The organism is Candidatus Acidiferrales bacterium (assembly GCA_035934015.1).
Taxonomy (GTDB): Bacteria; Acidobacteriota; Terriglobia; order Acidiferrales; family UBA7541; genus DAHUXN01.
Window position 1 is genome coordinate 1 of sequence record DASYYH010000006.1, and the last position, 115,343, is coordinate 115,343.

Here is a 115,343-nt window from a genome sequence, read left to right on the forward strand (position 1 = left end):
CCGGGGGCCTCGCGAATTGCCCTGAGCGGCGATCGAAGAGCTAAACATACGGCAAATCTATAGCAGATGTTAACCGAGTTGTCAACAGTATTCTGCAGAGTTAATTTGCGCGCGCGATAAGTTTCAAACTGCAGATTCCCTACCTGCCCGCCACGGCGGGCAGGCGGCAGGCAGGCTCGGAATGAGAGCGAAAAGCTAACGCGACTCGGAGAGTCGCGCGGCCCGACAAATGCGGTCGGGCCCTACAAATGCGGCGAAGGCGCAGGCGAGGCGCAAAGCCACTGTTGCTTAGAATGAATTTTGCACCGGGAATGACTGTTACACCGGTTAGCCAAACCTGAGCATCGGACTTTCCAATTACCTAGCGTGCATTTGCAAGTCCGAGAGGCTAACCTTTTGGCGGGGAGCGGTGTCTGATACAAGTGGGGACGCTGCGTTCTTAGGCATCACAGGAGGGGCATCGATGAACACCCTCGTGCAGGACATAAAGTATGGCATTCGTGTGCTCGCCAAATCGCCGGGTTTCACGGCTGTCGCGGTGCTGTCGCTGACGCTGGGAATTGGCGCGAACACGACGATCTTCACGCTGGCGAAAGCGATTTTTCTGCAAACGGTTCCGGTGAAAGATGCAGGGCGCGTGGTGGCGTTCTTTTCCGATCAGGTGAGCCGCAAGGGACCTCCGCAGGAATATCTTGGCACACCTTATCCGAATGCAGTCGATTACGTGCAGAACCTGAAGTCCTTCACCGGCACTTCGATTGCGATTTTTAACGGATTTAACCTGACGATTTCGGGAAAGCAGACGCAGGTTACCGGGCAACTGGTCAGCGGGAATTTTTTTGACGTGCTCGGCGTGCAGCCAGTGATGGGCCGAGGGCTTTCGCCGGACGATGAAAGCTCGCGGCGTCCGGTCGCGGTGATCAGCTACAATTTTTGGAAAACACAATTCGGCTCAGACCCGCAAATTTTGGGCAAAAGCATTCAACTGGATCAGATGGAATATTCCGTGATTGGGGTCGCGCCGCAAAGTTTCCAGCAAATTGGAAACCTCGGCAGTCCTGAGGTGTGGGTCCCCATCTCCCTGGCGGATGATGTTTTGACCGGACAGGCGAAGGAAATGTTTCATGATCGCAGCTTCCGCATGACCGGGATGGTGGCGCGGCTCAAGCCCGGAGTGACGTTCTCGCAGGCGCAGAATGAGGTTCATGATCTTAGTTTGCAACTGCAAAAGGAATATCCGAAGGTCAACAGCGGACGGAACGAAACCATTGTACCGATTAACGAGACGACCGTTCCGCCGCAAGTGCACAACATATTTGTGCTGGCTGGCGCGCTGATGATGGGAATTGTGGGCCTGGTGCTGCTGATTGCGTGCGCGAACGTGGCAAATTTGCTGCTGGCGCGGGCGATGCAACGGCAGCGCGAAATAGCGGTGCGGCTGGCGCTGGGCGCTTCGCGGATGCGGCTTATCCGGCAACTTCTGACAGAGAGCCTGCTTTTGGCGCTGATCGCGGGCGGATTCGGAGTTGTCTGCGCGTACTGGGCGAAGTCGGCGATTCTTTCGTTTTTGCCGCTCGGACTCGTGCGGCGCTTCGATTTCAGCCTGGATGGCCGTGTTTTCGCATACACGCTTGCTCTCGCTGTGGCCGCGACACTGATTTTTGGTCTTATGCCGGCACTGCAGGCTTCGCGCAAAGACAGCATCGCGGCCTTGAAGGACCGCACCGGCGCGCCGACGGGAAGCACGCGCTGGTACGGCTTGCGCGGTGTGCTGGTGATGATTCAGGTAGTGCTCTCGTTGATCGCGCTCGTCGGCGGCGGTCTTTTCATCCATAGCCTTCGCAACGCCGAGCAGATCGATCCGGGATTTGAAGTGAAGCACGATATCAGCATGCTGCTGGATCCGAGCGCGGCGCACTATGCGCAACCTCAGACGGAAGCGCTCTATCGAGACGTGGTGCAACGCCTCGACACCGTGCCGATGATTGCGAGTGCGAGCGTTTCGGATGCGCCGCCTCTGGGCGGGAGTCTGGAATGGACGACGTTCCCTGATGGCGTGGATCAAAACGATCCCCGCAATGGCAGGCTGACCCCAGTCGAGGCGGTCTCTCCGGGATATTTTTCCAGTCGTAGTATGACCTTGCTTGAAGGGCGCGATTTCAACGATTCCGATGATGCGAATGGCGAAATGGTCGCCATTGTGAACACGGCCGCAGCGGATACGTTCTGGCCGGGACAGGATCCGATTGGAAAACACCTTCATTTCATTACCACAACCTGGACTGTGACCGTGGTGGGCGAAGTGAATACGGTGAAGTACGCGAGTCTGGGGGAGCCGCCGACGGCGATCATTTATTGGCCGCTCAAGCAGCACTATTCGGAGGCAGCTTTTCTCTTCGTGCGCGCGAAGGGAGATCCAACGAAGGTCATTCCCACCGTGCGCAGCGCGATGGGTTCGCTTGCGCCCGGGGTTCCGCTGCTCGCCGTCCAAACCATCGAACAGACGCTTGATCAATCGCTGACCGCGCCGCGCATGGGCGCGGAACTGCTTGGCACATTTGGCCTGCTGGCGCTGATTCTGGCGGCGATCGGAACTTACGGGGTCATGTCGTACTCCGTAACCCAGCGAACGAGTGAAATCGGGATCCGCATGGCGCTTGGTGCACAGCCTGCGAATGTTCTGCGGCTGATACTGTCGAACGGAATGGCTATGGTCGTAGCCGGAGTTGTCATCGGGCTGGGGCTTTCGATGTTGCTGGCGAAAAGCATGCATGCGCTGCTCTATGGTATCGGGATGTTCGATCCACTCAGTTTTCTCTCCACAGCTGGGCTTTTGATTCTCGTGGCGCTCGGCGCATGCTGGATTCCAGCGAGACGAGCCATGAAAGTGGATCCCATGATCGCGTTAAGGCATGAGTAGTTAGTTTCGGGCACTTCCGCCGTTTGACCTAGCCTCAAGGATTGGGTCGGTTTGAATTTTGATTTCTCGAGGAAGGGCGCAGAGAATTCAAACTGACGAGTGACCCACGCTGCGCCCCAAGCGCAGAAACATTCAGCGTGCTTCTAGGGTGCCGCCAGGGGAGTCCGTGTTCAACTCGATGAAGTCCATGACGAGGTGAGTAAAGTCAGCGGGTTTCTCCAGATACATCAGATGCCCAACGCCGGGAACGACTACGAGACGAGAGTTCGGAATTCCTGCCTCGATCGCACCGGCATGCACAAGAACATCAGCGATGTCGGCCGAGCCGACGAGAATCAATGCTGGCACATGAATCTCATGGAGTCTTGGAAGAGCCGGCTTGCCGCCCAGTGGATAATCTGCATGGCTCATATCCTGCGGACTTGCGGATAGCAAGTCAAAGAGGCGCTTTCTGGCGGCATCGTGACCCGGTGCAACGAGATACTTGTCGGCGGACCATTCGGCGATCGCGCCCTTCACATCGCCTTTGTTCAAGAGATCGAATGCGTGCTGGCCGCGATCGAGAAAAAATTGCGAGTATGGCATTCCACTCACAACCGCCCCGACGAGCACAATTTGCTGCACCATTTCCGGGTGAGCGAGTGTGAAGTCGATTGTCAGCGAACCTCCGTGGGAACTGCCTACTATGGCGGCTCGTTTTACTTTCAAGTGATGAAGCAAAGTGGTTAGATCGTCCATTTCCCAATACCACGTTGAAGCTGCCGGACTATGGCCATACCCGCGACGGTCATAACGGATTGTATGAAAACGCTCGCAAAAAGTAGGCCAGACGTCGTCCCAAACCGCCGAATCCACCACGCCATCGTGAATAAGAACAACCGTTTGTGGAAAAGCGCTGCTACATTCCTCGTAGTATATTTTTGAACCTTCAACCTGGACAAAAGAGCCAGGCGCAGACGCATTGCCGTTTTGGGAGGTGCCTTGGGCCAGGGCGCAGAATCCCAACCCGACGAACAGGAATACAATGAGAAGAGTTTTCCCTAAAGGAATCATTTAAGCCTCCGCTGACCTGTTATAACCGAGAGCATGCACAGTCTAACCTGATCGAGCCGATGCTGCCTTACTCATTCGTTTCGGATGGGCGAAGTATGCGAGGGAACCAATCTAAAGTATAGCTGCGCTAGCAGGGCGAAGTTTCACATGGAGTGCGATACACTGGAATCCGAGGAGATGTTCGCGCCATCCCATCCACTGATGCCCACGCGACCGTTTATTCCACCACGTAGTTTCCGCGCGATCCTGCGCCGCACGATTGAACTTACGCCATCCACCAAACATTTCGAATGGGAGGTGATCGAAGGCGGCGCGTTCGAATTTTACGCGGGACAATTCATCTCACTCGAAGTCCCGCGCGACGGCGAAAAAGAAGCGCGACCTTACTCGATTGCGTCCGCGCCGCGGGGCGATTCGAAATTCGATCTTTGCCTGAATCGCGTGGAGGGCGGGTACGTCTCGAATTATCTGTGCGACGTTGCAGCGGAGACAATTGTGGATGTGAATGGCCCGCATGGATCCTTTGTCGTATCGCAGCCAATGGAGCAGGATTTGGTGTTTATCGCGACGGGCACAGGCATCGCGCCGATTCGCGGAATGCTCACGGAGGTTTTGCATTCGCGTGAGGAGTTGTCGCACGATGTGTGGCTGCTCTTCGGCGTACGGCATCAGGAGACGATTCTTTACCGGAGCGAATTCGAAGATTTGGCTGCCGCGAATCCGCGATTTCATTTTGTTCCGACGCTGAGCCGTCCGGCGGGCGACTGGCAGGGCAAGACGGGGTACGTGCAGGAGCATTTGCGGAAGATTTTTGCCGGGCGGAAGGATTTCAAGACGTATATCTGCGGACTGAAGGCGATGGTAGATGAAGTCCGATTTATTCTGAAAGAGGAATTCGGGCTCGACCGCAAACAGATTCGCTTCGAAAAATACGATTAGGGCGCTTGACGAATTTTTCCTGCGGATTTCCTAGGAAGCGATTCCAAAAAAATCAGGAAACGAACGTGCAGCCCACGCGCGTGCCGCCGTCGGCCTTGCGCGTGTATACTTTGCGCAAATTCACGCGCAGGGGCGGCAAAATCGGAACGTGCAGCACGGCAAAGAATGGCGAAGGGATTTCTTCGGCGCCTTCCATGAGCAACGCCAGCCCGCCGGTACAGAGATCCGCAACGGTGGCATTTTTCTTTTCGTGGCCTGCAATCACGGCATAGGCGCGTGTTCCCGCGAGAGAAACACGTTCCCATTTTCGCCGCTCGCTGCTCGCTCGCGTTTCTGGATGCGTGACCAGTGGCGGTGCGGCTTGCGCTTTTGGAGGTGCGGGTGGTTGCTGTGGCACGAGAGCGGGCGGCTGCGATGGAGGCTGCGGCGCGGCGGGAGCGGGTCTTGCCACGTCGCGCGAACGCGCGTGCGTGCGCTGGGCATTTTTCAACTGATAGAGGCGCGTATCCGCGAGGCGCAGGAGAACTTCCTTGGTTTCGCCATCCTGCGGATGAACGGCAATGCCGTAGTCGATGGTCACACCGGCGTCCAATTTCAGAGGCGCAATTTCGCCTTCGAAGTGAGTGCGCAAACGATCGCAGAGCGTGGCGGCCTGCTCGGGATCGGCTTGCGGAAGCAGCAACGCGAATTCATCGCCGCCAATGCGAAACGCGAAGTCCGAAGCGCGCAGGTTTTTTCGCAGCGTGGTGGCGGCCAGTTGCAAAACCTGATCGCCCTGCAAGTGGCCGTACAGATCGTTCACTTCTTTCAGGCGGTGAAGGTCGAGCAGAACGAGCGCGAGATGCTGGCCGTATCGCTTGGCGCGATTGAATTCCTTGTTGCAATATTCTTCGAATAACCTGCGATTGTAGAGACCGGTCAGCGCGTCCGTTGCTGCGTTTAACTGCAGTTTCTTGAACTCCTCGTACTCCATCAAAATGGGGACGCGAAGAATGCTGGTGGAGGCAAGCACATCCACCATGGCCGTCTTGAGCGAAACGCGACGACCCATGCTTTCGGAAAGTTCTCCGCGGCGCGCGAGGATTTGGCTCCAGTAATCGAGGCTCTGCGCCTGCGTGACATCGATGCTGGCAATGGATTTGAAAAATTGCTGCAGAAATTGTGCGCGGACGGATTCCTCGAGATTGTCGAGAGTTTCGACAAGCAGGTCATAGAATGAATCGTCCGCCGAGGACGGTATATTCGACTCCGCTGGCTGGGGCATCAGAGTTTTAATCTTGGTCTTCGGAAATGAATTTCATACTCCGAGACGAGTGGCGCTCCTGCGGGGACACTAGCAGAATAGCAATGGCGATGCCAACGCTCAAAGAATTTGTGGAGGAAGCATGTTCCGTAAGATATAGAAAAAAGGGGAGAAATCGGCGGCAGGAGTGGGCTCCGGATGTGGAGAAGATTTCAAGATGAAGAATGAGAAAGGAATTCCCACTTTTCGCACATCCTATGCATGCCTGGGGCGGACCGTAAGATAGTTATTCGAGAGGCTTTAGAAATTCGACAGCGGCCAATTCCATCTCACCGCTGCTCTCCAGGCGCCGGACGCGGGCCTGGATCGGTGGCGTGCCAAGCACGCCGAGTTCAGCGGAAGCTGGGAGCGGGGCCGGGATGGTCAGGGAGATGATGTCGCCATGACGCAGCGGACGGGGACTGATTAGACGAGCGCCCAAGCTACTAATATCAAGCGTTTTGGCCAGTTCGAGGAAATTCGAACCTCCGCCATCCGTGCCACGAATGAAGAGCGGGACCTGCAAGCGAATACGTTGAAACTTTCGCCGCTCTCCATGCCCATTGCTCGAACTCATACACACCCTCAGAATACTGAATGCCCCAGCGACTAGAACCGGGGTATTAGTACTCGTTTATGCTGCAATTTGGTGGCTATTCCGTCAGTTTTTATATTCTGTAAGGCTTTTATTTTGTGTTGGTTAAGATGTGTCTATGCAGGACCTTCAAGATAGGGATGATCCGGCCAGATTGTGCAGAACTTCTTTGCATTTTAAGTGCAAAGGAAACGCATTTACCATTGACACTCCTGTGGCCCTTTGCCAACATCATCGCGCGTGGTGGTATCTGCGAAATCAGCCTGTTTAGCCTGAAAAATGAATTGGGATTCCGAGATTCTCCGAGCAAGTAGGGCCGGGAGGCGCTCTTGAATCGAACTGCATCGACCGAGGCGCAGGCGACCGGCGCGACGGTGTTCGGACTGATGTCCAGCCTTCTGGATGCGGTGGATAAACCCCTGCTTGTCACGGATCGTGCCGGGCGGATTTTGTTTGCCAATTTGCATGCGCAAGATTCGCTGAGCTGCAAGCAGGAGGAGGGAAGCAGCCAGCCAAATCTTTTTCGCGACATTCTACATGTGGATGCGAAAGGACTTTTCGGCCAATTGGAACGAGGTGAGCAGGAAGTGAATCTTCTGGTCGATGCCGCGAGCGGACGGGCGCGCGCGCGAATTCGATGGCTGCCTGAACCGGACTGGCTGGTTGTTTTCGCAGAACCGGCCCTTACCGAGGCGCCCGTCGATCAGGATCAAATGAGGCGCACGGTAAAGGATCTTCTGCAAGAAAGGGAGATCACGTACCGGAATCTGCTGGCCGCGTATCTGCGATTGCAGGAAGTCAATCGGCAGAAGACCGTTTTTCTGGGATCTGCCGCGCACGAATTGAAAACTCCACTGGCAGTGATGAAGGGTTACTATGATCTTCTGCTCTCCGAATCACTGGGACATTTGACAGAAAAGCAGCGCGATATTCTGCAAGAATCGAAGCAAAGTTGCGACCGGCTGGTCCGTCTCGTCTCAACGTTCCTGAACTACACAGCACTGGAGAGCGGCAAACTTGTGCTGCAATTTCAGGATAACGACATCAAGGATTGCATGAATGATGTGGCGATTCGATGGAAGGAAACATTTCGCCGCGCCAATGTGCATTTCGAAGTGATCATGGACGAGAAGTTGCCGATTTTCAAATTCGATTACCCCAAAGTTCAGCAGTGCATAACCAATCTGGTGGATAATGCACTGAAGCATACTCCGGTAGGCGGAAAGGTGATTCTGCAAGCAGAAACGCATTTCTGGGAAAGGCGCGTGGTTCCCACAACGCCCTCGAAAGAGCGCAGGTCGGCAAGACGGCCGCAGCCGAACAGCGTGATGATCTCCGTAAGCGACACGGGAGTGGGCATCGCTGCCGAATATCATCAGGAGATATTCGAGGATTTTGTTCGTGTCGATCCATCTTCTTCGGGGATGGGACTCGGATTGGCAATTACAAAGCGGCTGATACAGGCGCATCATGGGAAGATTTGGGTGGATAGCGAACCCGGGCGCGGAAGTTCATTCAAGTTCCTGCTGCCAACGAAAGTCGAGGCCTATAGCTATGCGTGAGGGAGCCCGCGGCCAAACGAATGTGGCCGAAAAAGAAAAGATCCTGATCATCGACGATGAGCCGAGCATCCGGAAGTATTTGCAAACGCTTCTGGAAGTGGACGGCTTCGAAGTTTCCGCGGTCACGAGCGGGAACGATGGGCTCGAAGCCATTGGCGCCGGCACGAAGCCTGATTTCGTAATTTTGGACGTGCTGATGCCGGAGATGGATGGCTTGGAGACATTGCGGCGGCTGATGTTGATGGACCGCAGCCTGAACGTAATCATGCTTTCGTGCTCCAACGAAGTGAGCACAGTGGTCGAGGCGATCCGGCTGGGCGCACACGATTATCTGACCAAGCCTTTCGAGAAGCCGGAACTCGATGCAGCTCTGCTGAAGTGCCGGCAGAAGAGGCAGCTGAAAGCGGAAAATCAAGCTCTGCGCGAATACTGCGATGAACTGACGGGAGATTTATCGTTTCTGGCCGCCAGCCCGCAAATGCTGAAAATTCGGCAGCAGATTTTCCAGGTCGCGCCGGTGGACGTGCCCGTATTCATCAGCGGCGAGAGCGGCGTGGGCAAGGAAGTCGTGGCGCGAATGATTCATCTGCGATCGGCGCGCCGGCAGCATGTTTTCGTCAAGGTAAATTGTGCGGCGCTGCCGGGTGAACTGCTGGAATCCGAATTATTCGGATACGAGCCCGGCGCCTTTACGGGAGCGGTCCGTGCCAAGCCCGGGAAATTCGAGCTGGCGAACAAGGGAACGATTTTTCTGGATGAGATTGCGGAGATCCCGCCCCACCTGCAAGCGAAATTGCTTCATGTGCTGCAAGACAATCAGTTTTCACGGCTCGGTGCGCGAGCGTCGGTTCAAGTAGACGTTCGCGTGTTGGCGGCAACGAACGTCCAAGTGCACGAAGCGATGAAATCCGGAAAGTTTCGAGAGGATCTTTATTATCGATTGAGCGTCCTGTCGCTGCACATTCCGCCACTGCGAGAGCGCACTGATGAAATACCAATGCTCTTCCGTCATTTTCTGGCGAAGCACAGCGAAAAATTCCAGAAGGCCGTGCCTGAACCTTCGGCGCATTTGATGGAAGCAGCGATGCGCTATCCATGGCCGGGAAACTTACGCGAACTGGAAAATTTCGTGAAGCGCTATGTGATTCTCGAAGATGATGATGGCAGCCTGCGGGAATTGCTGGAGCTGACGGAATCACAACAACGGATTTCTCCAAAGGAAGAGGCTGCACCCCCACGCGAGCAAGGCCTGAAGGCGCTGGTACGAAGCTTGAAGGATGAAGCGGAGATGGAGGCCATTGCAGACGCACTGGAGAAAACGAACTGGTGCCGCAAGGATGCAGCGAAGATACTGGGGATCAGTTACAAAGCATTGTTGTACAAAATGAGGCAATTTAATTTGGATTCTGGGCGTGGTGCACGTACTGGTATGGCACCGGGAGTCCCAGCAATACGCGGATCATAGGCGTAAACTGCCTGCAACAACTTGCATATTGAGTGCAGAAGGCTGAATGCCTCTGCGCGGCCATAGCGAATCCGTCATCAGGACGAAATATTCCTCTTGTTTCTTTCAAGGAAGTTTGGCACAAATTATCACCGCAGGTTGCGTGAGACCTTAGAAGAGGTTCGCGGCTGTTACGAAAGGGTTTGCGCCGATTCGGGGAGAACAAGCGCGCATGCCCGCTGGCCCTGGGGGCGGGTAAGATAGGGCCGGAATCCTCACGCAGGTACAGCGCCGAAACTTGGGAATCCAGACTTTGGAAACCGGATTGCTGCCCATTACCTCGGGATAGGGTGCGTCTGCGCACGCAGATTGAGAGGAGCATTGGGGATGACGGAGCGTCGTGTAGCTCGCCGGTATGATCTAACCCTTCCTGTCGTTGTCCAATTGCCGGTAAGCAAGGAAACAACAATTCACAATGGACGGACTCGAGACATCTCCACACGGGGTGTTTACTTCCGGTTGCAGAAGGATCTGGCACCCGGTACAGAGTTGGACTTTACGCTGACCCTTCCTGCGGAGATTACACAAGGTCAAGAGGTATTTGTGCGAGCGCATGGTCGAGTCGTTCGCGTGGATCACGCAAGCACGGAGACAGAATCATCCGCAGAGATCGGCGTAGCTGCCGTAATCGAACGATACGACATTATCCGCGGCGAATCGGCCAGAGCCTGAGTTCTGTAGCACGCGAGATACAAGGAATCCTCTGGCATCCTTTTCGGAATAACCTCCACATTCTGAAAACCGCTCTGGCAAGCATCGGCATGTGACATGCGTTAATCGCTTTATTCTCAGTATTTTGCCACTTTTCCACAATATCTTTTGTTTTCAATAATATAGCGAATCATAAGAGGATACCTGTCGCGCCTTAAACTAATCGGCCTGAGTTGGGGAAAAGGGGTTCCCTCGAGTGAAAACATTTTCCACTTTTCGGAGGTTCGCGCATGAATTTGGTATATAGAGCGAGATAGCGGATACCCATACCTAATTCTATTAACTTACATAAAATAAAAGCTTTATTGTAATATTGACAGTCGGCTTTGCGATCTTTAAGGAACCATGTACATTGGTTTTCAGTGTGCAAGTGAATGAGTCTGCACAGGGCCTAAGTTAGCGCCCTGTCTTGGAGTGGTGCAACGGTGGGAACGGCGACGCGTCAAGTTCCAAGTCGATTGAGCGGGGAGACAAATCTCACCGTGCCTCCGGACGAGGTGGTGTTCGGTCGATCGGAGGCAATGGGTGTTGTCCACCAGAAGCTGGAGAAAGTAGCTGGGGCAAATATTCCGGTCCTCTTACAGGGCGAGAGCGGTACGGGGAAAGAAATTATCGCCAAATTGATCCACAGGCGCTCGCCGTGGGAGACCGGTCCATTTGTGAAGGTGAATTGTCCGGCGATCCCAGGAACGCTTGTCGAGAGCGAACTTTTTGGCTACGAGAAGGGCGCATTTACCGGGGCGAACGGCACGAAGCCAGGACGAGTGGAAATGGCGCAGAACGGAACACTCTTCCTGGACGAAATTGCCGAACTGGAGATGGGCCTCCAAGCGAAATTGCTGCAGCTGCTTCAAGATGGCCAGTTTTGCCCGATCGGCGCGCAAGAAGACAAGCGAATCGACGTGCGCGTGGTGTGCGCGACGAATCGTAACCTAGAAGAGGAAATCGATCAGGGAAGTTTCCGACAAGACCTCTACTATCGGATCAATGTGGTGAATATTCAACTGCCGAGCCTGCGGGAGCGGACGGCTGATATTCCCTGTATCTCGGACTTCCTGCGACGGGTCTACAGCGAGAAATTCAACCGCCCAACCCAGCCACTCTCCGCACGACGGCTGGATATGATGCAGAGATATCACTGGCCGGGAAACATCCGCGAACTCGAAAACATGATGAAGCGCTATGTGATCCTTGGCTCGGAAGACGCCATTGCGATTGACCTTTCCAGCGGAGGTTCAAGTTCCTCCTCTTCTTCTTTCCTGCCAGACGTGCCGCTCAATGGGTCGATTTCGCTGAAGAAGGTTACGCGCCAAGCGACGCGCGAATTCGAAAAGAAAATCATTCTGAAAACTTTGCAAACGCACAACTGGAATCGGAAGAGAGCAGCCAGTGCCCTGAATATCAGTTACCGCGCCCTGCTGTACAAACTGAAAGAAGCGGGCGTGCCAGGCCGCAAGGTCTCGGAGAATCCGCAACCCCGGAATTAAGCGGGAGTTTTCTTCGAGTTTTTGCAAAAGGAGCAGGGAGACATGAACGCCGTTGTTATGGGTAAGGGAAAATGGATGTTACTTGCGCCGGCGCTGCTGATCGCGCTGTTGGTGACATACGGTCAAGACAAAAAGACGGCGTCTGCCGCAGCGGATCCTCCGTCGAAGGCGGTTCAACCGGAACAGCCGGCAAGTACTGTGGAGAAGCCTGTAATTGACGCGAAGTCTTACGTTATTGGCGAAAACGACATGCTGGACATCGATGTGTGGAAGGAAAAGGAGATCTCACGGCAGATACCTGTGAGGCCAGATGGCAAGATCTCGCTACCGCTGATCGGTGAAATTCAGGCAAGCGGGCTTACACCGCTGCAGCTTCAAGACAATATCACGCGGCTCCTGAAGGCATACATTGAGAATCCGGAAGTGACCGTGATCGTTGATGACCCGCGCAGCCACCAATTCAACATCGTCGGTCAAGTGACGCGGCCAGGTACTTATCCACTGAGCGAATCCATGACCGTCCTCGATGCCCTCGCGGAAGCGGGCGGATTCAGAGATTTTGCAAAGGAAACGAAGATTTATGTTTTGCGGCCTGTTCCCGGAGGGATACGAGTGCGCATTCCGTTCGATTACAAGGCCGTGATCCGCGGACGCAGCCTGCAGGAAAACGTGGTGTTGAAACCTGGGGATACGATTGTAGTTCCTTGAGATCGGCTGAATGCGACGACTGATACCAATCCGAGCAGGCGCTTGTGCGGCGATTCTCTTGCTGGCCACATCCGCTTGGGGACAGAGCAATGGCGGAACGCCCTCGCTGAACTCAAACGTCCCCGTGCTGGCAAGTGGTCAAATGCCAGCGGCGATACCCTCGGCCAGTGCTGAATTGGAGAACGTTTTCCAGATGAACCTTTCAGCAGGGACGCATTTTGATGACAATGTGCTTCCGGGATTAACGCCGCGGCAATGGGATTCGGGCTACATCTTCTCTCCCTCATTCGGGTTCACGGAAACGTTGCCTCGGGTAGATTGGGGAGTCGACTACGGTCCAGGCATTGATATCAGCCAAAATCTAAACTATCGAAATCAGTTCACGCAGAAGTTTGACGGGCACGTGACTTGGCTAACGTCAGCGCGCGGGACTTTGATGGCCCAGCAATACTATCTGGTCAGCACGGATCCCTTCGCGCAACTGGGCCAAGGCAATAATTTGCCTGGCCCGGGCGTTTCACCCAATCAGTCGGTATACCTCCCGAACATTCGACGAACTCAAATTGTTTCCAATGCTTTGTACTCTTACCAGATCGGGGAACACACGATGTTCGGGCTGGGAGGCGGATTTAACCAGGAGCGCTTTGACAATACGCCGCATTCTGGTCCAACGACGGCATTGATTTACTCCCAGGTGGCTTCCGGAGAGGCCTACATTTCGCACCAGTTCAACGCAAAGAACCAATTGGGAGTTCAGTATGGCCTTCAGGTACTGAAATTCCCACGTCAGAACGCACGGACCACGACTCATTCGTTTGAGGTTTTCGATCAGATGAATATTTCGCCAACCAGCAGTTTCACGCTATACGGCGGACCGGAATATTCCCAGACGGCCAACGAAATCGAACTGAGCCTGGGCTTTATCGTCATCACTATTCCGGTCAGCGCTAACCAGTGGTCGGCAGCCGGCGGGGTGATTTACAACTGGATCGGGAATCGCGTTGCTGTATCGGTCGATTACTCGCGGAGGGTCAGCGATGGCGGTGGTTTGGTAGGAGCAGTGGAACTGAATACAGGATCGGCCAAATTGACCACAAGGCTGACATCGCGATGGTCTTTTTTCACGACGGTTGCAGGCAGTTCTGACCAATTGCTGGCGTCTTCTTCCTCGTCGCAGGGTTCGATGCTGACTTATTCCGGCGAGGTTGGGTTGCAGCAGCAAATCTGGCGAGATGTCGCGATGAATTGGTTTTATGAAAGATTGAATGAAACCGGAGGCTTTGCGGGGTTCCCGGTCGGGAACCATGACATAGCCGGCGCGTCGCTTACTTACACGTTTACGAAACCGCTTGGGAGGTAGGAATGCTCGACGACCTACAAGATTCACAGGCCCGGGGACTGGAAGAATATTGGGATATCGTGCGGCGGAGAGGGTGGATTCTCCTGCTCACTATTTTCTTGTGCTGGGTGACTGTCTGGGGGCTGGGGTGGTTCCTGCCTGAGACGTACGACTCACAAGCGGAGATCGAGTTGCAGCAGCAGCAGGTCTCCCCGAATCTCGTGGCGCCGAACGTTTCCGCGAGCATGGATGAGCAGTTTCAGATCATCGAGAACGAGGTTCTTACCCGGAGCAAGCTTCAGGGCATCATCGACCAATTCCATTTGTACACCCACCAGAACCGACTGATGGCGCTCTTCGAGCCCGCCGATCACGTCGAACAAATGATCCATGACATCAAGATCGAGGCTATGGAAACGCCAGGACGCGACAAACAAGTGACCGCGTTCAAGGTCAGCTATTCTGCGGCCTCTCCCCAAATTGCTTTTGAAGTGGACAAGAAGCTCTCGGAACTGTTCCTGCAGCAAAACACGGTTCAGCAACAGCAATCTGAGAGCACGACGGCGTTCTTCAACACTGAATTGGGCAACGCGAAGGCCGATCTTGCGAAACAGGAGGCCCAAGTTCAAGCATTCCGCGCTCAACACCTCGGAGAGCTTCCCGACCAACTCCAGAGCAACATGCAGATCCTGCAGGGGCTGGAAGGACAATTGCAGAACGTGCAACTCGCACTGGACCGCGCGCAACAGCAAAAGCTCTACCTGCAATCCACGGTGCAACAGTACGACGCAGCACAGGCGGATTTAGGGAGTGGAGATCCGAACTCGGCCGTGTCGCCGCCGGCGCTCGACAAAGAAATCAAAGACCTGCAGCTGCAACTCGCGCAGGAGCGCTCGCAGTATACCGATAACTATCCGGATGTGATCGCGCTCAAGGATCAGATCGCGAAAACGGAAAAACTAAAAAAGCAAATCGAAGACGAGATTGCGAAGAACCAGAAGTCAAGCAAGACGGGTGCAGCTACAGATCCCGCCGTCACGGCGGACGTGCAGAACGGGCAGCCTTCGGCAATGATGCAGATCCAAAGCCAACTGAAGGCAAATCAACTGGAGATTCTGGAACTCCAGGGAACACAAAAGGCTCTGGAGGGGCGCATCGCGGACTATCAGGCGCGATTGAACGCTACACCTGCCGTGCAACAACAACTGACGGACATTTCGCGCGGCTACGATGAGGCGCAGACGAACTATAACAATTTGCTTGCCAAACAAAATGAGTCGCAACTGGCGACAACACTCCAAGAAAATCAGCAGGGTTCGCAGTTTTCTCTGATCGATCCGGCGAGCACGCCGGTACAGCCCTCCTCTCCGAACCACATCCTGATCAGCCTCGGGGGGCTGGGATTTGGAATCGCTCTGGCGATCGGTCTGACGGCCTTGCTCGAACTGACGGGCGCGCGCGTCCGCCGAGAGAAAGATTTGGAAGGGCTGGTGCCGGCTCGCGTTCTCGTAGGCATCCCGCAAATCAGCACACCGGCAGAGGATCGGCGCCGGATGCTGATGCGCTGGATGACGCGTGGAGCCGCAGCGGTAATAGTCGTTGTTATCTTGCTTGGTAACGCGTACGCGATTTATCGAGGCTAATTGGTATGTATAGAAAATTTTTCGGGCTAACGCGAGAGCCTTTCGAGATCAGCCCGGACCCATATTTCTTCTATCCGACGCCGCGGCACAACGAGGCACTGGCAAACTTGAATTATGGCGTGCAACGGCGAAAGGGATTCGTGGTCGTGACCGGTGAGGTGGGAACGGGCAAGACGCTGTTGGTGCGATGCCTGCTCGACTCGCTGAATCACAATCAGGTCGCGTTCGCGTATGTGTTCAACCCGCGGCTCTCGGTGCCAGATTTTCTGCGTTACATGCTGACCGATTTGCGGCTTCCCACGACGGGGCGGACGAAGAGCGAAATGCTGGCACACCTGAATAATTACCTAATCGCGCGATTCCGGCGCGGGACGACGGCCGCGCTGGTGGTGGACGAGGCGCAATTGCTCAGCTGGGAGCTGCTGGAAGAAATTCGGCTGCTGACCAATTTGGAAACGGCGCAACAGAAACTCCTCCAGATCGTGCTCGTGGGCCAACCGGAGCTCGATCGCAAGCTCGACTCACCGCACCTGCGGCAATTGAAGCAGCGCATCGGGTTGCGCTGCCGTCTGGAGGCGCTGCGGCTGGATGAACTTCGCGGCTATATTCAGCGCCGGCTCGAACTTGCGGGGGCAAATTCTCACGGAGCTACGATTTTCTCGGAAGATGCGATTGCGGCGGTTCACACATATTCCAAGGGAATTCCTCGCCTGATCAATACGCTCTGTGAGAATTCTCTGGTGTCCGCCTACGCGAAACAAACGAAACAGATCTCAGCGGAAATCGTTCAGGAAGTCGCTGCAGATTTTCGCCTGGACGTGAGCTCACCGACGTTAGCGCCGGATCCGGAAGACGGCGAAGTGAAGAGGAAGGCACTGAAAGCATTGTTTCGGATGATCGAAGAACTCGACGGAACGCCAGAGAAGCCTCTGGATGATGCCAATCTGGAGTCAGGAGCCTAAGCAGAATGAGCCGGCTATACGAAGCGTTACGGAAATCGGAGCAGGAGAATCAACAAAAGGGAGTGGCCACGAGCGATGCGCCGCAACCGACGGAGGTCCTTGGCAGCGTTGCTCCCGCCGTGATGACGGCGACGCCTATGGAGTTGGAGGCGGCCAAGACGGTGCGACCGCAAATTTCTGCGGAACGTCATCTTGTTGCGCTGGCCGACCCGCACAGCCTGGCAGCGGAGAAATTCCGCGTTTTACTCACCCGGCTGGACAACTTGCGAGGCCAGCGCGAATTGAAGTCGGTGCAAGTCACGAGCGGCGTGACGGATGAGGGTAAGACGCTGATTTCTGCGAATCTTGCCGTGACTCTCGCGCGACACTCGCAGACGCGAATCCTGCTGGTGGAGGGAGATCTGCATAATCCGGGCCTGCATTCCCTTTTCGGTTTGAATGGCCTGAAGGGTATTTGCCAGTGGTGGGGCGATCCGAAAAGTTCGATTACGGATTTTGTCTATCGGTTGGGCGATTTGCCGCTCTGGTATTTGCCGGCTGGCGGGAAATTTGAAGAGGCGGCAATATTGCTTCAATCCGGCCGCTTCGCGGAGACGTTCTCGCAGCTTGCGGGACTGTTCGACTGGACAATTGTGGACTCCACACCGTTGCTTCCCATGGCGGATGCGAACATCTGGAATCGACTTGTGGATGGAACTCTGCTCGTAGTCCGAGAGAACGTGACACCGATCAATCCGTTGAAGAAAGGGCTGGCGAGTCTCGACGATCCCAAGCTAATCGGCGTGGTGTTGAATGGCGCGTCGGAATTCGACCGGGTCAGCTATTACGACCAATACTATTCGACTCATAATGGTGCGAAGAAAAATCAGGCAAAGGGCAAAGCTGCGGAGGTTCATGAGTGATTCGGTTCTTTCACACATACCTGCCGGCACGCACGCTGCTACTGGGGATTTCGGAGGCGGTGCTGATTGCAGCCGCATTTGTGGCGGCGACGTTCGCGCGACTCGGCAGAAACGATGCGAGCTTGATGCTGAATTACGGTCAGGGCTTTCTAAAGATTCTGATTGTCGCGGCCGTGTTCGTCCTCTGCATGTATTACTTCGATTTGTACGATTCCTTCATTCTGAGCAACCGTAGAGAAGTCGTAACACGTCTTGTCCAGGTTCTTGGCACGGTTTGCATTTTGCTGGCGCTGCTGTATTTCCTTTTCCCGCATTTGGATCTTGGACGGGGAATTTTTTCAATTGGCTTGGCCTTTGTCGCCTTGATCCTGTTCGCGTGGCGGCGATTGTTTTTGGCTGTGAATACCATGCCGCAATTTGCGGAGCGAGCGCTGATTTTGGGCGACGGCGCCCTGGCGAAATCGTTGCTCGAAGAGATTGAGTCGCGCAAGGAATTGGGAATCCGCGTGGTCGGGCAAATGCGCCAGATTGAAAACGGCGATCCCCGTTACGCGAATCTCTCGAACGAAGAGCAGTATGAGGTGCTGGCACGGCAAGTGGAGTCTTATCGCGCGGGACGGATCATCATCGCGATGGGCGAGCGGCGTGGCCGCCTCCCTGTGGAGGCGCTCCTGCGACTGAAGGGGCGCGGCGTACAGATTCAAGATGGTCCGGACGTCTATGAAGCGATCACCGGCAAGGTGCCGCTCGAGAACCTTCGATTGAGCTGGCTCCTTTTCTCGCCGAGCTTTCGGGTTTCAAAGCCGCTGCTCGTGTATAAGCGAGTGTTTTCTTGCATGATTTCGATTGTGTGTCTGACGGTGGGCTCACCGCTGCTACTTTTCGCAGCCATCGCGATTTGCCTGGACTCCAAGGGGCCAATCATCTTCAAGCAGAAGCGCGTCGGTCAAGGTGGAAAGCTATTCACTCTATATAAATTCCGAACCATGATTGACGGAGCAGACCAGGACGACAATTACCGCCCGGCGGAAAAGACAGACGATCGCTTTACGCGCGTAGGCCGGTTGCTTCGCCGCACGCGAATCGACGAGCTGCCGCAGGCGTTCAATGTCCTGAAAGGCGATATGTATTTCGTCGGGCCGCGGCCATTCGTCCAGAATCAAGAGATGGAGTGTGTTGAGAAAATACCCTATTACCGGCAGCGCTGGTCCGTCAAGCCGGGAGCGACGGGCTGGGCGCAGATCAACCGCGGATACTGCGTGACGCTCGAAGACAACGTGGAAAAACTTGCGTACGACTTGTTTTATATCAAGAACATCTCCATTGGCCTCGATCTCTTAATCATGTTCCGGACGTTGAAGATCTTGTTGTTGGGCCGCGGCTCTCGATGAACCATTTTGCCCAAGCCGTTTTCTGGACGGGTGTCGTTTGGCTGGCTTATGTCTATGCCGGCTACCCGCTTTGCCTCTGGCTGATTGGCCGGTGGAAAGCATTCAAGCCGACAAGCCAGACAGAATTTACTCCGAAAGTTTCCGTTCTGATCTCCGCGCGCAACGAAGAAAAAGACATTGCGTGGAAAGTGGCGGAAACGCTCGGCTGGAATTATCCGGCGAATAGATTGGAACTGATCGTTGCGTCCGACGCTTCGGAAGACCGGACCGACGAGATTCTGAAAAGCATCAAGGACTCGCGGCTGAAGTATATCCGCATGGATAGCCGCACGGGCAAGAATGAAGCGCTGAACCGCATATCACAACTGGCGACCGGAGAGTTGCTTTTCTTCACTGACGCAAATTCACATATCGGCCAGGACTGCCTGCGTCAGATGGCACGGCACTTTGGAGATCCACGCACCGGTTGCGTCACTGGCATGGAGAAAACCCTACGCGATGGAGACGGCGAAGCTGTCGCGACGGGCACACGGAAATACCTGGAGTATGAATTCCTGATTACCAATCTGGAGAGCCGGCTCGGATCTGTGTTGGTTTGCGATGGATCGATTTTCTGCGTTCGGCGAGAACTATATGTGCCTCTCGTGCCGGATTTGGCGAATGATCTGGAGCTGCCTCTGCACATCGCGAGCAAAGGCTACGCTGTGCTCTGCGAGCCATCGGCGAGATCGCTGGAAAAAGCGACACAGTCTTCCCGCGAGGAATTCAATCGCAAGCGCCGGATCAGCGCGCAGGGCATGCTGGGATTCTGGAGGCTGCGGCATTCGATTCACGGATTGCGGCGCTGGCAATTCGCTTCGCGCAAGCTGCTTCGCTGGCTGATTCCGATTCCGCTCGCGGCGCTGCTGATCTCGAGCGCGTTTCTGGCTGCACGACCGTTTTTCCTCGTCTGCCTGGTGCTGCAATTGGTCTGCTACGCTCTGGCGCTTGTGGGAATGATTCTGGAATCGATCGGTCGCAAAGGCAGCGGCATTCTGGCGATTCCGTATTACTACGTTCTGGTTCATGTCGCAGCAATCCTCGGTGTCTTCCAGACAATTTTTGGCAAGCGGTTCGCTGTGTGGGATGTTGCGACGCAATCGCGCGGATGCGAAGCGCAACGAGTTGGCGTGGGGAAAGCATGAGCGTAGAACTCTGCCGCGATTCTGGAGCATGGGACGCGTATGTGGAAAGGAATCCGCGAGCGACGAATTACCACCGCTGGCGCTGGAAGAAACTGATCGAAGACACGTACGGACACAAGGCGTTTTATCTCGCCGCCCAGGAAGACGGGAAGATTCGCGGCGTGCTTCCCCTGGTTGGAATCAAGAGCTGGCTCTGGGGCCGCTTCCTGGTGTCCATGCCTTTTTTCTCTTACGGCGGAGTCGTGGCAGATACGCCGGAGGCCCACGAAGAACTCATACGTAAAGCCGAGAACCTCGCAGGCCAATGGGGCGCAAAACACATCGAACTGCGGCAAGCGGAGGCACTCAACGGAAACTGGAAATCGAGCGCGGCGAAGGTTTCCATGGCGGTTCCGCTGCCGGAGACGCCGGAGAAATATTTCGGCTCGCTGGCTTCGCGCCTGCGGACCAAGATTCGCAGCGCGCAGAAGCAGGGATTGAGCGCGCAATGGGGAAAGGAAGAGCTGGTCCAGGACTTCTACAGGGTTTTTTCCTGCAACATGCGCAATCTGGGAACGCCTGTTTATCCTCGCGCATGGTTTGAGAATTTTCTGCGAGTAGCGCGCGATTCGAGCCACATACTCTTAGTGTGGGATGGAAAGGAGCCCGTGGCGGCGACATTCATCACGACGTACCGCAATCACGTGGAACTGCCTTGGATCGCGTCGACGCCGGCGGCACGAGGCAAATACTCGACGGTTTTTCTTTATTGGACAGCGCTGGAATGGGCGGCGCAGAACGGTTTCCGGCGAGTGGATCTGGGACGCTGTACGCCAGGCAGTGGAACGCACCGGTTCAAGACGCAATGGCAGTGCGAGGAAATTTCGCTTCCGTGGAATTATTGGATGAAGGATGGAGGAATGCTTCCACAGCTTCGACCGGATAACCCGCGATTCCATCTCGCTGTGGAGGCGTGGAAGCGCCTGCCGTTGGGCGTCGCGAATTTGCTGGGACCGCGAATCGTTCGCGCGATTCCATAAAACGCACAGAGCCGAGGAATTTTCGGGAATGAAAATGGAATGCAATTCGGAGCTGCGAAACATTTTCACTGTGGACGTAGAGGATTGGTATCACATCCTCGACATTCCATCCGCGCCTGCAATTTCGGAGTGGGCGGGTTTGCCCGCGCGAGTTGAGAAGAATTTTCGGGATTTGCTCGACCTTTTCAGCGCCACAAATGTGCGCACGACGTGTTTCTTTCTGGGTTGGATTGCGGAGCGCTTTCCACATCTGGTACGAGAAGCCGCTGCGCGCGGACATGAAGTGGCGTCGCACGGATATGCGCACCGGCTTGTGTTTGAGGTGACTCCCGGAGAATTCCGAGAGGATGCAATGAGATCGCGGAAGCTGCTCGAAGATTTGTCGGGAGCGCGAGTGCAGGGCTACCGCGCGGCAGGCTTTTCGAGTACGAAGGATTCGCCGTGGTTTTTCGAGGAGCTCGTTGCAGCGGGCTATGAATACGATTCGTCGATTTTTCCTGCAGAGCGTGGCCACGGCGGCATACCGCTCGCGCCACTCGAACCTCACGTTGTGGCGACGCCATCGGGAACGATCTCGGAGTTTCCGCTGACCGTCGCCGATTGCTTGGGGAAGCGCCTGTGCTTTTTTGGCGGCGGATATCTTCGCTTGTTCCCCTACGCGCTGATCCGCAAAATGGCGAGGCAGGTTGCGGCGTCCGAACGGCCGGTCATTTTCTACGTGCACCCGCGCGAAATCGACCCCAAACATCCCAGGTTGCCCATGAGATTTTCGCGCCGGTTCAAGTCGTACGTCAACTTGCGCGGCACAGAGAAGAAAGTGCGGCGCATCCTTGCGGATTTTCCGTGCACCAGTTTTCGCGACCATCTGAAATCACACGGAATGCCGAAGCGTGTGGTCACCTCGGATTTCGCTACGATGCCGGAGCTTTTCTTGAATGACAATCGGCCGGCGCGGGACCTCGCCGACTCGCCAGCCGCTGTGAAAGGGAGAAGCTAGAATGCGGCTGGGCGAAGGCAAGAAATTTACAGAAAAAGATTGGAAGCGGCGATTTGCATATTCGCTTTTGGGAGAACCGCATCTGCCGGGTTGGATCCGGCTGCAGCACGTTTTGCGGTCCCTGCGCAGCCTTCCGCTGAATGGGCATCCGGTGCATTTCCTGGATGCGGGATGCAGCCGCGGCGATTTGCTGACTTATCTTGGGGAGCAACATCCGAACTGGAAATTCGTGGGTCTGGAACTAGAAGGCGACCGGATCGAGATGGCGGAAACGATCCGCCAGCGCGTAAATCTTCAAAATATTTCCTATCTTCGAGCGGATATCTGCCGGCTGCCGTTCGAAAACGAATTCGATGTCGCGGTCTGCTCCGATGTGATGGAGCACATCGCGGATGACCACGCCGCGTTTGCGGATTTGACGCGCGCACTGAAGCCGGGCGGATTTCTGGTGATTACGTCCCCGTCAGTGCCGCAACCAAGGCATTTGGCGACTGTAGCTTGGCGCGAGCGGCGGATCGGTTTCCATCCATCGGAGTACGGCCACGTTCGAGATGGATACTCAACCGAAGACCTCAAGAGAATATTCGAAGCGACGGGAACGGAACCGGTTGAAATCCGCTACACCTACGGGCCATTTGGGACGCTATGTTTCGATTTGTTTTTTACGATTGGCGACAGCAAGCCGAATCCGCTTGCCTATGTGACGCTGTATCCGCTGCTCAGGACGCTGGCTCATCTTGATCTTTATGGCACGCCGCATCACGGCGCCGCAGTGCTCGGGATCGCACGAAAGCCAATCGGAAAACGCGGGGCAAATTGAATGATTGCTGTCGTCACGCTGATTGACGCGCTGGGATGGACCTACGTAAAAGACCGGCCCATCATGCCGGAAATTTTGAAATATCGGAACGAAGTGCGCACCGTCTTGGGATTTAGCTCTGGAGCAATTCCCACACTGCTCAGCGGCAAGATGCCGAAGGACTCAGGACATTGGAATTTATTCTATTACGATCCGGAACATTCGCCATTTCGGTGGGTGCGCTGGCTGAAGTTCCTGCCGAAATCGGTCCTGAACCACCGCGTGACACGGCGCGTGATTCGCGTCGCATCACAGCGCATGAGCAAATTCGGCGGATATTTTCAGATTTACGGGGTCCCCGTCGAGCTTCTGCCCTATTTCGATATTTGTGAGAAGAAGGATATCTACCGTCCGGGCGGCGTTCCTTCTTCGCTATTCGATCAACTGGAAGCGCTCGGAGTGCGCTATCGGACGTATTCGTACCACGAGATGAGGGATGAGGAGATCGTGCGGGCCGCACGGCGAGATTTGCAAGAGAAGAAATACGATTTCTATTTTCTTTATTTATCCGAACTAGATGCATATCTGCATTCCCAGTGCCAGGACGCTGCAGGCGTCGCACGCGAACTCGACAAGTACGAGAACTGGCTTCGCGAAGTTTACACGGAAGCACAGCGAACCGATGAGGAAGTCGCCTTTTTTGTTCTCTCCGATCACGGAATGACGCCGAAACGCGCGGGATATGATCTGGTCGGCCAGATTCGTCCGCTTGGGTTCGAAATGCCGCGCGATTATCTGTCCCTTTACGATTCTACAATGGCGCGATTCTGGTTTTTCAAGGACCGTGCCCGGAAGCAGATCACCGAGCGGCTCAATGGGCTCGATTGCGGCCATATTCTGAGCGACGCAGAAAAGAGGGATCTCGGCATCGATTTCCCCGACCACCGCCAGGGCGAGATCGTTTTTTTGATGAATCCGGGCGTGCTGATAGAGCCGAGCTTTTTCGGGAAAAGAGCGCCCGAAGGTATGCACGGATTTCATCCGGATGATCCGCACTCTTCGGCGATTTTTCTGAGCAATCTGCCGCCGAGCCGGCGGGTCGATACCTTGGTTGACGTTCACGAAGTGATGCACGAATGGGCGGAGAACCTGCGGAACGGAGTGCATGCCCAGCAATAACCGAATTCGAACGCTACAGTTTCTCGTTTCCCCGGTGCGATCCGGCGCCGAGGAAGTTGCGCTGGAACTCGTTCGCGGACTGGACCCACAGAGGTTCCGCAATTACCTAGTTTGCCCAGCATCTTTGCTGGATGCATTTGGCAGGGATTGGCAAGCTGGTGACGCGCAAGCGCTGGCGTTGACGCTGGAAGGCCCGTTGCATTGGAATGCCGCGCGCCGATTCATGGCCTACTTGCGCGCCGAAAAGATCGACGTTGTGCACGCGCACATGATTCGCGCAGCCGCCTCTGCCGTTCCGCTGGCGCGGCTTGCAGGCGTGCCTGTCGTGGTTCACACCTGCCATGGCCGAGAAGCCTGGAGAACGAAATGGTTCAGCCGCCAATACTGGTATGACCGGCGGATCACGGCGTGGTCGGACGCGACGATCGCCGTATCCGAATCGACGCGCAGGTATCTTTTGAAAGAGAAAAAACTCGAGACAGGAAAAGTCCTAGTGATTCGCAACGGGCGCCAGTTGAATGGCTTTTCTCCAAATGCGAGCCGGCGGGAAATGCTGCGTTGCGAACTGGGCATTGGTGCGGGAGATCCCATCGTCGGCGTGTTTGGGCGATTGGAAGAACAAAAGGGGCACCGCTATTTGATTGAAGCGCTGCCGAAAGTTCTGGAAAAAGTGCCGGCGCTGCATGTTGTGTTTGCAGGCGACGGATCGCTGCGCCCGGGGCTCGAAAATTCCGTCCGTTCATTAGGGTTGGGCCGCTCAGTGCATTTCCTGGGATATCGCCAGGATTGGATGAATTGGATGGATGCGACAGACATAGTTGCATTGCCTTCGTTGTATGAGGGTATGCCGCTCGTTCCGATTGAGGCCGGCGCGATGGGCAAGCCGGTGCTTGCGACTGCTGTGGACGGAACGTGCGAGGTGGTTGTTGACGGTCGGACCGGCGTACTGGTTCCTCCGGCACAACCGGAAGCGCTGGCGGACGCGCTCATCAATTTGCTGCGTGATGCGGAAAAGCAGAGGGCGATGGGAGAAGCGGGCGCACGGCGAGCACGCGATCTGTTTTCGCTGGAACAGCAGGTGCGAGAAACCGCACTGCTTTACGAACGTTTGCTTGAAGAGAGGCAGCCGCAAAGAGCCAGAAGGGACTTTGCCCGGGCATGATTTTCTTTTATCTACTGATGTTCACGTCGCCTTTCTACCATCACCCGTTTTTTGATCGTGGATTTGGTGCGTTCACGATCGTTAAAGCGATAGGAGCGGTTTGCGCTCTTTACGCCCTCATTTATCTGTTCATAAAGGGGAGGGCACCAAATTACATTGGAACAACTCGCGCAAGACTTTTTCTTGTGATTTGTTTTTGGGGGCTATTTTCCTATTTCAGAACTGGCGCCCTGAGCTACTGGGCCGTTGACCCGGCATTCAGTTATCTTTCCTTTTTAATACTTTTCTTCGTGACACTGACGATTGTCGACACGCCCAAGAAAATGTTCTGGTCGCTCCTGTCGACGCTGGCCGGAATTGCCTTTGGCGCGCTGTACATGATTCGAGAGTTTCAGAAATACCATGCGATGTACGCGGACCTTCGCCCCGGAGCCGTCATTGGCGACCCGAACTATTATACGTTGGCCGCATTGCTGATTTTGCCTGTCGCTTATTTTTGGCTGCGTGGTCTTCGACAGGAATTCTATCGATACTCCGTGATCGGGATGTTTCTCCTGGTTTCTGTCGCCGTGGCATTGGCTTCTTCGCGTGGCGGGCTTCTCGGCCTCTTAGTAGGAGTAGGATATCTCGTGTGGACGTCGCGCAGGCGAGCGCGCAACGCCGCCATGCTCTTTGTGCTGCTTGCGGTGCCGATGCTCCTCGCCCCACGGAGTCCGCTGAAGCGGCTTCTTCATCCAGATTATGCCGATCAACTCGGCGCCCAGACGCGAGAGAAAGCGTGGATGGCAGGTCTCGAAATGATCCGGGCGAAACCGCTGACGGGAATAGGATTGGGTTTATATAAACCTTTATTAGGCCAATATTCCGGCGATCCGAATTTTCAGCAGATTGCTCATAATTCCTACCTAGAATATGCGGCTGAACTCGGCATTCCCGCACTGCTTCTCTTTCTCTGGCTGATGTGGGCCACATTTCGTGCCTTTGGAACGATTCGCAAAATCACTCTGCATTCCGAGGATCATTTTCTATACCCCATGGCTGCAGGACTGCAGTGCGGAATTGTGGCGTGCGCCGTGGGTGATTTCTTTTTGTCGGCTGAATATCTGAAATTGTTCTGGATCGTCGTGTTTCTCTCCATTCCATTGGAGCGTTTTGCACGCGAGCGAGCCATGCGCAAAGAGGTCCCGGTCGCCAATGCAGCCTAGGACAGCACCACCATTGTCAGCTCCGGTTTCTGCCAGCATGGACAATGCAGCGATCAAAAAGAAGATTGGCTCGACCATCGCGGAGGTTTGCGAGAGCCTCGTTGGGCGGCTTGCCATTCGGCCAGTAGCGGTCGTGCTGACAGGAAGTTTCGCGCGGGACGAAGGCTCAGTGCTTGCGACGTCAGATCGCTTCTGCATTCTCGGCGACATGGAATACATGGTGGTCTTTCCGGTGAGGGTTGATCGCGCGCCGTTGCAGGCGTTCCTCGACCAGCAAGCAAAAGAACTCAAAATTGAGCTGGCTTCCCGAGGCGTTGACTGCGATCTCGAGTTTCGAGCCATCACTCCAGAATATTTTCACGGCCTGCGCCCACAAATTTTTGGATACGAACTTCTCACCCACGGACAGACGGTTTGGGGGGATTCCTCTCTTCTATCTGCTGTTCCGAGATTTTCTCGAGAAGCCATCCCACAATCAGATGCCTGGCGCATGCTGAATAATCGAATCATCGAGCAGTTAGAGTGGGCTGACGGAATCGCTGCGTACGATCGGGACAAGCTCGTTCATCTGCACTATCAGCTCATCAAATGTCACATAGATCTGGCAACAACCCTGCTGGTTTTCACCGGAAATTATGAAAGCACATATGCCGCTCGTTCAAAAGCTCTTGCGAAATGGGCGTCCGAAGCGGGATCGAAACCAGGACTGGAGTTTCTTCGCCCACTTATGGAGAAAGTTTCTGCGTGCACAGCTTATAAACTAGATCCGCACGCGACGCCGAACCCGCTCGGCGTGAATGCCAATACGGGCGATGCGGAGACCTTCAGTAACGAACTGGCTCGCGCACTCACCGATCTGGTGCCCCTTGTGCGGGAAATCTGGCGTTGGGAGGCCACCACATTTTCGGGAACCAAGAACGCCATGGACGCAACGGACAGCGCTTTGCAGGAAGCCGTTCTGCGCAACCAACCCTTGGGCGAAAAGTCCCGCGGCTGGGCAAAACTCGCGCTTATGCAGCCCGTGCGCCGCGAGCAAGGGTTTTGGGGCAACGCTCTGCGGCTGGCATTACGCGGCAGCCCACGCTACCTGGTCTACGGCGTCGCCGCGCAGCTTTATTTTGCGCTGCCTGAGGCTATCCCCAACCACGTTAACTCCGATACGCTTGCCGAGCTGGGCCAGTTCCTGCCGGTTCGCTTCAAAGAGAATGAGCGTGAAGAACGAATGTGGTGGGGGCTTCGCAGCGACGTCCTAAAGAGCTGGCGCGTGTTCTTGCGGACCCATTTCGCGTGAACAATGAACAATTCTCTGATTAGCGTTGTGATCTTGACGTATCGGCGCAGGGAAAACCTCATCCGCGTACTCGAATCCGTGCGCGCGCAGGCGTATGAACCGCGAGAGGTCATTGTCGTTGACAACGCATCCGGCGATGGCGTTGTGGAATTTCTCAAGGCGGAATTTCCCGAAGTTCTTCTGGTCAGTTTACGGGAGAACATCGGCTGCGCGGGCCGGAATCGCGGGATAGCCGCGGCGCATGGCGATATTGTTGTCACGATCGACAACGATGTTTATTTCGATTCGCCCTTCGAATTGCAGAAGATTCGCAACGCGTTTGATCATTCACCGGAAGCTAGCTGCATTGTGTTCAAGGTGCTGGAAGGCGACACGGGACGGGTTCATTTACGAGATTGGTGCCATCCGCGCAGCTATTGGGACTACTCGGATTCGGAATTTGAAACGTGTTTTATTCCAGAAGGGGCTTCGGCGTTTCGCCGCGCGGATTTTGAAACGATTGGCGGCTACTACGAGCCGCTTTGGATTGGCTGCGAGGGCTCGGATCTTGCGCTACGAATGATCGATGCAGGGATGAAGATTGCGTATCGTCCGGAAGTGCGCGTCCGCCATGCGATGTCTCAAGAAACGCGGTCGAGCGGAAGAAATTTCTATTTTTATACGCGCAATTATCTCTGGATCGCGTTCAAAGATTATTCCGGATTGCGCCGCTGGCGATACCTGGCTTACCACTGGGGCATGATGGCGTTTTTCAGTTTGCGCGCCGGCCACCCCGGGAAATTTTTTCTCGGAGTGCGCGACGGGTTGGCGGGCCTGCGAAAGCTGCAGCGCACACGAATCTCCGCAAAAGGCTGGCGTCGACTGGATGAAATTACGGCGGAGCGCCCTGGGCTGTTTCTTAGGTTAAGAAAGCATCGCGAGCGGCCACTGGTGTGAATGCGATGCACGCGGCACTCGAACCTTACCGGTCTTGCTTTTGATTAGGTATGCAAACCACGAGGACAGATTGAAAGAAGAGCTTTCTACCCCAACAGAGCGCATTAGTTCCATAGTTGCGCCCGCGACGACATCTAGAGAGCTTTTCTCCGGCATTTCACCGGACATGCGAAGATCCATCGTTTCTGGTATGCGCTGGACGCTCTGGCTTTCCATCCTATCCGTGCCACTTGGCTATGCCACGACCTTGATTCTTGCGCGCGTTGGTCCCGCGGCGATAGGAACGTATGGCGTCCTGATGGTTTACATCGCTGTTGTTGCTTGCCTGATGTATCTGGGTGGTGATGCCGTCGCCATTAAGTTCATTCCCGAGCTTCCTTCGGAGCAGCAACTTCCGTTTGTCACGGGCTATGCCCTAATTGTTCTTGCTTGCTTGTTGCCGTGGTTCGCCATCGCAACCGCCTGGCCCAAAATGTTACATTTTCTCTTTGGGAAATCAGACGAGGGTTCATTGCAAATTTTGTTAATCTATTTATCTCCTCTTTATGTTATCTATTCCATAACTGCCGCGACACTGAACGGCATGCTGGAGATCAAATATGCGCAGATTCTTAAACGTGTCGTTACGATAGGATCGTTCCTGGCATATGCTGCATTCTTTTTTCTCGCGCACGGCTATCTTCAAAACCATTATGTGTCTCTTGTTTGGGAGATCTATTTCACTGTTATAACAGTTGCAGCGGCCGCGGGTATTTCTCGGATCGTTCGAGCCCATCCTCTCCGTTCGATCCGGTCCTTTCTAGGTTTTCATCTTCCGAAGCGGTTTTGGAGCTACACAGTTTCTCTGCAAGCCGTGAGCGCCGTGGCGATGCTTTCCAATCGTCTGGATTACATCCTTATCTTGAACTTCGGAGGGTTGCTCACCTTGGGCAAGTACGTCGCGCTGCGGACGATTTCCAACGGGATTGGGCTAATTACGACTTTCTTCATAGACACATTCTTGCCGACAATGGCTAATCTGGTTGCGCAGAAAGAGTTTTCCGCTGCAAGCGAAGCGATACATTTCTATCTTCGTGTGTTGTTTGCAATCAGTTTTGCCGTTTCCTGCGGGCTATTTGTTGCCACGGACCTCTTGATCCGAATGTTTGGCCCGGCTTACCGAGATATGGGGCCAACACTTGTTTGCATGGTTTTCTTCGCTGCTTTGCAGAATTTTACGCCGATCGCCGGTAATCTGTTGACCGCCACCGGGAAACAGCATTTTGGTCTCATTTCTCAAACGATTCAGATCGGCGGCTTCTGTTTCCTCTTCTGGTTTCTCTGGCCGACCATGGGCTTAATGGGTACTGTCATCGCACTTGGCCTCATGCAGGTTCTCCAGCAGGTTCTGACGTTCTATTTTGTGAAACGAGTTGTTCCGATCCGATTCGCCATACGCAAGCAATACATTGTTTACTCGGTGCTTATCACGGCTTGCGCCGCGGTGACTTACTTTTGGCCAAATCTCGGGCTGACCAGAGGAATCCTGTTGTACATCGGGTTGCTCGCAGCATTCTATTTCTTGAGTCGCTATAACGTGGACGAATGCAAAAGGTTGATGCAATGTTTCGCACCTTATTCTAAGTAAAGACGTAAAGACATAAGGACATAAAGACATAAGGACATAAAGACACATAGTAATAGATAGTAGTTGCTATATATGACGCAGGAGATATACTTCCCAGGAATCGAGCTATGAACTTTGCGCCTCGACTCAGAGGGCTGGGGTGCCACTTCCTATTAGCGTAATAATTCCGGCCTTTAACTCAGCTGCCTTTCTGCCGCAATGTTTGGAGAGCATCCTTCAGCAGACGCAATTCGCTCACGAGATCATTTTAGTCGATGATGGTTCAACGGATGAAACATCCGAGATCATCCGGAAGTATCTTCCGCGAATCACATATCTGCGAAAAGAAAATGGCGGCGCATCGAGCGCACGAAATTGCGGAATTCGCACCGCAAGTCAAGAATGGATCGCGTTTATGGATGCCGATGACATTTCATTGCCCACTCGGTTCGACCGGCAGATGAAGCTGACTGAGCAGACTGGGTGCGAGCTTGTTTTCGGTGACCAAACTGTCTTCAATGATGCGACGGGAGCCAGCATGTCCTGGTTTGCTAAGAATAGCTTTCAACAACTTCTAAAAGGAAAGGTCGTGTTGGAAAATCCTTTTGAGATGTTGTTGAGGTATGGATGTTTTGTTCCGCAGTCAACTGCTCTCGTTCGCCGGAATCGCCTGCTGGAAATCGGGCTCTACGACGAATCGATGACGCCGATTGAAGACTATGATTTATTCGTGCGTTTGTCGCGCAGATTCTCATTTGCAGTGGACTTCGCGCCCTTGGTTCTACGGCGGATTCATGGCGGTAACATCAGCCACAACCGTTTAGCCATGATTGAAGCAGGGTTAAGGTTCCATAAGAAAATGGAGGCGGATCCACTTGAACAGGAAACCAAGAGCCATAGGGAGTGGCTTGTCGCTGACAAAGCGCGGCTGTATCGTGAACGCGGTTCCATACAGCTTTCGAGGGGAGATTTTCTCGCGGCTCGGCGAAGTTGGGCTCAAAGTGTACGTCTTTTCTTCTCCTGGAGGGTTGGAGTTTACTGGGCAGTTTCGTTTCTTCCAAAGAGGTTGCTGACACGGATCCAAAAATGGCGCCACGCTCGCATGCACCCTTTACACGATGTAGATCAGTCTTAACACAGAATCCTTGCATGGCTTGTTGTGATGGCAACGCCAAGCACTCGTCCAATCGAAATTGGGGAAGAGAAAGTATCTGGGCCAAGATCTAGTTAGCCCCTCAAATACCATCCTATTTGCCGTCGCGCAATTTAAAAGATAAAAAACGGTCTTGGATTGAAGGCAAGTGTTAGGCTGCTTGAAGGTTTGAATCTTTGAATATTGAGATCATCGAAAATCGCGAGGAATGGAATAGCGCCATTCTTGCGCTCGGAGGGACGCTTTACCATTCGTGGGAATGGGGAGAGACGCGCGCCAACCAGGGATGGCAGCCATGGCGAGTCCTTGCCATTGATGAGCAAAATCCGAGAGCTGCGGTGCAGGTCTTCGAGCGAACGGTTCCATTTTTGAGAGCTTGCGTCCTCTACGCGGCGACGGGCATAGCTGGAAATGATAGTGACTCTAAACTCGTAAGCTCCTTGGCCGAATGGATGCGCAAATTCAGCAAGGAGCGAAGAGCAATCGTGTTGCGGCTGGAGTCGCGGTTCAGCGATGAAGACGAATCGCGAAAAGCAGTGCTGAAATCGGCGGGCTTTCGCGGGCTCGATGATCAATGGTCGCTTTGGAATCTTCCGCGGGCGACGATGGTCATCGACATCGCCGGCACGGAAAATGACATCCTGCGGCGAATGCGGAAAAAACACCGCGAGCATATCAACCGGTCTCAACGAAATGGCTTGAAAATCACCGAGACCAGTGAGGTTGAGGACCTGCAAATCTTCTATCGGTTGCTTCTCAAGAGCAGTGAGCGACAAGGCTTCGCCGTGCGAGATTTCGACTATTTCTTGCACCTTCGCGAACAATTGCTAGCCGGAAACCGAGGATCTTTGTTCCTGGCGAACATGGACGGCTGCCCAGTCGCAGGCATTCTCTGTGCCAGGTTTGGTTCGACCTGCCATTATTTGTACGGTGGATTCGATTGGGCCGCGCGGCAAACATATGCAAACGAAGCGCTTCATTGGATGGCGATTCGGTGGGCTCGAGCAATGGGATGCAGTCATTATGACATGGTTGGTGCAGGAACTTCTTATCCTCCCGCAGAGGGTAACGCAGGCTACGGGCTCTATAATTTCAAGAAGGGCTTCGGCGCAGAACTGATTTATTCCGCTGGATATTTTGACCTCATCAGTCGGCCTGTTCTTCATTCGGCACTGCGATTTGCCGAGACGCACACTGGATGGATGACCGTCGCACGCGGGATTCGCTCCGGTCTACAGAGAATCTTTGGCGAGAAGGGCGACCCAGCGGGTTCGCCAATGAATCGACCGAGTGACGAGATTGTTTTTCAGGACCATCACATCGCCAAAGTCGAACCTGAAAAATAGCGAGATGGAGATGAGCGAGAATTCAATTCAGTCTGCGACGAGCGCTGCGATGGCTCCTATTGGCGGACGACTGCACCATGTGGGCTTTGTTGTGGCATCGATTTCCAATGTCGCGAAACCCTTTGCCGCGTCCCTCTGTGGAACATGGGATGAGAGAATTTTCGCCGACCCGAATCAATCCGTCCGTGTGACCTTCTTGGAAGGGCCGGGCGCGAGCGACGCGCTCGTAGAGCTCATCGAGCCGGACGGACCGGATTCGCCAGTTCTAAGCTTCTTGAAGAAAGGCGGAGGGCTTCATCATCTTTGTTACGAGGTGAAATCTCTCGAGAGTCAATTGAAGTTCGCACAGACAACTGGAGGGAAAATCGTTCGTCCACCGTTGCCGGCTGTTGCATTCAACGGACGCCGGATTGCGTGGGTCTATACTAGGTACCAGCTTCTTCTGGAATTCCTGGAACAATGAAAATTTTCCATGGATGGGAAAAGTTGGCCGGGGATTGCCTTTGTGACTTCGCGTGAGGCTGTGTGCTTCGGATACGAATGCTATAATTTGTAGATTGTCGTGCACCTGATTTTCTTGAGGCAGCGATTTCGCATGGAGATTTCCAAGCAGCGCCAGGAAATTACGGATCTGATTGCTTTAGGAGCCGCAAAGGAAGCAAATGTCGCTCTGGTTGAACTTTGGCAGCAGGAACGCAGTCCCGGCGCCGCCAGCTTCGTCATTTCTTCCTTCGAAAAACTGCGCGGAAGTTTGCCACTCCATCCCTATCGCGTTGCCATCCTTCGGTCTTTCACGGTGGAGCCAATCGCGCCGCTTTTACGCGCGGCAGCCTTTGTCAATGGGATCGATTTAGTTGTTCACGTGGGAGATTTCAATGCTTATGCCCAGGAGATTTTGGACGGTAAGAGCACACTTTACGAGTTCAAACCGGATACGGTCATACTTGCTGTTCAGACGCGGGATATTGTACCGGAACTTTGGCGTGATTTCTCGAGCCTCGAGACGGCGGACATATCCAAAACGATAAAACACACTATTTCCGAATTTCACAATTGGGCGCAAGCGTTTCGAAGACAGAGTCATGCGCACCTAATCATTCATGATCTGGAGCAGCTGGGTTTTTCTAATCAGGGAATCTTGGATAATCAATCTTCCAAGGGACAATGCGCTTCCATCCGTGAAGTGAACCAAGGACTGGGCGAGGTTGTCCAAAGCGTTCGCGGAACTTACATTCTGGATTATGACGCGCTCGTGGCGCGACATGGCCGGCTCGGCTGGCATGACGAAAGAAAATGGTTGACCGTTCGCCTGCCGATTGGCGCAGGCCACCTCGTGCACATGGCTGAGGAGTGGTTGCGATTCCTGCAGCCGCTGGCTGGAAAAATTGCGAAGGTCCTCGTCCTCGATCTGGACAACACTCTTTGGGGTGGCATCATTGGTGAGGATGGCTTCGACGGCATCCAGGTCGGCGTGGAATATCCTGGCGCTGCGTTTCAGGCACTCCAACGGACCGCTATGGATCTTTACCGCCGTGGCATTCTGCTGGCCATCTGTAGCAAGAACAATCTTGATGAAGCCATGGCCGTCTTAGAAAAGCATCCGCATATGTTGCTCCGGCCGCAGCACTTTGCAGCCATGCGGATTAATTGGCAGGACAAGCCGCAGAATCTGCGTGAAATCGCGGCCGAACTAAACGTTGGAATCGATTCGCTCGCATTAGCCGACGACAATCCCGCGGAACGGCGGCGCGTGCGCCTGGACATTCCTGAAATGACGGTCATTGATCTACCAGAGAATCCGATGGAGTATGCGCAAGCCCTCCAGGAATGCCCCGCCTTTGAGAGATTGACGCTTTCTGCCGAAGATCGCGAGCGGCCCAAGTACTACGTTGCCGAACGCGAACGAACGCACCTAGAACAGAGTTCCGCGTCGCGCGAAGATTTTCTCCGAAGCCTTCGACAGCAAGCGGAAGTCGCTGGCGTTTCGCCGGGCACTGTAGCGCGCGTTGCGCAGTTGACGCAGAAGACGAATCAATTCAACCTGACGACTCGGCGATATTCCGAGCAAGAAATCTCTCACATGGCATCTCTGCCAGATTGTCAGGTGTTGTCGATTCGCGTGAAAGACAGGTTTGCAGATAATGGACTCATTGGTGTGGCCGTCACGCGCGACAAGGATGGCGTTTGCGAACTGGATACGTTCTTGCTTAGTTGCCGCGTAATTGGCCGTTCCGTTGAGACCGCGCTGCTTTCCTATCTGGTAGCGTGCGCTCGCGCACGCGGCAATCGTGAACTGAGAGGCTGGTTCCTTCCCACAAAGAAAAACGCGCCGGCGAAAGAATTCTATTCTTCACACGGATTTGTGATGATTGATCAGAACGACAAAGGGTCGCTGTGGCGGTTGGATTTGTCCAATTCATCCATCCCCTGCCCTGAGTGGGTCGAAATCATTTCCAACGGCGGAGATCATAATTGACGCTGTCTATTGTCCAGAAAATCCAACGCATTGCTGCCGACCTGTTCCAAGTTCCTGCAGAGAGCATCACGGTGAGTTCAAGCCCAGAAAGTATTCCCAATTGGGATTCAGTTCAGCAGCTCAATCTGATTCTCGCTGTCGAACAAGAATTCAACGTTCAATTTGAACCAGAGGAACTGGATCGGATGCACTCTATCGGCGACATCATCAGCCAGCTGCAAACGAAGAGCGCCTCGCAGTCCTGACGGGAAACTAGCCTCCATGCCGATCACCATCCAACCTTACACAGAGTCGTTCGTCCCTGCGGTGAAGAATTTCAATCGGCGCTTGAAATCGGCCGGCTGCTTTTCTGATTTTTTGTTTTTTGAACACCACTTATCGGATTCGCTTCCGAAAATCCCGGGACAAGACCTTTACGAGGAATATTTTCTCGCCGTTGAAGATGGCACCGTACGAGGCGGATTCGCCTTGAAACATCAACAATTTTCTTTTTTGGGAGAGCTTAAGCCGATCGTCTTCTACCATTTCCCTCTTTCGGAGGGGATCGTCGACAAGACGTACACGAATGTGGGCGTTCACATGCTCAGGAAGGCCTGGCGCGATAATCCGCTTATGTTTGCCTTGGGCATGGGCGGGTTCGAACAGCCCCTACCCCGTATGCTCAAGGCTTTGGGTTGGAGCATGTGTCTTGTACCTTTCTATTTCAGGGTTCTGCGTCCCTTCCGGTTTTTGCGTGGGATGGCGGAATTGCGGGAATCGGCCACAAAACGGCTGGCGATGGATGCGGCAGCGTTTACAGGAATGGGCAGTGTCGCGATTCGAGTCATTCAAGGATTTAAGTCGTCAAGAAAAGGCATAGGGCAAACGTTCGTCGCACAGGAGATTTACGAATTTGACGAATGGGCGAACTTCCTATGGAAGAAATGTAATTCACAATACGCAATGCTCGGGGACCGCACGAGCAGAGCGCTCAATCTTTTGTACCCGGCGGAAACCGAGCGATTCATTCGCGTGAAAGTGGAGGCCAGTGGCGAACCAATAGGTTGGCTGGTGTTATTGGACACGCAGATGCACAACAATAGACATTTCGGTGACCTTCGCGTCGCCTCGATCGTCGATTGTTTGGCGCCGCTCGAAAATGCCGCTGAAGTCATCCGGGCTGGGACGCAATTCCTGCAAGAAAAACGTATTGACCTGATCATTTCCAATCAGTCCCACACTGCATGGGTCGCCGGACTGGAGCGAAGCGGTTTTCTTCAAGGACCTTCAAATTGCGTGTTTGCTGCTTCTCCTAAGCTGGCGGAATTGCTGCAGCCCTTTACGGAGAAGGTTCGTGAATCGCATCTGAATCGAGGTGACGGCGACGGCCCAATTCACCTTTGATTCAGCATAAAATTCCTGTGGGACTCGCTCAACGTAGATCACCCCTGCTTTATGAGCCTGCATCGAGACGAATCACTTCAGCTTCAATATGTAGACATGTGCTTCGTAGGGGCGGAACGAATCTGAAAAACCGTCTTGCGCATCGATCGGCAAGGTTCGGTTTTCCGAATATACTTCAACCGATTGCAAACCCTGTGGAACATTCGAAAGAGAAAAACGCACATCCTTGGCTTCTGTTGGCGAGTCATTGCTTGCAAAAATAACTTCGCGTGAAAAATCTGACTTCACGAGAATTTGAATTTTCGAGCCATTGGGCAATTTAACGAATCCACTTCGCGCCGGGAGAATGAGAATGGAATTCAGCGCGGTGACTTCATCGGAGAGCTTCTTGAAATCGTAATATGGCTGCTGATTGTGGCGCGCATACCATTCTCCTTCGATGCCCTGCGCACTCACAAATCCCCACCACCAAATCCCATTCGCGCCGTGAATAATGGAGGTATAGGCGGAATATTTCATCTGATCGTACGTCGGAAATTTTCCCCATTGCCGCATGAGCTGCAAAACCATCCATACCGGACGCGCGTGCTCGACCTGCCGTTCCGTTTCCTGCGTCCACAACGGCACGCGCAGCATTGGCGGCTCATAAAGGGGGAGCACAGGCATGACCAGCTTCAACCCAAGCGCATATTCGTCGGCGTTGATTGGTATGCCTACGGGATAGGGGTCACAACCGATTGCGTCCGCCGCGTCGCGCCAGCGAAAGATCTGATTGGCGCTGATCAGCGCTCCGAATGCGACAGAGCCGGAATTGTTTTCGCGCAGCACTTTGTATTGATCGAATACCGTCGGAAGCTCCTCGAGTTTCGGCTCGTCGAATGTGTAATAGCCAATGCCGCCGCGCTTCCCGCGCATCATTTTTCCCGCGAGTTCCCAGAGTTTTTCGTCAGAAAGCGAGCCGGCCCAAAACGGGCGATAGCGATTCGTCTTCACCCAGTTGTTGACCGTCTGCAGATACCCGACGCCATAGTGCCCGAGCGCCTCAAGGGCAGGGTCAAGCTGATCATAAATTGCAGGCGGTCCAGGCGCCATTGCTGACCATGGCGCAAAGTTAATCAACGCGTTCGTGTGCGTGTCCTGATAATTCTGCAGCCTGCCCTTTCCGTCAAAACCTTTTATCGCCGTCTCATACTCCCGCGCTGTTCGGTACATGCACAGCTGGCAGGCATAGGCTCCGCTGGTGCGGTCGTAGACTCCCCACACAAATTCTTTCTGCCCGTTGTGCACCAGAAAATTGTCCGTATCGATGTAGTTCACCAAACTCGCCTGGAACGTGCTGCTCACCTTCGTCACCCGGTAATCCGGATAGCTCGACACCACCGCTCCGGTGCTGTCCAGCAGGTTGGTGTGGATCAGATACGAACCTAATGCCAGTGAAGTCCCGTCGATATCGATTTCCTGTGTGGCTTGGGCGGCTTGCTGCACGGTGTTGACGATGCTGCCACCTTCGGTTTGCAGGACGATCTGCGCGCTCATGCCGGAGGGACTGGCGACTTCGACGTGCAGGCGGATGGTTTGCGAGCCGGTCTGCCAGAGGTAGCCGCGGAAGTTGGGGTAGAGCAGGAAAGTAGAGATGGGCAGCGGCATCTCCGGCTGCGCCGTCACATCGTCAAACCACAGCGTTCCGCGTGGCGCCTGGCCGCGCGGAGCAACCGGCATCAGACGGATGCGCAGCTTGTCGCCGTCATGCAAGGGCAGCACGTCGACATCGCGGAGAACGATCTGCGTCCAATCCGTGCCAACCGATGTCTCTGCTGTACTGCCGACCGGCAGCGTTCCATCCGTGTCGTTGAATACATAAATTCTGGCTTGCAGATTGCCGCCCGCAGAAGTCTTCGCCCATACGCTGAAAGCGTAAGGGGAGCCAGCCTTGAACACAAATTCGGGAGGCGACGCAAAACCTCCGCATAGAAAGCCTGCATCATAACGCAGCGAATGCGATCCGGAATGAGAAACAGCCGAATCGAGAGTAAAGCACCGGGGAATAGACCATCCGAGCGTTCCCGATTCTAGCCCCGCGTTCTCGAGTACATTCGCTCCAAGTTGTCGCGCGGGCGGCAGCGCCATCAATCCGCCTGCTATCGTCGAGCCGGGCCCGAGGCCGCTCTCCTTTTTGGCGCTCGTCTTGGGCAGGACACAAAAAACAGCAACGACCGCACTCAGAAAGAAAGTCGCTGCGATTTCGATTCGGCAATGGCGAAAAATCATAGACCTCATTCTAACCCCGGGCGATTGGTCCGGGCTACAATTTGAGGTCTCATTAGAAGGTCTCGCATTCAAAGTGAAATCTCCGCCATTAATCCTTACAAAAAGGCTACGATGCTATAGCGCAAGAGCAGAACCGACGGATGTTTCCTCGGAGTGTGCCTTGGAGACCAAACCAAAAATCTTGCACGTAGAAGTTGGCGGTACTTATGGCGGATCGCTGAGAGCCTTGGAATTATATTTGGCGCACTGCAATCGACAAGAGCTGGCGCACGACTTGCTGTTCTACTATCCGACTCCAAATGCAGAAAAGCTTGCGCCGCACGTGGAGAAACTGACGACACTCTACCGGGCCGCGCCGGCATGGCTGAGCCAATCCTCTGGAAGCCAGCGTTCGGAGAGCAGCAAATTGCGACGCCTTGCGCGGCACCCTGGAATTGCCGCAATGCGAAACTGGATATCTCTCGTCCGGCAATTTCCCATCGCACGTCGGCTGGCGCAAGTCATCCGAGAAGGGAGCTACGACTTAGTTCATGTCAATAACACTTTCACTTACCAGGCTCCGACGCTCCTTGCAGCAAGATTAGCTGGCATTCCCGTCGTCGCGCACGTGCGCAATCCTGTGACGAACACTCAGTTCGCTCGCTTTCTCGCTCGACGAGCGAGATGTCTAGTGTCTGTGGCCGACGTGCATTCGGAGAACATCCGCAAAATGGACGCCTCATTGCGCGTTGTAACCTGCCGGGATGCGGTCGAGCGCGTTTTGGTCAACCCTGAGAGTTCCCGCTTATTGCATGACGCGCTCGCAAAGAAAGGCGAGATCTTGGTTGGCTCGCTTGGAAGACTCGATCCGCAGAAGGGCTTCGAGTTCCTGATACGAGCGGCAGCGCTTGTCGTCAAAGAAGCGCCGAACGTTCGGTTTGCCGTCGCTGGCGACGGCACTCAGAAAAAACAGCTCGAAGAACTCATTGTCTCCCTCAGCTTACAGGAACATTTTCGGCTCATAGGGTTTCGTTCGGATTCCGGGAACTTTCTTGCTGCATTGGACGTTTACGCCGTCTCTTCATTGTGGGAGGGATTGCCGCTTGCCTTGCTTGAGGCGATGCAACTGAAAAAGGCTGTAGTGGCAACAGCGGTCGGGGGAATTCCCGAGGTTGTGCGGGATCATGTAAACGGCATCCTAGTGCCACCTCAAGAAACAGAGAAACTTGCCGCGGCGATTCTGGAAGTGATTCGCAATCGTGAATTGAGATTTGGACTGGGTGATATTGCGCCGAAGGCCGCTGAGCCATTCTGTGACTTGAAGGCGCGAGCAGCCGAACTGGATTCCTTATTTCCCGCCGTACTAGACACACGCCTCCACGATGAGATGCGCCATCGGAATGCGAGGCCTACTGTAATGTGATGATGTACACGTGAGCGTCGTAAGGCGCGAAGGAATCAGTGAAGCTCAGACCGCTAAGGTTCAGCGTGCGATTCTCGCTATAGACCGTCACTGTCGAGTTCGACGGCGTGACGATAGAAGCAAGATTGAACGTCACGTTATTCACGGCCGAGGCCGAGTCGCTTGTGGCGAAGATCACAACCTGCGTAGGGCTGGCTTTCACCCGCGTTTCAATCTGATTGCTCGAGACAGAGCTGAGGTCCTGCGGTTGTGGAGGAGAAATCAAGTAAGACTGCAAAGCCTGCACTTCCCCGGAAAGCTGTTTGAAGTCGAAATAAGCCTGATAATTCTGGCGCTGATACCATTCTTCTTCAATGCCCGCGCCGCTCACGAAACCCCACCACATGATGCCATTGGCGCCGCCAATGATCGCCTTGTACGCAGATTGTTTCATTTCTGCGTAGGTCGGGAACTGTCCCCACTGGCGCCAGAGTTGCAGAACTGCCCAAACCGGACGGCTTTTGAACACCTGTTGCTCGCTTCCTTCCGTCCAGAGTGAGACTCGGACGGTTGGGGCAATGTACAAAGAAGATGTGGCCGCAACCTCCGGGGCTCCCACGGCGTATTCGTCCGCTCCGACAGGAACTCCTATGGGGTAGGGGTCGCAACCAGTCACATCGCTGATATCGCGCCAGCGATAAATCTGGTCAGCAGTGATGAGCGCGCCCCAGGCAACGGAGCCGGGATTGTACTGCCTTAGGGTTTGATACTGCGCAAAAACACCGGGGAGCATTCCTAGCTTTGGCTCGTCGTAAGTGTAGTATCCAAGACCGCCAGATTTCCCCGCCATCATGCTCGCGGCCAGTTGCCACAACTGCGGATCCGTCAAGGACGTCGCCCAGAATGGCCTGTACTGATTGCCAGAAATCCAGTTGTTCACGGTTTGCAGATACCCGACTCCTTCGCTCTGAAGTGCCTGCATCGCAGGGTCGAGTTGGTCGTATACGGCAGGCGGCCCCGGCGACATTGCCGACCATGGCGCAAAATTGGTCATGGCATTTAGTTGCGTGTCCCCGTAATTCCCGATTGTGCCTAGATTGTTGAACCCAGCAATGTTGTTGTCATATGCTGCCGCGGTTGTGTACATGCAAAGGCTGCAGCGAATGCTGCTGGTGCGGTCGTACACGCCCCACACAAATTCCTTCTGCCCGTTGTGCACCAGAAAATTGTCCGTATCGATGTAGTTCACGAGACTCGCTTGGAATGTGCTGCTCACCTTCGTCACCCGGTAATCCGGATAGCTCGACACTACCGCTCCGGTGCTGTCCAGCAGGTTGGTGTGGATCAGATACGAACCTAATGCCAGTGAAGTCCCGTCGATATCGATTTCCTGTGTGGCTTGGGCGGCTTGTTGCACGGTGTTGACGATGCTGCCACCTTCGGTTTGCAGGACGATCTGCGCGGTCATCCCTGAGGGGGTGCCGGCTTCGACGTGCAGGCGGATGATTTGCGAGCCGGTCTGCCACAGGTAGCCGCGGAAGTTGGGGTAGAGCAGGAAAGTAGAGATGGGCAGCGGCATCTCCGGCTGCGCCGTCACGTCGGAGAACCATACTGTCCCACTAGGCGTTTGCCCACTAGGCGCGGATACCACTAAGCGCGCTTCGATATTGTCTCCATTATGCAGCGGCAGCATGTCGAAATCCGGAACGCTGATGTATGTCCAGTTCGTCCCAACGGTCACGGGACTATTGCCTCCGACGGAAAGCCCGCTGTCCGTCCCGTCGGCGAGTTTAATTTGAGCTTCAAGATTGCTGCCTACAGAGGCTTTTACCCACGCACCGATTGTGTATGAGGTGTTCGCTTGAAAAACGAAATTGGGAGCATATGCAGCTGAAGCGCAAGATGAACCTGCCGCGTACTTGAGCGATGCCGAGGCTCCTGTGTATGCAACCGTTGAATCCATGCTCCAGCAGGTTGGAATGTACCATCCCGTATTTCCATTTTGCATGTTCCCGTTCGGCAGGATGTTGCTTCCGAGCTGACGGCTCGGCGGGAGCGCAAGCAGGCCTCCAGCCATCGTCGACCCCGGCCCAACATTTCCTGACGTATTGCTGGAAATCGTTATGCTCAGCGTTTGCGTTGCGGTGTTTGGCGGCATCGCCGAGTCGTTCACTTGAACTGTAAACGAGAATTGCCCCGTCGCAGTTGGTACCCCGCCGATAGCTCCACTCGCGCTATCAATAGCCAGGCCCGGCGGAAACTGTCCAGAGGTCACGCTCCAACTATAGCCGGGAACCCCACCAGATGCTTGAAGCGCCACGGAGTAACCCTGGCCCACAACTCCGCCGAGGAGTGAAGTCGTATTGATTTGCAGCGACGATTGAGGTTGCGTCGTGCCGATTTGGATGTTCAGCGACTGTTGCGCGGAGAGTCCGGTCGAATCCTTGACAGCCAAAGTGAACGTCGATTGGCCAGACTGCGTTGGCGTACCCGCGATTCCTCCTGTAGCGGCTGAAAGAACTAGTCCGACAGGAAGCGCACCTGAAGTGATGCTCCACGTGTAAGGGGCTGTTCCGCCGGTCGCAGTGGCGGCAGTGCTGTATGCGACGCCCACTTGACCCGCCGGCAGATTAACGGTCGAAATCTTCAGGGCACTGCCGGGTGTCACCACGCTAACCTGTAGAGCCTGCGTCGCGCTCGTCGTCGGCGAAGCAGAGTCTTGGACCTGAACCGTGAAAGTATAGTTGCCAGCGACCGTAGCTTTGCCGGCGATCGTGCCGGTTGCGCCGGTTAGAGAAATTCCCGGAGGGAGCGAGCCAGAAGTAATGCTCCACAGATATGGTGTCTGACCTCCCGTCGCATTAAGCAAGACCTTGTAGGACATCATCGGCTGCGTAGTCGGTAGAGCTGTCGTAGTGATTGCCACAGCAGATTGCTGGGAGAGGTTTTTTGATCCAGCCCCCGCCGTTAATCCACAACCGGATTCTAGAAACGGGAGAAACACCAGGAACAAAAGAAGGATGAGTAGCGATCGAGCCGCACCAACTACGTCGGTGCCACCTGCTAGACGAGCGCTTCGACAGTTGGGAGCATAACTAGCCAGTTTATTAATTACACGAGTACTGCACCCCATCCCGTAGCCTCCCTAAACCAACGCCGGTCGCCCCCATTACCGGCTTTGAGCACTATGTTGAACTGTAAAGGGGCTCCAAAACACCTGCTCGCAGGGCGAGAAAAGGGGCAGGAATAAACTACCTGTACGGCGAGTGGTCCTTTGGACAGGTTATGCGGCCATCGGCAATCTGTGGATTGCAAGTACTTCACGCACTAGAAGGCGCTCAGTCCCGGGTGTTTGGGTATCAAACTCCATCGACCCTATGACCACCCCTGGAAGACCCCCCGAACGAGATAAAGACCTTCGCAAGTGCTTACAGCCAACGCAGTGGTCTTGCCTTACCTGATTGCCATAGTGCTATTCTTAGGAAGAAGTCTCTCTGTGTATGTGCAATGTTTTGCAACTAATCCGACTGTCTCATATATGCACCGGAAAACGCGAATCGCTAAATTTAAGTCGTTTATTATGTTTAATATAATAGGATGATTGGGAGTGCGATACATATAGTTAGGTACTCGTCTTGCACTGAAAAACTGCGCAGTTGTGCTGCAATGGTCTGTCACTTATCATCAGTAAGTCTGGTGGCGCTGTTGCGATCCCAACCAGCAGATTATTGGGAAGCGATATAAGGAAGAAGGAAGAATGGAACCGACTGCAGCGGGGGCCATTTCGACGACAAGGACAATCCAAGAGCGGGTACCTTGGTCCGCCTGGCTGGCAGGCTTATCCGTTCTATTCCTGGTTCTTTATGGGCCAATCCTGGAGTCGTTAGTTCTCAATTGGTGGAGAGACCCGAACTACGGCCATGGTTTCTTGGTTCCGGTCTTTGCGGGCTATGCGTTTTGGAAGCAGCGTGATTCCCTGGCTAAGATCGCCTTGAAGCCAACGAACCTTGGCTTCCTTGTCATGCTCGCAGCTATTGCTCTGTTGCTATTGGGTTCGCTTGGCGCAGAGCTTTTTACTAGCCGGTTTTCGATGTTGGTGCTGATTTCTGGTTGTGTTCTGTTTTTGGGAGGGTGGAAGTTCCTGCGCGCAATAACGTTCCCGCTGGGTTTTTTGATTTTGATGATTCCTATCCCGACGATTATCTACAACCAGATCACGTTTCCTCTGCAACTTTTGGCTTCTCGCTTCGCGACTTTCTGGCTCCAATTGATCAACGTTCCGGTTTTGCGTGAAGGCAATCTTATCATCCTGCCGAACTATACGCTCGAGGTCGTGGACGCGTGCAGCGGCATTCGCTCTTTGATGACGCTGATCACACTTGCCATTGCCTATGGCTACCTGGTGGAGCGCAGGGTTTGGGTTCGGTGGCTTCTCGTGATCCTCATGATTCCCATCGCGATCGTCAGCAATGCCATCCGGATTATGGGTGCGGGCGTATTGACGTTTCACTATGGTCCTACCATGGCCGAAGGTTTTTTCCATGAGTTTTCCGGCTGGGTAATTTTTGTCGCCGCATTGGTACTGATGTTCGTTTGCCACTGGATCCTTCGCAGAGTTCCATTCGGCAGGGAGAGCAAAGAAAATGGGTAGCTGGCGGATGACCGTGCGTCTTTGCATCGTAGCGGCCACGCTTCTAGGTGGGACAGTCCTGCTTCACGCGATGAGTCACGGTGAACCTGTCGTAGCGCGCGAATCCTTCAGCAGCCTGCCGTATAGCATTGGAGATTGGTCCGGGCGGCAAATTCCTATGACGGCGAACCCCACTGACGATGCGCGAATTGTTCAGGCACTCAGCGTCACGGATTACACTAGCCGGGAGTATACGACTGGGCTTTCTATCCCGCCGGTCGATCTTTACATCGGCTATTATGCGAGCCAGAGAACTGGCGACACGATTCATTCGCCGAAAAATTGCTTGCCCGGTGCCGGGTGGGAGCCTACTCATGTTGGCGACGCCACAATCACGCTGTTGAATGGGAAGAAAATCGTCGTCAATGATTACGTGATTGCGCAAGGCCTCAACAAGGAACAGGTATTCTATTGGTATCAGGGTCGCGGCCGCGTCATCGCGAGTGAATATTGGGGGAAATTTTGGATGATCGACGACGCGATCACAAAAAATCGAACGGATGGCGCGCTGGTTCGAGTCATAACCCCTATTTTAGGAAATGACACGGCTCAGGCGCGCGCACGCCTGGTGAACTTCACTCGGCAGCTCTTTCCGTTGCTTGGCAAATACATTCCGAATTAGAGGATTTAGATAGGGAGAAATTCTATGAAACGCGCATGGATTCGGGTTATGGCGGCTCTGGTTTCGACTCTCGCCGCATCTTTGCTGCTGGCATCTTGTGCCACGAACCCGCAAAAGGCAAAGCTCGCTTACCTCACCAAAGGCCAGGACTACATGAAAAAGAGCCAGTATGCGAGTGCGGCCATCGAGTTTAGGAACGCGCTCAAGGTCGACCCCAAATATGCGGAGGCCTATTACCAGCTTGCGCTCGCTAGCGAAGCACAGGGTGACCTGAAGACCGCCTACGGCGCCCTAAACCAAGCCATTTCCGTGGATCCAAGCCGCTCCGATATTCGCCTCGCGCATGGCGGCTTTTTGCTGGCAACCAGGAATCCCCAGTATTATTCCGACGCCGCCAGCGACGCCAATTTCGTCCTCAAGCAGGACCCGAAGAATGTGGATGCCCATCGCCTTCTCGGAATGATTTACGGCAGCGAAAATAAATACGATCAAGCACTCGAGGAATTCGCCAAAGTCGTGACGATCAATCCGAACGATGCCAGATCGTATGTGGATTTGGGACTGGTCAATCTGCAAATGGGACACACTTCTGACGCCGAAGACAACGAGAAAAAGGCCATTCAGGTGAATCCAAAGTATTTGGCTGCTTATGCAGCTTTGGCTGACGTCTATCGAATTCAAAAGCAGCTGGGACTTGCGGAGCAAGCCCTTCAGCGGGGAATCCAGGCAAATCCCGATGCTATAAAGCTATATGAAGAATGCGCCCAGGTATTCATGGCGGACGGCAAACAAGCCAATGCAGAACAGGTATTGCAGCAGGGCATTCAAGCGAATCCCAGTGCCGTGCCTCTCTATCTGGATTCGGCAAGCGTGCTCTGGGCAGAAGGCAAGAAATCGGAAGTTGACTCCGTTTTTGGCGAGCTTTCCAGCCAGATGCCTAAATCCATCGATGTTGCCGAGAAAATTGGCGACTTTTATCTTCAAAAAAATATGAGTGATCAGGCCATTTCCTCATATCAGCGCGGACTTTCAATGGATCCGAAGAATCTCGAGCTACAAAACAGGATCGAGGATACCTACCTCACGATCAACAAAACAGACCTCGCTGCGCAAGTCGACGAACAAGTGATGAAGCAGGCGCCGAATGACGTGACAGTGCGCATCGATCACGGCCGCTTGCTCATGGCCCAGAATCGCCTTCAGGATGCCGTCAATTTGTTGCAGAAAATTGTTTCTGACACGCCAGATTCACCCCAGGCGCATTATTTTCTTGCCATGGCTTTGGAGAATTTCGGCAATTTTTCCGACGCAAGCGCACAGCTCCAGGACGCCATCCGCGTGAGGCCCGGCCTTCCCGTTGCGCTGAACGCGTTAGTCAATCTGAACGTCACCCAGCATAACTATTCCGTCGCGCAACTCTATGCGAATGAGCTCGTGAATCAGGATCCTTCGAACGCAAAATACCAACTCGAACTGAGTCAAATCCTGATGAACCTGGGCCTGCTCAAGGAAGCTAACGAGCATCTCGATGCTGCTCAAAAAGTGGCTCCCAATGATCCTTCCGTTCATGCGGTCCGTGCTGCTATCCATGTCGCCGAGAAGAAGTATCCGGAAGCGGAGGCGGAATACAAGACCGCTCTCGCCGCGGCTCCTCAGGACACCGGTATTCTCAGGGCTTATGCCTACTTCCTTGTTTCGCAAAAGCAGCAGGCTAAGGCGGACCAATTGATCTCGCAGTTTATCAGCCAAAATCCGAACAATCTCGACGGGCACTTGCTTAGAGGGTTGATGGCCGATCAGGAAAAGGATTACGCCACCGCTCAATCGGAGACACAAAAGGCCATCGACCTCAGCCCGAAAAACGCCAGTTGCTATCTCCAGATGGGCCAGATCTATCGCGATCAACACAAAGACGCCGAAGCCTTGCAGGAGTATCAGCAGGCGACGCAGTTTGCCGCTCCCTCGGCGCCAATTATCACGGTGATCGGTAATATCTATATTGACCAGGGAGATCTTCCGAAGGCCGTAGAATCGTTTCAGAAGGCTCTCAACATCGATCCTAATTTTGCGATTGCCCAGAATAATCTTGCCTGGGTTTACGCCCAGCAAAACCAGAACCTCGACGTCGCGCTCACTCTGGCGCAAACCGCAAAGGCCAAGAATCCGCAGATCGTGGATTTTTCCGACACGATGGCTTGGGTCATGTACCGCCAGGGCAAATATGCCCAGGCGTTACCGTTGCTTCAGGAGTGCGTCAAGCGCGATCCGAACTTCGCGCAGTACCACTTTCATCTCGGCATGGTCCTGATGGCTGATGGCCAGAAGTCCGAAGGGCGGGCCCAGCTCGAGGCAGCCCTGCACCTGAACGACCTCAAGAGCGACGACGCACAGCAGGCTCGCCAGATTTTGGCCAAGGCGCAGTAGACGGCCTGCTTTCAGCCGTCAATTTTGGCATTTTTGCGCTGCGGGCGTTCATCAATTGGCAGGCTAGGGAACCTCCACAGATTCGAGACAGAATGGGTACTGGAACTACGTTTTTTGGGAGCCTTTTGGAATCGGTGATATATGCAATCCATTGCAGATAAATTCAACCGAAATGCAAGGCGCTCAAGCGTCCTCGGACTTGCCGCATTTCCCGATGAGCTTGCATTCGCCTATAAACTTGATTGCAAAGAGGTTATAATGCAATCGCGCATTTTCCCAAATCACCTGTTTGGCAGCCAATTTGCTAGGAGTATCTAGGGATTTAGTTCGGGGGAAGATTACCTAAGGAGGAGGAACATGGTCCGGATGTTTGGAAAATTCGCGTTGCCAGCAATTGCACTTTTGGCAGTCGCGATGTTTGCACCTCAGGCGAAGGCACAACAGGATTTTGGCTGCGTTGGCGTCACCGCCTGTGCAGGTACTGTCAGTGTGAGTGGTGGAAACTACTCGTCGACGTCGATCACTCTGATTTCCTCTTCACCGTGGATGTTGCCGCTCGGCGATGGGGATGAGGCGGGCGAGACGTTCACGCTGGCGTTTAACACTTCTACGGGCGCGATTTCGATCACCGATACTGACGCTGATGCGGCGTTTACCGGCACGATTCTCAGCTTCTCTGCCAGTTCCGTAGGCACCGTCTCGAATCCGGCAACCCAGCTCAGCATGAATGTGAATTGGAATATCCCGGGATGGGCGGGCGGAAATGGCTCGTTTGTCACGTTCGACATCAGCCCAACGAAGGGCAATACCGCGTATAGCGTGGATATAGCCGTTCTTCCCTCTCCAGAACCAGGCAGCTTATTGCTTCTCGGCACCGGCCTGCTGGGGATGGGTGCTGCGGTTCGCCGTCGTTGGTTGAGCTAGTTCTTTCGGAGTAAATGGTTTTCGCCCTTGGGTGCTGTGTGACTACTTAGGGTGCCATACCTCCTCCGGAATCAGGAAATCCTCGCTGATGCTCCTCTCACTAGAGAGACAGCTCAGCGAGGGTTTTTGTTTTTTGCCAGAGATGCCTGCGCCTCTAGGTCTCCTGTTCCACTCTTCCCTCTGGATAACCGCTGTGGCAATCTTCTTCCTTGCGTTCGTCTAAGGCTGTCTTGCAGATTGGGAGAGCCTTAGAGGGAGACTCATGAACATACTTGTTACCGGCGGGGCCGGCTATATTGGCAGTGTTTGTACCGAGGTCCTCATTAATCGGGGGCATAAAGTCGTCGCATTGGACGATCTCTCGGAAGGTCACCGCGAAGCGGTGGACCAGCGTGCTGTATTTTGTCACGTGAACCTCCACGAACAAACTGCTCTTGATGCTGTATTCCGAGAGCATTCCATCGATGCCGTTATGCATTTTGCGGCGTTGTGTTTAGTGGAAGAGTCTGTGAAAAAACCCGGTGTCTATTACCGCGCCAACGTCGCTGCGGGCATCAATTTACTAGATGCCATGCTCCGCCACGGCGTGAAGCGCTTCATTTTCTCTTCCACCGCGGCGACTTATGGCGAGCCCGAAAAAACTCCGATTCCTGAAGAGCATCCGACAAAACCTATCAACCCGTACGGTGCGTCGAAGCTGCTCTTTGAGCGTATCCTTGCGGAGTTCAAATCCAATTCCGGCATTGACCATGTCACGATGCGCTATTTCAATGCTGCTGGCGCTTCAAACAAATACGGCGAGGATCACCATCCTGAAACGCACATTCTTCCTATCCTTTTTGAAGTCGCGCTAGGTCAGCGTCCGGCCTTCCACATTTTCGGTACGGATTATCCGACACCCGACGGCACCTGTGTGCGCGATTACGTGCATATCATCGACATTGCCGAAGCGCACGCCATTGCCGTTGAGAAAATTTCCCAATTTTCCGGACGGGTTTTTAATCTCGGAAACAGCCGGGGCCATTCCGTGCGCGAGGTGATCGAATCCGTGGAACGGATTACTGGCCGGATGATTGCCGTAAATACTTCGCCGCGGCGACCGGGCGATCCTGCGTCGCTCGTTGCCAGTTCGGAGCGTGCGCGGCGCGAGCTCGGCTGGGCACCGAAATATTCGAGCCTGGATTCAATCGTGGCTACGGCGTGGACGTGGAAGCAGCGCTTCCCGAAAGGATACAGCGGATCATGAAAATGTCTATTTCGCTGAGAGCCGTACCTCATTACTGCACGTGAGTTCCGAGTTTACGCTTCATCCACACGCCCGGAAGCTGCTTGTTGCCCATTCTTTGTAAATTCGTTAGCCTGAATTGCCATGTCTGCGGTTTCGCGCGCGCGTCGCTTGAAGGTGTGCTTGCTCTCTCCGCACCCGCTCGTCCGTTCGGAGTTCGAACGAGTTTTGCCCGCTAAGGATTTTCAGATATCCTTCAAAGCGGTCAATCCGGGTTCACCCGTTGAACTAAAGGAATTACCGATTCCTCGTGCAGCCGTTTATATTGTTGACGCGCAGTCGACGCAGGCAAGTATCCAGGCTCTGGTGGAAAATGTGCTTGGGCGCTATGCCAAGGCGCGTATTTTGGTACTGTCCGCGAAACACACGGACGCGGCGACATTTGATTTTCTGCGGCTTGGTGTGAAGGGGCTGCTGACCTACGGCCAGGCGGAAAAGCAGTGGCCGGCCGCGCTTCCTCTAGTGGCCGCCGGCGGCTATTGGGTTCCCAGAGCGGTTCTTTCGCGTTTTGTCGAATCGATCCTTGGCAGTAGAAAGGCGGCCATCGCTCGGGATAAAACGCCGGGGACGCTGAGCCGGCGCGAGCGCGAAGTCCTCGAGTCTTTGCTCCAAAATCTCTCAAACAAGGAAATCGCCAGCAAGCTCAACATTTCTGAACGAACTGTAAAATTTCACGTTTCCAATCTTCTGGAGAAGCATGGTGTTCGGCGCCGCGCGGACCTCATCGTCATGCGCTTCCAGGAAGCCCAATATCCCGTGTGACTTTCACTTGCCCTCGAAACTATCTTTTTGATTTAATCTGGTTGTTCCCCTGGCCAAGCAGCTGCGCCCAAGAAGCTCCTTTGATGATTGTGACGCACACGGCTTCCGGGGGAGCCACCAGCCAAGCACAAGTTCTCAAGCTGCTAGGATCTAACGGTACACAGACTACAAGAACAAACCAACGCCGGCTATACAGGTACCGGTACTTTAGTCACCTCAGAGGCAAAGCTTTAGGGGGATTGTCGCTGTTGCATTTCAGTTGCTAAATATCCAGTGACAGAGACTTCGCCAGATAGAAGCCTATACCGATGAGTAGTTTCACCCAATCAAATCAGCCAATTGGACAAGCCCCAAGGCGCGCCTTGAAGCCCGGTCCTAGGATGTGGATTATTCGCGTCATTATCGTCCTGGCCGTGCTCTTCACCATTCGCTACTTCTATTGGCGCGCTATGGACACGATGAACCCCGCGGCGAAGTGGTTTTTCTATATCTTCCTCGTCGCGGAGATTCTCAATTTCCTCGAAGCCGCACTTTTCTACTTTACGACCTGGAAACCGACTGCGCGTACTGCGCCTCCACCCATCAATGGCCGCACCGTAGACGTTCTTATTACCACATACAACGAACCCGTGAATTTGCTCCGCGAAACAGTGCTTTGCGCGGTCAGTTTTCCTTACCCACACAAGACCTATATTCTCGATGACGGGAACCGTGCGGAAGTTGAAGAACTGGCGCGTGAGCTCAATTGCAGCTATTTATCGCGCAAGGATCGTGTCGGCGCCAAGGCTGGCAATCTGAACAACGGTCTTCATTCCAGCGACGGCGAATTCATCGTTACTCTGGATGCGGATCATGTTCCCATGCCGGATCTCATTGACCGGCTCATCGGATTTTTCGATGACCCTTCCATCGGCGTCGTGCAAACCACCCAGGATTTTTACAACCTCGATTCCTTCCAGCATCGCATGCAAATCGAAAAGCAGCGCGGCTGGCAGCAGCAGGAACTGTTCTTCAGCGTCATTCAGCCCGGCAAGGATGGCCACAACGCCACCTTTTATTGTGGCAGCCCGGCGATGTTGCGCCGCAAAGCCCTCGAAGAAATCGGTGGGTTCGCCACCGAAAGCATCACGGAAGACATGCACACCGGCCTGCGCCTGCAAAAGAAGGGCTGGAAGGTCGTCTACTACAACAGTACGGTCGCTCGTGGTTTGGCGCCGCAAACCTATCGCGGTTTCGCGACGCAATGGCACCGCTGGGGGCAGGGTGCGATGCAAGTGCTTCGCAAAGAAAATCCTCTCTTTGGCCACGGCCTGAGCTTTGGCCAGCGCCTGAGCTATTTCGCTTCTTTTTATTTTTATTGGATGAGCTATCAGAAATTCATCTACATCGCGACTCCGATTTTCTGCCTGCTTAGCGGCATTTATCCCCTCGTTGCTGTCCCGCGAACGTTCGCGATCTATTTCCTTCCTTATTTCTTGCTGAACATCATCGCCACGGCGTTGCTTCAAGGCGGGCTCGGCGGATTCTGGCTGAGCGAGGAATTCAATCTCATCAAGATGCCCGTCCTCATGACCACGCTCGTCGGCCTCTTCCGCAAGGAGGCGGAGTTCAAAGTCACACCAAAGGCGCGTGACACGTCTGCCCATTGGACGGAAATCTGGCTCCAGGTCGTGTTGCTCACCGGAGCTCTGATCGCCATAGGTGTCGGTTCGTGGAAACTCGCTCACATGCCCCAGGGTTATTTCTTCTGGGCTGTTGCCGTCAACGTTGCTTGGAGCATCTTCTATGTATTCCTGTTGATTCCGGTGATTTGGCGCGCTTGGCGCCATAAGGAACTGCGCGCCACGTATCGTTTTCCGAATCGCCTCGATGTGCCTGTCCTGTTTGGCTACAACACAAATGGTGGAGGCCACGTCGTGGGACGCGGCTTTGCTAGAAATCTCAATCGCAATGGCCTTTCTCTGACGCAAAAGTCCGCAATCCCCATGGGAACGATCTTGGCCTTGGAAATCGGCCTCCCCAGCGGGACCATTCGCGCTCACGCCCGTGTAATTCGCAATCAGGAATTCTTTCACGGCGAAAACAAGCGCGTTTCGAGCGGCATCGTCTTCGAGCAAATCGATCCTGCGGATCAGGACGCCATTTCCAAACATCTTTTCTGGGAAGTTGCGCCGCGCCACGCAACGATATTGACGCTGACCCGCACCAGCCAGACGCGGGGCGTTCGTTCATGAAGAGCTTCGCTGCATCTGGGCTCTTGTTTCTCGCAGCGTTCTTCTGCGTTCCACTGGCGCTGGCTGCTCCGCAATCCTCCGTTCTCGACCAAGCGCGCGCCGCAGCTGCGGCGGGTTACTACGATCAAGCCAGTCAGTTGTTCAAACAGGTTCTGGCCGTTTCTCCAGACAATATTGACGCACTCGGCGGCTTGACCGATTCTCTTGTCGCAACGGGGCGTTGGCGTGATGCCGTGCCCGCACTCCAGCATCTCGATCAACTGCAACCCAACAACGCTGTGCGAATTTTCCAGCTCGGCCAGATGCAGAGCTGGCTAGGCGAGCGCGCCCAAGCCCTCGAACTGTTGAAGCATGCAGCCGATTTGAACTCAGCGAACGCGCAATATCAGGAATACTACGCAGAAGTCCTGAGCTGGAATGATGCCACCCGGCCTCAGGCACTCACCATCTTGCGTGCTTTGGTGGCTGCTCATCCCAACGACGAGAATGCGCTTCTTTCGTATGCGGAAATCCTTTCATGGAATGGCGCGACCCGTTCGCAGGCCCTCGAATCCTATAAGAAAATTTTGGCGCAGGATCCCAACAATGCGCGCGCACTCGCCGGCGAAGCGCAGCTTCTCTCATGGAACGGGCAATCCGATCAGGCCATGGAAATCTATCAAAAGGTCCTCGCCGCCGATCCTAATAACGTCGCCGCACTTCGCGGCGAAGGAGAAATCCTCAACTGGCGCGGCAAGCATCGCGAAGCGCTCGATTCTCTAGAAGAGGCCCACGGCCTTGCGCCCGATGACTCCGCCACAATGCTCGACCTCGCGCAAACGGAATATGACCTCGGCGACTACGCCGACGCCCGCACCTATCTTCAGCAAGTCAAGGGCATCGACACGCCCGAATACGAAGATCTCCAGCGCAACGTCAACCACGCCTTGGGTTCCTATTTTGAACTCGGCTATGTCGGCCGCCGCGATGGTCAGATTCTTGACTACGATTCCGCGCAGGCGCTCGTTTCCACACCGCTCGGCGTTTCCAATCGCCTGAGCCTGCAATATCAGCCCTACCGCTTCAATTCCATGCGGATATTCAACTCCAATTACTATGACGTCGCTCTGGATTCGCAGCCTTCCGAAAACGTCACGACGCACGTCGACGTTGGCGCACGAACCTATCCCGGTGTTTCCTCGCAAATCGAAGGCGGTTTCGATGCCACGTTCAAAGTCAATCCTTCATTTCAAATTGAAACTTCCGCCGCGCGCCGCTGGGACGACGAATCTCTTGTCTCCACGCTCGGCGCCGAAACCAACGGTATTTTCGTCGGCGAGGTTCAGACCAATCTCGCTAGCATCGGTGGCAGCTATTCCAATTCAGTTCACCATTACGACATGTCGCTGACGTTCACCGACGGCGCATACACCGGCGAGAATCTGGCATCCAATCGCCGCTGGAGCGTAGATGGCAATTTTGGCAAATCGATCCGCGGCGATCATCCTTACATCCGCGTGGCGTATGGCTTCACTTACCTGAGTTTCGACCACGATGCCGATTTTGTTCCCGGCAGCGGCGAACCCGCGCGCGTCACCGGCGGCTATTACAGCCCGACGAAATTTTTGCTGAACTACGCGCAGATTTTCTTCTCTGGGAATTTCGGCCGTCACGTCAAATGGGATTTTGGGGGCACCAGCGGCGCGCAGAACGCCGAAACAACATTCACTTCCTTTTCCACTGTGCAGTTTGCCTCCACGGGCTCCGCTCACTTGACATGGAACATGACCGGAAACGATGATCTTCGCTTGGGCTACGATTACTTGAATACGTTTAATGCCTTTCATCGGCACCTGTTTTTCGTCACCTGGCGTCATTACTTCTAACGTGTCTGATTCAAGTCTTTTTTCGAAGCTCCAGCCGGAAGAGGTTCCGGCGCTGCCACGCGGAGGCTTTTCTCTTGCTTTCTTTCGCCGGCTTTCGCCCATCGGGCGTTTTTTTCTCCGCTTTCGTTGGCTCATTCTTGCAATCGTAGCCGTCGGTTGGTATCTGCGCGCCCGCAATCCGCATTACTCCAGCGCGTATATGGACGAATCCATTTACGTCCTCTATGGCCGCATGTTCCTTTCCCGGCATTTCGAAGCTCCCATCGACCATCCCCTCAATTTCAGTTTTGGCTGGTATTTGTGGCCCATGCTCGCCGCGTGGGCTGATCGCATTGCTGGCCTTGTTGGAGTTCGAGAACTTGGCGCGGCCCTGGGTGCAATTTCGGCCTGGTCCGTCTACGGCTTTGCAAGGCGTGTTTTCTCCGCGCCGGTTGGATGGGCTTCTGCGCTCGTCTTCGCGTTTTTAGGCCCTGCCATTTTTGTCGCGCGAGTAGCCACGCGGGACGTAGCTTCGCTCTGTTTCTTCGCCCTAGGACTGTGGCTGTTCGCTAAAGCCTGGCAAGACGATCATTGGCTGTCTTGGTTTGCCGCTGCATTTGCGATGTTCGCGTCGTTTTTGTGCAAGTATTTGATCGCCATCTATTTTCCTTTTTTTGTAATTCTCACTCTTTGGAGGCGTCGCCGCGGAATCTATGCGTATTCCGTACTTCTCACGATTCTCTGCGTTGCCTATGCGATTTATTTCCGTGAATCTCTGGTCGCGCTCTGGCAGTACGGCCGCTCATACACTTCGTTGAAAGCCCCAGCCTCCATGGCCTGGCAAATTTATTTTTCGCATCGTCCGGATTTCTGGATTCTCGTCGCTCTGGCTTTGCTCGCATGGCTTTCGGACGTGAAAGTGTCGCGCCGCATGATTGTGTTGCTCTACGGGGGCACAGCGGTCATGGCTCTCTTTCAGTTCATGTCTCGCGCGGACTACGACTATTGGAAGCACATCAATTATTGCTTCTTGTTTCTGGTTCCACTGGCCATGCAAGGCTTGCTGGCGGTGCTGCGCCGTATCGCGCCGGCGGGTCGCGCCGTTTCAGGAACGATCGTGGTCAGTGCCTTAGCTGTCGGACTAGGTTGGATGGGGAATGCATGGCACATCGACCGTTTTGTTTTCTGGCCGAACACTGAGCCAATCGCCGCCTATTTCCAAGGCCGCTTGTCAGCGAATGACTATGTGCTAATCGATGACACTGCGCTTCGATATTATTTTTCGCCTTCGCTGTATCAGTGGCAAATCGTCGATCCTTTCTACTTCCGCTATGGCTCGGAGACCGGAGCGCCGGCCTATTCCGCCGCCACGCGCGACGGCTCTTTCGATTACATCGTCCTCGATGGCGGCATTGGCGGTGACGCCAAAGACCTGCGCGCAGCCATCGAGCCGCAGCTCTCGAATCATTACACGCTCGTCGAAAGCATGCCTGACCCGACTCTCGAGCATCCGATCGAGATCTACGCGCGAAAAAATCCACCACCGTCTTTGCCCGCTCCATCCGCCGCTCAAATTGCAATCGAAAGTCCCGCTGCAAACGCAGTCGTTCGCACCGAAAATACTTCTACGACTCTGACCGGCATGGTTCGTGGCATCCAGCCCGGAGACTACGTCCGCGTCGACGTATTCACGAACAAGTGGTATAGCCAAGGCGGTGAGATTCGTCCCGGCGCGCCGGTCGGTGCGTTCGAGCAGAGCATCTATCTTGGCGGCGAAGGCCGCGAGCAGTGCTTCCATATCGTTCGGGCTCGTCTCCTCGACCCCACAGGCCGTCTGCTCGCCACAGCCGCGAACTTCAATGTGGCGCGTCTCAACGCCGATGGGACTCCACCCTCCTGCCGCTAAATCCCTTGGTGTGCCCTTCGGCGTGCAATAGGCACCACTCGGCCATACAGCTGCAAAATCCCTGAAATCAGCGTGTTATTCTTTTGTAATGGACGAGCATCAAATGGTCGGGCTCGCCAGCATCGGCCCTGCGAGGACGTGATTTGAATTCGAAAGAGAGCCGCGCTGCGCAATTGCGCGAAATCCTTGACCGGCGCATCGCCATTCTCGATGGCGCGATGGGCACGATGATCCAGGCTTGCAATCTCACCGAGACGGATTATCGCGGACGTCAATTCGCCGACCACCCCAGGGATCTGCGGCTTAATAACGACGTCCTCGTCATCACTCAGCCGCACATCATCGAATCGATTCACCGCCAGTATCTCGAAGCCGGTGCCGACATCATCGAGACCGACACGTTCAATGCCAACGCCATCTCCATGGCTGAATACGGCCTGCAGGACCGCATCTACGATTTGAACAAGGCTGCCGCCCAGATCGCTCGTCGCGCTATCGAACAATATCAACGGGATAATCCTGCGGCTGGTCCGCGATTTGTTGCCGGCTCTATCGGCCCAACCAGCCGCACGGCCTCGATGTCCCAAGACGTCAATAACCCCGCTTCCCGCGCCGCGACATTTGATCAATTGCGCGATGCGTACTCCGAGCAGGTGCGCGGGCTCGTCGATGGCGGCGTGGATGTTCTCCTTGTCGAAACCATCTTCGATACGCTCAACGCCAAAGCCGCGCTCTTCGCCATCGACGAATTTTTCGAAAAGACCCGCTCGCGCGTTCCCGTCATGGTGTCCGTGACCATCACGGACCTAAGCGGCCGCACGCTCTCCGGCCAGACCGTCGAGGCCTTCTGGATCTCCGTCTCCCACATGAATCTTCTGAGCGTGGGCATCAATTGCGCACTCGGGCCGAAGCAGATGCGCCCGTATATCGAAGAGCTTTCCCGCATCGCGCCGACTTACATCAGTTGCTATCCCAATGCTGGTTTGCCCAATGCGTTCGGCGGCTTCGACGAAACGCCCGAGTCCATGGCTCGTGAGCTTCGTGATTTCGCCGCCAACGGCTGGCTCAATATCGTCGGTGGCTGCTGCGGCACAACGCCCGCACACATTCGCGCTTTTGCCGAAGCGATGAAGGATCTGAAGCCACATGTGTTGTCAAAACCCGAGCGTTATACGCGTTTCAGCGGCCTTGAACCGCTGGTGATTCGCCCGGACACGAATTTCGTCAACATCGGCGAGCGCACCAACGTCACTGGCTCGCCGAAATTCTCCAAGCTCATCCTCGACGGGAAACTCGAGCAAGCCCTCGCCGTCGCACGGCAGCAGGTCGAAGGCGGCGCGCAGATCATCGACGTCAACATGGACGAAGCCATGCTCGATTCCGAGCAGGTCATGACCACGTTCCTTCGCTATGTCGCCTCGGAGCCGGACATCGCCCGCGTCCCCGTGATGATCGACAGCTCAAAATGGAGTGTGATCGAAGCCGGGCTGAAATGCATTCAGGGCAAGGGCGTTGTCAACTCCATCAGCCTCAAGGAAGGCGCAGAGGCTTTCAAGCAACGTGCGCACCTCATTCGCCGCTACGGCGCGGGCATGGTCGTGATGGCCTTCGACGAAAAGGGCCAGGCCGACACGGTCGAGCGCAAGGTCGAAATCTGCGCACGCTCTTACAAAATTCTTACCGAAGAAGTCGGCGTTCCGCCCGAGGACATCCTCTTCGATCCAAATATTTTGACTGTCGCCACCGGCATGGAAGAGCACAACAACTATGCTGTGAACTTCATTGAGGCGACGCGGCGGATCAAAGCCACGCTGCCGTTCGCCAAGGTGAGCGGCGGCGTCAGCAACATTTCCTTCTCATTTCGCGGAAATAACGTCGTCCGCGAGGCCATGCATTCCGCGTTTCTTTACCATGCGATTCGCGCCGGCATGGACATGGGCATCGTTAACGCCGGCCAGCTCGCGATCTACGAGGAAATCCCCAAAGACTTGCTCGAACTCGTCGAGGACGTGCTGCTGAATCGCCGCCCGGACGCCACTGAGCGATTGCTCGCCTTCGCCGATTCCGTCAAGCGGAAGGGCAAAACTCACGTCGAAGAAAGCGCTTGGCGCCAGAGCTCCGTGGAAGATCGCCTCAAGCACGCGCTATTGCAGGGCATTGTCGATTTCATCGAAGTCGATACGGAAGAAGCGCGCCAGAAATACGGCAAGCCCATCGCCGTCATTGAAGGCCCCCTCATGGATGCCATGAACGTTGTCGGCGATCTCTTCGGTTCCGGAAGGATGTTTCTCCCGCAGGTTGTGAAAAGCGCGCGCGTGATGAAAAAGTCCGTCGCCTATCTCCAGCCGTTCATGGAGGAGGAAAAACGCACCACGGGGGGCGGCCAGATCAAGGGCCGCATCCTCCTGGCCACCGTCAAAGGCGACGTTCATGACATTGGCAAAAACATCGTCGGCGTCGTTCTCGGCTGCAACAATTACGAAGTGATCGACCTCGGCGTCATGGTGCCTGCTGTGAAAATTCTTTCCACGGCTCGCGACGTCAAGGCCGACATGATCGGCCTGAGCGGTCTCATTACTCCGTCTCTGGAGGAAATGGTGCACGTCGCCAAGGAGATGCAGCGCGAGGATTTCGCCGTCCCCTTGCTCATCGGCGGCGCTACAACCAGCCGCGTGCATACCGCCGTGAAAATCGCACCGATGTACCGCCAGCCGGTCGTGCACGTTCAGGACGCATCGCGCGCGGTCGGCGTCGTTGGCAGTTTGCTCAGCGGCGAGCTGAGGGATAATTTCGTCAAGGAAAATCGCACCGAACAGGAACGGGCCCGCGAAAAGCATCTTGGCCCAAAGACGCAGCAGCTTCTCAGTTTCGCGGAAGCCCGTCGGCGAAAGCCCACGTTCGATTGGTCCTCTTACGAGCCGCCGCAGCCTTCATTCACGGGAGTGCGCGTTTTCGCGCCCGTCGCTTTGGACGAAATCGTCCCATGCATCGACTGGACGCCTTTTTTCCACGCCTGGGAGCTGCGCGGAATCTATCCGCGGATTCTCGATGAGGAAGGAGTCGGCCCGCGCGCCAAAGAACTTTTCCATGACGCGCAAGACTTGCTCAAACGCATCGTCAACGAAAAATTGCTCATTGCGCGCGCGGCCATTGGCTTTTTCCCTGCCAATAGCGTCCTCGAAGACATTGAAATCTACGCCGACGATTCCCGATCGCGCGTCATCGCCGCTTTTCACACGCTGCGTCAGCAAATCGCCAAACCCGAAGGCGAAGCGGACTTTGCCCTCGCGGATTTCATCGCTCCAAAGGAAACTGGTTTGTGCGATTACCTGGGCGCTTTCGCCGTCACTGCTGGTATCAACATCGAATCCATCGTTAAGAATTTCGAGAAGGCCCATGACGACTACAACGCTCTGATGACCAAGGCGCTCGCCGATCGCCTCGCCGAAGCCCTGGCCGAACTCATGCACAAAAGAGTTCGCGACGCCTGGGGTTACGGCAGTAGTGAAAAATTGTCCCACGAAGATCTCATTCGCGAGCGCTATCGCGGCATTCGTCCCGCGCCCGGCTATCCGGCCTCGCCTGACCACACAGAGAAGCGCCAACTTTTCGAGATGCTCAACGCGGAGAAAAACACCGGCATCCATCTCACGGAAAGTTTCGCCATGTATCCTGCTGCGTCGGTTTGCGGCTTGTATTTCTCGCATCCGCAATCTCGTTATTTTGCCGTTGGCAAAATCGATCGCGATCAAGTCGAAGACTATCATCGCCGCAAGGGCATGGACCTCCGCGAAGTCGAGCGCTGGCTTGCGCCAAATCTCAATTACGATCCCGACGCCTGAGCTTCACCCGCCACTTCTCCGCGACTGTCATCATAATTGTCGTTGTGAGATGATGCTTAGCTTTGGGATACAATTCTTTTCAGTATGGTTCAGGAGCTGACCCTGCGATGGCTGGACGTACACCGGAATCGTTTTCTCAGAAGGGTCTGAAGATCGGCATCATTGGCTGCGGCTATGTCGGTCTGCCGTTGGCTCTGCGCTTTGCTGAGACTGGGCACCACGTTTGGGGTTTCGATACCGATCCTGTCAAGGTTGAAAAGCTCAATCGCGGCGAATCCTACATCAAGCACATTTCTGCCGAACAGATTGCCAAGCACGTCCGCGTCCATGGTTTTTCCGCGACAACGGATTTCGCCAAGTTGCGCGACATGGACGCTGTCCTGATCTGCGTTCCGACTCCTCTCGATGAGCGCCGCGAGCCGGATCTCTCCTATGTCGAAGACACAGCGCGTTCGATTGCCCCCCACCTTCAGGCTGATCAGCTCATCGTTCTCGAAAGCACCACGTATCCCGGCACAACAGAAGAGCTTGTCCTCCCCATCCTCGAGAAGGGTGGCTTGCGATGCCCGCTCGAAAGCGAACGCGGCGCGAAATCCTCGACTGGCCAATTTTTTCTGGCCTTCTCGCCCGAACGCGAAGACCCCGGAAACAAGCATTTTGGTCTCGCGCAAATCCCCAAAGTCGTCGGCGGCGTCAATTCCGCCAGTGGCAAGGCTGCTGCGAATCTATACGGCCAAATTGTCGCAAAAGTCGTTCCGGTCAGCTCCACCCGCGCAGCGGAAATGGCCAAGCTCCTCGAGAACATCTTCCGCTGCGTCAACATCGCTCTCGTCAACGAGCTCAAGCTTCTCTGCCAGCGCATGGGCGTCGACATTTGGGAAGTGATCGACAGCGCCGCCACGAAACCATTCGGTTTCATGCCGTTTTATCCCGGTCCCGGCCTCGGCGGCCATTGTATTCCCGTGGATCCTTATTACCTTTCTTGGAAGGCGCGCGAATACGACTTCGCCACGCGTTTTATCGAGCTCGCCGGTGAAATCAACACCTCCATGCCTTATCACGTTGTCGAAGCTGTGACAAAAGCACTCAATGAACAGCGCAAGAGTCTGAATGGTTCGCGCGTTTTGGTGCTCGGAGTCGCCTACAAGAAAGACATCGACGATTTGCGCGAATCACCCTCATTGAAGCTCATGCAGTTGCTGCAGGAAGGCGGCGCGCTCATCGAATACAACGACCCGTATTTCCCCGCCTTGCATAAAATGCGCCACTACGATTACTCCAAAATGAAATCCACACCGCTCGATCCAGCGGCGCTCGCCTCTTTCGATTGCGTGCTCATCGCCACCGATCACTCTTCCTATGATTACGACATGATCGTAGCCTCCTCGAAATTGGTCGTGGACACGCGCAATGCTACCCGCCGCGTCTCCAAGCATCATGGGAAGGTGGTGCACTGTTAGGTTGATTCTTATGGCTCGGTTGGGTCAGCAGCGGGCGCAACGCGGTTCTTGCGTATACTGAATTTTGCAATCCTTCTCGCAACCGTGCATAATTTTTGAGCTTTTGTGCATTGGGGAGAAATCATCTCGTGAATTACCTTGTGACCGGCGGCGCGGGCTTCATCGGCTCCAACATCGTGGATGAACTCGTTCGCCGCGGCCGCAGAGTGACCGTCCTCGATGACTTTTCCTCCGGCAAGGAAGAAAATCTCGCAGGCGTACGTGACAAAATTCGGTTGCTGCGCGGCAGCATTTGCGATTTGCAGGCTGCGCAGGAAGCATGTCGTGGCGCGGACTACGTCTTGCATCTCGCCGCGCGCACATCCGTTCCGCGCTCCGTCGCGGAGCCTTTGGACACCAATCGCGTCAATATCGATGGTACGCTCAATGTTCTGGTGGCCGCGCGCGACGCTAAAGTCCGTCGTTTCGTTTTCGCGGCTTCCTCCTCCGCCTATGGCGAATCGGAAACGCTTCCCAAAGTCGAAACCATGCCCTCCGCGCCCATTTCCCCGTATGGCGTCACGAAACTCGTCGGTGAAATCTACGCGCAGGTTTTCGGCCGTGTTTACGGCCTCGAGAACGTCTCCATCCGCTATTTCAATGTTTTTGGCCCGCGCCAGGACCCCACCTCGCAATATTCCGGCGTCCTTTCGCGCTTTATGCTCGCCGTTCTTCAGGGTGTTTCTCCCGTCGTTTATGGAGATGGCTTACAGTCACGCGATTTCACGTATATCGACAACGTGGTGGACATTACCCTGCGCGCCTGTGAGGCCCCCGGCGCTTCCGGCAAAGTGTTCAATGGAGGCACCGGCGAACGGACCACCCTCGATAACGTTCTGAAGTTGCTCTCCCAAATTTGCGGTAAACAAATCGCCGCGAAGTACGACCCACCGCGTACAGGCGACATTCTCCATTCCCTCGCGGACGTTTCCTCCGCGCGAAAACTTCTCGGCTATAGTCCTCTCGTCAATTTCGAAGAGGGATTGCGCCTCACTTGGGACTGGTATTGCCAGGCCTATGCGTCTGTTTCCACCAGTGCGCCGGGAACAAGGTAGGTCATTCCGCGTGGCGACATTTTTCATTCATAATTTCGGCTGCCGCGCCACGCAGGCGGACGCTTCCGCCATCTCTTTCGATCTCAAGGGGCGCGGGTACGCCGCCGCTGAATCCGATCGCGCCGCCGACTTCGTCGTTCTCAACACCTGCACGGTCACTGCTGCTGCCGACGCGCAAGCTCGCGACGCCGTTCGCCGCATTCATCGTGAAAATCCCTGCGCGTGCATCGTCGTCACTGGCTGCTACGCTCAGCGCGCTCCAGAAGAATTGGCCGCGCTCGAAGGCGTCTCTTTGGTCATCGGCAATTCGCATCAGTCCGCGCTTTCTTCCATCATTTCTTCCCGCGCACCCGATCTCATTTCGAATGATCCTCGCGCCGATGTCGTGCCACTCGGCCGGTTGACTTCATCGCTGCACGCCGCGCGCATCTTTCGCGGCGAAGCGGCCTCAATCAAGGAAATTCTCGTCGCCGCGCCGGATGCCACGGGCAGTCGCACGCGCCCCACGCTGAAAATTCAGGACGGTTGCAACCATCGCTGCTCCTACTGCGTGATTCCGCTCGTCCGAGGTCGGAGCCGCAGCCTCGCGCCGGAGCGCGTAGTCGCTGAAATCCACCGCTTGATTAAGGCTGGCGCGCGCGAAATCGTTCTGAGCGGCATAGATCTCGGCAGCTACGGGCGTGATCTTGCATCGCGGACATCGCTTCAGGAATTGCTTCGCCAGATTCTCAACGAAACGTCGCTCGAGCGCTTGCGCCTCAGCTCTATCGAGCCGATGGACGTCACGCAGGATTTCATCGAGATCATCGCCTCATCCGACCGTATCGCCCCGCATTTTCACATGCCGCTTCAATCCGGTTCCGACCGCATCCTTCGCGCAATGCATCGCTGGTATCGCGCTGCCCATTACGCCCGCCGCGTCGAATTGATTCGCGAACGCCTTCCCTATGCCGCCATCGGTGCGGACGTCATCACCGGTTTTCCCGGCGAGACTGAAGAAGAACATGGTGTGACCATGCAATTCCTCGAAGAATTGCCGCTCAGCTATCTGCACGTGTTTTCGTTTTCTCCTCGTCCGGGCACCGAAGCCGCCATGCTCGGCGAACACGTTTCTCCCTCGGAAATTCATCGCCGTGCGCGCGAATTGCGCGCTCTGGGCCAGCGCAAACTCGCCGCATTTCGCGCCGCCCAAGATGGCACAACTCTTCGTGTGCTCACGTTGGGACGTCAGGGCGCGGACTCGACCGAAGCGCTCAGCGGAAATTATTTGAAACTTTGCGTCCGCGGACTTTGGCCGCGCAACGAATGGCTCGATGTAATTTTCAATGATCGCATTTCCGCGCTCGAAGCGATGCCCGCCGAGGCTCTAGCTTTCCAGGATGACTTGCGCGAACGCCAGATTTCCGCTGTGCGTGATGGAAAGCAGGATGTGTTTTGCTCCTAGCCGCGCCGCATGCTCCGCCGCTTGGCCTTCTAGCGTGAGTCCGGGCTTGCCGCTCGCTTCGTTTTTCACTTCGATGTCCCGCCAGCGCACGCCTTTTCTCCAGCCTGTCCCCAGCGCTTTCATCGCCGCTTCCTTGGCCGCAAAACGCGCGGCGTAGCGTTCGAATTTCGCTTTGTGCCGTTCGCAGTGTGCGATTTCCACCGGCGTAAACACACGCTCAAGAAACGGCCGCCCGTGCCGCGCGATGGCCGCCTCCACGCGGTCGATTTCCGCAATATCTGCGCCGATTCCGACGATCATTTCTGAGTTTTCACCCGAGACCGCGCCCAAAACAAAATCGCACCTTGGTTCGCCCAACCGCCCGCGAGCATTATAATGTCAAACGCTCGAGAAACCGTGGAGTTCATCGTGCCCATCGCTCGCATCGCAAAAAGAAGACCACCGAAACCTGCCGGCCGTCATTTGCCCGCGCTGGATAAGCACTGGAAGTTTCGTCGCGCTGCGGGCCTTCAGATTCTCGAAGCCATTCCGCTGAAAAAATTCAGCTGGCTCGTCCATGGCTTTAGCACTCGTCCGGGCGGCGTGAGCCAACTCGAAAAATCCTCCAGCGGCAGCGCGAAAAAAGAATCTGTGCTCAATCTCGGTTTCACGGACTGGGATCGTCGCCAATCCGTCGCCGAAAATCGCCGCCGTTTTGCCCAAGCTCTCGGCGCGAAGTCCTCAGCGCTCATTGCGTTTCGGCAAATTCATTCCGATGTTGTGCACGTTGTCAGCTCGGTTCCTTCGGACATCTGTCAAGGCGACGCACTTGCCACGCGCACGCCGCATCTTTTTCTCAGCATCCAGACCGCCGACTGTATACCGATTTTGCTCGTCGATCCGCGCAACCGCGCTGTCGCCGCCGTACACGCCGGATGGCGCGGCACGCTCGCGCGCATCGCCGCGAAAACAATCGGCCGCATGCAGATGGAGTTCGGCACGCGCCCCTCGGACATTCTCGCCGCTCTCGGCCCGCGAATCGGCCGCTGCTGCTACGAAGTTGGCCCCGAGGTCGTCAAGGAATTCGCTGCGCAATTTCCGCAGGCGCGCGACTGGTTCGATGGCCCGTTCGACGTCCTCGCCTCCGGCGAAGACCCGAATCCTCTCCCGTGGCTCACGATGATGCCGCCGGGCCATGAGCCGCCTCCTCCGCGATGCCATCTCGATTTGCATGCCGCGAATTCGGCCATCCTTGCTGCGGCTGGCGTCGCATCCAGGAATATTTTCGCTGTGAACTTGTGCACTTCCTGCCGCACCGATCTCTTCTTCAGTTATCGCCGCGAAGCCCAGACCGGCCGCATGATGGCTGCCATCGCAATCATCTAATTGGACACACCGCCTGCAGGCAAGCTCAAGCAGGAATGTAGATGTCTGTGCCCTGCTTTTTAGGGGTCGGAGCTTCAGCTTCCACAAAACAGTCGCGTTCTTCGTTCTTTCCTACCTATCGCACAATCTTCTTGCGCGAGTATTCAGGCTTCACGGGTCACAGGACGCGAGTCACGACCGCGTCTCCACCAGCGCCAGTTGCCCGCACGCCGCCATCACGTCTTGCCCGCGCGAATAGCGCACAAATGCCATCTGTCCCTTGTCCGCCAGAATTTTGCGGAATTCCTCAATGCGCTCGGCATCTGGTGGCCGGTACGGCAATTCCCCCGGATTCCACGGGATCAGATTCACTTTCGCGCGCAGCGGTGCGACAAGTTTCGCCAGCCGCCGCGCATCTTCCGGCGTATCGTTGAATCCGCCGAGCAGCACATACTCGAACGTCAATCGCTCCCAAGTCCGCAGCGGATACTTCCGGCACGCTTCGAGCAAATCTCCAATCGGGTATTTGCGATTGATTGGCATGATGGCGTTGCGTTTCTCGTCGCTTGCCGCGTTCAGTGAAATCGCCAGCTTCGGTCGCACTTTTTCTTTGCTGAGTCGCTCAATCCCCGGAATGATTCCGCTCGTCGAAAGCGTGACGCGCTTCGGCGAAATCCCCAGCCCTTTCGTGTCCAGCAGAATTCTCAGCGCTGCCATCACCGCTTTGTAATTCAGCAGCGGTTCGCCCTGTCCCATCAGCACCACATTCGTTTGCGGCTTGAGCGCGTCGCGATTTTCGCCGAGCGCAACCAGAATCTGCCCGAGAATTTCGCCAGCCGAAAGATTCCGTATCAAACCGAGCGTCGCCGTAAGACAAAACTGGCAATTCACCGCGCAGCCCGCCTGCGTCGAAACGCAAATCGTTTGGCGTTTTTCTTCTGGCATGAAAACGGTCTCAATCGTCGCTGCCTTCCTCTCACTCGAATCCGCTAGCCGCAGCACATATCGAATCGTTCCGTCTGCCGAACGGTGCGTCCGCGCGATGGCCGGCAAGCGCACTTCTGCAATCTCCGCGAGCTTCGCGCGAAACGCCGCTGGAAGCGCCGTCATCTGCGCGATTTCGGTCTTATGCTCCGCATAGAGCGCGCCGTAAATCTGAGCGCCGCGATACCCCGGCTCTCCCAGCGACATGGCAAGCTCGCGCAATTCCTCGCTCGATTTGTCCAGCAGATTGAAGCGCTGCGAATGCACCGAATTGTTTTCGAATTCACGCACGGCGCGTCACTTTCTTGAGATGATATCACGCCGCCAAAACGCGATGCCTTTCGCCGGCACTGCCCCGCACGTTATACTTGTTTCCAAGCGTGCCCGCTGCGCTTCCGTTGATGCGCGGAAAGTCCGTGGCGTTTCCGAAGGGCAATTCCGCTGCTGTCGTGACACAATGGATAAAGATGGCTAGGAGTTGTTCGTCCTGAATATATGACCAGCGAAGCGCGGAGAATCGAGAAAACGACTTTACCCAACGGCCTTCTTGTCGTCACGGAAACAATGCCGTACATGCGTTCCGTGTCCGCAGGCATTTGGGTTCGCGACGGCGCGCGTCGCGAACCGCACGAGCTGTGCGGCATCTCCCATTTTCTCGAACACATGGTTTTCAAGGGCACTTCGCGCCGCACTGCCGAGGATATCGCCCGCGAAGTCGATCGCGTCGGCGGTATGGTCGACGCCTTCACCGCCAAAGAGATGGTCTGCTTCAATACGCGCGTCCTTGACGAGCATCTTCCCATCGCCTTCGATGTCCTCGCCGACATGGTTCTCGATCCGCAATTTCCGGAAGACGAAATTGCCCGCGAGCGCTCCGTCGTTCTCGAAGAAATCCGCATGGTCGAGGACAATCCCGAAGACCTCGTCCACGAGATTTTCTCCAGAAATCTCTGGGGACATCATCCGCTCGGTCGGCCCATCCTTGGAACATCGGACACAGTCCCGAAATTTGACCGCGGCGTCATCCAATCCTGGTTTCGCCAGTGCTACACGCCGGACAATATGATGATCACCGCCGCTGGCAATGTCTCCCATGCGCAAATGCTCGATTTAATCGCGCCGCGCTTCGCCAATCGCGTCCCTTCAAGCACTGGACACGCCACCGCTCCGTCGGCGCCCGTGCCGCGCGCGGAGATCGTCGCGCGCTCCAAGAGCGAATTGGAGCAGGTGCATCTCTGCCTCGGTGTGCCGGCTTATTGTGTGACGCACTCCAAAAGATACGCCGCCATGGTGTTGAATAATCTCCTCGGCAGCGGAATGTCCTCGCGCCTTTTCCAGAACATCCGCGAAAAGCAGGGTCTTGCCTATGCGGTTTTCAGCGACGCGAATCACTATCGCGATGCCGGCATCCTGTCCATCTATGCGGGAACAAGTCTCGCCACTGTCGAGCGCTTGGTCGCCTCCGTGTTTCGCGAATTGAGCGATTTGAAGGAGAATGCCGTCAGCGACGAAGAGCTCTCCCGCTCAAAAGCCAATCTGAAGGGTGCAACCTTCCTTTCGCTCGAGTCCAGTGGCGCGCGCATGAGCGATCTCGCCCGGCAATATCTCTATTTCGGCGAATACACGCCCATTGAAGAACGCATCGCCGCGATGGAAGCGGTCACCGCACCGGAAATCCAGGATGTGGCCCGCGAAATCTTTCAATCCGCCCGCGTCTCCGCCGCAATTCTGGGTGATTTGGACGGCTTCACTCTCACTTCTTCTCATTTCGCCTGCTGAACTCGGCCAACAAGCGATTCTCTCCGCGCAATTTCCCATCCGTTCCCATTGACGTATCTTCCTCGCTTTGCCATCATGCCTTGCAGGCCGTTGCGGGCTCGAACGGCTAGCGAGGGCGCATCAGCTTACGCGTTTCCATTCTGGCCTCCGGCAGTTCCGGCAACGCCACCTTGCTGGAAACGGAGCGTACCTGCCTCCTGGTGGACGCCGGCCTCGGCCGCAAGGAAACTCTTCGCCGCTTGGCCGCTTTGGGCAAGTCTCCCGAACGCATCGACGGCATTCTGATTTCCCACGAGCACACCGACCATTCGAGCGGCCTGCCGCAACTCCTGAGCCATTGGCAGGCGACTGCCTACCTCACGCAAGCTACCTGCGTTGAAATTCTCAAAACCCTGCCGGAAGGTTCGAGCAAGAAAATGGCGCGTGTCGAGCACATTCGCGCCGGCGAGCGTTTCACCGTCGGCGACATTGAAGTTTCTCCGTTTTCCGTGCCTCATGACGCCGCCGATCCCGTCGGCTACGCCTTTCGCGCCAACGGCACCAAGGTCGCCATCGTCACCGACCTCGGCGATCTACCTCGACACGTCAAGCTTCATCTTCGCGAAGCCGATTGCCTGATCCTCGAGTCCAATCATGATCTCGATAAGCTCAAGCTTGGCCCGTATCCCTGGTACCTAAAACAGCGCATCATGGCTAGGAATGGCCATCTTTCCAATCAAAAGGTGAGCGAGTATTTGGCTGACGCAGAGAGCGTTGAAGGCTTCGACGGCCGCGCGCGTTACTTGGTCCTTGCTCACGTTTCTGAAATCAATAACGATCCCAACATAGTCGACTTTTTCGCCAAGGAGGCGCTCCACAGTCGCCCGATTGAATCTGCCTTTCAAGGTGAACTTCTCATCGCTTCTCAGCGCGTGCCCCTCGGTCCGCTGAATTTGTAGGATTTTTCGCTTCCTTCCAACTCCTCAACCTGCACTTCTGCCCAGAAAAATTTGCGCGGTGCGTGCAATTTTCTCCCGGCGCGATCCCTGATTTCCCGGATCGCCTGCGCGTAAAGTCCTGATATCCGAATACTTTAGATTTTTCTTTCTCGCGGCCTGAAAATTGCTCGACTTTTCGCGGGGATTGGTCTGGGAACTTTTGACTCTACTTGTTCTCTAAATATCTGTCGCTTTCATAGCTGCCTCGCTTCGCTTTATCGGATGGCATAAACTCAAACGGAATTTTTAAACCGGTCCAGACTCACCCCCCGGCAAAAATTCCATTCCGGCTGCAAGGGGGGCAGAAATTCTTCGAAAGAGTCCGAAGCCGCACCGTCTTCTCCCTTCCAAGGACGCGAAGCAAGCTAGGAATCGCAAGAAAACTCTTCTGCGCCAGCCCGATCTCCTGATTTTTTGTGACAAGCGCACCGGCTCGCGCCGTTTTCAGGTCGAAGTCAATGGCGATGCCGAAGCGGCTGTTGGCCGCGCCGCCAGCTTGCTGGCCCTCGGTTGTATGGCCCGCGGCGAATTGCCTCAGGATTATTGCGTCTGCGTTCCCGCGCACAATGGGCTCATCGACCGCATCACGCGCCACGCCGAAGATCTTCTCAAACTCGGCCGCGAACTTTCCTGCTCGATTGCCATGAGTCCTCGCGAAAGCGAAGTTCTAAAGGAAGTCATGCGCAATCGCGGCAACAAGGAAATCGCCGATCGCCTCAATATCTCCATCCGCACCGTGAAATTTCACGTCTCCTCCCTCCTCGGAAAATTTGGCGTGCCCAGCCGCTGGGACTTGATTCAAAAAGCGGAGCGCACGTTCGGAAACCAGGAGTATTTCCCGGAGCCATCGAGTCCGGCCCCGCGCAACCTCGCGAATCCCGCTCCAGCCAATGCGCGCGTCGTCCCCTTGATGCGCTTCGAATCTCACAAGCAAAATCGCGTCATCCCCATCCGCCAGCGTTTGCATCCCGCATAATCTCGCAAGGGCCACTCGCTTCGCCCAATGCCATTGCTTTCCTCCCGTACCGCCCTCGTTTTCGGTTATCATAGAAGGGAAAAGCATTCCAATTTCATCTAGCGAAATCGGTTCGGCGGCTGGACGCGCGTCTGCATCGCCGCCGCGAAGACCAGGAGAACGAGCGTTGATTCAGCGATACACGCGCCCCGAAATGGGCCGCATCTGGACCGAAGAAAATAAATTTCAAAAGTGGCTCGAAGTCGAGCTCGCCGCAGCGGACACTCTCGCTGACGCCGGAATCGTCCCTCGCGCAGCCGCCGCGCAATTGCGCGAACGCGCCAAAATCGACGTCGCCAAAATTCTCGAAATCGAATCGCGCGTCCGCCACGACGTCATTGCCTTCACCGTCGCCGTCGGCGATTCCGTCGGCAATCCTGAATCCGCTCGCTGGCTGCACTATGGCCTCACGTCCAATGACGTCGTCGACACCGCGCAGGCGCTTCTCGTGCGCGAAGCTTCCGCGAAAATCGAAAAGGAAATCGAACGCTTCGCCGGAATCCTCGAGCGTCGCGCCTGGGAATTCAAGGACACGCCGCAGATCGGCCGCACCCACGGCGTCCATGCCGAGCCCATCACCTTCGGCCTCAAAATTGCCAATTGGTACGACGAAAATCGCCGCGATCTCGCGCGTTTTCGCGCCGCTGCCGCGGAGATGGCCGTCGGAAAAATCGCCGGCGCCGTTGGCACCTGCGCGCATCTGGGCCCGGAGATCGAGCAGAAAATCTGCCAGCGTCTTGGCCTTGCCGTCGCGCCGATTTCTTCGCAGGTCATCGAGCGCGATCGCCACGCGAATTATCTCGCCGCTCTCGCCATTCTCGCCGCGTCTCTCGAACGCATCGCGCTCGAAATTCGCCATCTCCAGCGCACCGAAGTTCGCGAAGCCGAAGAGCCTTTCGGCGGCGGCCAGCGCGGCAGTTCCGCGATGCCGCACAAGCGCAATCCCGTCAGTTGCGAACAGGTCTGCGGCCTCTCGCGCGTCGTCCGCGCGAATTCCGTCGCCGCCATGGAAAACATCGCACTCTGGCACGAGCGCGATATTTCCCACAGCTCCGTCGAGCGCGTGATTCTCCCCGATTCCACGATTCTCGCCGACTACATGCTCGACCGCATGTGCGCCATCGTCGAAAAAATGAAAGTCTTTCCCGAGCGCATGCGTCGCAATCTCGATTCCACGCAGGGGTTGGTTTTTTCCGGCCAGCTTTTGCAGGATCTCGTCGAGCACGGCGCGCCGCGCGAAGACGCCTACAAGTGGGTCCAGGCGCACGCCATGGCCGCGTGGGAAACAGAAACCAGTTTCCGCGATCGCGTCGCCGCCGATCCTAACATCACAAAGTTTCTCGACGCGAAAAATCTCGAACACACTTTCGATCTTCGCCGCCAGCTCAAATCCGTCGATGCGCTTTTTTCCCGCGTCTTCGCCAAAAAATCTTCCGCCGCTCCGCGTTAGTTGCAAACGTTCAAAACCACTCGTAAATGCAGTTAATGAGGTCGCGGCCTCAGCCCGTTTGCGTTTGCCTTTCATAGGTGCGCTGCTTGCTGCGCCCGGACTGGTTTTCTCGGGTGGCGCGCGCCCACCCGCCACACACGGGCTCTCAGCTTGTGTGTGTTTGTCTTTTGTAGGGCTCGCTCGCCGTGGCGAGGCGCTGCTTGTTTGCACCGAGGCACGAGGGGTTGCGCCCGTCGCCTTTGGTTGTCATCCCGAACCCAGCCCGCTGTTGCCGCGGGATGGCGGTGAGGCTCGCCTGCCATGGGCAGGGACCTGCTGTCGCTTTTGGCCGTTGCTTTTGTAGGGCCCGATCGGACTTATCGGGCCGCTGCGTTTTGCCTTTCGTTGTCATCCCGAAGCGCTTTCAGCGAGGGATCTGCTTCTGCGTTTTTGGAGTGCAGCTTGTCCTGAGCTTGCTCGCTGCGGCGAGCGCGACCGAATGGCGCTTCACGTCGCAAAATATTTCTTCCTGTCGCGCGCCTCACCCGCGCGAAGTTTTTCCACAGTCATCCGCAATTTTGCACAGGTTTTTTCCGCGATTTCTATTGACGCCGCAATGCCACAGGATTATTTTGCGCGCAGATTGGACCGGAAGATTGGAAGACTTCCCGGTCCGGCTCAGAGTTCGCGATTACTTCACCGTTTTCGCGATTCCGAACCTGATCGGGAAGGATAAGGACTTCACGATTCCGCGCAGAATGCGCAGCCGCCTGACCGCGATTGCGCAGTTCCGCGCAAAAGTGAAGCTCAGAGAAGCTACGGCACGGATCAGAAGCTGCATTCGCTTCGCGGCGTTGCAGCGCTGGCTGTGCTGAAAAGCTCCGAGGCTTCAACGTTGCTTCGCCGTTCGCAGCGGCTTTCGGGCTTCTGACAACGGTTGACTGGGCGATGAAGCTCGCAGGTTGACGCATCAGTTTGGAAGACGCGATTTGCCGCAAGGCGATTGAGTCGCCTCATTGACCCGTAAACCCTGTAAACTTACGGCTCGATTTTGAGGGCGCTTCGGCTTCACCGCCGTCGCGCCCTCACTTTTTGCACGTTGACGTCGCGATAGCCCACTACGAAATCCCCGACGATAACTACCAGTCTAGGCGAATAGCATGAGAGGTGCGATCATGGACGTCAAATGCAATTGTCTCGGGTCTGTAACAGCAATGCCTGGGAAGCGCCTCAACCGTTGGCCCCGCATCAATGATTAGCATGAATTCAAGCCCGCAGATGCCGAACCTTGCTCCCGCAACCCGGTTGCTCTGGTCCGTGAACGTGCCGACCTCATATCCCTCGATGAATTCTTTCTTGCCCGCCTTGCCTATCCAGTAGAGGCCTGCGTGTGGCTTGAATGTCTTTGTCCCAAACGCGATCCTGACTAACGAGCGCGCCGGTTCTCCGGCACGAAAGGAGGCCCGACCAATCGGCGCACTGTTATCAACGGCTAAGGTAATGAGAGTCTTGAGGAACCACCTTTCAAGCAAAGGACCGCTTACGTGGAATTCCTCGAACTGCCACTCTTGTGGTTGGAGCTTTTCCCGGGCCTCTATGAGCTGGACTACGCCGCGAACGGCGTCGCGCAGCGTGATCGCGCAGTTATCAGTTTCGGAAAGCATGGAATTATGCTTCACGCAAAGCACGTTCTTTGTGAAGCTGTTTATGCCGATTGTCCTGAAGTCATCGGCACACCAAGAAAAGCCTTTAACCTTAATTTGCGTTTCGTGAAAAAGACCGCTGGTGAGGACGTCTTCACCGCTGATTGGGCTGGAGCACTCCCCGAGACACGAGGCCCAGCACTTGCTCACCCGTCGCTTCATTGAACCCTCATATAGAACCTCACGGGATGTACGAGCATTCTCTTGGTTTCCCGTCTTTTCATCTTCGTCATATCCGAGCTTAAATAATACGGCCGGAGAGAACCTTGAGCATCTTCCGGGCTGGCGCTGGGTCAGTTTGAATTTTCTTGATCGTGACACAAGGAGTCAAAATTCGAACTGACCTAGCGCCTTTTCTATTGACATCCTGATTAACTTCTGCTACAAGTGTAGCGCATGGTTAGCACTGTCAACTCGGCTCTCACAGCATCCGTAAGAGGTTCACGGTGGAGTCTCCTCTCCGCCTAGCCCTCCCGATCCGCCCCAAGCCACCCGTAACTCTCTCGAAAGTCAATTCTAATCGCTTGTCCTATGAAGAATTAGAACTGACCCTAACTCACACAAAACAAACACCCGGACCCGTTTCTAATCGCTTATTCTTTCGACTTTTTGAAAAATTTTGCGATTTCGGACACTATCACTTACGGGCGACCAGGCCTTTCCCGTGCCACGCACTCATGCAATCCGCGCTCATGCGCTGCCGGGATCGCGCCGAAGACTATGCCAGCTCTGCCTTCTGCTACCCGTCGAAGCACCGCCAAAGCAAATGCGCGGCGAAAAGGAAAAATGTAACGCGTCAGTTCATCCGGTTGGCCTGGAGGCTGCCGACGCTGAGTGCAGGTCGGCGAGTCAAAACTTTCCTATCGACGGTAGAATTGCTGCGGTATAGGAAGGGAATGTGTTGAGCGATATGGAAATGGTGGCAGGACTGACGACCGCTGAGGTTCACGCGCGGCTGCAACGATATGGCCCGAACCGCGTCGAGCAAGAACGACGCCGGCCGGTACTGACGTTCCTTGCCAAATTTTGGGCGCCCGTTCCCTGGATGCTCGAAGCGACCATTGTGCTCGAGATTCTCGTGCACAAGTGGGATGAAGCCCCCATTATCGGCGGCTTGCTCGTTTTTAATTCCGTCCTGAGCTTCGTCCAGGAGAACCAAGCAAATCGTGCTCTGGCTCTCTTGCGAAATCGCCTTTGCGTACAAGCTCGCGTGAGACGTGACGGGCAATGGAAACTCGTTCCCGCCGATCAGCTTGTTCCTGGAGATGTAATTCACCTGCGCTTGGGTGACCTTGCTCCCGCCGATGTTCACCTCGTCGAAGGTGCCCTGCTAGCTGACGAGTCAGAGTTGACTGGCGAATCGCTTCCGGTTGAGAAGTCCGCAGGAGCGATTGTCTACGCCGGCTCGCGGCTCAAGCGAGGCGAGGCAACCGGTGAAGTGACCGCAACCGCAGAACACACATACTTTGGCAAGACTGCCCAATTGGTGAAGACCGCCAAGACTGTAAGCCACTTGCAACGAGTGATTTTTTCGATTGTGAAATATCTTGTCGTCCTCGATGCCATACTTGTCGCAATCATGCTGGTCTACGCGGGCCTCTCGCATCTACCCTGGACGGAGGTCTTGCCATTCGCACTGATTCTTCTGGTGGCCTCGGTGCCGGTGGCATTGCCAGCAACGTTCACAGTGGCAACGGCCTTTGGCGCGCTAGAGATGTCGCGCAACGCGGTTCTGGTCACGCGGCTTTCCGCAATCGAGGAAGCTGCGGCCATGGACATCTTGTGCACGGACAAAACAGGAACGATTACCCAGAATCAGCTCCGCGTAGCGGACATTTGTCCGGTCGAAGGTCGAAGTGCCGAAGAAGTGCTGCGAATGGCCGCCCTGGCATCCGATGTAGCAACACAGGACCCCATAGACTTGGCGATTTTCGCAGCCGCGCAGGAGAAAAAGGTGCTCGACGCTCTTCCGCGGCGCGTCCAGTTTATTCCGTTCGATCCATCCACCAAGCGATCAGAAGCGGTATATGAGGCGCCGACCGGAAAACTGCGAGTCATCAAAGGAGCGCCGGACAGCCTCATTCAGTTGGCGACAGACGGTCATGAACGAGCTGGCAACGTCGAAAGGCTTGCGGCCGGAGGCGCGAGAGTGCTCGCTGTCGCGGCTGGCATGGATAACTCGCTCACGCTCGTGGGTTTCGTTAGTTTTGAGGACCCTGTTCGGGAAGATTCAGAAGAACTCGTGAAGAGCCTTCAGGGGCTCGGCGTGCGTGTCATCATGGTGACGGGAGATGCACTCGCCACAGCTCAGGCCGTCTCGGCCCAAGTGGGTATTGGCAAGCGAGTCGGCCCCGCGGCAATTCTGCGTGAAGGTGCGGCCGAGGCAGCGGAACAGTATGACGCCTTTGCCGGAGTCTTTCCCGAGGATAAGTTTCGGCTTGTCGAAGCTCTGCAACGCAAAGGGCACATTGTGGGCATGACAGGCGATGGCGTGAACGATGCGCCTGCCCTGAAGCAAGCCGAAGCGGGCATCGCTGTCTCCACGGCGACGGACGTGGCGAAAGCAGCCGCAAGCATGGTCCTTACTGAAACTGGCTTGGCCGGCATCGTGCGCGCCGTCGAGACGGGCCGCAGAATCTATCAGCGCATGCTGACATACACCCTCAATAAGATCATCAAGACGCTGGAAATTGCCGTCTTCCTCAGCGCTGGCGTTATTCTGACGGGAACCTTCGTCATAACGCCGCTGCTTGTGGTGTTATTGCTTTTTACCAACGATTTCGTCACGATGTCGATCGCTACAGATCACGTCTCGTTTTCCTCGCGACCCGACCGGTGGCAGATTCGGACTCTAATGCTTACCGCTGGCGCGCTCGCAAGCCTCGTGCTGATTCTTTCGTTCACGGTGTTTTTCGTTGGCAAAGATGCCCTTCATCTGCCCCTTGGGCAACTCCAGACGCTGATTTTTCTCATGTTGGTTTTCACCGGTCAAGGCAACGTCTATCTCGTGCGTGAGCGTAATCGTGTCTGGCATTCGCGTCCTAGCCGATGGCTGGTATTCAGCTCGCTGGCTGACGTAGTGGTGGTAAGCATTCTCGCAGCGCGTGGTATTCTTATGGCGTCCATTTCTTGGTCTTTGATCGCTTCGCTGCTGGCTGTCGTCTTGCTCTTTCTGCTGGTAGTTGACGGTCTGAAGATTCATATCTTCCGGCGTTTTGGTGTTCGCTGAAGCAGTCAACGCAAAGCAAGGAAGCTAAGTCGGCAAGCTGCGCGGGCATCCGAAGCCAACAAGTTTTGTTTGATCGGATCGCACACTGAGGAGTATCCAATGAGCTTTGCGAGGATTCTTATCGCTGTGGACCAAAGCGCGTTTGCTGCGCACGCCGCCAATATAGGAATTGAGCTCGCGAAGTCCCTCGGAGCGGAATTGGCTTTCATCCATGTCGTGGATACAGCCGTTGCCAGCGCGGCACCTGATGTTGGACTCCCCGCGGACAAGCTCATTGCGATGGAAAAGGAGGAGGCCAAGAGACTGCTTTCGGCTTTTCGCGAGCGTGCGGGAACTAGCCCCCTTGCGCTTGAATTCCTTGAAATGGGCAAACCTGCCACCAAGATTGTTGACGCAGCGAAGAGCTGGCCTGCGGACCTTATTGTAATCGGCAGTCACGGACGCGGCGGGGTTGAGCGGCTTTTGCTCGGTAGCGTCGCCGAGTCGGTGGTGCGTCATGCTTCATGTCCGGTTCTCGTCGTTCGAAGAGCGAAGTGAAAGTTGCTGCAGTCAGTCGCTCGAATAACTCCAGTTTACGTGGCTATTCTGAAAACCTCTGCAAATAAGCTCTGAGAAAAAATGTCATCTGGGCGGGATCACAAATTTCGTTTCCTCGCCTTGTGTTCGCGCTTGTCCTTTCTTTTTCTGCTTCGCGTTTATCGCACGCCGTCCGCAGCGCCGCTTTAGGCTACGCAAATATCTTATGCAGCGGTATCATTACCGCTGCGTTTTTGGGGTGCGGGATGAAGTTTGGGATCTTGGCTCTGTTGGTGTGTGTCTCTTCGCTTTGCTGGGCCCAGGCCGAGCAGCAGGAAGTCAGACATCACGGGATGATGCATGCAATGGAGATGCAGCATCTCGTTTCGAAGACGGCCAAACTCAGCATCTCAAATAACGCAGCCGCACAGCAAATGACCGTTCGCGTCGGCCCTCTGAACTTACCCGCGCACTCCAGCCACATGACCGTCGCGCAACCGCCAGTTTTTTTTCTCACGATTCCCTTCGATGGCTGGCTTGTCGCTTATCATCCGCGCGTCATCGACAATCACGGCGTGCCGCTTCCCAATAAGCTCCTCCATCACACTGCTTTCTACAATACCGCACGCCCCGATTTTCTTTGCCATAATAAAGACGAACACATTTTTGGCGCGGGCGGCGAAATGAACGACTGGCCGGCCGTTCCGGGCTTCGGCTATCCGGTTCGCAAAGGCGATCGCATTCGCATCAGCGCGATGTTCGCCAATCCAACGGCCAAAAATTATCCCGATGTTTTTCTCGAAGTCCGCATGGACTACAAAATCTCCGACGCCAATCAGCCTCCGCTGCAAGACGTCTATCCCGCCTGGTTCGACGTGATGGGCTGCGGCGATTCCGGCTACACTCTGCCATCCGGGGAGAGCATGCGGACCGGTCATTTCAAATTGCGCTATTCCGGAAAACTTCTCGGCGTCGGCGGGCACTTGCACGATTACGGTGAATGGCTCGTCTTGAAAGACACGACCGCGAATATCACGCTTGCGAATCTCGCTGCGAAAACGGATCTCGCAGGGCACGTTCTCGCCATGCCTGTGGGATCTTTCGCTGCGCAGGGTGGCGTTGCGCTCTCGAAGGGCGATGTCATCGAAGTCACCGACGCCTACAACAACGCCACCGGAAATCCCATCGACGATGGCGCCATGGGCATCGTCGTCGGATATTTCCTCCCCGATGACCAAGCCGCCCTCGCCGCTTTACGCCGCAAGCCAAATCGCTAACCGCACTCGCATCGCACAAACGACAGCAGGAAAAAAATCTTCGCAGACGAATACAACGTGTGAGACAAAGAGAAAGGACGAAGAAAATTGGTGCCGGCGGGGGGAATCGAACCCACGGCCTAGGGATTATGAGACCCTCGCTCTGCCACTGAGCTACGCCGGCACGCGCAACTCCTTGATGCTACGGTTTGCCTTCTTGCAGTGTCAAGAAGCGTTCGCTTCGGAATCGCGCGCCAGGCACACGCACCGCCCGCGCGAGCGCGCGAAAAAACAATTCTGAACTTCCTCTTACTTTTTCGCGGCCTTCGGTGCGTTCGCGTATTTCCGCTGGAAGCGTTCCACGCGGCCCGCCGTATCGATCAGCTTCTGCTTGCCCGTGAAAAATGGATGACAGCTCGAGCAGATTTCCACGCGGATCAAATCGCCCTTGAAGGTCGAGCGCGTATCAAACGTGCTGCCGCAGGCGCAGTGCACCTTCACAGCGTGGTATTCAGGATGGATTCCTTCTTTCATTTCGGTGACTCCCTTTCGCAGGACCGGTCTGCGAAGCTGTGCCCGATGTGCACAGCGACGTCGCTAGGTCCGCGCGCAAACTTCTATCATACGCGAATCTGGCTTCCCTGCCAACCGCGCCTCGTTCGGTCCTATCTCACTTGACCGCGCTTTTGCCGGGTGAATTAGTGCAATTTGTCAAGCCACGTGATGATCGCGCTTTCGAGTGCGATGCGATGGTCGGACCAACCGTGGTCGGTATCGAAGTGCATCTCCGTAACTTGGCGGCCGCCCTGCGCTTGAATGGCGTGCACGAGCGCATCGGCCTGACCGGCGAGTCCGTCGTTGGCCGTCAGCACGAGCAGCGGAGTTTGCGTAAGTCCCGCCGCGGCGTCGGCGAACCGGTATTTTCCTGCGATGGCGCGCAGTTCTTCAACCATGCTCTCCGGCGTCACGCCCGCAAGCGATTCCATGTCTCCAGCCATCAATGCCAATAAACGGCTGTGTGGCTCATCTGCAATCTTGCTCATGTCCGCCGCAGAAAAAAGAATCGCGCCATACAAACCGTGATCGTGCGCCGCCGTGTGCACGACGACCCAGCCGCCCATGCTGTGACCTGCAATCACGATGCGATGCGTGTCAATTCCGAGCCGCGCAGCGTTCTCCGGCGCGCGCAAATACGCGAGGACGGCATCGGCATCCTCGAAGTTTCCTGCAAAACGAAACTCTCCCGGACTGCCCCACGAACCACGATAGTTGAACGTCACCGCATTCCACCCAGCGCGGCGCACGGCCTGCGCAACGTCGAGATTCTTTTCGTTCCCCGGTAAGCCGTGAAACAAGACGAGCGTTGGATGCAGCCCCGCTCCGGAGGGCTGATAAACGATGCCGTTGATTCTTACGCCGTGGCTGGGAATGTGCAGCACAGTCATCTTCGCGGGACGCGCCGCGTCGGCGGGTGGATCCGTGTAGATAGCTTTAGGAATGGACTGCGCGGAAGCGGTGGCCGCGAAAAGTGCCGCGAAAATTACGATCATCGATGGGCGCATGAGTTCGCTCCTAAGATGAAATGCGTGCGACGATGCGCAGCGCGAGCATCGCGTTTGATCATCGTCAGTTCAGAGCGAAACATGATAGCCCATGCTCGCTCGCATCGCCGAAAAATTCCGCGCTATTTGGTTTCCTCTACGGTCCGTCCATCGAGCGGCTGAAGGGGTCGCACATCATGCGGGTATAGTTTGGCGAACGCAGCGATTTGCGCCGTCGAAACCTGCACTCGGCTCTTCATCACAAACCATTTCACGCCCTCGGTACACGGCGGAGCGCTTATGGATCCCATGTACATGTAATAACCGGTTTCGCGCGGCAATAGCCCGTCGGGATTCACTTCAGCTCCCGGAATCACACGCGCCGGGCCTTTTGTTTTCGCCATGTATTTCCAAAGTTCGCTGACCACGGGATTCGCACTGCCTTCATTCAACAGCACGGCAACGCCCGCATTTTTTCCGTCGCTCGATTGGTACATCAGATGTATCACCATGTCCGAGGGACGCCCATGAACGTATTCTTCGCTCGGATGATGAAAGTGGAATTGCACAAGCTCATAGCGCTGGTCTCCGACGACCAGAAAATTGCCGTTTCCCGGCGCATAGTCCAAGCGGACGGCCGTGTAACCGTTGTTGATGATGTTGATTGGCCCGCTTTTGTCCTCGAATCGCAGCGGAGGGAGATCCGCTGGCACCGCGCTGCGAATGTCGATCGGAGATTGTTCTTTGCCGTCACACGCAGCGTATTCGGGATCCAAATGCGCCCAATGCTGGGGACCGTCGGCCGCGCCGCGGTTGTAACTCCACGGTGTTCTCCACTGCGCTCGCGGAGCCACAGGTACCAGGATCGCAGCGCCAGCCAAAAATGCAAACGTCATCCAAAGTTTTCGCAAATTGCACCTCATTTCGGGCTCAGTTTTCTGCTCTGCTGATATCTACTCCTTCGCCCACCGCCAGCACAATACCATGCGCTGAGCAACAACGATTCGTCAGCTATCGAAGTATGAATGTCGCATCGTCGGGCAAATTCCCGGGAGCCCTTGTTGCAAGAGCAACTGGTCACTTGTCACGCTGCTGTATTAGAATTGTCCAAGATCAAACGTTTAGCGAGGGCGTGTAGCTCAGCTGGGAGAGCACCTGCTTTGCAAGCAGGGGGTCGCCGGTTCGATCCCGGCCACGTCCACCAGATTTTTTCTGACTGCAAAAGGCTTAGAAAAAGCAGCTCGACCGAATCCCGCCACTGTCGAAGTTACTGGCTCAGCCACACTAACGATTTTGATTCTAGTGTTCCCTCCAAAAATCTTTAGCATATTTTCATTGATGATTCTTCCCGGAAAGTCAATGAGACACTCACTGTTGGCAACGGGCCGGCGCGTATCCTTAAAATAGCTTACTGCGGAGCGTGGCCATGTGGGCGGGTCGACACGGAAGTCCCGCCTCTTTTCTCCCGTAGATCACGCTTTATTGAATGGGGATTCTATAAAGATTGCGGTGAACGTCGCGACGCAATAAGGCGAATATGCCTACCTTGGGGCCTGGAGTAATGAAACCGTCGAGAATTTTCGCTCCTGGAACACTCGTCATGTCCGCGCGCGTCTGGAGGCCGCCGGATGGCAAAGTTGGGAGACTGTTGCTGCGTGAGACAGGTACGACGAGAGTATCTTCACCTCCCATCGGGAGCCCCAGGGTAACGGAGAAGCTCCCTCCATCCGAGGTCCATTGCGCGAGGCAAAGTCCAGGACAAATTGTCACAGAACCACCGTCATCGAGGGAACTGGCGAATAGAGGTGACTCCTGACCTAAAGTTCGGTCAACCAGCGCCCAGCGCCCATCGGGTGACACATCGTGAAACTCAAGAATCGGATCGGGAAGCGCCTTGACGCGGTTGCTGCCGTCCGCGTTCATGCGGTACAAGTAGTTCGAGTTGCCCTCCGCGGCGCGAAAATAAATGCGGCCCTGTGCATCCCAATGGGGTTGGTCTTCGTTCGCAGGCGAGGAGAACTCGCGAGGCGGAAAACGAAGAGCGAGAGAAGCAAGCCACAGGTGCTGGCGGTTTTCCTTCTCCTTGGCGGAAAAAACGACCTCCGTTCCGTCGTGTGAAATACTGTAGCCCGTCACCAGGAAGTTGGGCAGCAGACGTTGGCTCTGACCAGTCTCAAGATCCGCGACCCAAAGCTCTCCACTTAGAAGAGACACGTTCAATTGGTCGAAAGTGCTTTCGCGGAGGGCCAAATAATACAGCCTCTTTCCGTCCGGAGAGGACTGCGGGTATGCGGCATAACCCTCGGAAGAGACTTGCCGTTCGCCCTTGCTGTCGCGTACCCAGAGGGTGCTTTGTTGCAATCCGACCGAAGTAATCAGCGAGCGGCCATCGGGTGCCACAGCGATGCCTTCTTCTTCCGTGACGCCCGATGTGACCTGCTCCGGCTGGCCATCCGGGAAACGTTGCCTCCAAATATGGAAGCGGCCGCCAGCGTCGGAGCTAACGTACATCCACGTCTGATCCGGAGACCAGGCCACGTAGGTGCATCGGGCACCTGGCGGCCCAATGGGTTTCCCCGTAGTGCTCCCATCAAAAGGAACAAGTCGGCAAGGCAACCAACCTCCGTTGTCCATCTCCGCCACCAATACCCACTTGTGGTCAGGCGAAAGAGCAGAGCGATGCGCCATACCACGATCGCCCGGCGGTACATAAACGTCGCGGATTTGGTCGCGCGTATCGGTGGCCGTCACCAAGGTCATGTGGAGCCCCGACTTGATCTCGGAGAAAAGCAAATGTCCGCCATCGATCCACGTCAGGCCCTCGGCATTGGGGAGCATCAAGCGAGGCTCGCCGCCCAGCGCGGGGATAACCCAGGTCTGCCACTCGTCCTGCGCGGCGCTCCATTCGAGCGTGGTATACGCGATGTTTGAGCCATCTGGCGAAAACTGCGGACTCATCTTCATGGCTCCGTCGTGGGTCAATTGCACGGGTTCGCCGTTCGGCAATACCTTCGCATAGATCTCTCCCTTGCCGTAGAACGTGTACCCACCTCGGATGAAAGTCAGGATGTGCCCGTCCGGAGAAAGCGCCGGAGAAACAGCCGAATCGGCAAAGTCGGTGAGTTGCACCCAATCTGCTTGGGATGCGACCGGAGGAAGCGCGCGTTCTTCGTGAAGCCACTTGTAGCCGCCTATGGCCAGGAGCAGGAGAAGACCGAGTCCCGCGCCAAGCATCACCCAAGGCTGGCGCGCCAAGACTGTAGCTTCGCCTCTCCCTTGCCCCGTGACTGCAGCTGCTAACTCAAGTTCCCGCCCCAGCCCAGCCGCCGAGGCCCACCGCTGCGTAGGATCCTCTTCCAGACAACGGCTTATGATTCTTTCCAGTTGCGGCGATGGAATGCCCTTGCGTTCAAACGTAACTCGCGTGCCAGTCAGCATTTCGTAAAGCACGCAACCGAACGAATAGATATCCGAGCGGGCGTCGGCCCGACCTTCCCTTTGCTCCGGAGCCATGTAGGCGGGCGTGCCCATGACCATATGGCTAGCGGTCAGAGTGTGATCCTGTTGCGATTTGGCCAGACCGAAATCCAGAACCTTAACTCCGGATTTCGCAATCATGATGTTGCCGGGCTTCAGATCGCGGTGGATGATGCCCTTTTCGTGCGCTTCGGCTAATGCGGAGACAATCTGTGAGGCGTAGAGGAGCGCCAGGTTCAGCGGGAGAGGCCCGTTTTTGAGCCGGGCGGCTATGGTCTCGCCCTCGACCAATTCCATCACCAGGTAGTTTGGTCCGACGTCGTAGAGAGTGCAGATGTTGGGGTGGTTGAGCGAAGAAATGGTACGCGCCTCGCGCCCGAACCGTGAGGTGAACTGCTCGCGCGTGGTCTTGATAGCAACAGCGCGGCCCAAGCGTGTGTCAACCGCGCGATAGACCTGGCCCATGCCCCCTTCACCAAGCATGTTTTCGATGCGGTAGGGCCCGAGGCTGGCACCCACACCCAATATGGTCAGAGTCGAATTATCCAGAAACGGTGGAATGGGTGGATCCCGGAATTCGTCGCCGGCGTCCTGCGCGAGAAGGGACTCCACCTCGCGGCGCAAATCGGGGTCTATGTGGGCCAGAAGAGCGGTGCGCTCCGCGGCGGATTGCCCACGAACCAATTGGTATAGCGCTTCAATTTGCTGAAGACGCTCGCTCGTCATGTGCCGTTGCTCGCCGTATCCTAAAATCGCCCTGCCCGACGCGTGTTTTACGCGTCCCTGGGGCACACCCGTTTGATCAGGCATGCCAAGGCAGCGTGATTGCCACCGCTCCAGGTTTTTAAGAAAGCGGAGATTTTAGCAGGGGATGTACGCATGGACATCCGTTCTCCCCACGGTACAAAAAATATACCAGAGGAATGGCTGTTTTTGTCGTCGGTTTCCGCCGGCGTCCACGGAAAAGGAACTTATCTGTGGGGAGAGCGGAACAGTCTCATATTCGTGTCCGAGATCTTCGCGATCACGAAGCTAATCGCGGGCATGCGAAGGCGGCAAACCGCTACACGCCCTCGCGGCATTTCTCCATGACGATAAACTGCTATGAATCGAGCGAGCGATTCAAGGTGTTTTCGCGATGATGTTTGAGATATTTTTCCCCCGAAGCATGGAATTGAATGCAGCCAGGTCTGAAGCGACCATGCGCTGGAGGTCGCTGTGATATTTGGCGACCTGCTGTTTGAGTTCTTCATGTACAGCCACTTGCTGCGTAGTTGGCGCAAAATCGGAAGTGCCGACTTCGCGCGCGAGATAATCGAGCTTATCCACCAGCATCGATTCCCAGCGCACGTCGTCCTGCCCGCGGCCTGTGGCCTTTAGCTGCAACAGATGGCCCTCAAGGTCGATGAACTTGTTGCCGAGATCATCGGCGGCAGCGCGAATGGACTTGGAGTTCTGGTCGTCGCCGAGCTGAGCCTCAAGATTCAACAACTGGACGCGGATGGATTCAATTTGATTGACGTCATCCGCGGCCGCGTTGAGTTCGTCCTCGAGTGAGGCCATCAATCTGTCCTGCGCTTGAATATCAGCAATGGTACCCGCGGAGTGAGGATCCTTCAGCACAGTCAGCTTCTGGCTATAATCATGCCCTCCGACCGTCAGCTTGACCGTGTAGGTCCCCGGAGGCGCGAGAAGTGAAATTGGCCCGACGGCTGGAGCCGGCCGCCAACCCTCCGGACCCACGCCGACTTCCGGAGCATAAAGGGGACTCGTGCGCAGGTGGATCTGCTTCGTGGGGTCAAACCGCAGATCCCACCAGATGCGATTAACGCCCGCATCCTTTTTTCCCTCAAGCGTGCGGACTGTTTTGCCGCTGGCATCCTGGATTTCGATTTTGACGTCATCTTTTGCAGCTGCTTTCAGATAGTAGTTGATGACGGCGCCATACGGAGGATTGTGGCCCGTTGTGGGATCGTACGACACGGATGCGGGCTCAGAGATATTCCGGAAGCGATAAGCATCGCGCGGTGCGAAGAGATGCGCATCCGAATCCCGAATTTCGGGCGTCATCGCCTCGAGCGGCGTCAGATCGTCCATGATCCAAAAGCCCCGACCATACGTCGCGAGTACGAGGTCGTGGAAGCGCTCCTGTACCGCGATCCAATAGACCGGCGCGTGCGGCAGACCCGATTGCAATGGCTGCCAGTTGTCGCCGTCATCGAAGGACACGTAGAGCGCATTTTCGGTGCCAAGGTAGAGCAATCCGGGGCGCACAGGGTCTTCGCGGATGCAATGAGCGTAGCTCAACATGCCGTGAGGAATGCCGTTGGTGATTAGCGTCCAGGTCTTCCCGTAATCGCTTGTTTTGTAAACGAAGGGATCGCGATTGTTCATCTGATGAAAATCCACCGTGATATAAGCCTTGCCCGCCTGATACCGTGAAGCCTCGATGTTGCTCACCGTGCCCCATTCCGGAAGGTTGGGGATATTGGCGGTGACGTTGGTCCAGTGTTTTCCGCCGTCGCGCGTGATTTGCACGAGGCCATCATTTGTTCCAGCCCAGATAACTCCCGCTTCCTTGGGCGACTCGGCGATGGAGAAAACTACGCCGGCGTATTCGACGCCGATATTGTCGGGAGTGAGCCCGCCGGAAATTCCCATTTTGCTTCTGTCATTTCGCGTGAGATCCGGACTGATGATTTGCCAGCTATTGCCGCCGTCGGTGGTCATGTGGACATATTGGCTTCCGACATAAACCTTGTTGTGATCGTGAGGCGAAATCGTGATGGGAAATTCCCAATTGAATCGATACTTCACATCGGCAGCGGGTGCTCCGATGGTCGTTTCGGGCCAGACTTCGACTTGCCGCGCTTGCTTTGTGCGCAAATCATCGACGATCACAGTGCCGCCGACGCTGCCCGAACCGGTACCACTGTTCCAGACGATGTTGTTATCGACCGGGTCCACGGTGGCGAATCCGCTCTCGCCGCCGTCGATGCCTTTCCAAACGCTTCTCGAAATGGGTCCCGTCCCGCCGCGGCCACCGAAAAATCCAAATTGCAGACTGTTGCTGGGCCCACGATAGGAACCGCCGTCCTGTTTGTTGCCGTACACGTTGTAGGGAATTTGATCGTCGACGGTAACGTGATAAATCTGTGCAATGGGGAGCTGGATGCGGTCCCAAGTGCGGCCATGGTTGATAGAGATGCTTACGCCGCCATCATTGACCACCGCCATGCGGTCGGCATTTGTCGGATCAATCCACATTTCGTGATTGTCGCCGCCAGGGCTTGCGGGCATTTCCGTGAGCGTTTTGCCGCCGTCGAGCGTCCTCGAAAATGCGGCAGAGAAAAAGTAGACTTCGTTTTCGTCGCCCGGAGAAATTTCCATGCGCGTGTAGTAGTGAGTGCGGCCGCGGATTTGACGGTCGTAGTTCACCACCTGCCAATTCTCGCCGCCGTCCTCGGATCGCCAGAGTTGGCCTCGGGCCGTAGGCTTGCCGTTCCACGGAACGCCATCGCCTGTTTCGATCAAGGCGTAGACACGGTTTGAATCGCCTTGCGCGACGCGCACAGCAATTCGTCCGAGAGGAGAATCCGGCAATCCGTGTCCTGCGAGGTGTTTCCAAGTGACGCCGCCATCCGTGGATTTGTACAAGCCGCTACCTGGGCCGCCGCTGCTTCGGCCCCACGTGTGAATTTCCAGCTGCCACATTCCGGCGAAAAGAATGTGGGAATTGTTCGGATCCATGGCGAGGTCCGAGCAACCAGTGTTCTCATCGACAAAAAGCGTTTTGTTCCATGTTTTTCCGCCATCGGTGGTTCGATAGACGCCGCGCTCGGGCTGAGGGCCGTATGAGGTGCCGAGCGAGCACGCGAGAACAATGTCGGGATTGCGCGGATTAATCACGACGTTGGCGATGCGGCCCGTAGTTTCGAGTCCCATGTGCGTCCATGTCTTGCCCGCGTCCATTGATTTATAGATTCCGTCGCCGATGGAAATATGGCTGCGGATGTAAGGTTCGCCTGTTCCGGCCCACACAATATTGGGATCGCTTGCAGCGATGGCGATCGCGCCAACCGAGGAAACGTCTTGTGAATCGAAGATTGGCTCCCAATGAATTCCGCCATCGATGGATTTGAAAATTCCACCCGAAGCCGCGCCGACGTAATAGATGCCTGGATTGCCGGGCACGCTGGCAACGGCGATCGCACGATTGCCGACCGGTCCGATGTAGCGGAATTGCATCTGGCCAAAGGCGCCACGATCGCGCCTTTGTCTTGCCTCCTGGGCGAATAGCAAAGTCGCGCCACACAGCGACACGACGGACACAATTAATGCAAGCAGGCGAATGCGTTTTGACATGGCGTTTCGTCCTCGAATCAGATTCGCAACCGGCAACCGCGCGGATGATACTGCCGGAGTGTCAGTGCGTCAACTTCGGGGGAGTGTTTCGACGCGATGCTTCAGGTTCGGATGCTTTAGAAGAGAGCTATTGGATTTTGACGAAATCATCGCCGAAAGGATAGCGCGTGATACTTTCGCGTTCTACGCGCATATCGTCGCCGCGCAATTCGCGCAGCGCGTAGGTCACAAATTCGGCGGTGACTTTCTTGCGCCAGCTCATGTCGAAATCCGTGTTGTCGAGTGGTTTGGCGGTTTTCGCGGCAAGAACTGCAGCCTCGGCGATCGAATCTTGATTCAATGAACCATTGAGAAGAAATTTTGCTGCTTCCGCGACGACCAGCGGTCGGCTTGCCGTGGAGCCGATGACAATGCGCGCTTCTTCAACCACGCCGCTGCGCGAGAGTCGAACACTGGCGGCGACCGACAGTACAGGAAAATCAAACGAGCCGCGACGCCGCAGCTTCCAGTACGTGCTCTTCCAACCGTGGAGAGAATCGAGAAGCACTTCGGCGAGAATTTCGTTTGGACGGCGGCGGATGTAGTTCATACCGTCATTGTTGTAGAGATCGGCGAGAGAAACCTCGCGTTCTTCGGAGCGCGACACAAGACGCACACGCGCGCCGAGCGCAATCAGCGCAGGCGCAGTGTCCGTGGAGGAAACGGCCATGCATTTCGAGCTGCCCGGAGCCACCCAGCAGGTATCTCCGTCTTTCTTGAGACAGAAGTTAATCGCCTTGCGCCATTCGTAGCTTTGGTCGTAGTAGTTGCAGCGCGTGTCGAGACACAGATTTCCGCCGAGCGTAGCCATGTTGCGGATTTGCGGCGTAGCCACTTGCGAAGCGGCTTGCGTGAGCGCCGTCAGACCGTTGCGAAACCGTGGATCGGACGCGATGGCCGAGAGAGTCAAACAGGCGCCCAATCGCGATGCCGAAGGGTCCAATCGAATCTGGTTTAGGCTCTCTACATGGCGAAGGCTCAGTAGCGTTCGCGGCACCTGCTGCCGGCGCTTCATGTTGGGCAAAAGATCAGTGCCGCCGGCGAGCAGCATGGCATTGCTGCCTTCGCCATCGAGAATGCGAGCCGCTTCCTCGAGCGTTCGCGGCGCACGAAAGTCGAAAAGAGGCAAACGCATCATGAACTGAGTACCTTTTCCTTTTCCGATGATGGCTTGCTGCGACGCGGCGTGTCGTTCACCGCGTTGCCATCGCCGCCTTCCCACGGCGGAGGGACGCGAAGAGCTTCGGGCCAGTCGATATTTGGAAAATTGCCTGGCCCATAACGCGGGAGACGGCCAGCTTTCTTTTCCGCAAGGGCTTTCATTATTTTCTCGGGAGTGATGGGGACTTCGTCGATGCGCACGCCCACGGCGTCGTAAACCGCGTTGGCGACAGCGGGCATGATCGGAAGCAGCGGGCCCTGGCCAACTTCCTTTGCGCCGAAAGGCCCGCGAGGATCAGGTTCTTCGATGAGTTCGGTGAGGACGTTGGGCATGTCGAGGGAAGTCGGGCTCTTGTACTCGAGAATCGACGGGAATTTGTGGACGAGCGCATGCGAAAGTTTTTTCGGTAAACGGCGAAACTCCTGCTCTTCCATCAATGCCTCGCCAAGGCCCATATAAACGCTCCCGACGACTTGCCCTCGCGCGAGTTCCGGATTCAGCGCGCGGCCAATGTCGTGGGCGATCCAAATCGTGGGCACGGTGAGCCAGCCAGTTACCGGATTCACGACCACTTCGACCACTGCGGCGGAATATGAATATGTCGGAGACGGGCCAACGCCCCCGCCTTTGTAAAGCGCGGGGGATTTCGGCGGCGTGTACGAGCCAACCGTGCCGATTGTGCCGAAACGCGCCTCGGCCAGGCAAACGGCCTCTTGAAAGCCGACGCGCTTTTCGGGCGCGGCGGAGTCAAAAACGTGTTTTTCTGCGAAGCGCAGGCGCTCTTTCGGAACGGCAAGGCGCTCCGCGACTGCTTCTGCGAGCAGATCTTTCGCGCGATTCGCCGCCTGAATCGCGGCATTACCAGCCATCAGAGTGACGCGGCTCGAATACGAACCAAGATCGACAGGGCCGAGATCCGTATCGCCGGTGTAAACGCGGATGTCAAATGTTTCGAGACCGAGGACTTCCGCAACAATCGCGGCCAGAACATCATCTGAGCCCTGGCCAATTTCGCTCGAGCCGCAAAAGATTGTTATGCCGCCGCCGCGATCGAGTTTGAGCTGAACCCCAGAGTGCGGCATCTTGTTCCAATAGATCGGCAGCCCTGCTCCGGTGAGATATGCGGAGCAAGCCAGTCCGACACCACGGCCTTCCGGCAGCTTGCGAAATTTTTCGTTCCAACCAGAAAGTTTGACCACGCGACGGATGCATTCGGCGAGATTGACCGTTCCGAGGCGAAGGAAATTTGCGGTCACAGAGTCGGAGGACTGCACGATGCGCAGCCGCAGCTCCGCGGGATCGATACTGAGTTTTTCAGCGATCTTGTCGAGCTGGACTTCCTGTCCGAAGCGCGGCTGCACGGTGCCATGGCCGCGCTTGGGTCCGCATGGCGGCTTGTTGGTAAATGTGCGGCAGCCTTGGAAGCGATAACGCGGAATGCGATACGTCGTCGTTTGCAGAGCGCCTGTGTAAAACGTGCTGGCGACTCCGTAAGAACCGTACGCGCCTCCATCGATGAGTGTCTGGAGATGCATGCCGGTAATCGTGCCGTCTTCTTTGACTCCAGTTTTGAATTTCATCAGCACGGGATGTCGGCCGCGGTGGCAGTAAAAAACCTCCTCGCGCGTCAGGCAAATCTTCACGGGCCGATCGAGCATCAGCGCCGCTTTGGCAACGACAATTTCGTGCTGAAATGGATCGCTCTTGCCGCCGAAGCCGCCGCCATTGGGCGTCGCAATAACGCGAATATGGGCCGGCGGCATTTCGAGCACCTTAGCGAGGGCGCGATGGAGATAGTGAGGCGTCTGTGTGCTGGACCAAATCGTGAGCTTTCCTTCGGGGTCCTTGATGGCGACCGCAGCATGCTGTTCGATGGGAAGATGAGTATTCCCTTGGTAGAAAAAAATATCTTCGAAGATTTGGTCTGCTTCCGCGAAGCCTTGCTCCACATCACCGAATGCGAGCGATACGCGCTTGTGAATATTCCCTTCATCGCCGTAATTGTGAATGCGCGGCTCCGGCGTGATGAGCGCTTCTTCTGGATCAGAGATGGTCGGCAGGACTTCGTATTCGACGTCAATCAAATCCAGAGCTTCAAATGCGATTAATTCTTCACGCGCAATCACCGCGGCAACAGGGTCGCCCACGTGACGAACATGATCGGTGCAGAGGGCCTGCTCGTCCTGGCTAACCGGTAGAATTCCATATTCGATGGGGACGTCCTTGCCGGTGAGAACCAGATAAACCCCTGGGTGAGCCAGCGCGTGCGAGGTGTCGATTTTTCGAATGCGCGCATGCGGATGCGGCGAGCGCAGCAACTTGCAATAAGCCATGCGCGGAAGCGCAATGTCGTCGGCGTAACGGGTTTGGCCAGTCACCTTGGCGCGCGCGTCAACGCGGCGGCGTGAGGCACCGATGATGCTGAACTTCTCTCCGCTTGCCTCTTGATCCTTTACCGGTCGTCCCGACGAATTTGTTTGATCCGGCATGTGCTCTGCTTTCCGAGAATCCTGTACGCTGTTTCAGTGAACTATTTTTGTACAGTCGTTTTTTGCTTCTCTGCTATTTTCACGATTGCTTCTTCGACGGCTTGGAAAATTTGCAGATAACCTGTGCAACGGCAAAGGTTTCCTGAAAGCGCTTCGCGAATCTGGTCGCGAGTAGGTTTCGGATTTTGATCGAGCAGCGCTTTTGCGGTGATCAGAATTCCGGGCGTGCAATAGCCACACTGCGCGGCGCCGAGATCGGCGAAGGCATCCTGCAAAGGATGAAGCGCGCCATCGGAAGACAGGCCCTCAACGGTTAAAACGCTTCTTCCATCACATTCGAGCGCCAGTTGCAGACAGGAGAGCACGGGCCTGCCGTCGAGAAGAACGGCGCACGCGCCGCATTCGCCCAGCTCACAACCATGCTTCGTTCCAGTGTGGCCGAGGTCTTCACGAAGAACTTCGAGCAAAGTTTTGTAAGAAGCAAAAAATACGTCAACCACCTCGCCGTTGAGGGTCAGATTAATATGCGCCGTCTTCTGCGATTCGATTGGCAGGATTGCCACGACCTATCTCCCCTCGATGATTGTGCGAGCCGACGCGCGGCGTAGTGCCGTGAGCGGAGCGCGATCGCGGGCAAAATGACCCATGTCCTTGAGCGGTCGCGCGGCGCGGTGCGCTTCCGGCTTGGCAAGCAAACCGCGAATCAGGTAATCAGCGAACCCTTCGGCAATTTCCGTCGCGGCCATTGGGCCTTCGGGGTTGAACCAGCGCACGCTCCAGTTCATGGCGCCCAGCATAGCGCGGGCCGCAAGCGCCGGATCGTTGCAAACGAATTCTCCTGTTCGGGCTCCCGCTGAAATCAATTGCCGCACGCCTGCTTCATAGCGGTCGCGCTTTGCGACGAGCGATCTCTGCAAATGAGCAGGAAGAGCGCTCGTCAAAAGATGGGCCGCGGAGCCTTCCACTTCGTCAAGCAGGCAGCGCAGATGAGAAACGATGACAAAACGAAGCCGCTCGGCGAAAGTGGCGCGGAGGCGGCGCGCCTTTTCGAGCGCAGCCATCATGCGATCGAGTGAATTATCCTGGCAAAAGAAAAGAATTTCCTGCTTGCCATGGAAATAGTTGTAGAGGTTCGCCGGCGAAAGATCCGCGGCAGCAGCGATATCGCGCATACCGGCTTCTGCAAAGCCGCGAACGCGGAATTGCTTTCCCGCGGCGCGCAGAATCTCCAGGCGCCGCGCCACGTATCGCCTATGCAGGCGGTTGTTATGTCGTTTGGTTGGATGGGTGCGCAATAGCTGCCTCTTCGGCGGTCAAAGTAACGGCCGCCAAGGTAAAGAAATAGCATGACCGTTTCAGGCGTGTCAATTAATTCTGAACATGTGTTCAGTTACTGAACAACCGTTCACTATATTGTCGCAGGAAAAACGATCAGTTGAAGCGCACGTATTCGAAGTCCAAGGCCTGATGGTTAATTCCCCGCAGGGGCGGCGCAATCCAATTCGCAAACTTGCCCGGCTCGACGACGCGGCCAACCATCAGCGACTGCACATACGCTCGGTCGGAGTCGCTGGGCAGCCATTCGGACTCTCGTTTCTTCCAAACTTCCTCGGTCAGCACTTCACCGCTGGCACTGATCCAGTTTCCGGCGAAATTGCCAATCGCACGGTGGAAACCCTTGTGAGGCAACGTCAGCCGATAGGGAATTCCAGCCTTATCGATGACACGCTGCCAGCGGCTGAGGCCTGCTTCGATTTCCTTGATGTAGTCGTCACGCAGACGCTCGTTGAGCGCGGTCAGCGCCGGGACGTTTTTCGTAACGATCTTGTCGCCAACGACTTCGGAAACCGGATACTGCGCGTCGATGAGCAAATGATCGTCGTCAATTTTGGTTTCTTCGAAGCGACCTTTGAGTCCGCTCGTGTAGTAGTTGGCGGCGTTGGACGAGACATCAGAGCCGTAGAGATCCAGCGTCACGCTATAGTGAAAATTGATGTACTTCTGAATCGTGGGCAAATCGATGACGCCGAGCGCGCGAACATCGGACGGATCGTCAACCTTGTTTTCCTTCATCACTTCGCAAGTGCGCTGAATGATGCGGCTGACGCCAGTCTCGCCGACGAACATGTGGTGCGCCTCTTCGGTGAGCATGAAGCGGCACGTGCGCGCCAGCGGATCAAAACCAGATTCGGCCAGCGCGCAGAGCTGAAATTTGCCGTCACGGTCCGTGAAGAACGTGAACATATAGAAGGAGAGCCAGTCCGGAGTCGGCTCGTTGAATGCACCGAGTATGCGCGGATTATCCGCGTCGCCGGAACGCCGGTCGAGAAGCGCTTCGGCTTCCTCGCGCCCATCGCGGCCAAAGTAACGATGCAGCAGATAAACCATGGCCCACAGGTGGCGGCCTTCTTCGACGTTGACCTGAAAAATGTTCCGCAGGTCGTACATGGAAGGGCATGACGCACCCAGCATGCGCTGCTGCTCCACGGATGCCGGCTCCGTGTCGCCTTGCGTGACAATCACGCGGCGAAGCGTCGAGCGATATTCGCCGGGCACTTCTTGCCAGGCCTGCTCGCCTTTGTGCGTGCCGAAATTCACCTGGCGCTTTTCATCGCGCGGCTGAAGGAAGATGCCCCAGCGGTATTCGGGCATCTGCACGTATCCGAATCGCGCCCAGCCATCGGGCTCGACGCTGACGGCCGTGCGCAAGTAGACGTGATAATTGTGGGTTTCATTGGGGCCCATGTCGTACCACCAGTTGAGATACGCAGGCTGCCAGTGCTCCAGAGCGCGCTGGAGAACACGGTCACGGCCCAAGTCGACATTGTTTGGAATTTTTTCCGTGTAATTGATCATGGCAATCTCCTCAGAAATCTTCCCGCTTTCGATGATTTTCTAAACGCGCTCCCAATTGAATTTCACCGGCGCGCCTGTTCCGTAAACTTTCAAGGCTCCATTGGCGCCGACGGCGTTCGGGCGAATAAAAATCCAGTTCTGCCACGCAGAAAGTCGGCCGAAGATCCTCGTCTCGATCGTTTCGGTGCCGCCAAAACGCAAATTTGCTTCGAGGCCCGTCAATGCGTCGGGTGATTGTGCGCTCCGCAGCTCGACGGCCTGGCGAATTTCATCTTCCCAATCCAGATCATCAGGCGCTGCGGTAGCCAGTCCGGCCTCAAGGGCGTCGCGAGCGGAAAGTTTCACGCCAATCCGCGCGCGCAGTGAATCCAGTTGCGCAGCATCCTGATAGAAACGCGATGCCAAGCGGGGAAGATGATTAGCCATAGTAAGAGGGCCGAAGTTCATTTCTGAAAGCATCACAAAGGAGGGGCTCGAAACTTCTTCGGCGTCGCGCATATAGACGCGATCGGCAGCGAGCGCAAGTTCCAGCAGCGTGCCTGCGAAGCAAGAGCCAGGTTCAACAATGGCAAACATGGAGCGCGAAGTCACGTCGAGTCGCGCAAACGTGCGGCGAAGCATGCCCAGAACTTCGCGGACGAACCAATTGGATTCGTGGCTCAAGATGAATTTATCTATTGCCAGGACCGAGTCAGGATTTCCAGCGGTCTTGAAGATCCAGAGGCCCAGCCCCAGTTCGCTCGTGCGCAGGGTCAGGATGGCGTCATCCAATTCGCGCGCCATCTGAAGAGGCCACCACGCCGCGCCAGCCGCTAATGCCTTCTCGACTGTGTATTCGACAATAGATTCAGGCGCGCGAACGGTTAGCGTTGCTGTTCGGCCCTGTCGATCCAGATGCACATCAACATACTCATAATGCAGGCCAGCCTCGTCCACAGTGCGTTTCAAGGGTGTGAGCGAAATTCCCTTCGCGTCCACGGGACGGTCGCTTTGCTTCGCGAGTTCGAGCGCGCGCTGCTTCACGTGCTCAGCAAACTGCTGCGGCTTGATGACTTCGTCGACCAATCGCCAATCTTTCGCTCTTTGGCCGCGCACACCATCTGGATTGGTGCAAAATATGTCGGCGTGATCCCGGCGAACGTGCCGTTTGTCGGTGACGCGCGTGAGGCCGCCGGTGCCGGGCAAAACGCCCAGCAGAGGTAGTTCAGGCAGACTGACTGCTGAGGAGCGGTCGTCGATCAGAATGATTTCGTCGCATGCCAGCGCCAATTCGTAGCCGCCGCCAGCAGTTGTTCCGTTGCAAGCGGCGATGAATTTCAATCCGGAATGCGCGCTCGAGTCTTCAATTCCGTTTCGCGTTTCGTTAGTGAATTTGCAGAAATTGACCTTCCACGCATGCGACGAAAGGCCGAGCATATAGATATTGGCACCCGAGCAGAACACCCGATTTTTCGCGCTGCTGATAATTACAGATCGAATTTCCGGATGCTCGAAACGTATCCGCTGCAAAGCGTCGTGCAGCTCAATATCGACTCCGAGGTCGTAGGAATTGAGCTTGAGCTTGTAACCGGGACGGATTCCCCCGTCTTCCGCTACGTCCATAGTCAGCGTGGCAACCGGACCATCGAATGAAAGTTTCCAGTGCTTGTAACGTGAAGGGTCAGTTTGATAGTCGGGTGCATCCAGAGCAGACAGATGCTGTTGGCTTGCAACTGCGTCCACGAGTTCCTCCTACTCCCTATCGGCCTGCAAGGAGACCTTCAATTTGGCGAAGCTTTCTTCAACGGAACTGCCCGAAGTATCGATACATATGTCCGCTTGCCGGTAGAGCGGTTCACGGGAATCGAGAATCCGGCGCAAGTCCTCCATGGCTCGATCGTTTCCAGCCATAGCGCGAAAATCGCCCTGCGCGATCACACGCGCCATGTGCTCTTCCGGCTGAGCCTTGATCCAAATGGTGTAACAATTGGACATCAGAAAATCGTAAGTTTCTTTTTCCGAAACGACGCCGCCACCGACGGAAAGAATCACCTGCGGAAATTCCTCGAGGGCGCGTTTCAGTGTACGCTTTTCGATCTCGCGATAGCCGGACTGTCCATAAAAAGAAAAAATCTCCGCAAGAGGCATTCCGGCTTCTTTTTCGATTTCAGCATCCAGTTCGACGAAAGAGATTTTCATTTCCTTGCTCAGCTTTGAGCCGAGAGTGGACTTGCCTGCACCACGCAAGCCGATCAGGGCGATTCGGCTGCGGCGCGTCTTTTCCTCATGACTTAAATCACGCATTAGCCGGAGAACAGCATCCTCGCGGCGACTGGCGGGAAGCCGTTCCAGAAAACGCAAGAGCAGCCGTTTCTCCATGGATCTTTCGGTTTCCGGAACGAAGAGTTCGGCAAGAGAAACATGCAGAGCCGCAGTAATCCGGCGCAAGAGCACGATGGATATGTTTCCCTCGCCGATTTCGAGCTGCGCAAGATGACGCTCGGATACGTCTGCTTCTTTTGCCATCATTTTGCGGGTCATGCCGCGGCGATTGCGGAGTTCGCGCACGCGCTTGCCAAGCGAGAGCAGAAAGTCGCCTTCAGGAGCCAGTTCGCTTCCACGGGGGGGAGCAACGCCGATTTCGCTCGATGCTGGCATAGCCGTCAACATGCAGTATAACGCATACCGATCGCAACGTACAAGCAATAAAATGAGTGTCGTACGAAATGTTGTGGATTTGACGACCGAGAAGATGCACTATTATGCCGAATCCTGCGGGCAAGGGGACCTGGTTCAGAATCCTAGCGTATTTATTGCCAAGACCGATGGAGGAATGCACGTGAAGCTGCCGAACTATGTGTGTGACGAATGGAAGGAAGGCGCAGGACCCGGAGAAGCGTTGATCGATCCTGTTACCGGAGACGAACTAACGCGGGTTTCTTCGCAGGGCGTGGATTTGAAAGCCGCTCTCGAGTTTGCCCGTTCGCGCGGCAGTGCTGGATTACAAGGATTCTCCTATCGCGAGCGCGCGGACATGCTCACGAAAATTGCAGATGTGCTGACGGCGAACCGTGACGAGTATTTTCGCATTTCGCTCCTGAATTCGGGCACAACGCAAGCTGACGCTTCGTTTGATGTGGACGGCGCGATTTACACGGTGAAGTACTACGCGAAAGCCGGCCGGGCACTCGCGGAAGGGAAAATCCTGGTGGAGGGTGCCGGGATTCCACTCTCGAAAACCGGCGCGTTTTCCGCGCAACATTTCCTCGTGCCATTAAAAGGGGTGGCGATTTTCATCAATGCCTTCAATTTTCCGGCATGGGGGTTCTGCGAGAAAACAGCGCCAGCGCTTCTTTCGGGTGTGCCGATCGTGGTCAAACCAGCTTCGCCTACGGCTTGGCTGACGCACCGCATGGTCGAAGACATTGTAAAGGCAAATATCCTGCCGGCAGGGGCTATTTCAATTGTTTGTGGCTCCGCGCGCGATCTGCTCGATCATGTCACCGAAGGAGACGTTGTTTCTTTCACTGGTTCGGCGGAGACGGCTGCCAAAATTCGCTCGCATGCGAGTGTTCTGCGGCATTCGGTGCGTGTGAATATCGAAGCCGATAGCATCAATTCGGCGATTCTTGGAGCCGATGTTTCCCCCGGAAACGATTTGTTCGATTTGCTGGTTAAAGAAGTTGTGCGCGAGATGACGCTGAAGGCTGGCCAGAAATGCACGGCGATTCGTCGCGTCTTCGTCGCGCGTCAAAATATGAAGGCCCTCGGCGAAGCGATCTCCAGTCGCTTGAGCTCCCTAAAAGTGGGAAATCCGCGGAATGCAGATGTGAAAGTCGGACCTGTGGTCAACAAGGCTCAGCAAACATCATGCCGGGAAGGCCTACGACAGTTGAAGATGGAGTGCTCGGTCATATTCGGTGGAGATGAGAATTTTCAGCCTATTGACGCCGACCCGCAGAAATCCGCATTCGTGGAGCCCACGTTGCTGGCTTGCGAAAATGGATCTGAAGCGAAATTTGTCCATGATGTAGAAGTATTCGGTCCCGCTGCGACGCTTATCGCGTACGATTCGCCCGAAAATCTCATTGCGCTTGCCCGGCGTGGCCGGGGTTCGCTTGTGGCCTCGATCTTTTCAAATGATTCGGGATTCGCGGAAAAGGTGGTCCTCGGAATCAGCGACCTTCATGGACGTGTGATGGTCATTGACTCGAATGTCGGAAGCCAGCATACGGGCCACGGCAACGTCATGCCCAATTGCTTGCACGGCGGCCCAGGGAGAGCCGGCGGGGGCGAGGAGCTCGCCGGCTTGCGCGCGCTGCTGCTTTACCATCGCCGCGTTGTCGTACAAGGACCGCCGAATTGCATCGCTGACCTGGCGAAACTCTCATCCGATGCAAGCCTGCTCTATTCATAGCTGCCCAGCCTGATTCCAGTTACACTGGCGCTCATGGCTGAGATTTATGCAGGCACATCAGGATGGTCCTATTCGAGCTGGAAGCCAAAATTTTATCCTTCGAAGCTCGCTTCCGCGAAATTTCTCAGCTATTACGCGACCCGGCTCAACTCCGTCGAGGTGAACTATACGTTTCGTACTTTGCCAACGGAGAAACTTCTGGCCGGATGGATCGCTTCCACGCCTGTGCATTTCAAATTCACAGCCAAGGCGCACCAGGTAATCACGCACATCAAACGTCTGCGTGACACAAGAAAATATCTGTTGGATTTCCTCCACTCCCTGCAACCTTTGCGCGATGAAGGCAGACTGGGGCTCATTCTCTTTCAGTTGCCACCGAATTTTAAGTGTGACGTCGCGCGTCTTATTGAATTTCTCGACGATCTCCCGCACGGGATCCGCTGCGCGTTTGAATTTCGCCACGAAACCTGGTTTTGCGAGGAAGTTTTCGCGGCGCTTCGGGCAAGAAATGCCGCACTCTGCTGGGCCGAGAGCGAAAAGCTGAAAACACCCGAGGTTCGGACTGCGAACTTCTCTTATCTGCGCCTGCGCAAGAAAAAGTACTCTGCCGCAGCTCTCAAATCGGTCATTTCCAAGGTAGGAAAGCTCGCCCAGCAGGGCGATGTTTTCGCCTACTTCAAGCACGAAGAAACGCCCGAAGGCGCCGTTTGCGCCGTGCAAGTACTAAGGCGTGCGCGGGCCTCATAAAGCTCAGGAAACAGCGAGATCTTGACGAATTGGTTTGGAGTTAGGCGTCCGCAAGACTATTCATATATCTGAAAATAAAGACCATCACTCGAATTTGCGTGAGCTTTTACTTGAGAGAATAAGTTTCAGTACTTTTAGTACCTTCGTACCCAAATTCTGCCCCGAAAAAAGTGACTTGGCTCCTATTCACGTTCTGGCGAGCTTCCCCGAAAATGGGCTCATGTCAAACACAACAGTTTTTATCGCACAAACACAGACTTGGGGCCACCGGACCTGGTGGTGCGCGGACTGTCGCGTTCCCACCGATCTGGATCGGCATGGGCGCTGCGGCACCTGTGGGTCAGACGCGGTGGACGTCATGATGCGGCCAAACAAACTGAAAAGACAGACGGAATCACCGGCCATCATGTTCGAAGTCCAAACACGCCTTGTCTCGGTGGCTTAGTTTCCACGCTTAGACACGTCCCAAGGAAGAAGGCTTTTCACGTCGGAACAGCCGTGCGTTTCATCCGTCGGAAGTGCGACGTTGCTCACGCGCAATGTCGGCGTGAGGAGAACGGTTAAGACGCTTGCGCGGAGGAATCGCTGGAACGGCGGGAATGTGAAATCCGTTGGACTACGTTCGTTTCTTCGGAGTTGCCGGACCAGTCGCCGGCTTCTTGCGGTCCGCAGGATCCCAATCATCCGGCGGAAATGCGATGCGCCAAAAATACGCTGCCGCGCACGTGAACTCAAGGCCTGCTTGCGTCTTGCTGCCATCGGACTGCCCAAGGTAGGCGACACGGCATTCAATTTCTTCGTTGGTCTTGGAATTTCTTAGACTGAGCTTCTGCCCGCGGTCCACGGCACTGGTCAAACGCACCAAACATCCCGCCGCATTCACCGCATCGGTCGTAGTCTGCTCCTCAAATGGAGTGTTTGCTTTTTGTCCCTTTACTATCACGGGCATAGAGATATAGACGCGCTTACTGCGGCGTGTATCCCGGCGGGCATCGGCCGCACCCGGCGACTCGGAAATGGCTGTAGCCAAGTTGGATTCGTCAGAGGCAGCTTCTTGCGCCGGAGCAGACGTTCCCCGGCGACCCAAGACCTTTTCCCAAGCCATGGATGCCCTCTAGTGGAATGATGCCCTGACTTGTGTGATGTGGCTTGACGTTTCGCTCGCTGCGTATCCATTCAGTCACTATCCCAATCTCCCTTCCGGGTTTTTCGGCAAGTACCGCCGCTTTGCGCCAGTGAAATCGATCACATTTGTGGGATTCCGGTGATAGAGTCACGCAGAATTTGTGCAAAGCGAGGCGCGCATTGCGCAGCCGATGATGCATTCACACAATCCGCAAGAAGCTGCATCCCCGAATACATCAAGTCTCGCTGCTCGCATCGGCCTTTTCGACGCGACGATGATTGTGATGGGTGGGATCATCGGTTCAGGCATTTTTATCAATTCATACGTCGTTGCGGAGCAGGTTCATACACCGTTTTTAATTATTGGCGCATGGGCCGCAGGCGGAGTGATCGCAATGGCCGGGGCATTCATCTGGGCGGAGCTTGCGGCGCGTATGCCCCAAGTCGGCGGGCAATACGCCTATTTGCGCGAAGCTTATCATCCGGCAGTCGCATTTCTTTACGGATGGGTATTGCTATTGGTGATTCAGACCGGCGGCATGGCGGCCGTCGCCGTGACATTTGCCAAGTATTTCATCGAACTGACCCACCTCCCCGTTGCCGACGGTGTGATCGCCACGCTCGCGCTTGGCCTATTGACGCTGATCAATTGCTTCGGCGTCCGCGCGGGAAGCACGGTTCAAAGCATGCTGATGGTTTTGAAGATTCTGGCCATTGCAGTGCTTGTTTTTTGCGGCGCGGTTTTTCTGATGCGCCATGGGAATCCTGCATTTTCAAGCGAGAAGCCACATCCGCTGCTGGATCGCCCAGTCTCGTTTGATCTTGTAACAGCCATCGGTGCCGCGCTGGTTCCTGTGCTGTTCGCATATGGCGGATGGCAAACGTCGAACTTTGTCGCCGAAGAAATCCGCGAGCCGCGAAAGAATCTCCCGCGCGCACTTGTCATTGGCGTCATCGGAGTCATATTGCTCTATCTCTCAGTGAACTTCGTTTATGTTTACGTTTTGGGACCTTTGGGGTTGGCGCAAACGAGCACGCCAGCCTCGGCCGTCATGCTCATTGCATTTGGTCAGAAGGGCGCCGCATTGATTGCCATCGGCATCGCCATATCGGCGTTGGGATTCCTGAGCCAATCGATTCTCACGGCTCCGCGCGTTTATTTCGCCATGGCGGAGGACGGCCTATTCTTTCGCTCTGCTGGCTGGCTGGATCCGCGGCATCGCGTGCCTGTTGTCGCCATCGCGCTGCAAGGAATCGCGGCCATCATTATTGCCTTATCCGGACGTTACGACCAGATTCTCAGTTACGTCGTTTCGATGGATTTTCTTTTCTTCGGGCTTACGGCAACATGCCTTTTTGCCTTTCGCCGCCGCGACTCGCCGAGGGATGAATACGGTCCTGCCAGAGGACTTGCACGCATGCCGGGACATCCAATTACAACTGTCCTCTTTGTTGCGGCGTGCTGGCTTGTGGTCATCAACACGATTTTCAAATATCCCCGCAATACCGCGATAGGATTCGGTATTTTATTCGCAGGGATTCCTGTGTATTTTTTCTGGAGCTGGCAAAAATCAAAAAGAGGCACTGATTCGTGACAAAAGAGCGCGGAGAAGGCAGATCGCCCTACCTGGAATGGGCAAAACTAAAATCGCACGCTACGTTTAATCTGGCCACGAGCGGTCTCGACGGCTATCCGCTCGCCAAGCTTGCCGTGAAAATCGAGGATCTCGAAATCTCCGTTGCAGGCAGCTATGGTTATCCGCCTCTGCAGGAGCGGCTCGCACACAGGAGTGGCGTCGCGCCGGAATGCGTTGTCGCCGCGAACGGCACGTCCATGGCCAACCACCTCGTAATGGCCGCGTTGATTGAGTCTGGAGACGAAGTCCTGATTGAGCAGCCTGCATACGAGCCGATCGTCACTGCCGCGGAGTATTTTGGCGCGCGGATTCGCCGCCTTCCGCGGCGAACAGAAAATGGATTTCAGGTTGATTTGCAAGAACTGAAGCGCATCATCACACCCACCACACGATTAATTATCCTCAGCAATCTTCATAATCCGACCGGCGCACGAACATCCGATGCGGACTTGCGGCAGATCGGTGAGATTGCGGATGTCTGCGGCGCCCATGTCCTGGTGGACGAAGTGTATCTGGAAGCTCTCTTCGATCCGCGCGCGCATTCCGCATTTCATCTTGGGCCGAATTTCGTAATAACCAGCAGCCTGACGAAAGCTTTTGGCCTTTCTGGCCTGCGATGTGGCTGGATTCTCGCCCCAGCTCCTTTGGCTGCGCGAATGTGGAGGCTCAATGATCTTTTTGGAGTGATTCCAGCCCACGTCGCGGAGTTATTGAGCGTGATCGCGCTGGATCATCTGCCGGAAATATCCGATTATGCCCGCAAGCGATTGGAAACGAATCGGCCCTTCGTTCGGCGCTTTCTGGATTCGCGAAAGGATCTATCTGCCATTTCCTTCACGGACGGCACAGTCACTTTTCCGAAGTTGCTATCGGGGCGAATCGATGATCTCTGCCGCATCCTGCGCGAAAAATACGATACCAGTGTTGTCCCCGGCAGCTTTTTTGAAATGCCGGATCACTTCCGCGTGGGGATCGGCGGGGAAACGGAGATGCTCCACGAAGGCCTGCGGCGGCTGGGCATTGCACTTGATGAAGTGCAATGAGCATGCTGCGCCTGGCCATTGTCCGAGCGGCCGCTAACCAGCCGATCTTTCACTCGAAATCTGCGATGTGCCTGGGCCGCAGTAGACGAACAAAGGCCCGCGCCGGATGCGAGAGCGGTCGATCCCGCCGGAAAATCAGAAACAAATCACGGCGCAAATGCATTTCGCGGATGCGAACTTCCGTGAGCTGGCCGCGCTCGACTTCTGTTTGCACACACATGCGCGGAACGATTGCGACACCCATGCCCATCTCGACGAATCGCTTGATGCTCTCAATCGTTGGCAGTTCGACGCCCATCTGAAGTTGCACACGATTCTGCGCGAAAAGCTGGATCACACGTTCGCGGTATGGAGACGAAACAATATGAGCCACGAAGACTTCGCTGCCCAGGTCGGCGATCGATACGCGGCGTTGTTTTGCTAATCGGTGTCGGGGATGGACTACGAACGCCAGATCGTCACGCAGAAATTCCATGGCTGCCAGAGCCTTGTCCGGCGGACGATAGGACGCCACGCCCAAATCGAGCCGGTAATTGAGAATTTCGCGCGGAATGTCGCGCGAATATACCCGATGAATGGCAATTTCGACCTCTGGATGCTTTTTGCGAAAACGTCCCAGCGCCGGCAACAGCGCGTGAATCGAACTTTCGTTCACTCCGAGCGACAATCTTCCGCGACGCAGTCCGGCCAGATCTTCCAAGCTACGCCGCGCCTCCTCCCGCAGGTTCAGCATGCGCTCGGCATATTCGACGAGCAGCGCTCCCGCCTCTGTGAGTTTTCCCGCGCCCGTACCGCGAACGAATAGAGGCTGGCCCACCCATTCTTCCAGCTTGCGCACAGAGATGCTGACAGCCGGCTGGGTGCGGAAGAGCTTTTCCGCCGCGCGCGAAAAGCTGTGCTCTCGTGCCACGGTCAGAAATACTTGCAGGGAGCTGATGTCCATGGGGAAGAACGCCTCTCATTCGTATATAAACGATATTTATGTCATCTGCAATAATTATAAATTAGACGGATTCTGTTGACTGCGTTTGACTGTCCTTGTCTGGTCCGAATGGGGGAAACTATGGATACCGTTCAGTTTTTTGACACGACTCTTCGTGACGGCGAGCAGTCGCCCGGGTTTTCGATGAATGCAGAAGAAAAGCTGCGTCTCGCTCGCAAACTCGAACAGCTCGGTGTGGACATTATCGAAGCAGGTTTTCCCGTCGCTTCCGTGGGGGAGCGCGAATGCGTTCGGAAGGTTGCCGCAGAAATTCGCACGTCGCGCGTTGCCGCGCTCGCGCGAGCTCGTCAGGAAGATGTCGAGGCTGCGCTGACAGCCCTCGAACCGGCCGCCCGCCCGCGATTGCATGTCTTCCTGGCCACTTCCGACCTTCATCTGCAAGCCAAATTACGAATTTCCCGCCAGCAGGCGCTCGATGCCGCGTCGCGCTGGGTACGCTATGGACGCGAGCATTGCCCGGAAGTTGAATTTTCGGCCGAGGATGCGAGCCGCAGCGATATCCGTTTTCTTCTCGATGTGATGGAGACGGCTGCTGAAGCGGGGGCCACGATCCTGAATATTCCGGACACGGTGGGTTACAGTACGCCCGAAGAGTACGGCGCGATTTTTCATCGCGTGCGGAGCCATTTGGGCCGCGCCGACGGGATTATTTTTAGTGCGCATTGCCACAATGACCTTGGCCTCGCGGTAGCCAATTCGCTGGCTGCAGTGCGGGCCGGCGCGCGCCAGGTCGAGTGCACGATTAACGGCATCGGCGAACGGGCTGGCAATGCTTCGCTGGAAGAGCTTGCTGTCGCGCTGGCGGTGCGGCAGAGTTTCTTCGGCGTGCGCACAAATCTTCATCTTGAAGAAATCTATTCCACCAGCCGAATGCTTTCGGAAATTACCGGCGTCAGCGTCTCTCCCAACAAGGCCGTCGTCGGATCCAATGCCTTCGCTCACGAAGCGGGAATCCATCAGGACGGCATCCTCAAGAATCCACTGACGTACGAAATCATTCGGCCGGAGGCTGTTGGCGTTCCCGCGCGGCGTCTCGTGGTCGGCAAGCATTCCGGGCGTAATGCTCTGCGGACGCGCATCGAAGAGCTTGGTTATCGATTGAGTGACGACGAGGTAGCGCAGTGCTATCGTGCTGCTATGGCTCTTGCCGACGCTTCCAAGGAGATCACGGACCGCGATTTGCTGACATTCGCACACCAGGCGCGTCGCGGTCGCTTGACGAGCGATTCCATAAACGCGGCTGATGATAGCGGCGCAGCAAACGCGGTCAGCGCAGCGAGTCCGGTGCAATGACAGGTGTTCGCAAGAAGATTGCTGTTCTCGCCGGCGACGGTATTGGCCCGGAGGTCGTCCGCGCGGCCATTTCGATTCTCGAAGAGTGCGCGCGTAGCTTCCATCATCATTTTGATTTCATAGAACTGCCTTTTGGCGGCGTTGCCATCGACCAGTGCGGCCGCCCGCTTCCCACAGAGACGCTTCAGGGCTGCCGTGATGCTGACGCTGTTCTTCTCGGTGCGGTTGGCGGCTCCAAATGGGATAGCCAGCCGCTCGACCGCCGCCCCGAGGCCGGTTTGCTCGGACTCCGCAAAGAGCTGGGCCTTTACATCAACGTCCGTCCGGTCAAGTTGTTTGAGTCACTTCGCGAGATTTCACCGTTGCGCATAGAGAAGAGTTCCACGATTGATTTGGAGATTGTGCGTGAGCTTGCCGGTGGAATCTACTTCGGCCCACGCCAGGCAGGCGGTGAGAACGCTGAAGAATTTGCATCCGACACAGAAATCTATTCCGTCAGAGAAATCGAACGCGTCGCGCTCTATGCTTTTCGCCGCGCGGCCGCTCGCCGCGGCCAACTGGCAAGCATCGACAAGGCGAATGTGCTCGCCAGTTCCGGGTTGTGGCGGCGAACCGTTCAGCGTATCGCCAAGGATTTTCCAGAAGTCACCGTCGAATCCTTGTATGTCGACAACGCGGCTCTGCAAATTCTTCTGCGTCCATCGCAATTCGACGTCATGTTGACGTCGAACATGTTCGGCGACATCTTGAGCGACGAGGCTGCGGGACTCGTCGGTTCGATCGGCCTGATCCCATCGATGAGTCTCGGCAATGGCACTGCGCTTTATGAACCAATCCACGGTTCTGCGCCGCAGTTGGCCGGAAAGGATTGTGCCAATCCCGTTGGCACGATTCTTTGCGCGGCGATGATGATGCGCGAATCCTTCGGCCTGGCCGCCGAAGCAAAAGCAATCGAACGTGCTGTGGCGCACGCGCTTTCCCGCGGCTACCGTACGCCGGACGTCGCCAGTCCCGGCGCGAAATCGAGCATACACATCGTTGGTTGTGCGGAGATGTCCGCGCGAATTCGTGCGGCGCTTTCGGAATCGCTCTCGGAGACAGAGCGCTACGGCTGGGGAGTTTAAAGAGAGAAGCAGTTTCGATAATCGCAGACGAATCGCAACGCTAAATTCTGCGGAGCACGAGACAGCCGGCGATCATGTCGTGTAGCGCCTGCTTCTTCGCCGTGAATCCCGCCATGATGTACCCGATACATAGAGGAACAAGTCCGGTGATGAATTTTGCGAAAAATCGCCCGCTCGCTCGCGCAAAAGAGACCGGTTGGTACTGGAGATCAGTCACAATCAAGCCGAGGGCCATCTTTCCTAGTGTCCCTTGGTGCTCAGAACTTTCCATCCAGGCGTAGTAAATCCAAATCATCACGATCATTCCCGCAATGAACACCACAAGAGCAAAAATGAACGTGCCTGTGAAAAATTCGTCTGGCGTAGGATTTTCCGGCAAACTCCGAAACATCGCCCCCAGTCCCGTCGCAAAAACTAGAATGACAGCGAGCACGCATTCCGCAAAAGTAAGAATGATCGCGTCAATGATGTAGGCCACAAGTCGCAGCCAGAAACCCGCGTAAAAAAGCTGCGGCGCGACAGTGACTGTGCCTATCGGCTGCTGAGGCGCTCCCGCGGCAGGTGCCTGCGGGGTCGCCGGAGCAGCCGCCGTAGTCGACAAAGGCTTTCCGCATGCGCTACAAAATCCAGCGCCATCCGTCACCGCAGAGCCGCAACTTGAGCAGAACATTTCTTGTCTCCGCCTTCCGCCGATGCGGAGAATATCAGATTTTGCGAATCACCAGGCAGCTCGCCATCATATCGTGCAGCGCCTGCTTTCTTTCGGTAAATCCCGCACAAATGCAGTCGATGGGCCACAGCAGAAACACGCCGAGGAGCGGGATGATGCGAAACAAGATCATGCTGAAATACCGTCCCGTCGCGCGTCCGAACGATATACGAGCGCCAGTAAGGTCAGTCACGTACAGGCCCAGGATCTTTTTCCCCACAGTCGCTTGCCAGGAGGAGCTTTCCAGCAGGGCGTAGTACAGCCATTCCGCTACTAAGATCACAAGGGTGAATCGGAGAATCATCCTCATGCCCATGAGGCGCGCGAAAGTATCCGGAGAAAATGGGGAAGACGAGTTCAGGGAATTCAGAATTCCCGAAGCCGCGAAAAAGGGAATGAATAGAAAAAACGCAGGGATTCCCAGGATCAGTGCGTCGAGAATGTATGCGACGAAGCGCAACCAGAACCCGGCGTACGCAACCCTCGGCATCGGGGCTGCTGCCTGATAGGATGGGTATGAGGGACCAGCCATCACTGGTGCAGCCGGAGGAGCGCCGGGTTCAGCAGGAGGCGTAAATCCTCCCGGAGCGAGCGGGATCCCCCGTGGCGCCGCTGATCCGCCGCTTGTCGCCTGCCCACAGGAAGGGCAGAAGGCCGCCGTGTCCGCGACTTGCGCGCCGCATTTCGAACAGAACATAAACCCTCCTCATTGCCCGCAGAAAAGAATTCCACGCATCCTACTTGCCCGCTGCCGCAAGGTCAATCGCCAAGAATCTGACGGCAAGCAATGTATCGTCGAAATCAAGCAAGTTGCTCCCATTGACGCGCGCGGCTCCATCATTGGCGAAAGCTTGCTCCTGCGGTATCCTGCTTTGACTATGCTGGACTTGAATTATTTCCGCGACCATCTCGATGAAATTGAACGCATGCTTGTAAACCGCCATGCCAGGATAAATCTCAACGTTTTTCGCAAGATTGACGCGGAGCGCCGCAAGCTCATCACCGACGCGGAACGCCTGAAGGCCGAGCGAAACAAAGGCAGCGAGGAAGTCGCGAAGCTGAAGAAGTTGGGCGAGGATGCCGTCCCGCTGATGACGCGCATGAAGCAGATCGCCGATGAGATTAAGTTCGAAGACAATAAAGTTGCCGAGCTCGATGATCAGTTGCGCGATTTTATGCTTTCGGTTCCGAACGTCCCGCACAGCTCTGTACCCGTTGGCGACGGTGCCGATGGAAACATCGAAGTTCGGCGATGGGGCTCGCCTCCAAAATTTGATTTCGCGCCTAAACCCCATTGGGAAGTTGGGGAACGCACGGACATTTTGGATTTGGAGCGAGCCGTAAAAATCGCCGGGGCGCGCTTCGCGCTCTATCGCGGAGCCGGCGCGCGTCTCGAACGCGCACTGGCCAATTTCTTTCTCGACGTGCACACGCGCGAGCAGGGGTACACGGAAATTTTGCCTCCGTTTATCGTAAATACGGCATCGTTGGTCGCCGATGGCAAGCTCCCGAAATTTGCCGCCGATATGTTTCGCCTCGAAAATACGGATCTGTGGCTGACGACCACTGCCGAGACGGAATTGACGAATCTCTATCGCGATGAAACGCTTGATGCGGACCTGCTCCCCATCAATGTATGCGCATGGACGGCGTGTTTCCGGTCCGAAGCCGGCGCAGCGGGTAAAGACACGCGCGGAATCAAGCGTCAGCACCAATTTCAGAAAGTGGAGATGTTCAAATTCACGCGGCCGGAAACGAGCTACGAAGAACTCGAAAAAATGGTGCGCGACGCTGAGGATTTGTTACAGCGCCTTGGCCTCCACTATCGTGTAATCCAGCTTTGCACAGGAGACATAGGTTTCGCTTCCTCGAAAACCTACGACATCGAAGTCTGGGTGCCGTCGTCCAACGAATTCATGGAGATTTCGAGCTGTTCGAACTGCGAAGCGTTCCAAGCGCGTCGCGCTGGGATTCGTTACAAGCCGAAAGGTGGGAAGAGTGAGTTTGTACACACGCTCAATGGTTCCGGGCTTCCCACTGGCCGCACGTGGATCGCCATTGTCGAAAACTACCAGCAGGCCGATGGCTCCATCGTCATTCCCGAGATTCTCCGGCCTTACATGGGAACTGACAAAATCCCCGCATTGCAAAAGTAACCTTCGAAAATCAAAAGGCGCGGTCCCCTCGATGCAATGAGGTCAACCGCGCCTTGAAGGCAGAAGTTTCCGAAATTACATGCCTGATGCTTTGATGCTGTCAACCTTGATGGAACCGTCCTTGTTCAATTCGCCCGTCAGCATAACTTCGCTGCCGATGGCCGAATCCGTGACGGCATCCTGGTTTGCAATGGGATAAACCTTTTGCGTTTTCGTGTTCACGAAGACGTATTTGTCGCCTCTCTTGATGCAGGACCTTACGCAATCCGCCTTTGCCGCGCTTGCATCCTTGGCGCCGCACATCGCACCGCTGATCCAGCCTGTCCAAGTATGTGGCTTCGCATTGGCGCTAGACGCCAAACCGAAGGCGAACAACGCCAAGGCGGTCACGCCGAGCACATTCGACAGCTTCTTCATGTGATTCCTCCCTTTCCTCTTTCCTACTGGGCTTCCGCCGGCATGCACCCCGCCAACGGTACTTTCCCTATTGGACGGAGTACGCCAGAAACAGGGCGTTGGATGCCGGACTTAATTCTTCGGTTCAGGATTTCTCCCTTTGTATTCGGATTCGTATTGGAGTTTTCGGCGCTCATAGAGTGCCGACCAGCACCCTGGGCCCCGTAGGCCGTTGTTTGCCACCTTCTGGTTCTATCGTCACGCAAAACCATTTGCATGACATTCCCGAAGGGACTTTGGCCATGGGCATCTTACCCTCGCCAGCTGTCTCCGGCATGAAAATGCCTTCGCTGACCGGATCGCCTACTTCAGGGACAGCCCACATCTGATAAACCATCTTCGGCGGTGGCTCGGGCAAATCGGCGCTGTAGCACATCATTTGCATCCGGGGATTGTATTTCACCGTTCCCCAGGCCTTGGGCATGTTCTGCGTACCCTCAAGTTTAATGGTCATCGTATCCTGGGCCGTGAGCATCGCTACGAGAGATCGCGAATGTTGGATCTGCTTCTGATCGGCTGCGATTTGCTGGCGAATATTCTCCAGCTGGCTGTCGAGCTGGCGATTGCCGTACCACAGAAAAATCGACAAGATAACAAGACCGATGGCCGCTGGCGCCCATATCGTATTCCACCAGCGAATAGTCTGGCGGCTTTTGCTGACGTGCCAAAGGCCAGACGATGCGGATTTTTCGGCGCGAATTCTTTCCAGCAGCTTCTGTTTCACCGCGATAAGCGGATTTTCTTCCGGCGCAGCAAGAGAAAGCAGCGCAATTCGTCCGCGCGCCTCGGTGAGCCTTCGCATACACTCTTGGCACGAAGACACGTGTTCTCGGATTTCGCCGGCCTCTTCTTCAAGGAGACCGAGGGCGAAAAGCTCCAAATCTTCATCCCGAATTGGATGACCGAAAGTCATGCGAGCGACCGTTTCAGAATCTCCATTGCCGTCCGAATTCTTGTTTTCACCGTGCCGAGCGGAGCGCCCGTGCGATCGGCGATTTCACTGTGCGACATTCCTTGAAAATACGCGAATTCTATGGCTTCGCGCTGGCCGTCGGGCAGCCCAACAAGCGCAGCCTTCACGCGTCCAAGGAGCTGATTCTGTGCTGCTGCCGACTCGATATTGAACGGAAACGCCACGTTTTGTTCGAAAGCTTCCTCGCCCACGAAGGTGCGTCCGCGCAGTCGTGAGATCGAGCGATTGCGAGCGGCCACAAGCAACCATCCAGGCAGCGATCCTCTTGCTGGATCGAATTTCTCGGCCCTGCGCCAGACTTGAAAAAAAATATCCTGCAGGACCTCTTCCGCCGCTCCGGAGTCGCGAAGAATTCGCATCGCCTGTGAGTACACGAGTCCGCTGTATCGGTCGTAGAGAGCTGCGAGCGCAGATTCGTCCCGGTGGACGACACGCTCCAGAAGCGACCAATCGGATTCATTTGTTCCAGCGTCGCGCGCGCGATTCACATTTCCTCGACTGCTCTGGATAGGTTACGCGAAATCAGGGAATCTGGATTTCCCCGTCCAAGTTCTTGGAGACCGCTGTTTCGCCTCGTCCTTGTGAGGGCGGACTAGAGGTTAATGGCTTCCGGCAGCCGAGTCAAACGATTCGGCCTGCAAATCCCTGCCAGCGACCGCCCCCCGTTAAGTGCATTATTAACAATCAGTTACGCAAAACGACCGCGAAATCCTTTGAAATTTGGGATTTCCAGCTCTGCAGACAATCTTGCGATTTTGCCTGCTTTCAATTGACTGCTACTGGCTGGTTGAATAAACTTCGAGCCTGAAGCAACTTACAGGGAAGCCACGACGACCCCGCTGCGCAAATCATGGTTCTGCGGCGAGTGAGCCGTGGCTGAGGTTCGCTTTGAAGTTTCTGGGACGATTCTTTCGGTATATATTTTGGGCTGTCGTCGCAGCTGCTGTCGCTTGGATCGTGCGGAAAATGATTCAGTCAGCCACGCCGGTTCCGAGCGAGAGTCAACGCGACCCAGTACGCGTGGAACCAGCGCCCGCGCCGCAAGAGTTATTCCGCGATCCTGTGTGTGGAACTTACGTCGCGGGAAATATTTCTTATTCTCTGGTGCAGGGCAGTGCGACGCTTCATTTTTGTTCCCGCAGTTGCGTCGATCAATATCGTGCGCTGGACAAACTAGCAGCGGAAGCATAGGTCGAGGAGGAACAACGGAATGGCCATAAGTGCCAAAGCGGTTCCCCAGGCAATGCCGCGGATCGCACCGCGCGAAGATCTCAACGTTTTTCGTATTTCCCAGATTCAATTTGACATCGCTGCCGAGCATTTGAAGCTCGAGGCAGGATTGCGGCAACTGCTTCGCACGCCGAAACGCGTCATGGAAGTCTCCGTCCCGGCGAAGATGGATAACGGCCAGGTGAAAGTCTTCACCGGCTATCGCGTGCAGCACAATATTGCGCGAGGTCCCGCAAAAGGCGGCGTTCGTTATCATCCCGGGGTGACGCTGGATGAAGTCAAAGCGCTCGCGATGTGGATGACCTGGAAAACTGCGGCCGTCAACATTCCCTTCGGTGGCGCCAAAGGCGGCGTGATCTGCGATCCCAAACGCATGAGTAAATCCGAGCTCGAGAGAATGACGCGTCGCTTCTGTTCGGAAATCTTGCCCATCATCGGTCCTGAGCGCGACATTCCGGCGCCGGACGTCTATACCGATTCGCAAACGATGGCGTGGATGATGGATACGTATTCGATGACTGTGGGTTATTCCGCACTTGGCGTTGTCACGGGGAAACCGGTTGCGCTTGGCGGTTCTGAGGGCCGAAATGAAGCGACGGCGCGCGGCTGTCTGTTTGTCACGGAAGAAGCCTGCAAAGTTAAGAAAATAAATTTGCGTGGCGCGACCGTGGCGATCCAGGGATTCGGCAATGCCGGATCGATTGCTGCACGTCTTTTCGCCGAGAAAAAGGCAAAAATCGTCGCCATCAGTGACTCGCGCGGCGGCGTTCATAATTCGCGCGGCATAGATCCTTATAAGGCTGTGCGCTATAAGGAGCGTTCCGGAACTGTCGTAGGTATGCCCGGAACATCGCGGATTTCGAATGACGATTTGCTGACGATGAAATGCGACATCTTGATTCCGGCGGCACTCGAAAACGTCATTACTCTAAACAACGCCGAGCAAATCAAAGCGAAGATTGTCGCAGAAGCAGCGAACGGCCCAACCACTCCTCACGCGGACGAAGTTCTTGCGCGACGGGGAATTATGGTTCTACCCGATGTGCTGGCGAACTCAGGCGGCGTAACAACGAGCTATTTCGAGTGGGTGCAGGATCTCCAGAATTTCTTCTGGACCGAAGCGGAAGTCAACGCCAAGCTCGAAAGCGTGATGAAGCGCGCGTTTCATGAAGTACATGAAACCGCACGGAAAAATCACGTGCATATGCGCACGGGAGCTTACATCCTCGCTGTTGGCCGCGTCGCCGACGCGACAGTTGTTCGCGGACTCTTCCCGTAAATTGCGCTCGGCCTAACAGCACGATTTCGGCAATCGCAATTTTTGCGCCGATGCTTAGCTTCGGAAAACCGATTCTTCCGTCTATCAAAATACCCTTGCGCTTTAGGAAGTAACGCGCGTACATTTCAAAGTGACGGCGCGCGACAAGCTGCGTCGGCGTTTGTGCCAAGCGCGGAGGGCATGAATCGTTGTCGAATCACCCGAATAATCATCCACCGATTTTGCTGACCATCGCCGGATTCGATCCTTCCTGTGGCGCAGGCGTTGCCGCCGATTTGAAAACCTTCGCGGCCCACAATTGTTACGGCGTCGCTGCTGTGACCGCCCTTACTGTGCAATCCACGCAAGGTGTTACGTCCGTGCATCCGACTCCCGCAGCGACGCTTCGCGCGCAACTCGACGCGCTCGCCGGGGATTTGGCGATTGCCGCGGTGAAAATCGGCATGCTCGGAAATAAAGCGAACGCTGTCGCAGTCGCGGAATTTCTCGACAAGAACAAATTTCCCCATGTCGTGCTCGATCCGGTTGTGAAACCTTCTTCGGGGAGTGCCGAGTTGCTTGATGCCGCCGGCGTGAAATTCCTCCGTGATGAATTGCTCAAGCGTGCGAGCGTTATCACGCCCAATATGGATGAAGCCGCGCTGCTCGCAGGTATGGAAGTGAAGGATCTGGCGGGAATGAAAGCAGCAGCTCTGAAACTGGTGGAAATGGGCGCGAAAGCAGTGATTGTTACAGGGGGGCATCTCGAAAAACCGGCGGATGTGCTTTGCGAGGGCAGCGAAGTGAATCCGTTTGGCGGCGACCATGTGAAAAGCGAGAACACGCATGGATCGGGCTGCACGCTTTCCTCGGCTGTGGCGGCTCAGCTCGCTCTGGGGCAGCAACTGCGCGAGGCGCTGATCTTGGCAAAGGCATACGTGTTCAAAGCAATTGAGAAAAGCTATTCCATCGGCAAGGGCGCTGGACCCGTCAATCAACTCTATCGATTCCATCAGGAGCCGCCGGCGCGCGGCGTCCACGAAGTGCCGCAGCACGGGATGCATCCCGCAGCCGAGCCAACTGCAACATAGGTTTTCGTCGTTTTTTCTCCATTTGTA

The 115,343-nt window shown here is 55.6% G+C and carries 87 protein-coding genes and 2 tRNA genes (1 of these 89 running past the window's edge); 61 read left to right on the forward strand and 28 right to left on the reverse strand.

The window, feature by feature from the left end; all coding sequences use genetic code 11:
• Positions 1–463 precede the first annotated feature (463 nt).
• The gene (locus VGR81_02450) at positions 464–2,920 is read left to right on the forward strand and encodes an ABC transporter permease (protein HEV2287792.1); all 2,457 of its coding nucleotides are present in this window, start codon (positions 464–466) and stop codon (positions 2,918–2,920) included.
• Between the two features lie 132 nt (positions 2,921–3,052).
• Here VGR81_02450 and VGR81_02455 read toward each other — a convergent pair whose 3' ends face one another.
• The gene (locus tag VGR81_02455; protein HEV2287793.1) at positions 3,053–3,973 is read right to left on the reverse strand and encodes an alpha/beta hydrolase; all 921 of its coding nucleotides are present in this window, start codon (positions 3,971–3,973) and stop codon (positions 3,053–3,055) included.
• Between the two features lie 147 nt (positions 3,974–4,120).
• Between VGR81_02455 and VGR81_02460 the strand changes: the two genes are divergently transcribed.
• Positions 4,121–4,912, forward strand: a complete 792-nt coding sequence (locus tag VGR81_02460; GenBank protein HEV2287794.1) for an FAD-dependent oxidoreductase — start codon at positions 4,121–4,123, stop codon at positions 4,910–4,912.
• A 52-nt stretch (positions 4,913–4,964) separates the two neighbouring features.
• Here VGR81_02460 and VGR81_02465 read toward each other — a convergent pair whose 3' ends face one another.
• Positions 4,965–6,176, reverse strand: coding sequence for a GGDEF domain-containing protein (locus VGR81_02465; protein HEV2287795.1), 1,212 nt, complete (start codon positions 6,174–6,176; stop codon positions 4,965–4,967).
• A 265-nt stretch (positions 6,177–6,441) separates the two neighbouring features.
• Positions 6,442–6,771, reverse strand: coding sequence for a PilZ domain-containing protein (locus VGR81_02470; GenBank protein ID HEV2287796.1), 330 nt, complete (start codon positions 6,769–6,771; stop codon positions 6,442–6,444).
• A gap of 347 nt (positions 6,772–7,118) precedes the next feature.
• Here VGR81_02470 and VGR81_02475 point away from each other — a divergent pair, with 347 nt between their 5' ends.
• The 26 genes from VGR81_02475 to VGR81_02600 all read left to right on the forward strand — a co-directional run bounded on the left by VGR81_02475 (position 7,119) and on the right by VGR81_02600 (position 36,734).
• Entirely contained in the window at positions 7,119–8,351 is a 1,233-nt protein-coding gene (locus VGR81_02475; GenBank protein HEV2287797.1) for a HAMP domain-containing sensor histidine kinase, read from the forward strand.
• Positions 8,344–9,816, forward strand: coding sequence for a sigma-54 dependent transcriptional regulator (locus VGR81_02480; protein ID HEV2287798.1), 1,473 nt, complete (start codon positions 8,344–8,346; stop codon positions 9,814–9,816). Before VGR81_02475 ends, VGR81_02480 begins: the two co-directional genes overlap by 8 nt.
• Positions 9,817–10,182: 366 nt before the next feature.
• On the forward strand, positions 10,183–10,527 hold the full coding sequence (locus tag VGR81_02485) for a PilZ domain-containing protein (GenBank protein ID HEV2287799.1): 345 nt from the start codon (positions 10,183–10,185) through the stop codon (positions 10,525–10,527).
• Positions 10,528–11,066: 539 nt separating this feature from the next.
• Complete coding sequence (locus tag VGR81_02490; protein HEV2287800.1) at positions 11,067–12,053, forward strand: sigma 54-interacting transcriptional regulator; 987 nt, start codon at positions 11,067–11,069, stop codon at positions 12,051–12,053.
• A 42-nt stretch (positions 12,054–12,095) separates the two neighbouring features.
• Positions 12,096–12,761 carry a polysaccharide biosynthesis/export family protein gene (locus VGR81_02495; protein HEV2287801.1) on the forward strand — a complete coding sequence of 222 codons (666 nt, stop codon included), beginning with the start codon at positions 12,096–12,098 and terminating at the stop codon, positions 12,759–12,761.
• Positions 12,762–12,819: 58 nt separating this feature from the next.
• Positions 12,820–14,121, forward strand: a complete 1,302-nt coding sequence (locus VGR81_02500; GenBank protein ID HEV2287802.1) for a hypothetical protein — start codon at positions 12,820–12,822, stop codon at positions 14,119–14,121.
• Between the two features lie 2 nt (positions 14,122–14,123).
• Positions 14,124–15,743: a hypothetical protein gene (locus tag VGR81_02505; protein ID HEV2287803.1), complete on the forward strand. Its 1,620-nt coding sequence runs from the start codon at positions 14,124–14,126 to the stop codon at positions 15,741–15,743.
• Positions 15,744–15,748: 5 nt separating this feature from the next.
• The gene (locus VGR81_02510) at positions 15,749–16,705 is read left to right on the forward strand and encodes an AAA family ATPase (protein ID HEV2287804.1); all 957 of its coding nucleotides are present in this window, start codon (positions 15,749–15,751) and stop codon (positions 16,703–16,705) included.
• A 5-nt stretch (positions 16,706–16,710) separates the two neighbouring features.
• A complete protein-coding gene (locus VGR81_02515) occupies positions 16,711–17,607 on the forward strand; it encodes a CpsD/CapB family tyrosine-protein kinase (GenBank protein HEV2287805.1) in 897 nt (298 codons plus the stop codon).
• The gene (locus VGR81_02520; protein ID HEV2287806.1) at positions 17,604–18,998 is read left to right on the forward strand and encodes a sugar transferase; all 1,395 of its coding nucleotides are present in this window, start codon (positions 17,604–17,606) and stop codon (positions 18,996–18,998) included. Before VGR81_02515 ends, VGR81_02520 begins: the two co-directional genes overlap by 4 nt.
• The gene (locus VGR81_02525; GenBank protein ID HEV2287807.1) at positions 18,995–20,182 is read left to right on the forward strand and encodes a glycosyltransferase family 2 protein; all 1,188 of its coding nucleotides are present in this window, start codon (positions 18,995–18,997) and stop codon (positions 20,180–20,182) included. The genes VGR81_02520 and VGR81_02525 overlap by 4 nt, the downstream gene beginning before the upstream one ends.
• Entirely contained in the window at positions 20,179–21,201 is a 1,023-nt protein-coding gene (locus tag VGR81_02530; GenBank protein ID HEV2287808.1) for a FemAB family XrtA/PEP-CTERM system-associated protein, read from the forward strand. The genes VGR81_02525 and VGR81_02530 overlap by 4 nt, the downstream gene beginning before the upstream one ends.
• Positions 21,202–21,229: 28 nt before the next feature.
• Complete coding sequence (locus VGR81_02535) at positions 21,230–22,198, forward strand: XrtA system polysaccharide deacetylase (GenBank protein HEV2287809.1); 969 nt, start codon at positions 21,230–21,232, stop codon at positions 22,196–22,198.
• 1 nt (position 22,199) lies between these two features.
• On the forward strand, positions 22,200–23,018 hold the full coding sequence (locus VGR81_02540) for a class I SAM-dependent methyltransferase (GenBank protein HEV2287810.1): 819 nt from the start codon (positions 22,200–22,202) through the stop codon (positions 23,016–23,018).
• Positions 23,019–24,176, forward strand: a complete 1,158-nt coding sequence (locus tag VGR81_02545; GenBank protein ID HEV2287811.1) for an alkaline phosphatase family protein — start codon at positions 23,019–23,021, stop codon at positions 24,174–24,176.
• Entirely contained in the window at positions 24,163–25,338 is a 1,176-nt protein-coding gene (locus VGR81_02550) for a glycosyltransferase family 4 protein (GenBank protein ID HEV2287812.1), read from the forward strand. The genes VGR81_02545 and VGR81_02550 overlap by 14 nt, the downstream gene beginning before the upstream one ends.
• A gap of 290 nt (positions 25,339–25,628) precedes the next feature.
• A complete protein-coding gene (locus tag VGR81_02555) occupies positions 25,629–26,543 on the forward strand; it encodes an O-antigen ligase family protein (protein HEV2287813.1) in 915 nt (304 codons plus the stop codon).
• A 13-nt stretch (positions 26,544–26,556) separates the two neighbouring features.
• A complete protein-coding gene (locus VGR81_02560) occupies positions 26,557–27,834 on the forward strand; it encodes a hypothetical protein (GenBank protein ID HEV2287814.1) in 1,278 nt (425 codons plus the stop codon).
• Positions 27,835–27,837: 3 nt separating this feature from the next.
• Complete coding sequence (locus tag VGR81_02565; GenBank protein HEV2287815.1) at positions 27,838–28,770, forward strand: glycosyltransferase family 2 protein; 933 nt, start codon at positions 27,838–27,840, stop codon at positions 28,768–28,770.
• A gap of 70 nt (positions 28,771–28,840) precedes the next feature.
• On the forward strand, positions 28,841–30,397 hold the full coding sequence (locus VGR81_02570) for a lipopolysaccharide biosynthesis protein (GenBank protein ID HEV2287816.1): 1,557 nt from the start codon (positions 28,841–28,843) through the stop codon (positions 30,395–30,397).
• A gap of 139 nt (positions 30,398–30,536) precedes the next feature.
• Positions 30,537–31,511: a glycosyltransferase gene (locus tag VGR81_02575; GenBank protein HEV2287817.1), complete on the forward strand. Its 975-nt coding sequence runs from the start codon at positions 30,537–30,539 to the stop codon at positions 31,509–31,511.
• Between the two features lie 194 nt (positions 31,512–31,705).
• Positions 31,706–32,875 carry a peptidoglycan bridge formation glycyltransferase FemA/FemB family protein gene (locus tag VGR81_02580; protein ID HEV2287818.1) on the forward strand — a complete coding sequence of 390 codons (1,170 nt, stop codon included), beginning with the start codon at positions 31,706–31,708 and terminating at the stop codon, positions 32,873–32,875.
• A 10-nt stretch (positions 32,876–32,885) separates the two neighbouring features.
• Positions 32,886–33,338, forward strand: a complete 453-nt coding sequence (locus tag VGR81_02585) for a VOC family protein (GenBank protein ID HEV2287819.1) — start codon at positions 32,886–32,888, stop codon at positions 33,336–33,338.
• Positions 33,339–33,470: 132 nt separating this feature from the next.
• On the forward strand, positions 33,471–35,351 hold the full coding sequence (locus tag VGR81_02590; GenBank protein ID HEV2287820.1) for an HAD-IIIC family phosphatase: 1,881 nt from the start codon (positions 33,471–33,473) through the stop codon (positions 35,349–35,351).
• Positions 35,348–35,596, forward strand: a complete 249-nt coding sequence (locus VGR81_02595; GenBank protein HEV2287821.1) for an acyl carrier protein — start codon at positions 35,348–35,350, stop codon at positions 35,594–35,596. Before VGR81_02590 ends, VGR81_02595 begins: the two co-directional genes overlap by 4 nt.
• A gap of 16 nt (positions 35,597–35,612) precedes the next feature.
• On the forward strand, positions 35,613–36,734 hold the full coding sequence (locus tag VGR81_02600) for a hypothetical protein (protein HEV2287822.1): 1,122 nt from the start codon (positions 35,613–35,615) through the stop codon (positions 36,732–36,734).
• Positions 36,735–36,806: 72 nt separating this feature from the next.
• Here the strand turns inward: VGR81_02600 and VGR81_02605 are convergent, their stop codons facing one another.
• Positions 36,807–39,002, reverse strand: coding sequence for a hypothetical protein (locus VGR81_02605; GenBank protein ID HEV2287823.1), 2,196 nt, complete (start codon positions 39,000–39,002; stop codon positions 36,807–36,809).
• A gap of 238 nt (positions 39,003–39,240) precedes the next feature.
• Between VGR81_02605 and VGR81_02610 the strand changes: the two genes are divergently transcribed.
• The gene (locus tag VGR81_02610) at positions 39,241–40,404 is read left to right on the forward strand and encodes a glycosyltransferase (GenBank protein HEV2287824.1); all 1,164 of its coding nucleotides are present in this window, start codon (positions 39,241–39,243) and stop codon (positions 40,402–40,404) included.
• On the opposite strand, the gene VGR81_02615 is transcribed toward VGR81_02610, so the two are convergent.
• Positions 40,391–43,309 (reverse strand): Ig domain-containing protein, encoded by a 2,919-nt coding sequence (locus VGR81_02615; GenBank protein HEV2287825.1) that lies wholly within the window; start codon positions 43,307–43,309, stop codon positions 40,391–40,393. The two genes, VGR81_02610 and VGR81_02615, sit on opposite strands and share 14 nt — an antisense overlap.
• Before the next feature lie 831 nt (positions 43,310–44,140).
• On the opposite strand from VGR81_02615, the gene xrtA reads away from it, so the two are divergent.
• The 13 genes from xrtA (at position 44,141) to mtaB (ending at position 64,914) form a co-directional block, all read left to right on the forward strand.
• Positions 44,141–45,034 carry an exosortase A gene (xrtA, locus tag VGR81_02620; protein HEV2287826.1) on the forward strand — a complete coding sequence of 298 codons (894 nt, stop codon included), beginning with the start codon at positions 44,141–44,143 and terminating at the stop codon, positions 45,032–45,034.
• Positions 45,027–45,695 carry an EpsI family protein gene (locus VGR81_02625; GenBank protein HEV2287827.1) on the forward strand — a complete coding sequence of 223 codons (669 nt, stop codon included), beginning with the start codon at positions 45,027–45,029 and terminating at the stop codon, positions 45,693–45,695. The genes xrtA and VGR81_02625 overlap by 8 nt, the downstream gene beginning before the upstream one ends.
• A gap of 24 nt (positions 45,696–45,719) precedes the next feature.
• Positions 45,720–48,119: a tetratricopeptide repeat protein gene (locus VGR81_02630; protein HEV2287828.1), complete on the forward strand. Its 2,400-nt coding sequence runs from the start codon at positions 45,720–45,722 to the stop codon at positions 48,117–48,119.
• 357 nt (positions 48,120–48,476) lie between these two features.
• Positions 48,477–49,043, forward strand: coding sequence for a PEP-CTERM sorting domain-containing protein (locus VGR81_02635; protein ID HEV2287829.1), 567 nt, complete (start codon positions 48,477–48,479; stop codon positions 49,041–49,043).
• Positions 49,044–49,305: 262 nt separating this feature from the next.
• Complete coding sequence (gene galE / locus VGR81_02640; protein HEV2287830.1) at positions 49,306–50,289, forward strand: UDP-glucose 4-epimerase GalE; 984 nt, start codon at positions 49,306–49,308, stop codon at positions 50,287–50,289.
• A gap of 123 nt (positions 50,290–50,412) precedes the next feature.
• Complete coding sequence (locus tag VGR81_02645; GenBank protein ID HEV2287831.1) at positions 50,413–51,090, forward strand: response regulator transcription factor; 678 nt, start codon at positions 50,413–50,415, stop codon at positions 51,088–51,090.
• Positions 51,091–51,452: 362 nt separating this feature from the next.
• Complete coding sequence (locus VGR81_02650; protein ID HEV2287832.1) at positions 51,453–53,324, forward strand: glycosyltransferase family 2 protein; 1,872 nt, start codon at positions 51,453–51,455, stop codon at positions 53,322–53,324.
• On the forward strand, positions 53,321–55,189 hold the full coding sequence (locus VGR81_02655) for a tetratricopeptide repeat protein (protein HEV2287833.1): 1,869 nt from the start codon (positions 53,321–53,323) through the stop codon (positions 55,187–55,189). The genes VGR81_02650 and VGR81_02655 overlap by 4 nt, the downstream gene beginning before the upstream one ends.
• 1 nt (position 55,190) lies before the next feature.
• Positions 55,191–57,074, forward strand: coding sequence for a glycosyltransferase family 39 protein (locus tag VGR81_02660; GenBank protein HEV2287834.1), 1,884 nt, complete (start codon positions 55,191–55,193; stop codon positions 57,072–57,074).
• 143 nt (positions 57,075–57,217) lie between these two features.
• Positions 57,218–60,916, forward strand: coding sequence for a methionine synthase (gene metH / locus VGR81_02665; GenBank protein ID HEV2287835.1), 3,699 nt, complete (start codon positions 57,218–57,220; stop codon positions 60,914–60,916).
• 107 nt (positions 60,917–61,023) lie between these two features.
• A complete protein-coding gene (locus VGR81_02670) occupies positions 61,024–62,376 on the forward strand; it encodes a nucleotide sugar dehydrogenase (protein ID HEV2287836.1) in 1,353 nt (450 codons plus the stop codon).
• A gap of 128 nt (positions 62,377–62,504) precedes the next feature.
• Positions 62,505–63,470: an SDR family oxidoreductase gene (locus VGR81_02675; GenBank protein HEV2287837.1), complete on the forward strand. Its 966-nt coding sequence runs from the start codon at positions 62,505–62,507 to the stop codon at positions 63,468–63,470.
• A 10-nt stretch (positions 63,471–63,480) separates the two neighbouring features.
• On the forward strand, positions 63,481–64,914 hold the full coding sequence (gene mtaB / locus VGR81_02680; GenBank protein HEV2287838.1) for a tRNA (N(6)-L-threonylcarbamoyladenosine(37)-C(2))-methylthiotransferase MtaB: 1,434 nt from the start codon (positions 63,481–63,483) through the stop codon (positions 64,912–64,914).
• Here the strand turns inward: mtaB and VGR81_02685 are convergent.
• The gene (locus tag VGR81_02685; protein HEV2287839.1) at positions 64,837–65,214 is read right to left on the reverse strand and encodes a holo-ACP synthase; all 378 of its coding nucleotides are present in this window, start codon (positions 65,212–65,214) and stop codon (positions 64,837–64,839) included. The two genes, mtaB and VGR81_02685, sit on opposite strands and share 78 nt — an antisense overlap.
• Positions 65,215–65,289: 75 nt before the next feature.
• On the opposite strand from VGR81_02685, the gene pgeF reads away from it, so the two are divergent.
• Positions 65,290–66,279: a peptidoglycan editing factor PgeF gene (gene pgeF, locus VGR81_02690; protein HEV2287840.1), complete on the forward strand. Its 990-nt coding sequence runs from the start codon at positions 65,290–65,292 to the stop codon at positions 66,277–66,279.
• Between the two features lie 171 nt (positions 66,280–66,450).
• On the opposite strand, the gene rlmN is transcribed toward pgeF, so the two are convergent.
• A complete protein-coding gene (rlmN, locus tag VGR81_02695; GenBank protein HEV2287841.1) occupies positions 66,451–67,533 on the reverse strand; it encodes a 23S rRNA (adenine(2503)-C(2))-methyltransferase RlmN in 1,083 nt (360 codons plus the stop codon).
• Positions 67,534–67,737: 204 nt separating this feature from the next.
• Between rlmN and VGR81_02700 the strand changes: the two genes are divergently transcribed.
• The 4 genes from VGR81_02700 (at position 67,738) to purB (ending at position 72,463) form a co-directional block, all read left to right on the forward strand.
• Entirely contained in the window at positions 67,738–69,021 is a 1,284-nt protein-coding gene (locus tag VGR81_02700) for a pitrilysin family protein (protein HEV2287842.1), read from the forward strand.
• A gap of 140 nt (positions 69,022–69,161) precedes the next feature.
• Positions 69,162–69,959: an MBL fold metallo-hydrolase gene (locus VGR81_02705; GenBank protein ID HEV2287843.1), complete on the forward strand. Its 798-nt coding sequence runs from the start codon at positions 69,162–69,164 to the stop codon at positions 69,957–69,959.
• Positions 69,960–70,512: 553 nt separating this feature from the next.
• Positions 70,513–70,974 carry a helix-turn-helix transcriptional regulator gene (locus VGR81_02710; GenBank protein HEV2287844.1) on the forward strand — a complete coding sequence of 154 codons (462 nt, stop codon included), beginning with the start codon at positions 70,513–70,515 and terminating at the stop codon, positions 70,972–70,974.
• Positions 70,975–71,140: 166 nt separating this feature from the next.
• Positions 71,141–72,463, forward strand: coding sequence for an adenylosuccinate lyase (gene purB, locus VGR81_02715; protein ID HEV2287845.1), 1,323 nt, complete (start codon positions 71,141–71,143; stop codon positions 72,461–72,463).
• A gap of 1,118 nt (positions 72,464–73,581) precedes the next feature.
• Here the strand turns inward: purB and VGR81_02720 are convergent.
• Entirely contained in the window at positions 73,582–74,307 is a 726-nt protein-coding gene (locus tag VGR81_02720; protein HEV2287846.1) for a hypothetical protein, read from the reverse strand.
• 736 nt (positions 74,308–75,043) lie between these two features.
• Here VGR81_02720 and VGR81_02725 point away from each other — a divergent pair.
• The 3 genes from VGR81_02725 to VGR81_02735 all read left to right on the forward strand — a co-directional run bounded on the left by VGR81_02725 (position 75,044) and on the right by VGR81_02735 (position 79,167).
• Positions 75,044–77,374 carry a plasma-membrane proton-efflux P-type ATPase gene (locus tag VGR81_02725; protein HEV2287847.1) on the forward strand — a complete coding sequence of 777 codons (2,331 nt, stop codon included), beginning with the start codon at positions 75,044–75,046 and terminating at the stop codon, positions 77,372–77,374.
• A gap of 99 nt (positions 77,375–77,473) precedes the next feature.
• Positions 77,474–77,911 carry a universal stress protein gene (locus VGR81_02730; GenBank protein ID HEV2287848.1) on the forward strand — a complete coding sequence of 146 codons (438 nt, stop codon included), beginning with the start codon at positions 77,474–77,476 and terminating at the stop codon, positions 77,909–77,911.
• Positions 77,912–78,156: 245 nt separating this feature from the next.
• Complete coding sequence (locus VGR81_02735) at positions 78,157–79,167, forward strand: hypothetical protein (protein HEV2287849.1); 1,011 nt, start codon at positions 78,157–78,159, stop codon at positions 79,165–79,167.
• 88 nt (positions 79,168–79,255) lie between these two features.
• Here VGR81_02735 and VGR81_02740 read toward each other — a convergent pair.
• The 4 genes from VGR81_02740 to VGR81_02755 all read right to left on the reverse strand — a co-directional run bounded on the left by VGR81_02740 (position 79,256) and on the right by VGR81_02755 (position 81,583).
• A tRNA-Met gene (locus VGR81_02740) sits at positions 79,256–79,330 on the reverse strand.
• 125 nt (positions 79,331–79,455) lie between these two features.
• Positions 79,456–79,680, reverse strand: a complete 225-nt coding sequence (gene rpmE / locus VGR81_02745; GenBank protein HEV2287850.1) for a 50S ribosomal protein L31 — start codon at positions 79,678–79,680, stop codon at positions 79,456–79,458.
• 164 nt (positions 79,681–79,844) lie between these two features.
• Complete coding sequence (locus VGR81_02750; protein ID HEV2287851.1) at positions 79,845–80,708, reverse strand: alpha/beta fold hydrolase; 864 nt, start codon at positions 80,706–80,708, stop codon at positions 79,845–79,847.
• A 122-nt stretch (positions 80,709–80,830) separates the two neighbouring features.
• Positions 80,831–81,583 carry a carbonic anhydrase family protein gene (locus VGR81_02755; protein ID HEV2287852.1) on the reverse strand — a complete coding sequence of 251 codons (753 nt, stop codon included), beginning with the start codon at positions 81,581–81,583 and terminating at the stop codon, positions 80,831–80,833.
• 232 nt (positions 81,584–81,815) lie between these two features.
• Between VGR81_02755 and VGR81_02760 the strand changes: the two genes are divergently transcribed.
• Positions 81,816–81,891: transfer RNA gene (locus tag VGR81_02760), tRNA-Ala, on the forward strand.
• Between the two features lie 275 nt (positions 81,892–82,166).
• Here the strand turns inward: VGR81_02760 and VGR81_02765 are convergent.
• The 9 genes from VGR81_02765 to VGR81_02805 all read right to left on the reverse strand — a co-directional run bounded on the left by VGR81_02765 (position 82,167) and on the right by VGR81_02805 (position 97,724).
• On the reverse strand, positions 82,167–84,890 hold the full coding sequence (locus VGR81_02765) for a protein kinase (protein HEV2287853.1): 2,724 nt from the start codon (positions 84,888–84,890) through the stop codon (positions 82,167–82,169).
• Between the two features lie 396 nt (positions 84,891–85,286).
• Positions 85,287–88,529, reverse strand: a complete 3,243-nt coding sequence (locus VGR81_02770; protein ID HEV2287854.1) for a hypothetical protein — start codon at positions 88,527–88,529, stop codon at positions 85,287–85,289.
• A 127-nt stretch (positions 88,530–88,656) separates the two neighbouring features.
• Entirely contained in the window at positions 88,657–89,706 is a 1,050-nt protein-coding gene (locus tag VGR81_02775; protein ID HEV2287855.1) for an FAD binding domain-containing protein, read from the reverse strand.
• On the reverse strand, positions 89,703–92,219 hold the full coding sequence (locus VGR81_02780) for a molybdopterin cofactor-binding domain-containing protein (protein HEV2287856.1): 2,517 nt from the start codon (positions 92,217–92,219) through the stop codon (positions 89,703–89,705). Before VGR81_02780 ends, VGR81_02775 begins: the two co-directional genes overlap by 4 nt.
• Before the next feature lie 41 nt (positions 92,220–92,260).
• Positions 92,261–92,782 (reverse strand): (2Fe-2S)-binding protein, encoded by a 522-nt coding sequence (locus tag VGR81_02785; protein HEV2287857.1) that lies wholly within the window; start codon positions 92,780–92,782, stop codon positions 92,261–92,263.
• A 3-nt stretch (positions 92,783–92,785) separates the two neighbouring features.
• Positions 92,786–93,463, reverse strand: coding sequence for a TetR/AcrR family transcriptional regulator (locus VGR81_02790; GenBank protein HEV2287858.1), 678 nt, complete (start codon positions 93,461–93,463; stop codon positions 92,786–92,788).
• A 187-nt stretch (positions 93,464–93,650) separates the two neighbouring features.
• On the reverse strand, positions 93,651–95,075 hold the full coding sequence (gene boxB, locus VGR81_02795) for a benzoyl-CoA 2,3-epoxidase subunit BoxB (protein HEV2287859.1): 1,425 nt from the start codon (positions 95,073–95,075) through the stop codon (positions 93,651–93,653).
• 39 nt (positions 95,076–95,114) lie between these two features.
• Positions 95,115–96,797 (reverse strand): 2,3-epoxybenzoyl-CoA dihydrolase, encoded by a 1,683-nt coding sequence (gene boxC / locus VGR81_02800; GenBank protein ID HEV2287860.1) that lies wholly within the window; start codon positions 96,795–96,797, stop codon positions 95,115–95,117.
• A 9-nt stretch (positions 96,798–96,806) separates the two neighbouring features.
• Positions 96,807–97,724, reverse strand: coding sequence for a helix-turn-helix transcriptional regulator (locus VGR81_02805; protein HEV2287861.1), 918 nt, complete (start codon positions 97,722–97,724; stop codon positions 96,807–96,809).
• Between the two features lie 40 nt (positions 97,725–97,764).
• Between VGR81_02805 and VGR81_02810 the strand changes: the two genes are divergently transcribed.
• Together VGR81_02810 and VGR81_02815 are read left to right on the forward strand one after the other, a co-directional pair.
• Complete coding sequence (locus VGR81_02810; GenBank protein HEV2287862.1) at positions 97,765–99,471, forward strand: 3,4-dehydroadipyl-CoA semialdehyde dehydrogenase; 1,707 nt, start codon at positions 97,765–97,767, stop codon at positions 99,469–99,471.
• Between the two features lie 33 nt (positions 99,472–99,504).
• Positions 99,505–100,218 (forward strand): DUF72 domain-containing protein, encoded by a 714-nt coding sequence (locus VGR81_02815; GenBank protein ID HEV2287863.1) that lies wholly within the window; start codon positions 99,505–99,507, stop codon positions 100,216–100,218.
• A 616-nt stretch (positions 100,219–100,834) separates the two neighbouring features.
• Here VGR81_02815 and VGR81_02820 read toward each other — a convergent pair.
• The gene (locus tag VGR81_02820) at positions 100,835–101,323 is read right to left on the reverse strand and encodes a hypothetical protein (protein ID HEV2287864.1); all 489 of its coding nucleotides are present in this window, start codon (positions 101,321–101,323) and stop codon (positions 100,835–100,837) included.
• Between the two features lie 211 nt (positions 101,324–101,534).
• On the opposite strand from VGR81_02820, the gene VGR81_02825 reads away from it, so the two are divergent.
• Together VGR81_02825 and VGR81_02830 are read left to right on the forward strand one after the other, a co-directional pair.
• Positions 101,535–102,938, forward strand: coding sequence for an amino acid permease (locus VGR81_02825; protein ID HEV2287865.1), 1,404 nt, complete (start codon positions 101,535–101,537; stop codon positions 102,936–102,938).
• Entirely contained in the window at positions 102,935–104,023 is a 1,089-nt protein-coding gene (locus VGR81_02830) for a pyridoxal phosphate-dependent aminotransferase (protein ID HEV2287866.1), read from the forward strand. Before VGR81_02825 ends, VGR81_02830 begins: the two co-directional genes overlap by 4 nt.
• A gap of 49 nt (positions 104,024–104,072) precedes the next feature.
• Here VGR81_02830 and VGR81_02835 read toward each other — a convergent pair whose 3' ends face one another.
• Positions 104,073–104,966, reverse strand: a complete 894-nt coding sequence (locus tag VGR81_02835) for a LysR substrate-binding domain-containing protein (GenBank protein HEV2287867.1) — start codon at positions 104,964–104,966, stop codon at positions 104,073–104,075.
• A gap of 120 nt (positions 104,967–105,086) precedes the next feature.
• Between VGR81_02835 and VGR81_02840 the strand changes: the two genes are divergently transcribed.
• Both VGR81_02840 and leuB read left to right on the forward strand, forming a co-directional pair.
• Complete coding sequence (locus tag VGR81_02840) at positions 105,087–106,319, forward strand: 2-isopropylmalate synthase (GenBank protein HEV2287868.1); 1,233 nt, start codon at positions 105,087–105,089, stop codon at positions 106,317–106,319.
• A complete protein-coding gene (gene leuB, locus VGR81_02845) occupies positions 106,316–107,443 on the forward strand; it encodes a 3-isopropylmalate dehydrogenase (protein HEV2287869.1) in 1,128 nt (375 codons plus the stop codon). The genes VGR81_02840 and leuB overlap by 4 nt, the downstream gene beginning before the upstream one ends.
• A 40-nt stretch (positions 107,444–107,483) precedes the next feature.
• Here leuB and VGR81_02850 read toward each other — a convergent pair whose 3' ends face one another.
• Both VGR81_02850 and VGR81_02855 read right to left on the reverse strand, forming a co-directional pair.
• The gene (locus VGR81_02850) at positions 107,484–108,044 is read right to left on the reverse strand and encodes an RDD family protein (protein ID HEV2287870.1); all 561 of its coding nucleotides are present in this window, start codon (positions 108,042–108,044) and stop codon (positions 107,484–107,486) included.
• Between the two features lie 103 nt (positions 108,045–108,147).
• Complete coding sequence (locus tag VGR81_02855) at positions 108,148–108,642, reverse strand: RDD family protein (GenBank protein HEV2287871.1); 495 nt, start codon at positions 108,640–108,642, stop codon at positions 108,148–108,150.
• 169 nt (positions 108,643–108,811) lie between these two features.
• On the opposite strand from VGR81_02855, the gene serS reads away from it, so the two are divergent.
• Entirely contained in the window at positions 108,812–110,308 is a 1,497-nt protein-coding gene (gene serS / locus VGR81_02860) for a serine--tRNA ligase (protein ID HEV2287872.1), read from the forward strand.
• A gap of 75 nt (positions 110,309–110,383) precedes the next feature.
• Here serS and VGR81_02865 read toward each other — a convergent pair whose 3' ends face one another.
• The 3 genes from VGR81_02865 to VGR81_02875 all read right to left on the reverse strand — a co-directional run bounded on the left by VGR81_02865 (position 110,384) and on the right by VGR81_02875 (position 112,225).
• Entirely contained in the window at positions 110,384–110,725 is a 342-nt protein-coding gene (locus tag VGR81_02865; GenBank protein ID HEV2287873.1) for a hypothetical protein, read from the reverse strand.
• Positions 110,726–110,897: 172 nt separating this feature from the next.
• The gene (locus VGR81_02870; GenBank protein ID HEV2287874.1) at positions 110,898–111,566 is read right to left on the reverse strand and encodes an anti-sigma factor; all 669 of its coding nucleotides are present in this window, start codon (positions 111,564–111,566) and stop codon (positions 110,898–110,900) included.
• Between the two features lie 107 nt (positions 111,567–111,673).
• Positions 111,674–112,225, reverse strand: a complete 552-nt coding sequence (locus VGR81_02875; GenBank protein ID HEV2287875.1) for a sigma-70 family RNA polymerase sigma factor — start codon at positions 112,223–112,225, stop codon at positions 111,674–111,676.
• Positions 112,226–112,947: 722 nt separating this feature from the next.
• Here VGR81_02875 and VGR81_02880 point away from each other — a divergent pair.
• The 3 genes from VGR81_02880 to VGR81_02890 form a co-directional block, all read left to right on the forward strand.
• Positions 112,948–114,246: a Glu/Leu/Phe/Val dehydrogenase gene (locus tag VGR81_02880; protein HEV2287876.1), complete on the forward strand. Its 1,299-nt coding sequence runs from the start codon at positions 112,948–112,950 to the stop codon at positions 114,244–114,246.
• A 188-nt stretch (positions 114,247–114,434) separates the two neighbouring features.
• Positions 114,435–115,316 (forward strand): bifunctional hydroxymethylpyrimidine kinase/phosphomethylpyrimidine kinase, encoded by an 882-nt coding sequence (gene thiD / locus VGR81_02885; protein HEV2287877.1) that lies wholly within the window; start codon positions 114,435–114,437, stop codon positions 115,314–115,316.
• A 26-nt stretch (positions 115,317–115,342) separates the two neighbouring features.
• Position 115,343 carries a 1-nt sliver of a dienelactone hydrolase family protein gene (locus VGR81_02890; GenBank protein ID HEV2287878.1) on the forward strand. Its footprint extends 314 nt past the window's final position, so just 1 of its 315 coding nucleotides falls inside the window; only part of the start codon is in view: it crosses the right edge, with 1 base visible at position 115,343; the stop codon falls past the right edge of the window.

Coding starts and splice junctions, on each gene's coding strand:
- VGR81_02450 (HEV2287792.1), top strand. CDS start 464: ATGAACACCCTCGTGCAGGACATAAAGTATGGCATTCGTGTGCTCGCC.
- VGR81_02455 (HEV2287793.1), bottom strand. CDS start 3,973: ATGATTCCTTTAGGGAAAACTCTTCTCATTGTATTCCTGTTCGTCGGG.
- VGR81_02460 (HEV2287794.1), top strand. CDS start 4,121: ATGGAGTGCGATACACTGGAATCCGAGGAGATGTTCGCGCCATCCCAT.
- VGR81_02465 (HEV2287795.1), bottom strand. CDS start 6,176: ATGCCCCAGCCAGCGGAGTCGAATATACCGTCCTCGGCGGACGATTCA.
- VGR81_02470 (HEV2287796.1), bottom strand. CDS start 6,771: ATGAGTTCGAGCAATGGGCATGGAGAGCGGCGAAAGTTTCAACGTATT.
- VGR81_02480 (HEV2287798.1), top strand. CDS start 8,344: ATGCGTGAGGGAGCCCGCGGCCAAACGAATGTGGCCGAAAAAGAAAAG.
- VGR81_02485 (HEV2287799.1), top strand. CDS start 10,183: ATGACGGAGCGTCGTGTAGCTCGCCGGTATGATCTAACCCTTCCTGTC.
- VGR81_02495 (HEV2287801.1), top strand. CDS start 12,096: ATGAACGCCGTTGTTATGGGTAAGGGAAAATGGATGTTACTTGCGCCG.
- VGR81_02505 (HEV2287803.1), top strand. CDS start 14,124: ATGCTCGACGACCTACAAGATTCACAGGCCCGGGGACTGGAAGAATAT.
- VGR81_02510 (HEV2287804.1), top strand. CDS start 15,749: ATGTATAGAAAATTTTTCGGGCTAACGCGAGAGCCTTTCGAGATCAGC.
- VGR81_02515 (HEV2287805.1), top strand. CDS start 16,711: ATGAGCCGGCTATACGAAGCGTTACGGAAATCGGAGCAGGAGAATCAA.
- VGR81_02525 (HEV2287807.1), top strand. CDS start 18,995: ATGAACCATTTTGCCCAAGCCGTTTTCTGGACGGGTGTCGTTTGGCTG.
- VGR81_02530 (HEV2287808.1), top strand. CDS start 20,179: ATGAGCGTAGAACTCTGCCGCGATTCTGGAGCATGGGACGCGTATGTG.
- VGR81_02535 (HEV2287809.1), top strand. CDS start 21,230: ATGAAAATGGAATGCAATTCGGAGCTGCGAAACATTTTCACTGTGGAC.
- VGR81_02540 (HEV2287810.1), top strand. CDS start 22,200: ATGCGGCTGGGCGAAGGCAAGAAATTTACAGAAAAAGATTGGAAGCGG.
- VGR81_02545 (HEV2287811.1), top strand. CDS start 23,019: ATGATTGCTGTCGTCACGCTGATTGACGCGCTGGGATGGACCTACGTA.
- VGR81_02550 (HEV2287812.1), top strand. CDS start 24,163: ATGCCCAGCAATAACCGAATTCGAACGCTACAGTTTCTCGTTTCCCCG.
- VGR81_02565 (HEV2287815.1), top strand. CDS start 27,838: ATGAACAATTCTCTGATTAGCGTTGTGATCTTGACGTATCGGCGCAGG.
- VGR81_02585 (HEV2287819.1), top strand. CDS start 32,886: ATGAGCGAGAATTCAATTCAGTCTGCGACGAGCGCTGCGATGGCTCCT.
- VGR81_02590 (HEV2287820.1), top strand. CDS start 33,471: ATGGAGATTTCCAAGCAGCGCCAGGAAATTACGGATCTGATTGCTTTA.
- VGR81_02600 (HEV2287822.1), top strand. CDS start 35,613: ATGCCGATCACCATCCAACCTTACACAGAGTCGTTCGTCCCTGCGGTG.
- VGR81_02605 (HEV2287823.1), bottom strand. CDS start 39,002: ATGATTTTTCGCCATTGCCGAATCGAAATCGCAGCGACTTTCTTTCTG.
- xrtA (HEV2287826.1), top strand. CDS start 44,141: ATGGAACCGACTGCAGCGGGGGCCATTTCGACGACAAGGACAATCCAA.
- VGR81_02625 (HEV2287827.1), top strand. CDS start 45,027: ATGGGTAGCTGGCGGATGACCGTGCGTCTTTGCATCGTAGCGGCCACG.
- VGR81_02630 (HEV2287828.1), top strand. CDS start 45,720: ATGAAACGCGCATGGATTCGGGTTATGGCGGCTCTGGTTTCGACTCTC.
- VGR81_02635 (HEV2287829.1), top strand. CDS start 48,477: ATGGTCCGGATGTTTGGAAAATTCGCGTTGCCAGCAATTGCACTTTTG.
- galE (HEV2287830.1), top strand. CDS start 49,306: ATGAACATACTTGTTACCGGCGGGGCCGGCTATATTGGCAGTGTTTGT.
- VGR81_02645 (HEV2287831.1), top strand. CDS start 50,413: ATGTCTGCGGTTTCGCGCGCGCGTCGCTTGAAGGTGTGCTTGCTCTCT.
- VGR81_02655 (HEV2287833.1), top strand. CDS start 53,321: ATGAAGAGCTTCGCTGCATCTGGGCTCTTGTTTCTCGCAGCGTTCTTC.
- VGR81_02670 (HEV2287836.1), top strand. CDS start 61,024: ATGGCTGGACGTACACCGGAATCGTTTTCTCAGAAGGGTCTGAAGATC.
- VGR81_02685 (HEV2287839.1), bottom strand. CDS start 65,214: ATGATCGTCGGAATCGGCGCAGATATTGCGGAAATCGACCGCGTGGAG.
- pgeF (HEV2287840.1), top strand. CDS start 65,290: ATGTCAAACGCTCGAGAAACCGTGGAGTTCATCGTGCCCATCGCTCGC.
- VGR81_02700 (HEV2287842.1), top strand. CDS start 67,738: ATGACCAGCGAAGCGCGGAGAATCGAGAAAACGACTTTACCCAACGGC.
- VGR81_02710 (HEV2287844.1), top strand. CDS start 70,513: ATGGCCCGCGGCGAATTGCCTCAGGATTATTGCGTCTGCGTTCCCGCG.
- VGR81_02720 (HEV2287846.1), bottom strand. CDS start 74,307: ATGAAGCGACGGGTGAGCAAGTGCTGGGCCTCGTGTCTCGGGGAGTGC.
- VGR81_02730 (HEV2287848.1), top strand. CDS start 77,474: ATGAGCTTTGCGAGGATTCTTATCGCTGTGGACCAAAGCGCGTTTGCT.
- VGR81_02735 (HEV2287849.1), top strand. CDS start 78,157: ATGAAGTTTGGGATCTTGGCTCTGTTGGTGTGTGTCTCTTCGCTTTGC.
- rpmE (HEV2287850.1), bottom strand. CDS start 79,680: ATGAAAGAAGGAATCCATCCTGAATACCACGCTGTGAAGGTGCACTGC.
- VGR81_02750 (HEV2287851.1), bottom strand. CDS start 80,708: ATGCGCCCATCGATGATCGTAATTTTCGCGGCACTTTTCGCGGCCACC.
- VGR81_02755 (HEV2287852.1), bottom strand. CDS start 81,583: ATGACGTTTGCATTTTTGGCTGGCGCTGCGATCCTGGTACCTGTGGCT.
- VGR81_02765 (HEV2287853.1), bottom strand. CDS start 84,890: ATGACGAGCGAGCGTCTTCAGCAAATTGAAGCGCTATACCAATTGGTT.
- VGR81_02770 (HEV2287854.1), bottom strand. CDS start 88,529: ATGTCAAAACGCATTCGCCTGCTTGCATTAATTGTGTCCGTCGTGTCG.
- VGR81_02775 (HEV2287855.1), bottom strand. CDS start 89,706: ATGATGCGTTTGCCTCTTTTCGACTTTCGTGCGCCGCGAACGCTCGAG.
- VGR81_02780 (HEV2287856.1), bottom strand. CDS start 92,219: ATGCCGGATCAAACAAATTCGTCGGGACGACCGGTAAAGGATCAAGAG.
- boxB (HEV2287859.1), bottom strand. CDS start 95,075: ATGATCAATTACACGGAAAAAATTCCAAACAATGTCGACTTGGGCCGT.
- VGR81_02805 (HEV2287861.1), bottom strand. CDS start 97,724: ATGTTGACGGCTATGCCAGCATCGAGCGAAATCGGCGTTGCTCCCCCC.
- VGR81_02810 (HEV2287862.1), top strand. CDS start 97,765: ATGAGTGTCGTACGAAATGTTGTGGATTTGACGACCGAGAAGATGCAC.
- VGR81_02815 (HEV2287863.1), top strand. CDS start 99,505: ATGGCTGAGATTTATGCAGGCACATCAGGATGGTCCTATTCGAGCTGG.
- VGR81_02820 (HEV2287864.1), bottom strand. CDS start 101,323: ATGGCTTGGGAAAAGGTCTTGGGTCGCCGGGGAACGTCTGCTCCGGCG.
- VGR81_02825 (HEV2287865.1), top strand. CDS start 101,535: ATGATGCATTCACACAATCCGCAAGAAGCTGCATCCCCGAATACATCA.
- VGR81_02835 (HEV2287867.1), bottom strand. CDS start 104,966: ATGGACATCAGCTCCCTGCAAGTATTTCTGACCGTGGCACGAGAGCAC.
- VGR81_02840 (HEV2287868.1), top strand. CDS start 105,087: ATGGATACCGTTCAGTTTTTTGACACGACTCTTCGTGACGGCGAGCAG.
- leuB (HEV2287869.1), top strand. CDS start 106,316: ATGACAGGTGTTCGCAAGAAGATTGCTGTTCTCGCCGGCGACGGTATT.
- VGR81_02855 (HEV2287871.1), bottom strand. CDS start 108,642: ATGCCGAGGGTTGCGTACGCCGGGTTCTGGTTGCGCTTCGTCGCATAC.
- VGR81_02865 (HEV2287873.1), bottom strand. CDS start 110,725: ATGAAGAAGCTGTCGAATGTGCTCGGCGTGACCGCCTTGGCGTTGTTC.
- VGR81_02870 (HEV2287874.1), bottom strand. CDS start 111,566: ATGCGAAGGCTCACCGAGGCGCGCGGACGAATTGCGCTGCTTTCTCTT.
- VGR81_02880 (HEV2287876.1), top strand. CDS start 112,948: ATGGCCATAAGTGCCAAAGCGGTTCCCCAGGCAATGCCGCGGATCGCA.